The organism is Flavobacterium sp. FlaQc-52 (assembly GCF_044007495.1).
Lineage (GTDB): Bacteria > Bacteroidota > Bacteroidia > Flavobacteriales > Flavobacteriaceae > Flavobacterium > Flavobacterium cupriresistens.
This window is the reverse complement of sequence record NZ_JBIPCV010000001.1, coordinates 749727-865069: the sequence shown is the minus strand read 5'-3', so window position 1 is coordinate 865069 and position 115343 is coordinate 749727. Positions and strand designations below refer to the sequence as shown.

General features: G+C 34.1%; 63 protein-coding genes and 1 pseudogene (2 of these 64 cut by a window edge). 24 read left to right on the top strand and 40 right to left on the bottom strand.

The genetic code is table 11. The annotated features are described in order from the left end of the window. A protein-coding gene (locus ACHRV5_RS03460) for an META domain-containing protein (protein WP_395425781.1) crosses the window boundary here: on the top strand, positions 1-388 show its 3' portion. The gene continues 665 nt to the left of window position 1, outside the view; 388 of the gene's 1053 nt are visible here — the last part of the coding sequence; its start codon lies off the left edge, out of view; it ends in the stop codon at positions 386-388. 183 nt (positions 389-571) lie between these two features. Then, positions 572-1051, top strand: a complete 480-nt coding sequence (locus ACHRV5_RS03455) for a DUF1203 domain-containing protein (protein ID WP_395425780.1) — start codon at positions 572-574, stop codon at positions 1049-1051. Positions 1052-1125: 74 nt separating this feature from the next. Here the strand turns inward: ACHRV5_RS03455 and ACHRV5_RS03450 are convergent, their stop codons facing one another. After that, positions 1126-2733 carry a class I SAM-dependent methyltransferase gene (locus tag ACHRV5_RS03450; protein ID WP_395425779.1) on the bottom strand — a complete coding sequence of 536 codons (1608 nt, stop codon included), beginning with the start codon at positions 2731-2733 and terminating at the stop codon, positions 1126-1128. Between the two features lie 456 nt (positions 2734-3189). Between ACHRV5_RS03450 and ACHRV5_RS03445 the strand changes: the two genes are divergently transcribed. From ACHRV5_RS03445 to ACHRV5_RS03420, 6 genes are all read left to right on the top strand, one after another. Then, on the top strand, positions 3190-4155 hold the full coding sequence (locus tag ACHRV5_RS03445; RefSeq protein ID WP_047778110.1) for a YheT family hydrolase: 966 nt from the start codon (positions 3190-3192) through the stop codon (positions 4153-4155). 375 nt (positions 4156-4530) lie between these two features. Beyond that, positions 4531-6078: an alkaline phosphatase family protein gene (locus ACHRV5_RS03440; RefSeq protein WP_395425778.1), complete on the top strand. Its 1548-nt coding sequence runs from the start codon at positions 4531-4533 to the stop codon at positions 6076-6078. A gap of 399 nt (positions 6079-6477) precedes the next feature. Beyond that, positions 6478-6936 (top strand): RNA methyltransferase, encoded by a 459-nt coding sequence (locus tag ACHRV5_RS03435; RefSeq protein ID WP_047778108.1) that lies wholly within the window; start codon positions 6478-6480, stop codon positions 6934-6936. A 1-nt stretch (position 6937) separates the two neighbouring features. Further along, positions 6938-8632, top strand: coding sequence for a S8 family serine peptidase (locus ACHRV5_RS03430; protein ID WP_395425777.1), 1695 nt, complete (start codon positions 6938-6940; stop codon positions 8630-8632). A 315-nt stretch (positions 8633-8947) separates the two neighbouring features. Further along, positions 8948-9745, top strand: coding sequence for an esterase/lipase family protein (locus ACHRV5_RS03425; protein ID WP_395425776.1), 798 nt, complete (start codon positions 8948-8950; stop codon positions 9743-9745). A gap of 11 nt (positions 9746-9756) precedes the next feature. Continuing rightward, positions 9757-10731 carry a hypothetical protein gene (locus tag ACHRV5_RS03420; RefSeq protein ID WP_395425775.1) on the top strand — a complete coding sequence of 325 codons (975 nt, stop codon included), beginning with the start codon at positions 9757-9759 and terminating at the stop codon, positions 10729-10731. Between the two features lie 170 nt (positions 10732-10901). On the opposite strand, the gene ACHRV5_RS03415 is transcribed toward ACHRV5_RS03420, so the two are convergent. Both ACHRV5_RS03415 and ACHRV5_RS03410 read right to left on the bottom strand, forming a co-directional pair. Continuing rightward, the gene (locus tag ACHRV5_RS03415) at positions 10902-12233 is read right to left on the bottom strand and encodes a S41 family peptidase (RefSeq protein ID WP_395425774.1); all 1332 of its coding nucleotides are present in this window, start codon (positions 12231-12233) and stop codon (positions 10902-10904) included. A gap of 1 nt (position 12234) precedes the next feature. Beyond that, positions 12235-12675, bottom strand: a complete 441-nt coding sequence (locus tag ACHRV5_RS03410; protein WP_395425773.1) for a MarR family winged helix-turn-helix transcriptional regulator — start codon at positions 12673-12675, stop codon at positions 12235-12237. 455 nt (positions 12676-13130) lie between these two features. Here ACHRV5_RS03410 and ACHRV5_RS03405 point away from each other — a divergent pair, with 455 nt between their 5' ends. Then, complete coding sequence (locus ACHRV5_RS03405) at positions 13131-14609, top strand: serine hydrolase (RefSeq protein ID WP_395425772.1); 1479 nt, start codon at positions 13131-13133, stop codon at positions 14607-14609. A 1053-nt stretch (positions 14610-15662) separates the two neighbouring features. On the opposite strand, the gene ACHRV5_RS03400 is transcribed toward ACHRV5_RS03405, so the two are convergent. The 22 genes and pseudogenes from ACHRV5_RS03400 to ACHRV5_RS03295 form a co-directional block, all read right to left on the bottom strand. After that, on the bottom strand, positions 15663-16187 hold the full coding sequence (locus ACHRV5_RS03400) for an STM3941 family protein (RefSeq protein WP_395425771.1): 525 nt from the start codon (positions 16185-16187) through the stop codon (positions 15663-15665). Between the two features lie 204 nt (positions 16188-16391). Next, positions 16392-16925 (bottom strand): STM3941 family protein, encoded by a 534-nt coding sequence (locus tag ACHRV5_RS03395; RefSeq protein WP_395425770.1) that lies wholly within the window; start codon positions 16923-16925, stop codon positions 16392-16394. Positions 16926-16932: 7 nt separating this feature from the next. Further along, positions 16933-17211: a hypothetical protein gene (locus tag ACHRV5_RS03390; protein ID WP_395425769.1), complete on the bottom strand. Its 279-nt coding sequence runs from the start codon at positions 17209-17211 to the stop codon at positions 16933-16935. A gap of 45 nt (positions 17212-17256) precedes the next feature. Further along, positions 17257-17736, bottom strand: a complete 480-nt coding sequence (locus tag ACHRV5_RS03385; protein ID WP_395425768.1) for a hypothetical protein — start codon at positions 17734-17736, stop codon at positions 17257-17259. Positions 17737-17976: 240 nt separating this feature from the next. Beyond that, complete coding sequence (locus tag ACHRV5_RS03380) at positions 17977-18363, bottom strand: hypothetical protein (RefSeq protein WP_395425767.1); 387 nt, start codon at positions 18361-18363, stop codon at positions 17977-17979. 287 nt (positions 18364-18650) lie between these two features. Then, the gene (locus tag ACHRV5_RS03375; RefSeq protein WP_395425766.1) at positions 18651-18986 is read right to left on the bottom strand and encodes a hypothetical protein; all 336 of its coding nucleotides are present in this window, start codon (positions 18984-18986) and stop codon (positions 18651-18653) included. A gap of 4 nt (positions 18987-18990) precedes the next feature. Then, positions 18991-19356: a DUF4262 domain-containing protein gene (locus ACHRV5_RS03370; RefSeq protein ID WP_395425765.1), complete on the bottom strand. Its 366-nt coding sequence runs from the start codon at positions 19354-19356 to the stop codon at positions 18991-18993. A 5-nt stretch (positions 19357-19361) separates the two neighbouring features. Further along, positions 19362-19799: a DUF4265 domain-containing protein gene (locus tag ACHRV5_RS03365; RefSeq protein WP_395425764.1), complete on the bottom strand. Its 438-nt coding sequence runs from the start codon at positions 19797-19799 to the stop codon at positions 19362-19364. A gap of 147 nt (positions 19800-19946) precedes the next feature. Continuing rightward, on the bottom strand, positions 19947-20462 hold the full coding sequence (locus tag ACHRV5_RS03360) for a hypothetical protein (protein ID WP_395425763.1): 516 nt from the start codon (positions 20460-20462) through the stop codon (positions 19947-19949). Positions 20463-20615: 153 nt separating this feature from the next. Then, positions 20616-21146: a hypothetical protein gene (locus ACHRV5_RS03355; RefSeq protein WP_395425762.1), complete on the bottom strand. Its 531-nt coding sequence runs from the start codon at positions 21144-21146 to the stop codon at positions 20616-20618. Positions 21147-21193: 47 nt separating this feature from the next. Beyond that, on the bottom strand, positions 21194-21793 hold the full coding sequence (locus ACHRV5_RS03350) for an imm11 family protein (RefSeq protein ID WP_395425761.1): 600 nt from the start codon (positions 21791-21793) through the stop codon (positions 21194-21196). Between the two features lie 63 nt (positions 21794-21856). Beyond that, positions 21857-22342 carry a hypothetical protein gene (locus ACHRV5_RS03345; RefSeq protein WP_395425760.1) on the bottom strand — a complete coding sequence of 162 codons (486 nt, stop codon included), beginning with the start codon at positions 22340-22342 and terminating at the stop codon, positions 21857-21859. An 80-nt stretch (positions 22343-22422) separates the two neighbouring features. Next, on the bottom strand, positions 22423-23115 hold the full coding sequence (locus ACHRV5_RS03340; protein ID WP_395425759.1) for a hypothetical protein: 693 nt from the start codon (positions 23113-23115) through the stop codon (positions 22423-22425). Between the two features lie 2 nt (positions 23116-23117). Further along, positions 23118-24059: pseudogene (locus ACHRV5_RS03335) on the bottom strand (RHS repeat-associated core domain-containing protein); the annotation flags it as partial. A gap of 315 nt (positions 24060-24374) precedes the next feature. Beyond that, entirely contained in the window at positions 24375-24989 is a 615-nt protein-coding gene (locus ACHRV5_RS03330; RefSeq protein WP_395425758.1) for a zeta toxin family protein, read from the bottom strand. A gap of 42 nt (positions 24990-25031) precedes the next feature. Then, positions 25032-25901 carry a tyrosine-type recombinase/integrase gene (locus ACHRV5_RS03325; RefSeq protein WP_395425757.1) on the bottom strand — a complete coding sequence of 290 codons (870 nt, stop codon included), beginning with the start codon at positions 25899-25901 and terminating at the stop codon, positions 25032-25034. Between the two features lie 10 nt (positions 25902-25911). Next, positions 25912-26829, bottom strand: a complete 918-nt coding sequence (locus ACHRV5_RS03320; protein WP_395425756.1) for a tyrosine-type recombinase/integrase — start codon at positions 26827-26829, stop codon at positions 25912-25914. Between the two features lie 171 nt (positions 26830-27000). Further along, entirely contained in the window at positions 27001-28671 is a 1671-nt protein-coding gene (locus ACHRV5_RS03315; RefSeq protein WP_395425755.1) for a hypothetical protein, read from the bottom strand. Between the two features lie 5 nt (positions 28672-28676). Further along, positions 28677-29240 (bottom strand): hypothetical protein, encoded by a 564-nt coding sequence (locus tag ACHRV5_RS03310; protein WP_395425754.1) that lies wholly within the window; start codon positions 29238-29240, stop codon positions 28677-28679. 925 nt (positions 29241-30165) lie between these two features. Further along, positions 30166-30522, bottom strand: coding sequence for a hypothetical protein (locus ACHRV5_RS03305; protein ID WP_395425753.1), 357 nt, complete (start codon positions 30520-30522; stop codon positions 30166-30168). A 20-nt stretch (positions 30523-30542) separates the two neighbouring features. Continuing rightward, positions 30543-30893 (bottom strand): hypothetical protein, encoded by a 351-nt coding sequence (locus ACHRV5_RS03300; RefSeq protein WP_395425752.1) that lies wholly within the window; start codon positions 30891-30893, stop codon positions 30543-30545. Next, on the bottom strand, positions 30890-31747 hold the full coding sequence (locus ACHRV5_RS03295; RefSeq protein ID WP_395425751.1) for a hypothetical protein: 858 nt from the start codon (positions 31745-31747) through the stop codon (positions 30890-30892). Before ACHRV5_RS03295 ends, ACHRV5_RS03300 begins: the two co-directional genes overlap by 4 nt. A 173-nt stretch (positions 31748-31920) precedes the next feature. Between ACHRV5_RS03295 and ACHRV5_RS03290 the strand changes: the two genes are divergently transcribed. Beyond that, entirely contained in the window at positions 31921-32334 is a 414-nt protein-coding gene (locus ACHRV5_RS03290; protein WP_395425750.1) for a helix-turn-helix domain-containing protein, read from the top strand. 123 nt (positions 32335-32457) lie between these two features. On the opposite strand, the gene ACHRV5_RS03285 is transcribed toward ACHRV5_RS03290, so the two are convergent. Further along, positions 32458-32892 (bottom strand): DUF5713 family protein, encoded by a 435-nt coding sequence (locus ACHRV5_RS03285; protein WP_395425749.1) that lies wholly within the window; start codon positions 32890-32892, stop codon positions 32458-32460. A 142-nt stretch (positions 32893-33034) separates the two neighbouring features. Then, positions 33035-33712: a DUF6904 family protein gene (locus ACHRV5_RS03280; RefSeq protein ID WP_395425748.1), complete on the bottom strand. Its 678-nt coding sequence runs from the start codon at positions 33710-33712 to the stop codon at positions 33035-33037. A 604-nt stretch (positions 33713-34316) separates the two neighbouring features. Between ACHRV5_RS03280 and ACHRV5_RS03275 the strand changes: the two genes are divergently transcribed. From ACHRV5_RS03275 to ACHRV5_RS03265, 3 genes are read left to right on the top strand one after another with little or no spacing between them, the layout of a single operon-like run. Beyond that, positions 34317-34709, top strand: a complete 393-nt coding sequence (locus tag ACHRV5_RS03275) for a plasmid mobilization protein (RefSeq protein WP_395425747.1) — start codon at positions 34317-34319, stop codon at positions 34707-34709. Continuing rightward, positions 34697-35530, top strand: a complete 834-nt coding sequence (locus tag ACHRV5_RS03270) for a relaxase/mobilization nuclease domain-containing protein (RefSeq protein ID WP_395425746.1) — start codon at positions 34697-34699, stop codon at positions 35528-35530. The genes ACHRV5_RS03275 and ACHRV5_RS03270 overlap by 13 nt, the downstream gene beginning before the upstream one ends. A gap of 7 nt (positions 35531-35537) precedes the next feature. After that, positions 35538-35942 carry a hypothetical protein gene (locus ACHRV5_RS03265; protein WP_395425745.1) on the top strand — a complete coding sequence of 135 codons (405 nt, stop codon included), beginning with the start codon at positions 35538-35540 and terminating at the stop codon, positions 35940-35942. Between the two features lie 196 nt (positions 35943-36138). Here ACHRV5_RS03265 and ACHRV5_RS03260 read toward each other — a convergent pair whose 3' ends face one another. From ACHRV5_RS03260 to ACHRV5_RS03200, 13 genes are all read right to left on the bottom strand, one after another. Next, positions 36139-36393, bottom strand: a complete 255-nt coding sequence (locus tag ACHRV5_RS03260; RefSeq protein ID WP_395425744.1) for a hypothetical protein — start codon at positions 36391-36393, stop codon at positions 36139-36141. Beyond that, complete coding sequence (locus ACHRV5_RS03255; RefSeq protein ID WP_395425743.1) at positions 36381-37193, bottom strand: hypothetical protein; 813 nt, start codon at positions 37191-37193, stop codon at positions 36381-36383. Before ACHRV5_RS03255 ends, ACHRV5_RS03260 begins: the two co-directional genes overlap by 13 nt. A 75-nt stretch (positions 37194-37268) precedes the next feature. Beyond that, the gene (locus ACHRV5_RS03250; RefSeq protein ID WP_395425742.1) at positions 37269-37967 is read right to left on the bottom strand and encodes an IS1 family transposase; all 699 of its coding nucleotides are present in this window, start codon (positions 37965-37967) and stop codon (positions 37269-37271) included. A 184-nt stretch (positions 37968-38151) separates the two neighbouring features. Continuing rightward, positions 38152-38763, bottom strand: coding sequence for a hypothetical protein (locus tag ACHRV5_RS03245; RefSeq protein WP_395425741.1), 612 nt, complete (start codon positions 38761-38763; stop codon positions 38152-38154). Next, positions 38735-42931, bottom strand: a complete 4197-nt coding sequence (locus tag ACHRV5_RS03240; RefSeq protein ID WP_395425740.1) for a DUF6443 domain-containing protein — start codon at positions 42929-42931, stop codon at positions 38735-38737. Before ACHRV5_RS03240 ends, ACHRV5_RS03245 begins: the two co-directional genes overlap by 29 nt. Positions 42932-42943: 12 nt before the next feature. Beyond that, a complete protein-coding gene (locus ACHRV5_RS03235) occupies positions 42944-46183 on the bottom strand; it encodes an RHS repeat domain-containing protein (RefSeq protein WP_395425739.1) in 3240 nt (1079 codons plus the stop codon). Positions 46184-46189: 6 nt separating this feature from the next. After that, positions 46190-47848 (bottom strand): T9SS type A sorting domain-containing protein, encoded by a 1659-nt coding sequence (locus tag ACHRV5_RS03230; RefSeq protein ID WP_395425738.1) that lies wholly within the window; start codon positions 47846-47848, stop codon positions 46190-46192. Between the two features lie 822 nt (positions 47849-48670). Then, the gene (locus ACHRV5_RS03225; protein WP_395425737.1) at positions 48671-49765 is read right to left on the bottom strand and encodes an NAD(P)/FAD-dependent oxidoreductase; all 1095 of its coding nucleotides are present in this window, start codon (positions 49763-49765) and stop codon (positions 48671-48673) included. A gap of 2 nt (positions 49766-49767) precedes the next feature. Continuing rightward, a complete protein-coding gene (locus tag ACHRV5_RS03220; RefSeq protein WP_395425736.1) occupies positions 49768-52986 on the bottom strand; it encodes a LodA/GoxA family CTQ-dependent oxidase in 3219 nt (1072 codons plus the stop codon). 842 nt (positions 52987-53828) lie between these two features. Continuing rightward, entirely contained in the window at positions 53829-54347 is a 519-nt protein-coding gene (locus tag ACHRV5_RS03215) for a hypothetical protein (protein WP_395425735.1), read from the bottom strand. A 166-nt stretch (positions 54348-54513) separates the two neighbouring features. Beyond that, complete coding sequence (locus tag ACHRV5_RS03210) at positions 54514-54993, bottom strand: hypothetical protein (protein ID WP_395425734.1); 480 nt, start codon at positions 54991-54993, stop codon at positions 54514-54516. Positions 54994-55166: 173 nt separating this feature from the next. Beyond that, positions 55167-56015 carry a hypothetical protein gene (locus ACHRV5_RS03205; protein ID WP_395425733.1) on the bottom strand — a complete coding sequence of 283 codons (849 nt, stop codon included), beginning with the start codon at positions 56013-56015 and terminating at the stop codon, positions 55167-55169. A gap of 163 nt (positions 56016-56178) precedes the next feature. Further along, positions 56179-57054, bottom strand: coding sequence for a TIR domain-containing protein (locus ACHRV5_RS03200; protein WP_395425732.1), 876 nt, complete (start codon positions 57052-57054; stop codon positions 56179-56181). A gap of 1779 nt (positions 57055-58833) precedes the next feature. Here ACHRV5_RS03200 and ACHRV5_RS03195 point away from each other — a divergent pair. The 11 genes in view from ACHRV5_RS03195 to ACHRV5_RS03145 are tightly spaced (at most 54 nt apart) and all read left to right on the top strand, a layout consistent with a single transcriptional unit that may run on beyond the window. Further along, positions 58834-72489, top strand: coding sequence for an SDR family NAD(P)-dependent oxidoreductase (locus tag ACHRV5_RS03195; RefSeq protein ID WP_395425731.1), 13656 nt, complete (start codon positions 58834-58836; stop codon positions 72487-72489). A 34-nt stretch (positions 72490-72523) separates the two neighbouring features. Continuing rightward, positions 72524-88816 carry an SDR family NAD(P)-dependent oxidoreductase gene (locus tag ACHRV5_RS03190; RefSeq protein ID WP_395425730.1) on the top strand — a complete coding sequence of 5431 codons (16293 nt, stop codon included), beginning with the start codon at positions 72524-72526 and terminating at the stop codon, positions 88814-88816. Between the two features lie 5 nt (positions 88817-88821). Next, on the top strand, positions 88822-99750 hold the full coding sequence (locus tag ACHRV5_RS03185; RefSeq protein ID WP_395425729.1) for an SDR family NAD(P)-dependent oxidoreductase: 10929 nt from the start codon (positions 88822-88824) through the stop codon (positions 99748-99750). Next, a complete protein-coding gene (locus ACHRV5_RS03180; RefSeq protein WP_395425728.1) occupies positions 99751-107481 on the top strand; it encodes an SDR family NAD(P)-dependent oxidoreductase in 7731 nt (2576 codons plus the stop codon). It abuts the gene before it with no gap. Between the two features lie 28 nt (positions 107482-107509). Continuing rightward, positions 107510-107845, top strand: a complete 336-nt coding sequence (locus tag ACHRV5_RS03175; protein ID WP_131701552.1) for a hypothetical protein — start codon at positions 107510-107512, stop codon at positions 107843-107845. Positions 107846-107867: 22 nt separating this feature from the next. Continuing rightward, a complete protein-coding gene (locus ACHRV5_RS03170; RefSeq protein ID WP_395425727.1) occupies positions 107868-109670 on the top strand; it encodes a cytochrome P450 in 1803 nt (600 codons plus the stop codon). Between the two features lie 54 nt (positions 109671-109724). Next, complete coding sequence (locus tag ACHRV5_RS03165; RefSeq protein ID WP_395425726.1) at positions 109725-111035, top strand: NAD(P)/FAD-dependent oxidoreductase; 1311 nt, start codon at positions 109725-109727, stop codon at positions 111033-111035. Positions 111036-111067: 32 nt separating this feature from the next. Beyond that, positions 111068-113344 (top strand): ACP S-malonyltransferase, encoded by a 2277-nt coding sequence (gene fabD / locus ACHRV5_RS03160; RefSeq protein ID WP_395425725.1) that lies wholly within the window; start codon positions 111068-111070, stop codon positions 113342-113344. 32 nt (positions 113345-113376) lie between these two features. Next, positions 113377-114696 (top strand): NAD(P)/FAD-dependent oxidoreductase, encoded by a 1320-nt coding sequence (locus ACHRV5_RS03155; protein WP_395425724.1) that lies wholly within the window; start codon positions 113377-113379, stop codon positions 114694-114696. A gap of 20 nt (positions 114697-114716) precedes the next feature. Continuing rightward, complete coding sequence (locus ACHRV5_RS03150) at positions 114717-114950, top strand: phosphopantetheine-binding protein (protein ID WP_047778066.1); 234 nt, start codon at positions 114717-114719, stop codon at positions 114948-114950. 16 nt (positions 114951-114966) lie between these two features. Next, positions 114967-115343, top strand: the 5' end (the start) of a protein-coding gene (locus ACHRV5_RS03145) for a beta-ketoacyl synthase N-terminal-like domain-containing protein (protein WP_395425723.1). The gene runs 883 nt beyond the window's last position; the window shows 377 of its 1260 coding nt (coding positions 1-377); it begins with the start codon at positions 114967-114969; its stop codon lies off the right edge, out of view.

The window sequence follows — 115343 nt, the reverse complement described above, 5'->3', positions numbered from 1 at the left end:
TAAAACAATAATGGAATTTTCTATTCCTACTCAAAATGATCTTTGGAGTTATATTGGTAAAAATGACTGGAAACTAATTAGCCTTGAAAATGTTGGGCAAGATTATGGAAGAGCTTCAATTAAATTTAATATTGCCGAAAAGAAAGTAAATGGAAATAGCGGTTGTAATAATTTTTTCGGAAGTTATACTGCTAGCGGTGATAACTCTATTCAGTTTAGCAATATTGCATCTACCAGAATGGCTTGCCTAAATGAAGAAGCGAATAAAACAGAACAAAAAATACTGTCTTTTTTAAATGACAAAAAATTACGTTTTGACGTAGCTGATCAAACACTTAATTTCTATCTTGATAACAAGTTAGTAATGATGTTTGGAGTAGCGAAGTAAATAGATTCCAACCTAGAAATAACAATAAAACCCGGCAATTGTCGGGTTTTGTTGTTTATACTGGTGAAGTGTCAATGTATTCTTCGATGCGACAAGATTGTTAGTTTAGGAATTAGCAACTTTCGGATTTTGTGAGCAATAAAAGCAAACTAAATTTGGAGTAAACTTGTAAATTGAAACAAAATGAAAAATTTTAAAATTATACCTCTAACGACAGAATACACTAATAAAATCAGGCAAACTTATAAAGATGATTTTGGTAACCAAGTATATGAAGAAGTAGCAACCGGCAAAGGTCCTTGTCGAATTTCATTACAACCATTTGATGTCGGGAATGATACAAGATTGGTTTTGAAACACAGTCCGTTTCAGATTAGTAATATTTTCAATCAACCCGGTCCCATATTTATTCAAAAAGAGGAAGTAGAGCCGTACGCCGATATTTATAATTTTCCTCCCGCAATAAAAGCAGATAAAGAAAATTTCCCATTGACATTAATAGGTTACAACAAAGGGCAAAAAATGATATACGCGAAGCTGGTTGGTAATGCCGATATAGACGATTTAATTGTCGAAATTTTTGAAAGTAAAAAGGAAATTGAGTTTCTTCACGCCAGAAATTCAGAAGCTTGTTGTTTTATTTGTAAAATTGAACGATTATAAAATTAGTTGTAGTTACAAACGATAATAGTATCGAAATGCCCCTAACACAAGCTTCTATTGTCTGATCAATAGTATCAGTTTCCCTTTAGTAAATTGATGCTTACTGTAGCGATATCAGCATCCGGAAAACGGCTAAAAATGGATTGATCCGGAAATAATCCTGCTTCAGCGGCAACGGCATTGAAGATATCGATTTCAACAATGTATTGGTCGGAAAAACCATGAGTAGCATCATAAGCTGTTGCGGGCGTTTTTCCTAAATTTTGAGCGGTAAGTTTTGGACCTATGGTATGCAATTCAATCAAAAGCAGACCAAATTTACGAACGTAAGGCGACCATTTCTGTAAATGTTCTAACAGATTATCTTCTATGTGGTTGTTGCTGATTCTTTTTCCATGATAAGCAAAAGCACCGGTAGATTTACTGATTCTGTCTGATTTAATGCGTTTCGGCTCTTCCCAAATTCGATTGTGATCCAAGAAAGTCCTCACGTTTAGCAATTCTTTCAGGTCGATATTGTAATGTTCTTTCAAGTCTTCGGCTAGCAAATCGGGGCGTCCAATGTCTCCCCAAATGACCTTAGCCCAAATATCTGCTTTGATAAGATTGGCTCTTGTCACTTTCAGGGCCGCTTGGTTATAATCGGCACCAACGAGAAACAACGGATACTCATCAAGCATTTTTCCTCTCAAAGTTTGTCTGTCAATGACTTCAAAAATATGCTGTAAAAATGCACCATTACCACAGCCCATATCCAGTATTCCTTTAGGTTGTTCTTCAATTGGCAGGTTAAAAAGCTTAACCAGAATCTCGTCTACAACTTTAAAATAGGTATCGTGAGCACCGCCGCTTCCCCATACATTCATTTCACGGTCAACATGTATTTCATTTTCACCCTCTGTTACCATTCTTAATACGGTCGCGTCGCCAAAAATCAATTCTTCAATTTTCGCAAAGGTTGGCAGATAAGAAACGGTAACCCCATAGGCACTGGCTCTTTTAGCATAAAACAAACCCACTTCGGTAAATTGATAATTGCCATTTTTCTCCAGGAACCATCCAAGATGGACAAAAAAGTCTAATATTTTTTTAAATTTTTCAGGAGATTTATGAAATTCCTCCGGCTTGAAGGAAGTCTCCATAAAATATTTATGAAACATGCCGCTCATTGCCAAACGGACTATGGTTGGCCCAATCAGATAGCCTTCAATGTGTTTTAAGATTTGGTCTTGAATACTGTTTACAAGCGAATCTTCGCCCTGTTCAATTCCATAGTTTTGTTTGTATTTTTCAAAAATAACATTAAGTTTTTCAAACGGTTCATCCTCAAAGACACGCGGATGAAACTGAATCGAAAATTTTAGTAAATCAACCACATCTTCATACAGGTTAAACATCGAAAAGGCTGTTTCTGTCTTTTCATTTGTCAGGATCGTAATTTCCTGAGTGCTATTATTCACTTCATAATCTAAAAAACCTTGGGATGCCAAAATCCTCAAACCAACATTCAGGTAGCCTTCATTTGCTTTAAAAACAGTTGTAAGCTGTGCTAATTGTAGTTGCTTTTTGTCCAGAATAAAATCTAAAACTCCATTGTTTTTCAATGCTATTGCAACAGGGGCAACAGCCAGGCCGTCAAGATGTCTGAATATAGAACTACGGAGTTGTGATTTATCGGTCATAGTAAATGAATGAAGGTTTACTCAAAAATAGTGATTTTTTTGACTGAGGACATGGATTGTCACAATTGATCCGACCAATTTTTTGTTTTTATTAAATTATAAAGTTGGATGTTTTGTTATGTAATTCATCTCTAGGTAATTAAAGTGTATTGAGTTTAAAAACTATTTTATTGAATCTTCTATTTTGTGTTTTTTTGAATAGCCGTTGGTTTTAAGCAACGGATTTAAAAGATATCGATGCAAGGCTTTAGCTAAAATTTTACGGTTAAGGTTTTGGTTAAAGCCTATACAATCAATCATATCCGACCGTTGATTAAAACCGAGGGCTATTCAAATGCTAATTGATTAATTTTAATAGAAAATATTTGAGCGTGACCGAAATAAAAACGACAGTATTAAATGACATGTTGATTGATTTCTTAAATTTGTATCAAGCACCATAAAAACTTCTTTAGTATGCCAATTATTGAACAATCAGAATATAGTTTGCCTTTTATAATGTACCGTAACAGGCACATTTCTACTATTTATGCTGCTCTGTTTAAAAAATTTGATGTTCCGGGCTACACAAGAGAAAAACAGGAGTTAAACGACGGCGATTTCATTAATATTGATTTTATTCTAAAGGATTCTAAAAAAGCAGTGATTTTATGCCATGGTTTAGAAGGAGATTCGCGAAGAACGTACAATAATAGCTGTGCAGCTTATTTTCAGGAGAAAGATTTCTCCGTTTTCGCTTGGAACAATCGTACTTGCGGGGGTGAAATGAATAGGCTTCCGAGACTATATCATCATGGTGCTGTGGATGATCTTGATGAAGTAGTGCAGTTTGTTTTACGAAAAGGCTTTGAAGAGGTATATTTAATCGGATACTCAATGGGAGGGGTGCAGCTTCTGAATTATTTGGGTTGGATAAAAATGGATGAACGAATAAAAGCGGCAGTCTCCATTTCAGTTCCAACGCATATCGCAACTAGTGCAGCAGAACTCAAAAAAGGATTTAACAGAGTTTACTTAAAGAATTTTACAATCGATATTAAACGAAAGCTAAAGCACAAAGCAGCACAATTTCCGGATTTTATAAACCGCGATCAGATCGATAAAATTTCTTCTTTTGACGAAGTTGATCATTATTTTACAGCACCTCTGCATGGTTTTGCAAGTCGGGATGATTATTATCAGCGTGTTTCTCCGGAATTTTCGCTTAAAAATATTACCACTCCGGTGCTCATTATTAATTCGCTTGACGATCCTTTTTTAGGAGAAAGATGTTATCCGAGAACAATAGCGGGTGACAGTGCTTATGTGTATCTGGAGACCCCAAAATATGGCGGACATTGCGCTTTTCCACTGCGCAATTCGATGTATTCCTATGCAGAAAAAAGAGCGTATGAGTTTTTTGAATCCTGTAAAGCTTCATAGTTTCTTAAAGCTGGGATCAAGTCCAAAGGTTGTGGGTGCGTAATAATCTCGCAAAGTCGCGAAGTCGCAAAGTTTCTTTTCTTCTTTTCTTCTTTTTTATTTTTAATTCTTTGCTACTGAAAATTGCCTCTAGCAATGAGCAAAAACAAATAAAACTTGGCGACTTCGTGACTTTGCGAGAGCCATTCCCAATCTCAAAGAAAGAATTTTCATAAAAACCTAAAACTGTTGGACTGGATTCTGAATAGGAGCACAGTATTTATTGGTTTTTTTAACAGTTGTAAAACACGCTTCATAAACACGTAAAACTACGTGTACAACTTTGATTTTAATTATTTTAATTTACAGTTAAGTTGTAATGTAAAACAGTTAAAAATGGAAAACGAAAACCAATTTGACGGTCTGGATACTTTTGACCACATTGTAGTTCTAATGCTCGAGAATCGTTCTTTCGATAATCTTTTAGGCTTCCTCTATGAAAATGATGAAGTACCAGCGAATAAGTCGTTTGAAGGGCTTTACAACCCCGCAGTTGACTATGCGAACCCTATTCCTCCAAGAGTTATCAATAACTCAGGAGAGACGAGTATTTCCCCTTCACGCGCTATGAACTATTCGGTGCCTTATCCCGATCCGGGTGAGGAATATCCGCATGTAAATACACAACTTTTTAATACGATTGACCCGCTTTGCAATGTTGGTTTGCCGGAGTATAAAATGACACCACCTTACAACCTGCCTACTCCTGTACCCACACCCGGGGGGATGATCGGATTTGTTAACGATTATGAAAGTAATCTTAGAGCTACTTATGGTATTGATGACCCAAGTTACGAACAGTATGAGGTAATCATGCAGTGTTTTCAGCCGGATCAGATTCCGGCAATGGCTACTTTGGCTAAGGAATTTGCAGTTTTTGATCATTGGTATTGTGCGGTGCCCAGTCAAACCTATTGCAATCGGGCGTTTTGGCACGCAGCCAGTTCGGGGGGCAAAGTGGTTAATCCGCTTGAGGAAGACGGAACCGGTTTTCCCGGTATTGATGGCGATTTCAGTGATATGGATTCGTGGATAAAAGAGGTTTGGCCTCTTCCCACCATTTTTGACCGCATGAATGACAAGGATGTTTCATGGAAAGTTTATTCGCCTATTGCGCCTCTGAGCCTCACCAATATTGTCAATGGATTTGGAGACGGAAAAGACAAAACACACGGACATCTTGATTTTTTCTTTGATTTGAAATTTGGAAGTCTTCCGCAATATTCGTTCGTGGAGCCTCAATTTCTTGACAAACACAATGATCAACATCCGTCTGCAGTGAATCACAAATTAGCTACGGGAACTGTAAAATTAGGTGATGAATTGATTCGCGAAGTGTACAATGCCATGAAAAATAGTCCGAAGCGAGATAAAATACTTTTTATCATCACTCATGATGAACATGGTGGCTGTTTTGACCATGTATATCCGCCTGCAACAGTACCACCTGTTCCCGGTATGAAAGGGCAGTGTGATTTCACTTTTGATCGTCTGGGCATTCGAGTTCCTATGATAATGGTATCCTCGTATATCCAACCAAATACGATTATCAACGGACAGTTTGAGCACACCTCATTCATAAAAACCGCTTGTCAGAAATGGGGATTGGATGCGTTAACCGACAGAGATAAAGATCCTAGTGTTTTGCCATTTACAGAGGTTTTTTCGAATCAAAAAAGAACAGATTGGCCCGATATTCCATCTCACATAAGTCTGGAAGAATTACTTCCTGAGCCCGATACAAGCAAAGATCCGTTAAACGGTTTACAAAAAGCAATGTTAACGAGTCTGCTGCACATTGAAAAAGTTAGAGCACTCGGCAATACTCAAAAAGAAGATATACAAACTATTGGTGATATGATGGAGTTTATTAAAAGGTTTTGATGGTGTAAGGTGGGATAGAGTGATTTTGCTGTTATTTTATGAGGTTACTTTCCAATGCAATAAGTGATTTTCCTTTGTTTATTGAGAATTCAAAAGGGAGGAGGTCTACTAAGAAAATGTGTAAATTTTAGATTTGAAACTTTTTATCTAGACTAACCTATTTAGCAATTATTCATTTTACCTTTACATTTTGCAAATCATAATTGACCTGTAATCGCATAAAGGGCAATAGCTTCAAAGAGAGTTTTTAAACAAAAAGCGGCATCATTAACTTTTATAGGGCTTATTTTTCTAAATAGGTATCTCCTAAAATTGCAGTACTAAATAACCAATCCCAGACTTTCGTTTCAACTTAATAAAAAATTGATTTATCTACTTACAGTTTGTATTTTTGCCCTTATGAATGATAACTTTATAAATGAATATTTTGGGATAGGGATACAAAATGGTAAAACTCCTGAAAATTTGGGTGTTTTGTGGCGATCTGCTCAAAACTTAGGTGCTACTTTTATATTTACCATCGGGAATCGATATGCCAAACAAGCCTGCGATACTCATGATGCGGTAAAAGCAATTCCTTATTTTCATTATGATACTTTTGAAGCTTTTTTTGAAAACCTGCCAAAAGGAGCGCGATTGGTTGGTGTTGAATTAGATGAAAATGCCTGCGATTTAGAAACCTTCGAACATCCAAGACGTTGTGTTTATTTATTAGGAGCTGAAGATCATGGCTTATCCAAAAAAGTAATGGATAAATGCCATTATTTAGTGAAATTTAAATCCGAAAAAAGTTTAAATGTGGCCGTGGCAGGAACTATTATTATGTACGACAGAAACTTGTCTAAACCGCGATCTTAAAATGAAATCACTTTATATCTTATCATTATTTATAGTAATCCTAATAGGATGTAAATCAACGAAGCATTCAAAAGTTACTACTCTAAAACCAGATACAGAAAAACAACTCGCTATTCCAGATCAAAAAACATGGTATAAAAAGGATTTTCAAAAGGATAATATACCTGGAATTTCTTTGGATAAATGGTATGCACAAAATAAAAAGAAGCCAAAAAATAATAACATTATTGTTGCAGTTATTGATACCCAAATTGATTTAAAACATGAAGATTTACAAGGTGTAATCTGGACAAATGCAAAAGAGATTCCAGATAATGGTATCGATGATGATAACAACGGGTATATAGACGATTGCAACGGCTGGAGTTTTACAGGTACCAAAAGTGGAGGTTACGTGGTATGGAACCGATATGAATATGTACGTATAGTCAATGAATGGGAAACATTATTTAAGGATAAAAAAGAAACCCAAATCGAAACTAAAGATTTGTACAAGTTTAAAGTATACCAAAGAGCGTTAAAAACATTTGAGGAAAAAAATAAGTATTATAAAAACTGGCACAAGTCTTTAATACATGGTGTAGCAATTTATCCCTTGGTAAAAGATACTTTAAAACATTTTTTTCCTAAAGAGGATTATACTTATCAGCAATTGGACAGCATGTATAATAAATACAAAATTAATAATAAAAAATACCGCCAGAGACGAGATGATAATGACAAAGATCTTGGCGCACTTGTGTTTTTTATGATGAGTAATCTTGAAGTTAATCAAAAAACTTTTGATGATGTAAAAGATCAAGAAGTTCAATTAGATTCTGTAGTTAATAAAAATTTAAATTTAGCATACAATGAACGACTTCCTATTGGGGACAATCCAACGGTTTTAGAAAAAGGATACGGTAATAATAAAATCAGCAATACTATAAAGGGTGTAAGAACTATTCAGGATCATAATACGATGGTATCCGGTATTATTGCAGCAAATAGGAGTAATGCTATTGGCATAAAAGGAATTGCTGATGTGAAAATTATGCCTTTAAACATTTCCCCATCCGGTGATGAACATGACAAAGATATTACCATGGCAATCCGGTATGCTGTTGATAATGGAGCTAGAATAATTAACATGTCTTTTGGCAAGGAGTTTTCTATGCATAAAGATTGGGTAATAGATGCTTTTAAATATGCCCAGGATCATAATGTTCTTCTTGTGCATAGTTCTGGGAATGATAGCCAAAATTTAGATAATTTCCTTAACTATCCAAATGACCTTAATAATGATGATACCGTGGAGATCTATGACAATTTTATTAATGTAGGTTCAACGACTCAACAATTAGGGGATAAATTTGTATCTGATTTTTCAAATTATGGTAAGCAGAATGTAGACTTATTTGCACCTGGAGATGAAATTTACACCACGGGAGCAGGAAACATCTATAAATTTGAATCAGGGACTTCATTTGCAGCCCCGATGGTTTGTGGAACCGCTGCATTGATTTGGTCCTATTACCCTAAACTTACTGTAAAAGAGGTTAAACAAATTATTTTAGATTCAGGTACGGCATATGATATAAATGTTATTGTTCCGGGAACAAACGACAAAAAAGCACCATTCTCTGAGCTATCAAAAACAGGAAAAGTTCTAAATGTGTATAACGCTATGGAATTAGCTAAAAAAGTAAGTAAATAAAGTAAATTTTGAATTAGATTTTTGAGCAAACTCTCGAGTTATTTAGCAGTAAATAAGAATTTTTAAAATAAAGAAAAGGGTATTTATACTTGTGCTGTATATGTAATTTATTTTTTACTTTTAAATATTTCCAAGCTATAAAATATATTCACTATAAATTCTCAGATAGTTGTTAAAACTCTATTGTTTTTATATTAATACTACAGGTTGAAAAACGCGTTTTTGAATATTTTTTTTAATTTTCAATACTTTTCTAAACTTATATGAAATGAATTGAAAATCAGTAGCTTTTACTAATAACTTTAAAATTAGAAAATGTCAAATCATACTATTAGTATTGGAATTCAAAAACACGGATTAAATTCGCAAGGTTTTTTCAGTTATAGTGAGCCTAAAAATCTAATTGTGTTTATTCATGGTTTTGGTGGCACTTCTATAGGAACATGGAATAATTTCCCAACTTATATTACATCAGAAGAAGAGTTTGCAAAATCTGATATTATTTTTTACGGATACGATACTTTTAAAGGGCAAGCCGGTGATCATTCCGGAGAACTTTTCAAATTTTTAAATCTTGTCGAAAATCCAGTAGCCAACCATATTTTGCCCATTGCACAAGGATTGCCTGAAAGAAACTATAGTGGGATTATTTTAGTGGCTCATTCTCTCGGAGCAATTTTGACAAGACAAGCTTTAATATTTGCGATCAATGAGAATAAGACATGGGCTGATAAAGTTACTTTAGCATTGTTTGCACCGGCTCATCATGGAGCAAACATTATTAACTTGGCAATGCAAGCTTTACCTGGTTTAACCGGATTACTTGGGATTTTTGCTAAACTAAGATATCCAATTCTTAATGATTTAGATAATACTGAGGAAGGTATTATACATTACATAAAGGAACGGACTCACGAATTTCAAAATCAAAATAAAGGCGATTGTACTAAAGCAAAATTAGTTGTCTATGCTAAGGGAGATAAAGTAGTCAGAAATATTCCTTATCTAAATGATATAGCTCCGATTGTTTTAGCAGAGACAAGTCATGTCTCTGTTTGTAAACCCAAAAGTGGTTTTATAGAACCATTGGACTTGCTTAAGTCTATCATCTAAACTAAGTATTTATGGAAAATACAGACAGAAATTACGATTCTTTAAAGGCCGAATTTTATGAAAAGAAGATGCCGTCGAAAGGATTTGAATTGATAAATCAGTTAATTCTAGAAAATAGAAAGATTGACTTATATGCTTTACTGGATGATCATAAAAAAAGAAGTTATTACGGACTTGAACTTCAACAACGATTTTGGACGGATGAGTTAATAGGGTATTATAACTTTTTATTAATTGCCGTATTCGCTGGATTTATACCTCGAAAATTCAATAATGACCTAAGACAAGAAATTAATAAAATAATGTCTTATGAAGCTGTAGTGGAGTACTACAGAATAAACTATCCTTATAAATTAGCTGGATATACTTGCGAATTTTCGTTAAATGAAATGGAATATAATGGAGAAACAAATGAGGAAAGTTTACGAATTTTTAATGAATATATCAGTTTAAACAGATTCTTAAAAAATGATGATGATGTTGACGTTTTTTTGGCAATGCTAGATTACGTTAGTTATGGTGAATACGATATTTCGGATGTTATTAAAAGTTTAAAATCATTCGAAAAATTAAGTCAAATAATTACATCAAAGGATAAATCCGCTTTAGCACAAGGAGTTTGGGGTTTTATTAAATATACCTCTTTTATAAGTCAGTTAAGGACACTAATGGAAAGCGCTGATGACTTTCCTATTCTTCAATCTGCCATTTGGTTGTATCATGAATATTATTTCAACCGATTACAAATGAAAATGAAGTCTTTCTTTGATATTGCGTTCTTTAATCTTGAAAGAACGATGAACAACGAATTGCTTTTTAAAGAAATGGTTGAAGGCCTATACAATCAAAATGTACCAGAAGATTTTAATTATAAAGAATTAATGGAATTTTCAATAAAAGAAATAAGTGACGCTAAAGATGACATTAGTTATATTTTAAATGAAAATTGGAGTTTAGCGATGGAAGACTATTTTAAAGAATCTTAAAGATTATTGTTTCGTTGTTCAATATTTGTTGCATGAAGTTATCGCAAATTTTAGACAATGCTATAGTGTTATCTTGTGCAATTTTTGATATAAATAATACTACTAACAATAAACGTCTTATAAAATTAAGGGGCTTATTATTAGTACTTATAGCATTAAGATCACCGGCATCATTCTTTGGAATACATTCGCTCATGTCCATCTTGATAAATCCTTTTAATTCCAGTGATGGAATTTTTTTCTAAAATTATTTTTATACGAAATTCATCTATCCCATTTACCAGAAACAAATTTTGTTCTAAAGGAGTAAGTAAAAAGCTAACCGTATTATTCCATTTATAATACAAATTGGAATTCTCATAGACCAGCTCACTTTTTCCATATTTTCCTTGATATGATTTTAGAATTTCGGGATCTATAATCGCTGGCTTTTGTCTGTTTTTAATAACCGGAATAATCCAATCAATAGAGTGTAATGAATCTTTATTTTTGGATGACAATTTTTGTAAGGCTAAAAGATGAGCTACATTCACAGCATCTTCACTTTTACATGGTACATCCGGAGTGACGCCGCGACCCTCAAAATCTGTTTTTGTAATAGGGTCTGTTACTTCTCCAAAAGGTATGTTTACAGAAAAGCCATTTGTTATTATTTTTCGATCAATCGGATGGGCGCCACCAGCTGTCTGCTCTCCAACAATAGTGACACGTTTTAGGTTTTGAAGAGAATAACTCATCCATTCAGCAGCGGAAAAAGTTACGCCACTTGTCAAAATATAAATGTCAATTTCATCTAATCGTTTGCCGGGAACAGAAGGTAACAACCACATTTCTCGATCTATTTTTTTTCTCCCACTTTCGTAATAATAATATTTATAGAGCGGTAAATCTTTATTGTAAAACAAATAACTGCTGATAAATTGCCCCATCTCCATTGCTCCACCATTATTTTTGCGTAGATCTATAATTAAGGCATCTGTGTTGCTTAAAAACTGTAACGCGGTTGTTGCGACTTCACTTGCTTCGACCGGATCGTGAAAATAGGTAAATTCCAGATAGCCCACATTACCTTCCAATATTCGTGTTTGTTGAAAACCAAAATTCTTTTTTTTCGCCTCTATAAGTTCTTGAGCTCTAATTTTTTTTCGCAAAAGATTATCTTTGCTTTTCAATTGATCATTTATCCATTGTGGATCGTAAATTACATTAAAATGCAAATCTTTGCTAATATCTACAATATCTGTTGTGAGCATAGAGGCAAATTCTTTCGGATTTGAACTTTTACTATACTTGCCTTTTTTATAGTTTTCACTCAACTTTGTTTTTATATTTTGTACCGCGTTGGGACGTATATAAAATTCTATAAGCTTTTTGTTTAGCGAGTCTAAAATATCTTTTTTTTCTAATTCAGTAAGATTGACTTCTGTTCTTGTCGCTATTGTTTTTTGCGAATAAAAAGATGTTGTTAGTACTAATAGCAATAAAGTGATGATACGTTTCATTTTAGCTGGTTTTACAATTGGAGATTATTTTATTGAGGATTTTGTCAAGGAATTCAATTTCATTAGTAGTTAATCCATTTAGAGCAGTTTCCCTATTATGTGTTATAACTGGTGATAATAGCTCTATGGTATTTTGTCCTTTTTCTGTTATTTTGAGATTAAATTTCCTTCTGTCAAATTCATTTATTTCCCTTTTTAGATAGTCTTTTTTCACCATTAATTCAATTATTCTTGTAATGGAGGCATTGTCTTTAAAAATAAGATTAGCGATTTCTTTTTGAGAATAATCAGAGTTTTTATTGAGGATTATTAGCACTAAACATTGATCAACAGTTATATCGGTTACAATTTTGCTGATGTTTTTTTGCGAAATTTTTCTGTATTCTTTTATGGCTTGTTCCAGCGAATAAAGTACTGTTCCTGTTGGGGTATTGTTTTTCATCTCTATTTTGTTTGATGCAAATATAATTGATATGTCAATTAAATAAACATAAATTTAAAATTTATTTTGTAATTGATTTTTGGGTAGTTAAAAAAGAAGCATTTTAAAGGAATATTTGGGTTGATTTTATGTTCTAAATTCCCTTTAATACACTGATGTCCAATGAAGTGTTTTTTAATTGTCAATGACTCTTCGCTACGAATGTCTATCATGACAGACGCCGTGTATGCCCTCGGCCAGTGTCTTAGCGTACATTAGTGCAAGAATTTCGCGTGACAAGATTAATCCATTTTGGTATGATTTGGAGAAGCCTTCTGCAAAACAACTGGGATATAAATCCGGAAAAACGATTGTAGTAATAATATTTTATTATTTTCGTTTAAAATCAATCAATCAATCAATCAATCAATCAATCAATCAATCAATCAATCAATCAATCAATCAATCAATCAAAAATGAAAAAACAAATATTTCTTTACTTTACAGCTTTACTTTTTACAAGTACTATTTCAGGACAAGAGATAAAAGATTTCTTTTCAACGCTTGCTAAAAATGATCTTTTTTATGGCAGTGTTTTAGTTTCCAAATCAGGAGAAAATACTTTTTCAAATTTTTATGGATATTCCAATATCGATAAGAAAGAAAAAATCAATGAAAAATCGCAATTTCCAATTGCTTCGGTATCAAAAACGTTTACTGCGGTAGCAATTCTGCAACTTAAACAAAAAGGTAAATTGAAGATTGATGATCCAGTACAAAAATATCTTCCGGATTTCCCTTATCCAAATGTCAGTATCAGGCATCTAATAAGCAATACTTCCGGATTGGGGCAAGAATATCATCTATTTGATAAGGCAATAAAAGAAAATCCGGAAAAAATTTTTTCTAATGAAGACATTATACCGGCATTAATCGAAAATAAAGTGCCACTTTCGTTTGCTCCAGGAGACAAATGGGAATATAATAATGTTAATTTCTGTCTTGCGGCATTAATAGTAGAAAAAATAGTCGGAATTAGTTTTGGAGATTATATGCTAAAAAATGTTTTCATTCCTGCTAAAATGAAAGATTCATTTCTTCCAAAAAATAGAAAGCTTAAAGAACCAAATCAAGTAGAATTGTACACTTATCCAAACTTTTATTCTACGAACGTAGTGAATGTTCAAACCTTAAAAGAAACTTTTTTAATCTATGAGAAAAGCAATTTTTATGGAGGTGGAAGTATTGTAAGTACCGCTCTGGATTTGCATAAGTACCAAAAAGCATTATTTAGCTACCAGCTTTTAGGCAAGAAAGAATTAGAAGAAGCACTGACGCCGACAAAGCTTAATAATGGAAAAATTGCTTCTTATCGTTTTGACGAAAAAGAGATAGCCTATGGTTTGGGATGGCAAATCTACACTACTGATACTAATGAAAAAATAGTTTTTCATGATGGACTCATTACTGGACTTACTTCAATTTTGATGCATAACATTACTAAAAACAACACGGTTATTTTGCTGTCTAATACAGCAAATCCGGTTTTCGTGACAGCCAATGAAGTTTTGAAATTAATAGATAAGAAGCCTTATAAAATGCCATTGCAGAATCTCTCGAGAGTCTACGGCAGTTTGCTTGAAAGTGGAAAAAAAGAAAAAGCAAATGAATTAATTGGAGAATATTTAAAAAATCCAGACACTTACGAAGCAACAGAGAGAGATTTTAATAGATTGGGATATCAATTTCTTAGACTTCAAAAAACAGACAATTCTTTGCTAACATTCGCTTCAGCGGCATTAATTTTTCCAAATAGCTCAAATATATATGATAGCTATGGGGAGGCATTGCTCCAATGCGGTAAAAAGGATGATGCGATTAAGATGTATCAAAAATCGGTTGAGTTAAATCCGGATAATGAAAATGGTAAAAAAGTATTAAAAGAATTACTGTAAGTAACGAATATAGAGGTTTATTGGTAATTAATTTTCAAGTACTTAATGCAGTAACAAATTCCCCACAAGCGTATTGTATACCTCGGTCTGAATGGAAAGTGAGTGGTGATTTGTCAATGATTGGTCTGTTGGTTTAAGCCCAAAGTCATTAAGCTAAGAAAATTTTTCACGCAGATTCTGCGGATTCTGCGGATTTTTCTATTTGATTCCGCTAAAATCTGCATGAGACTTTTTTCTCATAATTATTAACTTAATGACATTGGGTTTAAGTGATCTTAAAAATACTGGTATTGCTTGCTGTTACAGAGCAATACAGCGCCCCGATGCAGAAAATAATAATCTAGTGTTTGCTGCTATCGAGGTAGAAATAAGGTACAATTCAGAACAAATTATCTCCTCCTTTGCAGTTTTATAAATTTAAATTTAAGCCGTGCCTTATCTAAGAGAATACTGGTGGCTTTGCGCAAAATATTCCTTTCCATTTTAGGTAGGATCTCCAAATAAAGCGTACTCTTTTTTTGGCATAGGCTTTGTATTTTTTCTGATGCAATCAAACACACACTCACACACGATATGAAAAAAAATAAAACAAGAAGCAGGGAAATTACAAAGGATTATATGTCCAATAAGTCGATGCAGCGCAAAGAAAAGGCTATAAATGTAATGGTGTTTAGTATCATTTTTTTTATTGCTGTTTTACTACTAACTCAAATTGTATAGAGCGTATTTAAGCCTAAGTATATCAAAATGATAAAACCTTATCATTTTGATACTACTTTTAGATAACCATTAATTAGTATGCATTCTAATTGTTGTTATTAACGTCTTATGTTTTATTATTTAGAACATAATCGTAAAAGTCAGGAGACTTTTGAGGACCTAACGTTTTTATAACAGATAAAAAAATTGCGCAAAGTTAGAGATATTTGCGGAGCTTTTCATTAGAACTGTTCGGAGAGCGGGTATTTGTTATTAAATGGAATTTAGTATTTCTTTTTTATCAACACATCTGATACATTATCAAAATACTACTATTTAAAACATATAATCAGATTACCTGTTTTGATTGTAGCTTTCCAAAATCATTTGCTCTAAGTCTTCAAAAGAACATTGTAAGCCTACTGATGTTATTGTAATTGGTGTACCATAGGTTTTTAAGTTTTGTTTTAATAACAATTTCTTCATTTGATTTGCCTTTTGTATATAATCTTCTGGATTACTTACTTTAATCAACAAAAACTGCGTTGACATAACTCTACTCAAACTAATTTCAGTAATGTCTGACCATTTTATCAAACCTATTGAACTAGAATTACTATTATCTATTATTCCCTTTTCACTTATAATTAATCCTGGTTTGTTGTCAAACAATTTTTTTACTAACAATATAGAAGCTAATCCAAAAAAGGGAAGCCCCATAAATCCTATATTTTTAATTACTCTTTCATTAAAAAAGATAAATGAAATAAAGCGTTCGGGATATATAATAAACGCAGAACTAATAATAACAAACCCAATAGATGCTAGTAAAAGAAAAATTAACTTTCTTTTACTTAATTTAATTTCTTTTTGTTTCATATTTTTTATTTATAAGCTTCTTCAACTGTTGAAGTTCCTATTTAGGAACCACTCCATCCAATAAGCCACTCCGTTTATTGAAGTGGCTTTTCTAGTATTGAGTTATTTTGCTTCCTCTCTTTTTTAGGTACAAAATATAATTCTGCACTATCTAACGTGGACATATACGATACGTCGAGTTTGTTTAATGATTATAGTGCTGTACTAATTTTTAATTTGTTTACTCTGATTAAAGCTTTCTAAGATTAATCGTTCTAATTCGTCGAAAGAGCAATCTAAATCCCCAGAAGTAATTATATAAGGTGTACCCATAGATTTTTCATTTATTTTAAAAAAAAGTGAACTAATACCTTTTTCATTATTTGGAGTTTCTTTTAAAAATATTGCTATGTAATTGTTATAATTATATTTAATTGTTTCTATCTTACTGATTTCTTCCCATTTGATAAGCTTTTTGGAATATAAGAAAAAACCATTAAATATACCTTGTTCGTCAATTCTTAAGAAAATATCTTTTCGAAAAACACTTTTTATGAGTAAAAATATTATCAAAGCACAAGTTATTATACCAACTATAGAAAATATAATTACCGCATTTTTTGTTGGAAGTAAAAAATAGGTGTGTTCGGAAGGATAGCGTAAAAAAATTACCAGTCCACATAAGACAAAAATCATCAATAGTATTATTGCAATTCTTCTGAAGTAATTTTTATTTTTCTCTATTATTATTGTTTTCATTTGTATATTATTCATAAGCATTCTCTACTAAATTTCCTGCTGTTTCACTCGCATAATATCCTGCAACTCCTCCAACAATGGCTCCTGCAACTGTTCCAACAATTGGTATTGGAATTAGACTTCCAACTGCAGCGGGCGGTTTATATTTATGAATATTATCTTTAAAATTCCAATTAGCCTTTTTACATAATTCTTTGTAAGTTTCCATACCTACTATTTTTCCACCATACGAATCTTGCTCCCATCCGCAACCTGCTTCTTCAAATTTCTTTACTTCGCTCTCCAAATTGTTTTGCACAATGGCTTTGCAACACTTGGAGAGCGTGGTAATTTACAAGGAATGAAGAATTTTATAATTTGAAATTACCAATTCCCCTTTGATATAATCAAATGTCTTAGTTTGAAAAATTTCTTTTTGTATCAAAACCTCATTTGAAATTGGATTTTTATAATCATACTCTAATGTATTATTTGATAGATCTAAAAAAATTAAAGATTTGTAATACCCATACTCGTCTGGATTCAAATTATTAGTTTGTATTAAATCCTGCCATAATTTTGTAGAATTATCACCTCTAATAATTAATCCATTCTTAATAGAGATTTTAAGTTTATTAGCCAAAATGGAATCAGGATGTTGTGTTTTAGATATTGGATAAAATTCCATGTATCTTATCGAGCCACTATATGATTTAGAAAATTTTATGACACCATATCCGCAAAAATTTTGAGTTGGTAATTCTTTTGATATGTTTTCATTCTTTGAACAAGATAAAAACATGCATAATAAAGTTAAATAGAAAAATTTCATAGTGTAATTGTTAAATTTATTTTTTCGCACTCTTTTATATCCATCTGGGAATTAGTCCTGTATCCGACGAAAAAAAGGAGAAATCTTCTGAGACAACTTCTTCGTAATCAACTTTAATAATTTGGTTTACAAAAAAAACATTTTTACTTGGTTTGTATTAAGCAAAAGGAGTATCAGTATAAGGAAAAATTAACCACCAATACATCTGATATATTACCGCTTTTAGACACTACAAAAAAATTATTTTTTTAAATAAGACTCCCTACTTGGTATTGGCCCTTTAGATACTGAATTCGTATCAATTTTAATTTTAAAATACTCGATTGTTTTATTAATTATTAAATAATCATCATATTTTTTTGGCTTACCATAAAAAAACAAAGTAATTGTATCATTTGAAAAACGGATATCTTTTATATTTGTTGAATTAATAATTGTGTCGCTTTCACCATTTATTGTATCATAGAGTAATACATAGTCGGCACTAGTTGAACTAACATTTGAATAATAAAACCATTCTATAACCTTATTTTTTGTTTTTATTTCTTTCAAATACAAGCGATCTTCTTGTAATTTATTTACGCAACCTAAAATTATTATAGGTATAAAGATTAAAAATTTTCTCATTGTTTGTAAAATTGTTTATAATATCCGTAATAAATGTACCCTCCAGAATATGAATGCTCTCCAAAATAAGGAAAATATCGATTATACCCATTGCCACCATTTTGGGACTGGTTATATTGACCAGCCTTATTCATGATTATGCCATACCAAAAATTACGCCCCGCTATGGGTGGTTTCGCATGTAACATGTTTGCTCCAAATCCAATATTTCCAACCGCTCTAAGTGTCGTTATTAAAGGCTTATGTCTGGCACTCACTCCATTTCCAATTGCAGTATAAGCTGGGTTTTATTCCCAATTGTTCCATTCAGAATCTTTATTTTCTCGCCATAAGCCTTTCCCAATATCCAAATTTACTGTTCGTCGCAGTGTATCATCAATTCCTAATATTGTACCTGGGACTATCCTTATATCTTCTTCTTTAAAATCTGGACCTGGACCTGAAAACATTTCCCATACATGATCTTCCCACCTCATTAGTTCTACTATTGTTTTACCTTTTAGAGAATCGATATCTGTTATAACATAAGAATTTTTAGGAACATTAATATTCCAATCCATGTCAATCCATTTCCAAATAGGATCGTTTGCAATAATAGGCTGCGACAATAATGGTGTATCCAATGTTCTATTCTCTGGAATAATGTTGATAAGCCATAATCTTATCAACATTATAATAATCATAAACACCCAGCATTAGCTTTTCACACCAAGATGAATCTACCTTATTTAAATAAAAAGTATTATCAGATAATATAAACTTTGAATCTACATGTGATCCAGATTGCAATTGTTGATATACATATCTAAATATTGATTCGTTGTTCTCAAGAGAAATAAATCCCCCTGCAATTATTAATTCAAAACCAAATTTTTCAGTTAATCCGATACAATAAGAATATTCAGGATTTTGACCACCATTCACTAATGTAAGATGGTAGTCATTTTTATGAATGTTCGTTTTTATAATTTCTAAAAATTCGCTTCTAATCATTTCCATCACATATTGTGCGCCATACAAGCCTCTTTAAAATCCAATTTTTTATTTTCTAATTCATTACTTAAAAAACTCTTAACTGGCAGATAACTAATTTCTTTAGGAACATTTACAGAAATATATCCTTTTAAATGACTTTCTTCCCAACCACAATCAAAACTTTCAATTTTTTTTGTGATGTAGTCGATGTCACTTTCGTTATTAATTATTATTTGAATTGTACTATTTCCTGATTCATCTATGATATCGTCAAAAAATAATTCCCCATCATCATCTTCAACACTTATTAAATCATCATAAGCAATATTCGGAGCAAAGAAAGGAATATTTTTAATTCTGTATCCATTTTCCTCTTTTACAGCCCAAACACTTTCCATTGCTATTTGTCCTTCGAGATCATAGTAAACGAACATTACTTTATCATTTATTGCTTCTTTCATTATCCTTTTATTAAATTACATCCTCTACATAATACTTGGCCATTATCTGGTGTTCCATATTTTTCTTTTAGCATGGTCAACGTTCGTTTCACTTGCAGATGGAGTTAATCCTTTTTTAGATTGTCAAGTTGGAGTTTTATTTTTCCACTAACCTAATTTTATTACGTTATTATTTTGTGCCCATTCGGCAAGTTTTTTCTTAAATAAATTATTTATATCTTCTGTAAAAAACCAGTTTTCACTATATTCCGTTTTCTTCAAAAATTTTTTTTTAAAATCTTTTAAAAGGTTATTAGCTTCATTTACAAAATGATCACTTTTTAAAGTTTGTTTACCGTCTTCATAATATTTGGGAGTATAATATAGACGACCAGCTTCTATTTTATTATCTTCTGAAGGAGTACATAATAAAAATTCTATTGCATAAGATTTTTCAAGATTAAATAAATAATATCTTTGTTTTTCGATGAATTTATATTCAATTTGATTTGAATCATAGATAATTTCTATCTTACTTTGTTTATCCAGTTTTTCTTCCTGTTTTATTTCATCCAGATGATTTACTAAATAAGGATATAGCGCAAAACCTTTCTTTCTAAAGTAAGTAATAAATTTCTCAATATCATTATTAGAGTGAAAAAAATTAAGTTGTTTTGAAATCATAATTTAAAATTAATTATATGGAACAAATATTGTTCTGTTACTACCTTTAGCCTCACCTTTTGTTGCATTGTTTATCGTTTGAATAGCCCTAGGTTCTCTTTACAGAAGTTCCATTTTTATTTGATTTTCTATCTAAATATTTACCATCTTTTCCTAACGCTTTGACCATTGTTGTCCTCCATTATTCAATACAGCATTATTTAATTCTATCCACTTAATTGCAGACTCAGAACAGTAACAATTGTTAGAATATTTTTTTAAGAAAATCTTTTTAAATTTTCTAAAGATTTCATCACACCAGCTTGTGAAATCTTCAGACTTAGAAATAGAATCACCGTTCTCATCGTAGTATGCTTTAATATAATAAAAGCGGCCACTTTGCAACGAATTTTTATCATACGGAAAAAATCCTCCTAAACTAAATTCAAGCAATAAACTTGCGGTGATGTAATAATAAGAAATATCATCTATCGTTTTAATTATAACCTTATCTAAAAAGTCTTTTTTTGTTAAAAAAATCTGCTTAATATCTTCATTTAAATCATTTATCGAAATATTTATATTTTTTTGCTTTTCAGTATTATCATTAACCAAAATTAATGCACTACATTCTTTAAGAAAACTATCCATTGAATTATAGTCTTCCGATGTAATAAAAAAGTTTAACTGTTTTGAACTACTCATTATTTAAAATTTAAAAGAAATTAATAAAAGAAACAAATTCGAGCTTTTTAAATTACTGTCACTTTTCCAAATTCAATTCCAGTTAATTTGCCCTTTTGTATATCTTTTTTTAGCTTTTCAGAAATAATTATAAAAATATTTATTTGCCATAAATTATCTGATAATTCTTCATGAAATACATTATAAAAGTTGACTTTTAATAAAGAATAACATGGTTTTAAAATTCTATTTGAATTTGGAATATACTTTGTGTTTTCGATGTCGAGAACATCTAATTTTCTATTAAATCTCAGTATGTAATAAATTTTAAATGTTGCATTCGCCCAGACTTTACAATTTATCCAATCGATATCTTCTTGCCCTGTTAAATGTAGATCGACAATTGCTTTTAATCTATCTGACATTAATGCAAAACCAATATTATTAGGAAGATAATCCTCCCATATTATATTTAAATCGGATAAATCGTTACTTTCTTCTACACTGTCTTTTAATTGACTAACTTTTTTAATCATTAAGTCAAAAGGTAATTTATTACACCCGACTAATTCTTCTGTCAATTCAAAATTTAGTTTAGAGTTTTCTGGACCAAATGCAACTGGCCCCACTGGCTTGTCAATCCAACTTATCGAAAAATATTTACTCATTACTGCCAACCGGATTTGCGTACTAAACCTGGATTTTGATGAACAGGTTGTGTGAAAGATTCATTAAATAATTTTATAAGTTCCACTTCCGTCAAATTCATTTTCTTTATCTGCATTAGCTAAGACTAACCCAACTTCCGTGGAATTGAATTTTGAAACCAATTGTTCCCAATATTTTTCATCTATTAGTTCATTCTCTGAATCAACTAAATCTTCATAATTGAAATCCTTTAAGAACTCTACCAGTATATCTTCGAAAATAAAGACTATTAGTCCTGTATCTGACGAAAAAAAAGAGAAATCTTCTGAAACGACTTCATCGTAATCAACTTTAATAATTTGGTTTACAAAAAAAACAATTTCAATTGGTTTATACTGAGCAAAAGGAGTATCAGTATAAGGAAAAACTTCACGTCTGATATCTGTAGCTAAAATATTATTTTTTAGTAACTCATTTTTTATGTCAGTCAAATAAAGGGCATCAATAACATAATATTTTTTATTAATGCTTAATTCTAAAGGTTCATTATTAATAGATATATTTTTCATTTTTTGTTATAAGAAACGTAGCGAAAATGTTCTAGTACAGATAATTTCGAAAACGCATTATTTATGCATTACCAAATTCATTAGTCAAATTCCAATTGAATAGAGTTTTTATATCCAATTTGTAATCCTGTTATATTACAATCTAGCAAGAAATCAATTAGTCTTTCTGAATAAAAAGGTAATGAACTTGCTTGAGTTTGAATTATATCTCTTTCAGAATACTTCTTAGGTATGGTAAGTTTTTCAAAACCGCCAGTTGGAAATTGAGAATTGAATTCAATATATTCTATAGAATTCTTAATAATATGATACTTTACATTTTTCATTATTTTATGACCCGAAATTATTGTCGACTTATCATAAATTATTTCATCTAAAGTCACAGATTCAATAAACAATAAATAATACATTTCATTAATATCTTCGATCTTAAATTCAAAAGTTTTAAAATTTCCAAGATGAAATGTTTTAATAATATCAACATATTTTTTACTGTACATTTTAAAAAGATACTGATAAGTAGGACCATATCTCATAATGTCAGTAATTTTCGCGCCTTTTCTTAATTTACCTTTAAGTATAGGAGTATTTAAACTAAAAATATCTGATTGTTTGTGCCAAAAATCTTTTTTAAATCCATTAAAGTGTTTTTCGAAATCCAAATATTTGTCATTTTTTTCAATAGAGTTTTCATCTAGCTCTACTTGAGAGGTGCCATTTTTGATGCCGATGATTTTAGCCTCAGCAGTTCTATCGATTTGATAATAATTCATAATTAATCTACATTAAATTGTCTAAAATAATCATTTAAATTTTCCATTCCTCCAGTTGCTTTATAATTATCATAAGCTTCATTAATCATATTATTTAAATCCTTTTGTAAAACTTTGATTGAACCAGGAGTTATGCTCTGCAAATTCTCAAGTTGTTTTGTAACATAAGCATTAAATTGAGGATGATTCCCGTGAAATGGAGTGGGTAATTTTTTGAGATTAAAACCTCCATTTAATTCTATAACTTCTTGTATTGCTTTACTTGCATCTCTATAAACAGCTCTTGGTATAATATGATGTTTCTGTATTTTTATGACAGTAGCCAAAGAACCAGCTATTGGCACCATTGCAGCCATACTTAGAGCGGCTCTACTGTAATCTCCTCTAATTGTTGATACAGCAGCGTTAATAAAATCAACTGGCTCACCAAAACCAGGAACACTTCCTAATCCATCTAATCCATCTTGAAATTCATTCCATTTTTGTGCATCTTGCTTATTTCTCCAACCTTCATAGTACTTTCCGTGCAAATAAGCATTTCCTCTTATTCTATCCCAATTTCTACTTTCGCCAATTTTAGGAATAATGGTAACCTCAGGTAAAATTTCTCCATTACCAGGGCCTTCATGATATTCTCCTTCTGGGTTCACGTAACCATTACTTCCCTTTTTGTCAAAATTTCCAGCACCATCATTAACCCATTTTGTTGAAGAATTTTCAGCACTATTTTGCAACAATGAATTTACAAATGCCTGTGAGAGTAAACCTGTAGGGTCAGACCAGAAAATTGGATTATTATAGGAAAAGACGAACGATGAAATAGAGTAGTTCATTTCTGATAATGCATCAATAGAATTAAATCTACCTAGGACATTGTCATATTGACGAAAGTCCATTGCTGTCATGTTAAGCTCTAATTCAACTTGAAGTTCTTGACCGTTGTATTTGTACTTATAGGGTTCTGTAAACCTTTTTTATATAAAACACCCCCTTGCAAAAAATCTTCATATAAAGAACGTCCATTTACATTTTCCTATAATACGAAATTAGATTTAGTTCGGTTATTTTCCTAATAAAAACATAGCCAATTTATCCCACAAAAAAGCCCTCATTCCTGAGGGCTTTTTTTGTTATTGAAATAATATTTTATAAAGAACTAGCTTTAATTCTTACGATTTTACCGTCCTTCATGACAACTAAATCACTGTTAGTTTTCTTTTTAGACTCAATCAATTTTTCATAAACTTTATCCATTGCGTCTATAATCTTCTTCTGAGTCGGTGTTGTTGTGTGTTCTCCCATGATTCCTTATTTTTGAGTTTATCGAACTTGATTTTATGTATAACTTCAATATCGTTACCTAACGTTTTTTGTGCAATCAATTCAGCCTTGCCAGCTGTATTATCAAAAATCAATGCTTCATTAACTATCGGCAAATATATATCAAATAAATTTGTAATTCCATTTTTATACCGTCGCTTAATAACATCGGTTTCAATATTATGCCCACCATCCTGAACCCGGAGCTTAACCCTCTCAATAGCCAGGTCAACATTATTAAGCCAGAAAAACAAAAGCACTACTTTATATCCTTTTTCCTGAGCCGTAATTACTTTCTGTTTATAGCTTTTTGTTGCCAAAGTTGTTTCAAAAGCAAACACTTCGTTATTCGCTAGTAATTCATTTATTCTGTGAAGCATTATCCTTCCCGCTTCAAAAGCTACCTTTTCCGGTTGAAACGGCGAAAGTCCTTTGGCTATTTCATCAGCATTTACAAACTCCTTACAATTTAGTATTTCAGGAAGTATTGTAAAAGAAGCAGTTGTTTTACCTGCTCCATTGCAACCTGCAATTATATAAAGATTTTTACTCATTAGTACAAAGATAAGAAATTTCAAATTTAATAAATACTATTTTTAGATACTTGGAAAGTAACGATTAATCATTTCTCTCTGATGGGAACTGTTCACTTTAATATATTTTTCCGTCGTTCCTGGCCATTTATGTCCTGCCAGTTCCTGAGCTCTTTCCAAGGAAATATTTTTCTCATTGAGCCAGTTACAAATCACACTCATTCGAATCGTCTGCGGATTTAGTTTACGATCTGGAAATAATGCCCTGAGCGGATCAATCATCCCATGAATACCGCCTACGGTAATAGGCTTGCCAAGCTTGGTAATAATTAGTTTCTCTGTTTTACATCGAAGCATTTGGGATCGGGTTTCCTGCAGGTAATTGAAAAACAAGATCATCTGTCTGGGAACTAAATTCATTGTCCGCTTATTGAGATTGATGGAAGCTTTAATATAAATCGTCCCATTATCCAGATCAATATCTTTTACATTAAGTCTTATAAGCTCATCGCTTGTAAGTCCCTGATAAATTAATAGTGATAATAAAACATTATTTCTTACATCCAAATGCTTGTATCGATTTTCCCTTTCCAAGAGCAGTTGCAATTCTGAACTACTGAATAAATCCTGCACCTGTATCGCCTGATTGCTGTTCACTTTAATATTTAAACGTTTGCATGGATGGTCATTTCTGTAACCGCTCATGACCAGATAATCATAATATTTTTTGATTGCCGATAAAATGACAACACGATATTTACTGTTGGACTGCCTCTGGCTTATTTCGTCCATATACTTCACGATATTCACGTATTTGTATCGCTTGGCTTTTGGATTTAATTTTAAAAAATGATTGATCGCAAACAAATAGCTTGATACAGTCTGTCTGCTGTAATTTTGGAGCAGGAACTGCTCTAGTGTTTGTTTTGTCATAGCTGATTCCTTAAAAGGTTGTTACTGGTTTTCGTTTCTTATTTTTAATAGCATAGATATAGGTTGTATTGATATCGGAATGCCCTAGAAAACCTCTTATGAAATCAATTCCCGCATTATTCTCAGCCAGATGATTTGCAATGCTGTGTCTGAGGCAGTGAAGAGTAATATCTTTTTTTATCAGTTCAAAATCTTTAGTCTGCTCGATCATTTTCTTTAGGATATCATTCAGGTTTTCCCCTGTACTTCGTCTGCCTTTGGAATTGATAAAAAAAGCTTCTTCTATATGGCTTTTCCCTGAAAGCCTTTGACTACGCTCTTCCTCAATGTATTTCTTTAAGTACCCCATAACCGTATCGCTCATCGGAACCTCACGCCTTTTGCTGTTTTTTCCGCTTCTGACAACAACCATTCCGGTAGCCAGTTTCACATCCTTTAAGTCCAGCGCACTGATTTCAGAACGCCTAAGCCCGCATCCGTAAGCAACAGAGAGTAAAGCCCGTTCCAATTCATTCTCGGCATGTTTGTATACCGTTTTTATTTCTTCAACACTGAGCGTGTTTCTTGAATTTTGAGTGCCTCCCTCATAACTCGGAATGTAATAACCGTTTTCAATTTCCTTATTTTCCATGAGGTTTATTAGAAACAATCCCTGCACAAACAAATGAAACTTAATGCTTTTCTGTGACAGCGTGCCTTCGCCTCTGAGCTTTGGTCTTACAATTAAATACTCAAAATATTTAATGGATTCTTTAGTAGACAGCTCCTGAATGTTATTGATTCCGGATTCTTCCAGCCAGAGCAAGAATTCAATTAAGGTGTTTTGGTACATTCTGCTGTTGCCTGTTTTATAATTCCTAACTTTTATAAAACTGTCAAAGGCATCTAAGAGCCTTCGAAATTCTTTATTTTCTATCTTGTTTTTCATTGTTTTTTGAGGTTAAGTTGCGGATTCTGCAAAGTCGTCGCTTGCGCACTCCGTGGAACACGGAACACCAGTATCGTATGGTCAGTAAAAACTGATGCTCACGCGTTCCACTGGCGTTCCGTAGCGTTCCATTTTTGGTTATTTGTTTTGTTTTTTTACTTTTTTTATATTTTAAAGTTGTTCCAATTGGCTGTTCAGTTCTTTCTTGATCTTACTTTTTAGTTTTTCCATATTGTCCCAGTAACTTATTACATATTTAAACCCCTTGTTTACCGAGCCTTCAATTGCCTGTATGTATTCGAGTTCCTGTAATAACTGCATGTACCTGAAAGCCGAAGTTTTGCTGATATTGAGTTTCTGGCGTATTTCCCTATTGGTAAAACGGTGCGTTGTGCCATTCTTTTGGCTTTTTACATAGCCTTTGAGATTCTCAAAAAACTGTCTTGTACTTTTATCGAGTTCATCCACTTTGATAATAATCGAACTGAAGAAAATATCGACGGAAGATTTCACATCTTCTTTAGTAGCTATCAGCCTGCCTTTACTGTCCGTTTTTCTTTGGTACTGGTGCAGGATGGTAATTTGTGAAACAAAATTTTGAAACTGATTGTTGAGTCTTCTGAGCATCTTGGCTTCTAAGGGAAGCATCAGTTTATCTGCAAAAGGATTAATCACTTCATAGGATTTAAGCACACGCATGGCATTTCTAAGGAGTTGTGTTGCCTGAACCTCGTTTTCACTGTTGCCTTTCCCTGCTAGTTTCTTATTTTGTTTTTCTATGATTCGCATAGTCTGTGCTTGGCTTTCATCTACGCCCAAGATTACCGAACGGCTCATATTGTCATAATACACCTCAGCTTTGGTCGTTGTGGTCATACTGGCAAAGTGCGCCTGTACTTGTTTTATTCTTCCCCTATTGTTTCCGAAAATATCTTTGACCACTGTGGAGCTTGTCAGGAACTTTGCAGACTGCATTTCACGAAAAGCATACTGCGCTTCTTCGTCCAGTCCGTCAAAATCCTGAATCACTATTAATTTATTGATAAGTTCCTTATCTCTGTAGTGATATAAGGATTTGCTTGTAATACGGGTCATGTTCATCACATCTTCCTGAGGCATACATTGCGTAATCCCGTTAATCAAATGGCTTTTTCCCTCTCCGCTTGACCCTTGGACAATGGCATGCATCAAATAAGGCATTTTATAACTCGAAGCAAGTATGAAAAGAACCATTCTATTTTGTTCTTCCCCGACAATTCCATTCTGCTCCAAGAGTTTATTTATATTTTGTAGCAATTGGGGTTTTGAAAGAAATTCGACCGCTTTTTCATGTGCCTGTGGTGTAAGCTCTTTTTCAGAGTATCGATCCGTTACAGGGTTTATTTCCGCTTCAAAAAGTGCTTCCCGATGCTGTTCCAATAAATCTGTTAACTGTAAAAAGTCTGTTTCCAATTCCTGAAAGTCAAAGCCCTGCTTTTCGGAGAGTTCCCCGCACTGGCTCTGCACACTGCCAAAATCAAAAAGATCAACTTTCAGCCTGTGTTTCTTCTGTGTAGTATTTGCTACAATCTGAAGGGATACTCTGAGGTTTCCCAAATCCATAGGCAGGTTACCAACAACATAAAATGTACCTGCAATGCCTGTATAGCTTATTTTGTAGCCGTTTACAATTTGTAATTCGTTGCCCGTTTTTTCTGTTTTTGCATTTTTTAAAAGATTCAATATTCCGTCCGTTCCATAATTGACCCACATATCATTTAGACTATGCCCCTCGGGAAGTTCCACTATTGAGAGTGGCACATCGGGTCTGATCTCCTGCATTTGTAATCTGATCTTTTCCATTTTTCTCACCGCTTAAAGATTATTATTGCTTCCAATTCATATAATGATTTAATAACTTCCAAGTGTTGTTCAAGCAATTCCCCATCATGCAGGGCAATAACTGCTTCCCTTTGATCCAGTACCTTACTTTGTATTAAACTTGCACAGTCAATGACCGTAGGTGCTAAGTATAATTTCCTAGTAAGGGGATGTGGATAGGTGGGATAAATCCCTTCGCTGTTCAGGTATTCCTGTTTCTGCTCGTCCAGATCAAAACGCAGGGCATAATAATTAACTATGTTGTTTTCCTGATTAAGAAGAGGAAAAATGAGCCCATATCGTCCAAAGACAGTATAGGCTGTAAAGGAATCGTCCCGAACTCCCGCATCACTTTTAGAAATTACGCCCAGTTTTTCAAACTGGTCTTTGCATTTAAGAGTTTTGCGATGATGGAACTGTCCTGAATTAAAACCGATCCGAAGATCTGAATATTCCAGTCCGATACCCTTGAGGTATTCTCTAGGCTTTACAGCCTTGCTACTTCGAATACCGGTTTCAAAAGACCGGAATAGTGTTTCTAAACTTTCCATAATTATTTTCTCAATTACTATTTTTTAAACTTTTATATAATTTTAAGAATGACTACAGCCCCTTGGAGTTTAGCCAATAAAGAAATAAAAACAGGAGCAAAATGCAGTTACACTGACCTTGTGAAGCAGTCAAAGGCATTGTTTGACAACATCCGATAAAGTTTTTGAAAGACTTTTTACTAAAAATTATTTCTTTGATAGTATGAATAAACAAGAGTTTGGATATCTGTGTTTTACAAATGTATTCCTGCATATATACTTATTAGCTTTCCTAACTATGTTGTGACATACCTGCGTTCTTGTGTACGTACTTCCCCTTATGCTCACATACATAACTGTATGCGCTGAGTCCTACATATCTGCATTTTTACATACCTGTGTTCCTGCATATATCATCCTGAAATAAAAAGAACTTAATATCGTAGTGGTTAGTTTTTAACGATAGCCATTTAACAACAATGCTTTTATAATTCAGCTTTTTACGCTGTAAATGTTTTTTTTAAATGGTTTTATAATCAACAGAACTCTACAAATCCGGCAAAAAATAAAACAGCCTTAAAGCTGTTTTTCCCGTTACCTTTAATCCAACACTGAAAAGGCGGATTCTTGTGTTCACCAGAACACGGCAAGTTGTGTTTTGAGGCACTCGAAACTCGATTAGTGCCTCAAAACAACTTGCCCTGCCGGGAGCTGAAAATACCTTCCAAAGTCACGTCTTTTTTTGAAGAAGTTAGAAATTGATTTTCTAACAAATCACGGCATTTACTTATAGTTACTTTACAAAGATAGAATCTAAAACACTGATTATCATAAGTAAAATTTACCTATCAAAAAGGGTTTCGTTCCGTCTTTTACAAAGATAATATGCTTTTTTATTATAATGATGGTCATAATATGTCCATGAAAACAGGATCTAAATATGATTTTACGTGCTTTGTTTTTCAGAGGTATCTTTGGTGTTTTTTCCCTTGTCCTCAGAGTCTGATATTTTCAATTTATAAATCTCGTCCAGCAATTCTAATTCAGCACTCGGTATTAATTGCAGGGCAAGTTCGAGTACTGATCCGATGTATATATCCCTATTATCCAATTCATCAGTCTGGACAATATGAAGGCAGATTCTGATCAGATTTACCCCCAGACCAATCATATCGGAATATCCATCAAATTTTATCTCTCGGATATGACCTTCGTAAACACTTTGTGCTGGTCTAAGCATCTTAAAATGATAAGAAGCTAAATGTTTTAATTCTTCAAAGGTTTTAATTCTACTTTCTTCCATAATTAAAGATATTAATGTTATTAATCGTTGGGTAATTCTTCCTCGTTTTCAGTTTCATCAAGGTACATTTGATTTATTTCATCCAGAAACTCAATTTCATGCACAGGAAGCAATTGAGCAACAATTTCTAATATTAATGCAACGTCGATAGATGGGTTCTTGACTGTTCTTGAAACTTCAGGCGCATCCTGCTCTAATGCCAGAATACATAATTTAAGCATGCTCGACGTAATACAAGCAAGTTCACTGTAACCTAACACCCTGATTTCAGCAATGTGAATATCCGTTTTATTGTTTACAGGCTTTATTGTTTTGAAATATCTGGCAACTAATTTTCTAAAACCTCCCGAGTTTTTAAGTTCACTTATCATGATTTCTGTTTCTTAGGTTCTAAATTTTCTAAACGCTCCAATTCAGCTTCTACAATTGAACAGGCTCTTTCATGAAAAAGACTGCATCTTTTATCCAGAAGTTCGGTATCTATTAAACATGACTCTTTAATATTAGCCCAGCGAAGTGAGCTTGGGTTTGTTTTTAATAATTCAAACAGTCTTTTATCTTCGCTGGTAGTTCTTGGAAATACATCAGAGGTAAGGGGTGTGAATATTTCACAGATATCAAACAGATATGCCATTGAAAAATGATCTGGATAATATCCTAAAAACACATTAATAAGACCTAAACAAATTTGTTCTACCGCAATATGCATCATAGAATCCTGAACAAATCCCGTATCCATGTAGTCAATTTGATTTTCACTTCTTAAAAAAGTTTCTGCAACTTTATTTCTGTTTTTCCAATACGAACGTGTAGAATCAATGTTACGTTTGGGAGTTCCATCAAAGGAAATACTTAAGGGCATATTCTCACGTTCATAAACTTTATAGCCTTTAGTTAAAACCTGATGGTAAAAATAGATTTGATTTGGTGTGAGGTAATGACCATATTTTGCTTTAAAAAAGAAAAGCGTTACGGTATAACGACCTTCGGTTTTGGTCTTTATAATATCGCTGATATCGGCAACAGCATTAATTATATATTCATCTGTCAAAACCATTAGATAGTAATGAGTATGTTCTTTCTGTGCTGAAATAAACTCTTGAAATGGGTTCTGAACTACCTGAATATTATTCTTTTCTCCAAAACAGAAAATACTGCTGGTGCTGATACTTTCAACAATAATGTTACTAATTGTCTGTAATCCTGAGTTCTTAATTGCTTTCATAATTTTACATTATTTAGTTAATACTTGTCTGAAAAATTGTATTTTTGTTTAACACACAAGCAAGTAAGCAATTACTTGTACGGTACGGTATCAAATTTTACCGTACCGTACATGAGATTTTTTGTATCATACATGAATCCCGCTTTTTTATTCTTAATTATTATCTTTGAGCTATGAGTACATTAACAAAACCAAATCACATGGGGCGCAAAATCAGCCGTATCCGTGAACTGAAAGACATGAAACAGGAAGCACTGGCGCAGGCTATGGGAACAAACCAGCAGACTGTTTCGATATTAGAAAATAGTGAAGATATCGATGATGAAAAATTAGCAGAAGTAGCTAAAGCCTTAGGAGTAAGCGTGGAAGCAATTAAAAATTTTTCTGATGAAGGTGTAATTAATTATTTCAATACTTTTGGTGATAATAGCTTTACAAATGGGGCATTCAATGCAAGTCATTGTAATTTTAATCCTCTTGATAAACTAATAGAAGCCCACGAACAACAAATCAAATTATATGAGCGTTTAGTTCAAGCAGAAAAAGACAAAGTCGAATATTTGGAAAAATTACTAAAAGCCAAATAAGCTTTTATAAAAGATATATTAATTCACACAAAAAGAGACCTTCCTGTCTCTTTTTCTTTTTTTATCAATATTCCACGCTATAAGTTTATTGGCAATTAATTGTACAGCGAATTAACACAAACTTTACCAATCTCTATTTGAAATCAATTCTTCTATATCTGCATTAAAACCATACGATTTGGAAATAAAATCGAAATCCATTGCGATTGCTTCTCTAGCTCCTGTTTCAAGTTCGCTCCCGTTTTGATAGAAATCCTCTTGCAGGTTATTAATTTTTCCAGTAGCAATATGAGACAATTCGTACAATTGCTCAAGATTCTTAGGCTTGCTTTTCTCAATATTGAAACAAAATTCTAATAAGACTTCTTTCACCTTATCAACAGATTGTGGAGGGAAATAAGAATCATTATACATTCCTTCTAAAATCCTGTAATTTCTAACCTTTTCATTTTTTAGATCTTGTTGTTTAATGGTAGGAACTACTTGGTTTGAAGAATGATCTTTATTTACACAACTTGTAAAAACCAAAGTGACTAATAAAAATATAATGTGTCTCATATTTTAAAAAATTAAATGTATTATTCTCTCGCTACAGATGTTTTGGAGATTGAACCAAATGTTTCACCTTAACGAAAATAAGTTTTAAAACGTTAATTGACCTAACTCAGCAGATCTTTCATAACGGCTATAAGTGATTTTTTTACCACTTTAAATTTTCATAGTCAAAATCATCATCATTTAGTTCAAGTTCAGATATTTCACAGTTTAGCTTCTTAGCTTCTGTTTCTAAAAACGTTAGATAACTTTTATATTCTTCGGTATAAAACACACCTCTTTTTAACAAATCAGGTAGTTTTCTGAAAGCTCGCTTTCCACCGCCTAAAAGAAAGAAATCAAGGTTGACGCTTCTCATACATTGATATATATAATCGTTGCCTCCATATAGTCCATCTTCTATAAAACCAATTAAATTTTTTGCTCCAGTTTCGTCATACTCATTCATTGCTTTTTCAAGCCAAAATTCAATTAAAAGGATTTGTGAAATGTCAAGTTTGTTAGTCTCAATATACCTCATGTTAAATTTCAATGAAGTCAGTGAAAATAAAAAATGAACCCAAGATATTTGAGCACCATAATGAGTTTGTTGAGTATACGAAAAATGGCTGTTATCCCGTTTTAACCTATCTCCGTCCTTTGCTTTACGAATTTCATAAGAAAACCCGCTAATTAAATTATCTCTGTTCTTAAATCCTTTTTTGCCCAATTTGTTTTCATCATTCCAAAACTTGCTCATAACTTCATAAAAATTATTTAAATCTTCAGATGTTCCCCAAATTTCTACTCCTAAACCTCCTTTTGTTGGAATTATATATATCATTATTCTAATTTTTAAAATTGTTGCTTACTTCTTTCATAATAATATGAGCATTAAAGTAGCCTAACGGCACAATACTAAACAAAAAATATAGAAAAGTTGTACGGTTTCCCATAAAATTAAAAATGTTTTCTAAAGATCAAAATTAAGCGTGACGGTCACTTCTTTAAAATATATTCAAGCTATACCTTTTGTTATCTAAAACTATATAAAAGAAAAAAAAGCAAAGCAAGGTATTGGACACAGTCAGAGAAGTGCGCATAACATTTTTCTTCGTTCCTCAAAAAATGCCCTTCGGGACTTATAGCACTTCAACTGTCTGCTTGTCCAATTTCAGACTGCTTTCTTTTTTCCCTTTTTCTTTTTTTTAGATATTTATTTAACATAACCATCTACAGCCATCATGAGTAAATTATGTCCATGAAACTTTAGAATATTCTCTTTAAATTAGTTGCTTGCTTTTAAAAAGTCTCCAAAGACTGCCACGTTCCTGCAGTCCGCAAGATGAACGGTTGTTTAACAACCGCCTATCTTGCCACCCATTGCCTCGGAACTCGGCGGTGGAGAAACTTAAAAGATAAGAGTTTGATAACAATGAAAATGAAAGATGATGAAAAGAGAAAATTCAAACAGAACACGAATCGTGGGACTGCGATTCACTCCTTTGGAGTATGCCGAACTGGAAAAAAGATTCAGGGCAAGCACCTGCAGAAAATTAAGTGACCACATAAGAAGCCACTTATTCAACAAACCAATTGTAGCCACTTACAGAAACCAGTCTCTAGACGAACTGATGGAAGAGACAGCTGTACTTACTTCCGAATTACGTGCAATCGGCAATAATATCAATCAGATTGCCCGAAAGATAAACACGCTCAAAACAGTTCCCGAATTCAAAGGACATCTTTATCTGTTCGAAATCCAAAGAGAAAGGCTTTTTGATAAAATGGAAGAAGTCTCAGGCCACACCCAGAAAATCGCAGAAAAATGGTTGCAGTGATAAAAACAAGCTCGTCCATAAGAGGCATTCTGAATTACAACGAAAATAAAGTTGAGATCGGGAAAGCGGAATGCATAAGTGCTGTGAATTATCCGCTGAAACTGGAAAAACTGAGTTTCAGTTCAAAATTAAACCGCTTTCTGAAACTGGCAGAACTCAATACCAATGCGAAGCGAAACACAGTTCATATCTCTCTCAACTTTGATCCCTCGGAGAATCATTCGAAAGAAAAACTGGCTGAAATTGCAGACACCTATATGGAAAAACTGGGATTCGGCAGACAGCCTTATCTGGTGTATCAGCATTACGATGCAGGGCATCCGCACTGCCATATAGTGACAAACAACATTCAGAGAGACGGAAAAAGAATCGATCTGCATTTACTGGGAATCAGAAAATCAGAACCTGCCCGAAAAGAAATTGAAGAAATGTTCGGACTTGTAAAAGCCGAAGGGAGAAAACAGAAAGAAAACTTTTCATTAAATCCGATAGATGTCGGCAGAGTCCAATATGGAAAAGCAGAGTCAAGAAAGGCAATCAATTCAGTTTTAAATCAGGTGTTGTTTGACTATAAATATTCAAGCCTGCCTGAACTCAATGCTGTTCTAAACCTCTACAATGTCCACGCTGACAGAGGAAGTGAGGAATCAAGAATTTTTAAAAATAATGGACTGCTTTACAAGATACTTGACCAGAATTCAAAACCGATAGGCGTGCCGATAAAAGCCAGTGAATTCTACAACAAACCTACCCTAAAATTTCTGGAGGAAAAATTCAGAGTAAACGAAACAAAAAAAACAATACTGCAAAAGCCACGTTAAAAATGCTTTGAGACAGGCTTTTTTTGATGAAAGAATTACTTCTATCGAGAGATTATCCGAAAGGCTCAAAGATGAAGCCATTCATACTATTTTACGAAAAAGCAGTGAAGGAAAGCTTTATGGAATTACTTTTATAGACTTTAAAACACAGTCGGTTGTCAATGGAAGCAGTCTTGGAAAAGAATTCAGTGCAAAAGGAATTCAGGAAAGCTGTGCACTGAATATTCTTGCATTTGAAAGAAAGCATCAAAATTCTGTTTCAACATATTCTGAAAACTTTCAAGATCTTGAAGCAAAAGAATATGTAAAAGAAAATCTGGCAGATATACTGCTCCGTGGAGAAAAAATAAATGATTATGTTTCGAAACAGTTTAAACAAAAAAAGAAAAAGAGATTTTATAAGGGAATTTAAATAATTAAGGGTGCATTTTTGCACCCTTAACTTTGTCTACACTTTTTGTTAGCACATCCATATGTAACAAAACAATTTAAGCAAAAGAAGAAAAAAAGAATTCAAAGAAGGATTTAAAAAAATTGCGGGTCTATTTATAATGCACACTTAACTTTGTCTCCATTTTTTATTAGTACATCCATATTAACTAATATTATCAATTGCAATTATCGAGAAACAATTGTTTTGCATTTACCTGACCCAACATGGAAATTTCCAACCATACTTTACAGGCATTTTCCTTATCCCCAGATTCAAAATATACAGCCGCTTTATTGTATAAAGCATCAATATTTTTGCGATCAAAATTATATGATTCCGTAAAATACGTAATGGACTCTGAATATCTCTTTTGTTGGTAAGCGACTAGTGCTTTATTAAAGTAATCCGAAGATTTTCTTAGATCCTCCATTTTTCCTCCATTTTTCCTCCATAGATTCTCTCAAATTCCGTTAAATCCTTTGTAAAAAAAAGCACTGAAATTCCCCAATATCTTTTTGTGATTTCACTTTTCAGAACAAATGGAATTTCAACGGATTCATAATCTTGAAAGTCTTTTAGATTCCATTTTTCAAAGGAATGATCAATAACTTTTTTTACTGTTCTTATTCTTGATGAATCATTTTGCGTCGAAAATGTTATTTCTGTCTTTATTTTTTTTTGTGTCGGATAAATTTTTAAATTCCCCACCAATTCAAAATTTGAGTAATTATTTTTAAATGCTTTATTCAAATCTATTTCAATCGTCGCATTAGTTTTTGGCGTAAATAATTTTGAGGCGATTATATTTTTTTTGTTTTTATTCTTTTCTTTAAACTGTGCCAGTACAACTTCTTGTTTACTAAAATATAATCTTTTTAGCTTATCATCTGTTAAACCTTCAATTTTTTCACTTAATATTAGAGAATCATTACCTACTTTTTCAATGATAAATCCTGCATATTGAGATGTTTTCATTAAATCATTGATCAAGTTAAAATCTAAACAACTTTCATTAGTTCTATGAATTGGACTTGAATTAATGCATAGTCTATTTTGATCAATCCGATACTCTGCATAAGCAGAATCTTCTACAAATCTGTCAAAAAGATCACTTCCATCTTTCATTTCTACTTTGTATTTTATCCAATGCCCTTTTATTGCTGAAAGCCTAATCTGTCCATAATTATTAGTAAAAAAAAATATGGTTATGATAAAAAAAATGTTTTTCATTTTTATACTGATTAAGTATATTGTATATTTAATTTGAGAATATGTTTTTAAAGGATAAACTTACCATTTTATCAATCAAGTCCAAAAGTAAATCTTTAAAATAGCCATAAAAACTACTAAACTTTTACTGAAGCAAATAGTACGTCGGTTTAGTCTTTTGAGATGAGTTCTGAGAGTCAAATTTTTCCTTTCAATATGATTTGTACCAAAACGTTTTACAGAATGTAATTTCTCATCAATTAAATACCTGTAGTTTTTTAATCTGTCAGTAAATATCTTTTTCGGTTCCGAGAATTTTAACGTATTGAGGACACGGATCAATGTTTTATTTGTTCGTTTACCAACATTAAAACTCACAACGTTTTTAGAATTCTTTTCCAGAGCATAAACCAGCCAGATAAAATTTCGCTTATTCCTTATGTAAGTGCACATTTCATCAACTTCATACATTTTTCCTTTGCTGATAATGGGCTGATTAATACTTCTTGCAATTGAAACGATTCTTTTTAATAATGTTGTTGTTGAAATTTTTAATATTCTTGCAGTACTTCTTATTCCTAAACCTTCTTTTGTTAATTGAATGATATTTTGATTTATGCTTGCGTTGTAAGCTTGATAAGTATAATTTTTTATAAAACGGTAACAACAAATTTTACAATAGTACTGCTGTTTTTTATTTTTGGTTCGCCCATTTTTAACAACTTCTTTCTCTTTACATCTTGGACAATTTACGCCATCACTAACTCTGGAACACGAGGAAAAATTTTTACTCATTTTAGTTCTTTTAAGGCAATATTAAAACAAAAAAGATGAGCATTACTGCTCATCTTTAAATTATCTTTTGATAAAATTTACTCTATTTCAACATGGTAGAAATCTAAAGTCTCGTATCACTAACTCTGAAACACTACCAAATCTCATATCACTAACTTTGAAACATTACCTATTAATTTCATATTTAAGAAACAAATAAATTTGTTCGGTCAATAATCTTCCATAAATTATTAGTTCGTTTTAAAATAATTAAATCGGCTCTTTTACTGTGTCCTACCGATTTAATTAAAACAACCATAATTTTATCCTCATACAATTTAAAATTACAAAGTTCGACCTCTCCAACAAAATTTGGTTTATCAATCGAAGAATCATTATAAATTTTGTATTTGCCAATTGACTTAGGAAAATTAGAAGATATTTGAAAATTTTCATATTTGCCTTTTGAAATAAGGTCACCATACAACTTCTTAAATTTAGGATTTTTACTTACTAATTCATCAATATCTTTATGAACAATCTTGTCAAAAACTATTGAATCTACCAAGTTAACGCCAAATGCAGTATTTGGAATTATTTGCTTTTTATTAGAATCTAACTTCTCACTTTTTACGAATGGAACAGGAATGAATGTACCTGTTTTGTAAGCAAATGTATCTACTAATTGTATAAAATTATCTGCAATAACAGCTTCTTTATTTATACTTTCCTTTTTACAGGCAAGTACCAAACAGAAACATGGCATCATAAAAAATACAACAATCTTCTTAATCTTTAAAATTCCAACCTTTTCCATATTTCTCAAGTAATTTATATGCATTATCTTTATCTATTGTTTCCTTATTAAATATTGATTCTTCAAAACCATCTCCATATTCATAGATTCCTTCACTTAAATTATTTTTAATTCTACCATAGTGAACAAATTCGTGTAAAATTGTAATGGCTACAAGAAATGAGGTAGCTTGTAATCTTTCGTTATTTTTAACAATTTCTAAGCCATTCGCCCATTTTAAATTAACTTTCATTGTTCCATCAGGAGGTGTCTCACCAAATTCTGCTTTTGTAATTTCAGTCAATAAAGTTCCGCCTGCACCATATTCCAATTCTGATAATACTTCCATAGTAGTAAATCCAGAATATCGAGATAACCAATCAAGTATTTCAGGACTGTTCTTTACAAAATTATGAAGTTGTTTAACTGTTTTTGTAAAACGTGGTCGAGTCTTTTCATAATCTGAACCTTTTGGAAACTTTATATTAGGATTGTCACCGTTTATTATATCCGAATTATTCGTATCAGATACATTATTATTATTATTATTATTATTGCTACCATCACTATTTCCACCAGAATTAGCATACGAAATAGCTTCTTCAAATGAAACCGCATTACCATTTATTACATATTGCCCAGTTGTGCTATTATATATGGGGGATGCGCCGCTTGGGTCTGCAAAATATACAGGGTTATTATCAAACGCACTATAAGGCGAAGAATCAGAATGAACAATAGGGTCGTGCACTACCCATCTCGCTATTGCTGGGTCATATTGTCGCATATCCATATCGTACATGTTAAGCCCTAGCTCGTCCTGCAATTCCTTGCCGTTGTACTTATACTTATTATTTGATGAAACAATGGTATTATTATACCCTTTATGCTTCAACCCAAACGGATAGTAATTATCTTCCTCAATAATCTCAAGAACGTTTGTTACGGGGTTTTTAGTGTAACTTACTCTGGTATTTCCTAAGTGATCTTTGTACTGAAATACATACGAAAGCGTACCACTGGTACTTTTTACATACCCTTCTGCCATTGGAAAAAACTCTAGTACACTATCTTTGTACTGAAAACCTCCCAAATAATTGGTCGTTACAACAGGTTTTCCTGTCTCATTTACAATTTTCTCGAGTTTTTGCCCTGCCGAATTGTAAATATACTCAATACTGCCAGTTGTACCAAATGTAATTTTCTTTGGTAAATTGAGATAGTTGTATGTAATGGCTGTTATTTTTTTGTTCTTATCGACGATCAGATTGCCATTGGCATCATAGGTATAATCATCACCGGTTTTATTAAAATCATTAAAAGCACTTGTGTTGTTACTGTTGTCTACTACTTTAGAAAGTTGATTTGAATTGGGCGGATAGGTGTATACTAAGTTATCCGTTTGTATCGGCTGTAACTGAGGGTCTGTGTCTCCGTTTCGGGCCAATGTCATGATGTTTCCGTTTTTGTCGTACAATAAACTCTCATTGTAGGCATTGGTGGTTAACCCATTTTTTTCGTAGATGGCATTTTTTAAACGGTTCAGTTCATCGTACTGATAGCCATAGCCACGTTCAGTATTGTCAGAACCTGTTTTCCATAAAGTTTCGGCTACATTACCGTTAAATAACGAATTTACTCCCGCAATAGCTGCTTCTGTGGTATTGTAATTGATCTTAAAAGCAAATAAATCTTTAGGATCTGTATTTTGCTGCAGATTAGCTGTTTTATTAATTTGGGTAAGCCAGCCACGTATGTTATACGTAAAATCAACTTTCTGTAAAGGAGCAACAGTAGTGTTTCCTACCTTTTTATTTGTTAACTGCCCTAAGACATCATACGTATTTTCAGACATTAGCTGAACTGACCCTCCGTTAATCTGATGGGTGTTGGTCAGTAAACGATCCTCAGTAGAGTAGGTGAAATCCTCCCTAACGGTTAATTCTGTACTGCCCGAAGTACGTTTATGTTTACTAACAGTATAAATCGATTTTCCTATAAAGTCAAGTTTACTGTTAATTGACGTATGCCCTCCTAGATGATTTGAAAGATAAGAACGTATTGGGCGTGCTCTTTCATCATAAAAAGTCGTGTTTACTTCTGCCAGGGTAGCTAAAGCAGTCGTAGGAACTCTGGTCCAACTTCCGGTAGGAAGTGTTTTTACATTGGCTAAAACGGCCTGTTCTTCTATAGTAGTTGGTAGTACCGGAGCATTAGGATAAACATAATTGTCGTAATAATTGACGGTTAATAATTTAAACGTTTTTGGTTCTATAGTATTGCTGTAATTTACCGCTATTGCGTCTATGGTCCCCGAGGTTTGTTTGGTTTCAAATATAACCGTAGCGGTATTTTGAGCATCCTGCAATGTTTTTCTTACTGCAGATGTACAACTAACATTGTTCCACCCCGTATAAACTGGTCGCCCCATTACATCGTATTTGGTAATTAACCACCCAACTGCTGTATCATCTTTGAAAGGGGATAGGGCAGGACCAGTGGCAACTGGACGATCTAATTTGTCATAAACAATAAACTCCCATTGTTTGCCCGGTAGTTTCTTTTCAACTAATCGGTTTCTGTAGTCGTATTTGTATTGGTAACACAAGTCATTTAAAATAGTATTATCGATGCCGGCATCTGCTTTTGGCGGAATAACATAGGTTAGATTTCCATACAGATCGTATACATAATACGTATCATGTTTAACACCCGACTCGTAGGTTCTCTTTAAGATTACTTTGCCTTCCTTGTCCTTAAATTCTACCGTAGAACCGGCAGTTTCTATTGGAGTGGCTGTCGTGTTCTCATCGTAGGTTACATTTTTTATTAACTCGTTTGCCGAATAATTTCCGGCATTTATAAAAGTAGGGGCATACAAACCTGCAGTAGCATCCCAAGTAGCTGTTGCCTTATAGAGTTTTACTTCTGTAGCAGTGTTGGTCTGATACTCTATTTTAATCTCATGACCGCTGTTCATTGCCCACGGAGTTCCCGGAGCAGCTTGCTTTAAAACCCGGTTTAAAGGAGAAGATTCGAGTAGTTTTTCTGAAAAAGGATTTGTCGTACTCTCATATTGGGACGAATTGTAAAAAGCGATCGTGGCAGCTTCTGCATCACCTGCAAAAGACATATTAACAGAATTGGCTTCATAGGGTAAATACTCCTTAACCTGTCTCCCAAAGGCATCATAAACAATAGGAGTGATAATATCTTTTCCATTTGCTGATTGTTTATTTGCTATTTGTTGCACAGGACGCCCAAGTCCGTCAAAATAGGTAATACTGGTTTGAGTCTCACTGACTGTAGGAGATTTTATAACGGTAGAAGTACGTTCTTTATAGGTTTTGGTAATAATGTAATTTTCATTGGAAGGGGAAAGTATAGTAGAACAATTCGGACTTGTACCATCTAATAAAGGACAATTGTCGGTATTGTTTCGTACATAATTTCCTGTCGGAGTGGTACACTGGGTTACAAAAACAGCAGGATCACCTAAGCCATCGCGTTCTGCATCTGCGTACCATTTGGTGTTAGGGTTTATTGTGATATCGGCATCGTTACAATCTGTTTTATTGGTAACATAACCATTGGGTTTTACACTGTATAAAACACTTATGGCGGGATTACCAAAGGTATCATTATCTGCATCTCTGTAAAAAGTTTGCGGGGCAATGTTGGTTATGTTGCCGGTGCTATCGTTGTAATCGGAAGAATTTGAAACGTAACCAACGGGTTGTGTACATTGTACCAATGTTGGAGTGGTAGCACCAAATCCGTCTCCATCGCCATCTTTGTACCAGATAGTAGTAGGTTTTATGGAAAAACTATTATCGTTACAATCGGTATTGTTGTTTATGTAACCAATAGGCTTGACACAGCCTTGTATCGTAACCGTACCGGCACCAAATCCGTCTCCATCAACATCCTTGTACCATAATGTATTGGGGTGTATCAGTATTTGATTGTCATCGCAATCGTTATCATTGGAAACATAGCCAGTAGGCTTAGTAGTTCTCAAAATGCTATTATTGGGATCACCAAAGCCATCTCCATCCTCATCGTAATACCAGGTATAGAGTCTGTCATCTCCTCCACCGCCTGGTGGAGCTGCCATTGGAGTCGCTATTTGAGCATGTCCTACTGCAACGAGTAGAATCAATACAAAACTAAATATATATTTTTTCATCTTTTTCTTCGTCTAGTTTTTGTACTTGTATAGATTCTCTGTCACAACATTGCCTAAATTGTCTTTAACTACGTTGAGCCTGTTAAAACCATCATATTCGTAGGTTGTGGTGAATCCCTTAGGATCGGTAACAGTTCTTATTCCGACCAGAGATTTGTAAGTAAAAGTGGTAATCAAAGCACTGGGTAAATTGGTTCTAAAAGTATCATCGTTGGCATTGTATGCCGCAAATACCTGATCATAGGAGGTTATATTCTCTACTTTGGCAATGGGTTTGGTTTTGTCATAGCCCCAGATGATTGCTACAGATGTACCACCCTCGAGAGTATACTGAAGAATATTTCCTTTGTCATCGTACTTATCAAATGTGATTTTTTTCTCTAAAGAATTCGTCAGGTTGTTGGGAAATTTAGCAGCGTAAATAAACTTAGGGAGTAACAGATTACTGGTAGTAGCATCTTTGGCGTACACTGTTTTTTGTTCGGACAATTTTGTTCCGTTTTTATACATTTCTGTTTTTAGTTTAGTATCAATGCTATTCTGAACAATCATATTTGCAATTAAGGGCTCTGAAGCCATTGCGGCATCCTGAGGATAATAAAATTTGGTTTCCAGAGTCTCGGCTAAAGAAGATTTAGTGTTTTGTGAAGTCAACTGCAGGTGTACTGGATTACTATACACATAATTGGTTGTGGTTTGCATTGGATTGAGCCCGTTCAGGTCATAACTTTTCGAGACAGTAGACTCCAGATAAGACCAATACGATTTTGTTTTGTATTCCATTATGCTTATATTTTCCACTGTCTGAGTACTAGGACAAATTTCATTATAGTCTTTTCGAACAGAATACCCCTTTATTTCATTAGCATAGGAAGGATCCAGTTTATAGTTGTTTTCTGTTTCTGCAATTATTACATAAGGCTTACCTGTTATTTTTTTCTGAAATACCTGTGATCGTATCTCGAATCCGTTATCCCAACCAAAATTGGTAAAAGGAGCGCTTTTGACATTAGTACCTGTAAGAGATTGCCCAAAATTATCTCTGCGAATAGTGAACTCTTTCATTTCTCCACCGTTTTCAAAAGCATCTCCACCTTCACTGATAGTAACATATTTATAAAAACAATTGCTACTGCCGGTATCAAATAAGGAAATCATACTGCTGGAACTCAGTACCAGAGTAGTTAGATCTCTGTACGAACATGCTACACCCAGTTCACCATCTCCCGGTGGACAAGGATTTCTTTGCATGGCAAGATCGATGTAAAGAGGTGTTCTTCCTTTATTTCCTGAAGAACGGTTGATATCGTCTTTAGCACCATAATAATAACGTTTATATACAGGGACAGTTCCTGCAGCTGTAAAATCTTTGGTAGACTTAATTCGAACTCCACCAGTTTCAATATTCGTATTAATGGTTGTAGATGCAGTAGCATAGTAATTAATATTTACATTTGCAGAAGTATAAAAACCATCTTTATAAAGCCAAAAATTATAAGTCTGGCCTGCTTTAGCATCGAAAAAAAAGGTATTGGTTTGATTTGGTGTAAATCTATAATCTGTATAACCCATTCTTAAGCCCCGGTCACTAATGGTATAAATTTCAAGAAATTCGTTCGGCGAAGTACTATTACTTACTTGTGCGGAGGCTATATAATGTCCTGTATCGTCAGGATATGGGAGTTCTTCACCATTTGGACCGAGAGGTGGTGCAGGGCCTTTTGCATAGGAAACGTAGCCTGTAAATTCTACTCTTTGATCTATAGGGGAGGTAAAAATACCACCCTTTGATATTTCATCTTTATCATCTGGCCCTCTTTTAAATCGTATATTCGTTTTTGAAGGATAAATTGTTTTCTCTCCCCAAAAAGTATTACCCTCGTAGTCAAATTCGGTATATCCTTTTGTTGGGTAAAAAATCTTTTTTAATAATCCAATTTTAGCAAAATTGCTATCCGGTTCCTTATCCGCTCCCCCGTAATTGAGGTCATTTAAGTCATATTCATTAATATTTTTTGGTACTAAATTTGTATTTTCCTTTCCGTTATAGTACCCCCAATGATCCTGATTATACGATAATCTATTTGGAAATTCGGTTGGGCTTATATATTCGAATTTATAATTTTTAGTAGGATCACGAAAAGTAATATCCTGCAGAAAAACTCTTTGGTTTGCTGTCTTTAGATAATCAAACTTAATTTTTTCGATGGTGTCACTAGCAGTGGCAAATAAGGTTATGTTTTCTATTTTGTTATTTCCATCTATATCTGCGTACATTGTAGGAGCATAATAATCAAAAGTAATATATCCATCTACAGGATTATTACTGAATATTTTAGTGATTTTTTTTCCCTGTACAGACATATCCGTAGCAGTGATTCCGCTAAGAGTTGGTAGCGTAGAATAAGGCGAATTATTACAGCTAAATTGCATCAGAGGATACGACATAGCCATTGACTGAGAATTGGAAGCAACATATTCCATAAGGTAATTGCTATAGGTCAGATAAATTTCAGAACCATTGGGATGTACAATTTTGCTTAAATACCAAGCGGTTACAGCAGCGCTTATTACAGAATGACCACTTCCTGAACTTCTAAAAGTGGTTGTTTCTTTCTCGGTAAAATAGTACTTAATTCCATTGGTAGTAGTTAACAAAAAGTCGGCATTATTCTGCCCTTCTCTTTCAATTTTAATTTTTTGATGGTTGACTAAAACGGGCTGTTTGTTTTTATCGTAAACGAATTTTCCTGAGTTTCCATTGAAATTAAAAGAGTACAGATCGCTTTCTGTATCGGCACTTTCCTGACCCGCAGCCTTATAAAAAGCCACTCTTTGTGCTTCTGTAGCAGTAGCTAAATCATCAGGCGGATAAAGCCGGGGGGTGGTCTCATCATTTTTATCTCTGACAGTACGGGTGATAACCCCACCAAAGTTAAGATTCCATCCCAGTCCAACATTAGAGGAAACTTCATCTACTTTTATTCCGTTAGAGCCATAAAACAGCGATATAGGTAATTCTAAATCTTTGGTTTTGAAACTAAGTAAAGGAACAGAGAGGTTAGCGGCTCCAGTAAAAAGCCCAACTGGAACATTTCCAAATTTTCCTAATTCTCCAGCGGTAGGAGATGGAGGAACTATATTGGGTAAAAATTTACCACTATCAGATTGGGCGGCAGTTGGTAAAGAAACAAAAAGTAGCAGCAGGAAGAACAAGTAACGCTTCTGGTTGTTGGTGTATAATGAATTCATAATGTCTTAATTAGCTGATTTTATTATTTTGACAGATTCTGTTCTTGCGTCTGTTTTAATATTGATGATATAGATTCCTTCAGAGTATTTGCTTAAATCAATTGGTACGGTTCTATTGGTTATACTGATAGTTTGTAGTATGCGCCCCGAGATATCTACCACCGAGGCAGTTCCTTTTTTAAAATCATAACCAATAATTACATTGGTGTAAGTTGTTGCAGGATTAGGCATGGCTTCGATACTGGCTTTTGTTTTTTCTGCTTTGGTTTTGTCTTTTAGCTTAACCACCCAGAAATCATTTGCTCCAATATTTGAGTTTTTATCCTTTGAGGAATTGGAGTTTGAAGTCCCGGCCATTATGTATCCTCCATCACGGGTTTCGACTAATTTCCTTAAGATATCTTCGCCGCCACTGCCTACAGTCTTGCTCCAGAGTTCTTCTCCTTTCTGGTCAATCTTCAGGGCTATATAATCATTGATTCCGTCTTTTTCTTTATTTACTCCCACTTTACTTGCCAAAGAGGTAAGCAAAGATTGTTTGCTTTCGGTTGCCGCATAACCTCCTATTAAGTAGCTTTTGTCGTCATTTATGACTAGGGAAGTTAGAAAATCTGTTTTTCCAAAGTCATAGGTTCTACTCCAAAGTACATCTCCTTCTTTATCTAGTTTCAGAACCCAGTAATCAGTCCCGTTACTTACTATTCCTCCTAAGGGAGTAAGTGGATTACGGCTGTTGGAATTACCACCCAGAATATAACCTTCGTCACTGGTCTGATGTATTACATAAGGCTGATCATCTCCATCGGCACCATAAGTCTTCTGCCACTGAATTTCTCCGGTATCATCGATCTTAATAATCCAATAATCCCCAAGACCTTTTTCATTATCTGTTTTATCTCCTGAGATTGGAGAGTTGGAGTAACCGGCCAGAATGTAACCGTTATCAGAAGTCTGTTCCAAGCCTCGCAATAAATCAACATATTCTCCACCATAAGTTTTCTGCCACTGGATATCTCCATCTTTGTTGAGTTTTACAACCCAGTAATCCATATTACCCCTGCTTTTTTCGGATTTGCTATACAGATCGGCTTTTGTGGTTGCCAGCATTTTTCCCATTGGAGCTGTATTAGAAAGAGAAGGTGGATCAGAACTTGAAGAGCCTCCTAATATATAGCCACCATCTTTGGTCTGAAAAGCGCACAATAATTCATCGGAACCAGAACCACCTAAGGTTCTTTGCCACTGCTGGACACCTGCGGCTGTCAATTTTATAACCCAAAAATCAGTTATACCTTTGCAGTCTTCGCCTTTCTGAAACCCATTTCCCGAGCTTGAAGTACCCGCCAGAATAAATCCACCGTCTCTGGTAGACTTTATACTTTGAAGCAAATCAAATCCGGTTCCTCCAAAAGTTTTCTGCCACTCGAAATCTCCTTTTTCGTCCATTTTCCAGATCCAATAATCCAGATCACCGTGGTTATCGTCAGTTTTATTTCCGGTTTTATCCGAGAGGGAACTTCCCGCCAGTATAAAACCATAGTCGGCTGTGGGTTGGGCATCAAAAAGGTAATCGGCATGTTTTCCGCCATAGGATTTTTCCCAAAGTACGTCCTGAGAGTATATGAAAAGAGGTAAAATAAGTAATGGAATATAAAGTTTTTTCATTTGCATTTTTTAATCAGACTGCATTAAATTTTGTGTGCAAATGTAAATACCCCATTTTTCAAATCCTTACGGGTTTCCGTAATGCGTCTTAAATCTTTGGAAAATGTATATTATTAATGTTAAAAAAATAATATTAGTAATGTAAAATCTCCCGATTTACAAGGTCTGCGAGTGTTTTGTGGGTAAATAAAAAAAATCAATCATTTCAGTTTTTTTATATGGCTGGTTTTCATCAAAAATGTCTCTTCTAATCAACAGAAACTCTTTTTTTTATTTTTCCTCCCTTATTTTACTGGGGGTCCAGTGGGGTACAACTGGGGGCCAACAAAAAGTTGGACTTGTAGCATTTTATCTATCATCGTTTCTTTGCTCCGTAATGAGGAACATCCGGATTTTGAAAGACAGAATACTTTAAATATTTATTCAAAGCAGTGCGGAAGTTTTTTACTGAGGTAATTCCAAGATTATTAACTGATAAAAAAGCATCCTATGAATATTGACGGAATGGAATTTATAGCTTGGATGGAAAGAATCGAATAAAGGTTCGACATCCTAATGGAAGCAGTATCTAGACCAACAAATCTGCATACTAAAATTGATGGAGATGAACTTTTGGATAATCAGGACATTCTGCAAATTTTAAAGTTAGAGACCTTCGCCTTTTTCATAAGAACTCTTCGGAGAACGAGACAAAACCTTAACAAAAATAACAACGGACCTAATAATTTTATGCTTTTCCAATTTTTTACTCACTTGATGCAGGTCGTACTTTTTATAAAACTGCAGTTTGCATTAGTATAAACCCCACTCTAACGGTAGCCATTACAACCGTCTCTCCCAAAAAGCAGCTGTTTTCCACCTGGTTTCCGCTTGGTAAAAAATACTTTTGTGTTTTAGGTAATGGTGCCAAATACGCTCCGTTTGTTCGGTATGTATTTTTTGTAGTGTTTCAGTAAATCCATACTTTACTAATAAATTTTGCAATTGCATGGCACTAGCCATTGCATTGTACATGCCTTGCGAAGATAAGGGGTCAAAACTTAGTGCTGCATCACCTAAAGCTACCCATTGTTGCCCCGCTACTTGTTCTAATTTAGTAGAATTAGCGGCAACTGTACCTTTAAAAGCAATAGCATTTTCATGTTCGTTTAGTAAAGATAAAATAACCGGATTTTCTTTTGCCAATTCCAAAAATGAGGTAGTAGTTTTAAGTTCGTTTTTAGCCACCAAATCAGCATCGGTATGAAAAGCCACCACCCTTTTGTCATTAGGAACAACAGCACTATACCACCATCCGTTTTCACTAGCTGAAATGGTACTCATGGTATTTGTTCTGCTATTAGGTAAAGTAACCCAACAAGCAACCAATTTATCTTCCACTTGTCGTTTAATGCCCAAGCTCTTTGCAAAATGCGATTGACGACCACTGGCATCAATAACAAAAGAGGCTGAAATTGTAGAAGTTGATAAAGAGGTATCACCAGCTCTTAGTTGTACTTGCCAACGAGAATCTTCATAAGAACTACTATGCAGTTTGGAACCCCACAAGCAATGAACTCCGCGATCTTCTGCAGCTTTTCTTAAGTAGGTTTCAAAAGCTTGTCGATCCAAATTTTTAACAAAACCATCAGGATTTCTTAAATCATCTACAAGATATACTTGATTACTTCCCCAATAGGACTGCATTCCTACGTTTTTTTGATACAAAGTACCTACTTGGTTTTCCAAACCCTCCAATAAATTCAATTGTTTTAAAATGCGTTGCGAAGCAGGAGCTAAAGATTCTCCAATCCGTTCAGTAGGTTCATGAAGCTTATCAACTAATGTTACCTGATAAGTATCTATTAAAGAAATGGCGGCAATGCAACCTGCAATGCCACCACCTATAATTAATATATCTGTTTTTTCTGTCGCCAAATCTAGTGCTGTTTTGGAATAAAACGTTGGAAACGAACTGATTGTTCAGGTACACCCACTTCTTTTCGAGGTTGTCTGGAATGAGGAACGGTTCTTGTTTTGGTTAATTTATGAGCTTTAGAAGCTAATAAATCAACTAGTTTTTGAACTTCACTTGTTAAAGCTTCATCCTGAACCAATTCGTCTTGAATCAATTGTACTAGTTGCTCGCGAGTGCTTTCAATTACAATTTGTTCGGTAAACAAACCTTCGTTTGACAAATGTTCTAAAGTAATATGCAATAAAGATTCTTCTTTCTTATCCAAGTGTTTGTTGTCACTTAAGATTTTTCTCAATCGGGCTTCTGTCTCTTGCAACAACAGTTGGTTTTGTTCCTCATTTGGAACTACACCAATTTGCATTTCCGGCGGAAAATTAGCGTTATCAGGCACACCTGGACGCGGTTGCACAATCGCCAACTTGTCAAAATATTTCACCATAGCATTAATCTGATTGGTTTGTGTTGGATCTTCACCATCTAAAGGCAAATCATCTAACCAAAAATAACGATATGCAAAAGCCTCTCTACGGGTTTCTTCTGCTAAGTGTGTATCTAAAGTTTCTTTGTAGCGTTCTTCACTCAAAATATTATTAGGAACTCTGGCAGGCCAAAATGTTGGTAGATAAGGATCATATGCAGTAGTATAACCATCTCTGCAACTTGCCGTATCAGTTTGCCAAGGAATAGCCATCCATCTCGTTACACCACCGGGTACTTGACCACCTAATAATGGACCAGCTGGTAAAGTCAACACATCACTATTCATAGTAGAACCATAATAATGATAATCGGTTTTTGGTGTTTTAGGAGCGTGTTTCAATCGGAAAGGAGCCATATACATACCAGAAGTTCGCATAGGCCAAGTCATTTCACAACCCGGATGAAAAGCATCTGCCAAACAGAAATCCATAGCTGCTTTAGTTAACATATCGGGTTGTTCAGCAATAGGATAATCATCAATTTTTTTAACAGGTGGAATATATGGACAGCCTGTTGTATCTATAAAATCAGCATCAAAATCACCTTCGACCCATTGATCTAAAAACTCCAATTGCAAATGCGATAAGGTTGAATGTTGACGGACAGAACCTTGTGTAGGAATGGCAACTGCATCACCATATAACCAAGGCCATAGCTGTGGAGCTTGCGCACCGGATTGATCGAACCTACGGAAATTATTGGAAATAGTACGACGCATTTCTAAGTTGGCAGAAGTAGGGTCATTTAGTTTTTTTACCCATGCTGCACTAGTATAATTAAATTGGCCACCCCATCCAAAGGCAGCTGCAAATCCTGCATTTACCCATTGTAAATTGGTCATTCTTTCAAAAATAGGTAAGATGTCTTTAGAGAAAGAAGGTCTTGCAGGCCTTACTAACATTTCTGATTCTACAGCAACACTGCGCATTAAATCCCACATAGTACGAACCGATTTTTGCATAGGAGCATAATCAGGTGGAGCGCAAATCACCCAAGCAGGATCTACAGCAAGAGCTACTCCTTCATATTCTACCGTGGCTGTAACAGGGCCATCCGACATATCATCATACCAACCTTCATTGTTGGCAAAGGTAATAGCTCGATCACCATTGATGTTTTTCGATTTACCATGACCGCCCAGCATCACTAAGCGTCCTTTTTCATCTGTGTGCATTTCTCCTAAATAAACCGATTTCCCCATGAATTTTCCGGTGAATTCTTTCCCTTCAGTGACATTAGGTTTTGAAATACTTTCACTACCACAATCAATCAATAACTGACGACGGTCTTTTACATCAATATTTCTTAGTAAAGAAGGTGGAACATTAGGATCGGAGGCATCTGGAATATCTAAGGCAATTTGGAATTGGTACCAAGATGATTTTTGATTGGCCAAATGCGAATGCCAAGTAATTTTAGCATTATCCATTGTCAATTCTTTGATAGCTTTTCCAGCCGCATTGAAGCCATAAATTCGGAACTGAGCGGCCTGACGTTTTATCGCTCCTGTTTTATCACGATAAGCATACACATCCTCTTTTGCTTCCGGTTCGTCTACTAAAGGCCCTATGAAATATTCCTCTTCACTATTTCCCACGCGCATCACACCAATAGGAGGATAGATACCAGCTCTAACAATACAAGTACTATCCTCGTCTGTATTGCCTCTAAAATGCGGATTTATAATATTAGGCTCTTGTAATTGTTGTCCATTAGCTTGATGCCTGGCTTCAGCACTAGCAGCATAAACAGTTTTTCGAGCGTCTGCAATACTGCCCAATGGTTTATGAGCCTCTAAAGTTCTCCAAATATTGAATGAAAGATTACTTCCAAATTCAGACTGACCAATTGCTGTTACATCTTGTTGGGGTAAATGCAACTTAGCAATACAGATGTACGGACTTTCCTCAGTACTCCAAACTACCTGTGCATCATTAAGAGGCATGGTTGCTTCGTTGGTACGCAATTGGATTTCAAATCTAAAAGTAGCATCTCCATTGCGTAAACGTTTTTCTAAATCCAATCGTAAATAATTATCATCATCAAAGGGTGCGCCTTTATAGGTGTCATCTGGTACCAAACGATATTTAACAATTTGATTTTCTCCTAGTTGAAAAGGCAAAATAGCCCAGTAACCAGCACTTAAAACACTAGCCTCTTCTTTTTGCATAGCTTGCAAAATACTAGCCAATTCAGGATGCTTGTTGATATAAGTATCGTAATCCCTATCAATAGCACCAGCAGTTGTAAACGCACACATTTGCTGCGCATCACTAGCAAAAAAGCGATCAATATTTTGAAAAATGAAATCGGCAGTAGGACCTTCTCCAAAAAGTTTTGGCCCTTCCACTCCAAACAACTTCAAACCCACTCCAATAGTGGTGTGTAAGTCAGGTGAAGTAGTGCCTGTATCACTGGAGAAACGAACAGCACAGTCATAACGAGAGCCGGTAAAAATGCCTATTTTGAATTCTTCAGGGATATCCTCATTGATCACGAATTGCCCATAAGTGATACCATGTTGTTTTCTGAAAACAGCACGTTCTGCTGGATTTTGCCCTTTTTCAATTCGGGTTTTTTGACCCATTTCTACAAACATCTCTTTAAGACGCTGTGTTACCATTTCAGTACTACCACTACTGTCCCAACATTTTACGTTGTTTGCAGTAGGTTTTTCAACGATTCGTTTTTTGTTGTCCATATTTAGTAATTGTTTGTTTGTTACGCTAAGTAGGTAAATCGTATATATCATGGGATACTATGACAATCATAACAGCTCAATAGTTAGCCACTATGGGTAGTATATCTTGACAAATCTAAAATTTATCCTGCAAATGAGTATAGGTAGTTTTACTTGTTCTTCCGAAATTTCTTTAATTTTTGGACCCACTTTTCTATTACTTGCCGATTATGGAATTGAAATAGAATTTTTAGATTTAGTAAGTAATGAGAATTTCCTATCCGAAACAATTTGCCTTCGACTTTAAAAGGGTTTTGAACGCGATAGCATAGAATTGATATCCTGCTTAAATGGAATTGATGCATTGCTTTATTTGAATGAGGTTTTGTTTTTTTGTTTCTCTTTTTTCTCATCAAGGTGCTTAGTATAAATCCGTGTGGTCTTTAATATTTGGGAAGTATTTTTTGCAGTATTCGCAAATTCAGATAGCCTCAATTTTAGAACTTATAATGTGAGTGATTTTGTGTTCTATTGTATCTATGTGCGTCTCATTGTGTCCTAATTTTGCCAAGAAAAATTCAATATGGAAAATTCTTTTCGCGGTACAATTATGGTACAAAAAAGGACAAACTATCTGTAAATAAGAGTATATAAATAGAAAAATAAATCCCGGTTAAAATATTGTTTTGTAATATTTTAACCGGGATTCTTTGTTTTGATTTGTGGTGTTTTATGGAACCTATTTGCCGATACAATATCTAACTTCTCTTTGTTTATGAGGGTTTAGAAGTGAAGAGGTATACAAAAGATGTAGTTGTTTGGTAGAGAAAAGAGTAATTAATGACAGTAAAAATAATTTATACTTATTCCATTTTAAATCCAACTGGAGTTCGGTCCGCACCTTCCCATTGTGATTGTTTATTTAGAAATTTAATGACAAATTCAGAAATAAGTTCTTCTGTTACTAATTTAGGTTCTATTGTGTCAAATACTTCAACATTCATTTCTAAAATCCATTCTTCAATATATGGAAATTTCATAAAAATATTTATTTTACCATTGTATGATTGGCTAAATGCCAAATAACCACTATGCTTTAAATATGGTTTAAAACTTGTTATTTTACCAGTTTGAAAATCTTTAACAGTTTCAATCATTCCGCTGTTCTGTGAATTGAAAGAAATATTGATTGTTTGATAATTCTCAATATGCTCAATCTTTTGAATATGAAAATGAGGTTTGAATTCATTTTCGATTGTTTTCAAGGCTTCGTAAATTTTTTCTTTAGTTTCATTTTTCCACAGTAATCTACGTTCCTGGATTTGAATTAAACTATCAGAATATTTTTCAAATGCTTGTTTTAATTTTTCTTGATTTTTCATAGATTTCTGTTTAAATAGGTGCTAACGTTCTGGCAATAAAGCGGTTTTGGAATTAAATTAAACCCTGTTCTTGGATTTGTCAAATCATTCCAAATACAAAACCAACTTTCCATTAAGCCGATTGCCTAAATCCGTTGTAGCTGTTGCGCTTGTCTTTTTCGCATTCTTATATAATCGGTTCGGAATTGTCTAATTCAATTATCTTTTTTCTTTGTTTACTTATTATTGAATCAGCAATCTTAATAATTTGATATTGTTTTTTTGCGAAATCTTCAGTTTGTTTATTTCTAAAATCATTAAATATTTCTGCAAATAATTCTTCGAGTTTATCTCTTCTTTTGTCGGTAGGATCAAACATAAATCTTATCTCGTTCGACGCCATATTTAACTCCTTTAATAATACGTCCAATTCTTCCACACTACAATCTTTAATTATCAGATCAAATTGTTTTTGAAGAGTCAAAATTTGAGAAACTTGCTTTCTAAAAGAAGCAACCCATTCTTGTCTTTTGTCTGCAATATGAATTTTTCTGTTTTTCCTAGTAGAAACAATACTTACAATCCCTAAAACTGTTGCTAAAGCAAAAGTACCTATACCGACCGCAAGGTTTCCAAAATTAATCAATTCAGAAGATGGTATTTCCATTTAATTTCTATTAGTTTCAGTTTGGTAATTGCCAATAACGTCTTGGCGCCACAAGAGGTTTGAGATTAAAGAGGTGAGTTTTTCCCATTACGCACAAGTTTTCCAAGTACAGAAACATCTTTAAATTAAGCCTAATACCCAAATCTCTTGTAACGGCTTGTGGTGAGCATTAATTATTTAAACTTATTTAATTCTACGGAAATAAGCCTATTCTTTTTTTCTCTCTCTATTTGTTCAATTCTTTCGTCAAGGATTATTTCAATTGAAGTTTTTAGAACAGGGAAAAAGTCTCGACACTCTTGTTCTTCTAGTTCGTGAACACCTTTACTTAAAATGGAGTATATTTTTTTATTTTCAACCAAAAATGGCGGAAGTAATGTTTTTGCAATTTCGATTTTCTTTTTAAAATCAGCATTGTAAATTTCTTCTGCAGTATTTGTCCCTTCCTCTATTAATGTTTGAAGTTTCGGAGCAACAATATGCTTTTCAACAATTCTTCTTAAATAAACGAATGAACCAACTCCAATACCATGTGATGCAAGTCCTATTGCTCTATTAAACTCCTGATAAATACTTTCATCTAGGGCTCTATATTTATAAATGCTTCGATTCTCTAAATCAGCAATTGATGGAGTTTGTCCAACTTTAATTAACTCAGAATTTTTTATTCTAAAAAAAAAGATTTGGTCGTGACTTTCATCACTTAAAGGTCTAGGACATTTAAACACTCTTTCGAAAGTTCCAAATTTTTCTAATGAAGTTTTTAAATCTAATTTGCCTCCAATTATGGTTTCATTTATTTGCGATAGAGTTTCATAAAGTGCTTCTCTTTTGGATTCTTTAGAAATAAATGTTGTTTCTTTTTTACAAACTGAACAATAACTGTCTAAAGTTTTTAATTTATCAGTATAATCTGAATTTTCAAAATAAAAAATTATGCTTAAAAGTTCTTCATCACTTAATGATTCTAAATCATATTGGCTGTATAATGAATCTTTTAAAAATATGTTTTCAATTTGCATGATTTTGATGATTTTCGGGATTATTGCTCACAACGTCTTGGCACTACAAGAGGTTTAGGATTAAAAATGCGATTTTTTTACATTATGCACAAACTTTCCAAGTACAAAACCATTTTTAAATTCAGCCTAATGCCCAAATCTCTTGTACGACTATTAGGCACAGTTATAATTTATTCATATCAATTTCATAGCCTGAGTTTCTTAACTCTTTCGCAATTTTGACCTGCCAAGCTTCGTCATCGTCCATTTTTACATAAACAACACCAGAAATGTCATTAGGTGTTTCTATCTCATTTTTAACCAAAGCGCAAACATTTTCTCGACCAATTTTTCCAATTAGAAAACCGTGTTCAAAAACAACATTTTGTCTTGCACGATTTTTAAGATCTGGGTTTTCTTCATTTTTCGCTCCAATATCACAAGGTGTGTACAGTACAATACCAAAACCTACATTTGAGTAAGTCTCAATCTTTTCAATAACTGTCTTGCTTCCGCTTGCTTGTTCGTGAAGTATTATTGGAATTAAACCCAGTTTTTCAATAAATCTTGCTGTTTTTGATTTTGCGGCTTCATCGTGTCCGTGAACAATAAATACTTGTGATTTATCTAATTGGACAATTTTAGTTTTGGGTAAAGTATTATCTTGAACACTAGTTTTTAATAGTTCTGTCTTGGCTCGTAATTTTTTAAGATTACTTAATTTAGTTTCTATTCTGGATTTAAATTTTTGTAATTCTTGGGTAGGGGTTGGGTTTCGCCCAATTACACTAATAGAGATAGATCCTGCACTATCATAGCTTTTTTTGTACTCATTGTATTCTTTGTTAAAAGCTTGTTTTAAAAATTCAGAATTATAGTCTGACCAATTATTAAAGTCTTCTTTGTTTTTTGCTAAGTCAAGTTGTGTCTGAACTGGATATTTATATAAATCTTCTCCTAATTCAATTCTTTCCTCTAATGTATTGTTAAAATCAACTTTAGATAAAATTAATTCTGTTGGTGTATTGTCCAAGCTAATAGGTTGTACTTTTTTCGCCATATTTATATTCGTTTCGTTTTTTAAATAATTGTGCCTAACTTATTTATTGGAGTCATACAATGGTTCCAATAATACCAAATTTAATCAGCTTTATGTCATAAGTTAATATTTCTTAAAGGCGAATATAGGAAATATCTTTATTAATTTATTCCTGTTGTAGATATAAATTATACTAATTATTTATACAGTATATTTTTAAATTAAACTACCTTTTTTAGGGGCAAATCTAGGTAGAACCAATAGGGATAAATAAAAGAGATATTTTATAAAAAGTCCGAAAAAGAGTTACTTAAAAAGTAAGAATGTAAAAAATCCTGCCGGAGCAGGATTTAATATGTGAAAGTTTTATTTTAATAAAATGGCACCATATAAACCAAGTATCATTAATGAAAGGGTAATAAACACGCCTAACATCCATCTTGATTGTTTTTTAAATCCCTTTTTCTAAATCTTATCTAGTAGCTAATTGCCATGTGCTATGTTCTATTTCTTTATCTATTTTATAGTTGATTTAGATAGTTAGAATTTTATTTTTAATTCTACGAGTGCAAATGTGCAAGTTTTAATTTTTAGATGTTTTTTTAAGGTCAACAATAATCATATCAAAACTTATTGCAAACACAATTAGGCTAATTTGAAATATTTTTCTTCTTCAAAAAAAATACGCCCCCGCTCTCCAAAGTGCTCCTCAAAATCGCTGCGCAAATGTCTCTGACTTTGCGCTTTTTAAAAAAGTCTAAAAAAAAAACTAAACCTCTAAAAAGTCTCTGACTTTAAGCAAATTTAGTGAATGGTATATCAAAAAAAACGATTTTGAATCTACTAACATAATGTCTTATTTTTATTATTTAGAACACAATCGAAAAAGTCAGGAGACTTTTGAGAGCCTAACGTTTTTATAACAGATAAAAAAGTTGCGCAAAGTCAGAGACATTTGCGCAGCTTTTCATTAGAACTCTTCGGAGAGCAGGGGATTTCCTATCCGAAACAATTTGCCTTCGAGTTTAAAAGGGTTTTGAACGTGATAGCATAGAATTTATATCCTGTTTAAATGGAATTGATTATCCTCTTGAAAGAGTGGAACTTTACTTTTAAATTTTACCGCTATGAAAAAGAATAAAATATCCTTCGAAACAAGGTTTTGGGCTGGGTTCGTGGCAGGAAATCCATCTGAGGTATTTGATGCCATATTTGACTTTGCACATCTCGATTATTATAAACAGAATTTAACTAAATCGGTTCTCTAATGCTATAAGAGGAAAGCCTATAGTGAAATCCTATAATTTTCACTGTCTCCTGGGCCTAACAAGACTCGAACCTTAATGATGTATGTAGTAATTATATCAATTGATATTTAGAATACAATATGAATAGTAAAATCACAAAATACGATCTAACTTTTCCGATGATTTTATTTTATTTAAAAATTGGAACTATCATAAAAGCCCGTAATTTTTATATCAAAAGCCCGTAATTTTTAGATAGATGTTGTTGTTATTTTCGCGTAAAATCGATTATGCCTAAACGTTAAAAATTAATGTTTTTAAGGGAAATTTAGACTTTGTAGAAAATAGTTTAGAATAGAAATGAAGAGTCTTACATGATCTTTCAAAATGGTTACTAAATTAAGTTGTACAATAGAAAGTTGGTTGTGCCCGAAAAATATAAATGTTGAATTTGACGCCCAGTATATGAGATTAAAAGCTTAAATGTTTATAGTGTCTTTAATAATCAATGTGAATTTACTTCTATAATAAAAAAAGGCAAAATCATCCAAAAATGAATACTTACTGTTTAAAAAGAGATTACTCTCTAAATATCCCTCAGATGTTATATGGGAGAATGTCTGAGAATTGGCTTTTAAAAGAATTAGGGGATATTCATTGGGAAATGATATCAAAAGGGTTGGGAGCTCCTTCTGATGCTATCTTTGATAGTAATGGTGAACGTCTTTATGCCAGTTTTGTTAGAATACAATGGAGCTGCCAAAACGATATAGGATTAAAAAGATTTGTAGAGAACGATGAAACGATAATCGAGTCCTGTTTAGAACAGTTTAAAACTAAAATGTTTTTAAGCAATGGAACTGTAAAAAACAGAACAAGTGATAGTACTTTGCAAACCTCAATGATCTCAATTTTTTCAGCGAGAAAGAATGACGATAATCAAAATTTAGTCAAAGGGACACCTGTTCAAAAAGACGATTCCAAAGTACCATTATTAAAAATAATACCTAAATACGTTAAAGCTTTTTTTAATGTAAAGAATCACATAGCTTCTTTACCTACTGCCGAGGAAGAAACGTCTAACAAGCATTATTTTTATGATTCAGAGTTTACTATACTGGCAGAACCGCTGTTTACCAGAACTTATGAAGTAGAACCTTATGACGATATTAACGGCGTAGGGCTGTTATATTTTGCTTCTTACCCAAATATTAGTGATAAATGTGAACGCCATTTTTTTGAAGAGCATATTCTTGTAGATGGAGAAAAAATAAACTGGGCAATTCATGCTATTTGTACTGCGAGAGATATTCATTATTATGGAAATGCTAATCCTAATGAAAAATTAATATATCAACTTGATCAAGCCCTTTTGGTAGATGATTTAACCATACGATTAACATCGTCATTGTACAGGGAAAAAGACGGTCAAATTATTGCCAAGATTTTTACGGTAAAGAAGCTAAATCAAAAAGTAAGTATAGCAAGTGAAATTGTAGAAAGGGTAAAGAAAGAAAACGAAATTTTACAGAATGATAAAAAAAATGCGTCTGTTAAAAATGAAGTAACAGAAACTCCCAAGAAAGTTCACGAAGAAATCGCTGATAGTAATATAAAAATAGCGCCCGAAGAACTTTCGGATATTATCATCGGCTTTTTTAATTCAGTTTATGAAAGTAGTGAAGTCGATTTAAATACAGACTTACGCAAATTAGGTGTAGAATCAATCATTTATACCGAACTATCAGAGTATCTTAATCTGGAGTGTGGATTAAAAACAAATCCAAGTCGATTCTTCGGGTTGTATACAGTCAAACAAATTATATCGTATTGCTTAGGGAAATCTGTAAGTGAAGATCAGAAGATAGAAGAAAAAAATGAAAACCATAGTTCTGATATAGCTATAATAAGTACTTGTTGCAGATTACCTGATGCCGATACTCCCGAGTTATTTTGGAAGAATCTTAAAGATGGTATTTCATCAATAACAACTACACCGGAAGGTAGATGGATTTGGCCTGAAGGAATCGAGAATAAATATGAAGGAATAAATTATGGAGGCTATTTAAGCGACATAGACAGTTTTGATTCTTTATTTTTTGAAATTTCTCCCAGAGAAGCTCAATTAATGGACCCGCAACAGCGAATGCTTTTACAATTAACTTGGGAGTTGTTCGAAAATGCAAAACAAAAACCAAGTCACTATAAGAAGAGTAATACCGGTGTGTTTATTGGGGTAAGTGGTAGTGATTATGAACGTGTAGTGACAGAAAATGACGCAACACAAGAAGGAATTGTTACCGGTAATGCAATTGCTCTTTTAGCGAATCGTATTTCTTATTTTTATGATTTTGAAGGGCCAAGCATGAGTATTGATACAGCTTGTTCTTCATCTTTAGTAGCTATAGCTGAGGCAGTAAAAGCGTTGAAACAAAAACAATGTGATCAAGCAGTTGTGGGAGGAATTCATTTGATGTGCCATCCGACAAAAAGTATAGCGTACAGTAATGTAAATATGCTTAGTAAAGATGGAAAATGTCACACTTTTGATATACAAGCAAACGGTTATGTAAGGGGAGAAGGTGCTGTTGTAATGCTTTTAAAACCTTTAGATAAAGCTCAGGAAGATGGGGATGAAATCTTAGGAATAATTAAAAGTACAGAAGTTAATCATGGAGGTTATTCTGGAGGAATTACGGTACCTAATCCGTTTCAACAACAAAAATTAATAACTAATGCCTATAAGCAAGCTGCTGTTCCGATAGAAACGGTTAGTTATATAGAAGCACATGGAACAGGAACAAAACTGGGAGATCCTATTGAAATTAAAGCACTTAAAGATGCTTTTGAACAAATGCAGCATACTGATTCAGTAACAAAATGGTGTAGTTTAGGGTCTGTTAAAACCAATATTGGACATCTGGAAGCTGCTTCAGGAATTGCTGGATTATTAAAAGTGCTGTTGTCAATGCAAAACCAATATTTGCCTGCGACATTAAATTTTGAAACATTAAATCCACATATCGAATTAGAAAACAGTCCTTTTAGAATTCAAACTGAGGGACAAGTATGGAAATCATCTGCTAACGTGCCCCTTAGAGCAGGAGTTAGTAGTTTTGGGATAGGAGGAACTAATGCGCATGTAGTAGTCGAAGCATATGATCAGAATCCGAAATTAGATATGGACAAATACATTCAGCTACCGATGCAGGTGTTTGTATTATCAGCTTTAAACCAAGAAAGTTTAGAAAGATATGCTCATGAAATGTATAACTGGATCCAAAAGCAAGAAGTAATCCAATTAGCTTCTTTTGCCTATACATTACAAACAGCCAAAGAAGAATTTGTAGAGCGATTAGCATTTACATATAAAGATTATAATGACTTAATAAATAAGTTAGAAAGCTTCCTTTCGAAAGAAAAGAAAGAATCAGCATTGTACTATATAGAAAATATAAAACAATGCAAAGAGGTTCATAAAGAGGAGTCTATAGCAGAGCAGTATATAATCGAACAAAATTTTGAGGCACTAGCTATGTTTTGGAGTAAAGGAGGAATTGTAAAATGGGAACAATTATATGATAAGCTTCAAATTTCAAAGATCGCATTGCCAACATATCCATTTGCTAAGAAAAGATTTTGGATAGGAAAAAAAATTGAAAGAAAAGAAAGCCAAACCATTTCAATTATACATCAAGCAGAGCTTACAAAAGAAACGATTATACCTCCTCAAGAAAACGTAGTAGTCTCCATGGAATCAAAGAAGATTTTTACTGCAGCTAAAATTAAGCTTGTGCCTTTAAACCAAATACCTGCTGTTGCGAAGGAAGTTGTTTCCGTATCTCCTTATCTGGGAGAGAATTTAGAATTACTATTATCTCAAATATTAGGAGATTTATTGTATCTGGAACAGGAAGAAATTAAGGAAGATCAGACGTTTGCAGAGTTAGGTTTAGATTCTATTTTAAGTGTTGAATTTATAAAAAAGATAAATAAAGCTTTAGGGATTTCTGTAAGTACGGCAAAGCTGTATAGTTATCCTTCGGTAAAAGAGTTAGCCAATGCATTTAAGATACTAGTCCGACCAACTATTGCAAATAAAAAAGAAGACGTTGTTAAAATTAAGTTGCAAGCAATCGAAACTTTTGGTGATCCGCAAATTACTATTGAGAATGAAACGGAAGTACTATCGACTGAAACTCTAATGGAGGGGTATGAAGAAAAGCTAATTGAACTTCTATGTGATTTATTATATGTGACCCCGGAAGAATTAGGACCCGACCAGACTTTTGTTGAGCTGGGATTAGATTCTATTTTAGGAGTTGAATTCACGAAAAAAATCAGAAAACAATGGAATATTGATTTTGCTACAGCACAATTGTATAGCCATCCTACTGTAAAAGAATTAGCAGTATACTTACAGGTAATAAACAGCAATGACGAGGTTTTAATCACTCGCGAGAACAAAACATCTTTATCAAGTAAAGAAAGCGATAAAAATTATGCAGTACAAGATAATTATAGCGCTCAACATCCTACTATTCAAAAGGAGTTGTTGCTATTGGTATCAGAGTTATTGTATTTGGAAGAATCTGAAATAGACGACACACAAACTTTTGTAACATTAGGTTTAGATTCTATTTTGGGAGTAGAATTGGTGAAGAAAATCAATAAAAAATGGCAGCTTTCAATTCCTGCATCACAAATTTATAGCTATCCTAATGTAGAAGAATTAAGTAATTATATAATATCAAGTCTTGAATTAACAGCAACTAACGAAACAAAAGAGTCTTTTGTAGAAAGCATTGAACAGGAAATTATAAATGTATTTGAAGAAGAGGAGCTAAAAAATATTCTGGCAGAACTTTTATACTTAGAGAAAGAAGAAGTTTCGGGTACAGATACTTTTGTATCATTAGGTTTAGATTCTATTTTGGGTGTAGAATTTGTCAAGAAAATAAACAAAGAGTTTGGTACACAATGCCCAACATCCTTACTCTACAGTTATCCAACTTTATCTGAGTTGTATGCCTATTTGGCTTCAAATTATAGAATTAAAAGCAACAGACAAGAAGAAGGAAATGGTAGTATTAATTCTTTTTTTAAGCCAGTTGCTATCATTGGAAATATAGAAAAGGATAATGAATCTGATATTGAATATCACTTAAGTATCGCAAATACACCATGTTTAAGAGATCACAAAGTATTCGATGAATACATTTTACCAACAGATGCTTATGTTGAATTATTATATAGTTTTTTTAGAGAGCAATTAGGCAAAAAAAGCTTGACGTTAAAACAATTCCGCATCTCGGAAGTTTTAATTGCCCAAAAAGGAGAAACCGTTCCTATTGTACTGAATTTAAAAAAAGTTAGCGAAGGAATAATTCGCTTTATAATTAGTAACAAAGAATCACAGAAGGTTTATGTTAGGGGAACTATTGTAGAAGAAGTTGGTTTAATCGATGATTTCCTTTATACACCTAAAGCATCAGGAACTAAGCTAGACCTCGAAGCATTAACAGATTGGACTAAAGATATTTTGTCTGATAGTTATTTTCAAGTAAGAAAATCTCTGGAAATTGAAGGAGAATTTGCTAACGGTATCGTTGCAGTTACAAAACCACAGAATCGGGCTATTAGTTATGTGTCTCAGTGGTTAGATGGAGCACTATTATTTGCCATACAGTATGCAGCAATACAACAACGTCAAGGAAAAATAGATGGAGTCATGTATTTGCCTTACCGTATAGAAGCGATCAATATTCACGCAGCGGCACAGTCTGATGTAAATTATGATTGTCGTATGATTTGCCATGAAGCAGACGATGATAAATTTCTTTTTTCGATAGAAATAGCTTCGGATTATGGTAAGTTGATCACAATTAAAAACTTAGAAGTTGTAAAAATTGATCAGAAGCAATTAGCAGTACAACAAGAAAGAAAAGTAAGCGCAGAAGTGCAGGTAGAGGATATTGTAAATTCTAAGAAACCTATAGCATCTGATGTGGCTATTATCGGAATGTCATGCCGTTTTCCGGGAGCAGAAAATGTAGTAGCGTTTTGGGAAAATTTAAAGGAAGGTGTCGATTCTATTTCCGAAATAGATTTAGAACAATGGCAAGACATCGATTGGTATGATAAAGACCCCAAGCAGCAGAAAAAATCGTATAGTAAATGGGCTGGTTTTATAAAAGACAAAGATAAGTTTGACCCATTGTTTTTTGGAATATCACCTCGTGAGGCAGAAGTAATGGATCCTCAGCATCGTTTATTTTTACAAGAATGTTGGAGAACAATAGAAGACGCAGGTTATACATCAAAAGCAATTGATAAACAAAACATAGGAGTTTTTGTAGGAGCAAGTTCAGGTGATTATCAACAGCTATTGGCACAAAATCAAGCTGACAAAGAGGGCTTTGCTTTTATGGGAAATTCCCAAGCAATATTGGCGGGAAGAATTGCTTTTTTACTGAACTTAAAAGGACCAGCTTTAACGCTGGATACGGCATGTTCATCTTCGTTAGTCGCTATTGATAGAGCGTATCAAAGTATCGTATCCGGAGAATCAGATATGGCTTTAGCAGGAGGCGTAAAATTAATGTGTACACCGTTATTGCACATTTGGACAAGTCAAGTAGGAATGGCTTCTAAGGATGGAAAATGTAAAACCTTTGATAATAAAGGCGATGGTATTGTTTCATCAGAAGGGGTGGGTGTACTATTCCTAAAAAGGTTAGATGCCGCTATAAAAGACGGAGATCAAATACATGCTGTAATTAAAGCTAGTGGTATCAATCAAGATGGTAAAACCAATGGTATTACTGCGCCTAATGGGGCAGCACAAGCTTTACTCCAACAGCGCATTTATAACCAATATAATATAGATCCGGCAACCATTAAATATGTAGAGACGCACGGTACCGGAACTAAGTTGGGAGACCCTATAGAAATTGAAGCACTAAAAACGAGTTTCGGTACTAAATCAGCATTAGATAATAGCTGTGCACTAGGATCGGTAAAAACAAATATTGGTCATGCTGCTGAAGCTGCAGGGGTTTCGGGAGTCATTAAGACCATACTCATGCTTAAGAACAAGTACCTTGTACCTAGCTTGCATTTTGAGCAGCTCAATGATGAAATATCTTTAGAAAAGTCCCCATTTTATATTAATACTGCGCTCAACCCCTGGCAACTTAACAACGAAAATCTTAGACGTGCAGTTGTAAGTAGTTTTGGATTTAGCGGAACCAATGCCCATTTGGTTTTGGAAGAATGTCCGGAATTACAAGCGGATACAATGGCAGATGACGGTACGGAACAATTAATACTACTTTCTGCTAAGACAGAATATAGTCTTAAAACGCAAGTGCAGCAAATGTTGGATTACCTTAAAGAGTCTAAAGAATCTTTAAGAGCAATTGCGTACACGCTACAATTGGGAAGAGATGCTATGCAAGAACGATTAGCCGTCATAGGAAACTCTAAAGAAGAAATCATACAACATCTGTCTAAATTTCTTGATACATCTAATCATGTAGTATTAAGAGGAACAGTTGAAAAGCGAAAAAAGAGTACAACATCTATTAGTTCAGAGGAATTAGATACTGCTATCCTCAAAAAGAACTACAGAATTCTTGCGGAAACATGGATTTCGGGGATAGAGATAGATTGGGCACTTGTATATGATAAAGAACAGATAAGAAAAGTTCAATTGCCAACATATGCCTTCGAAAAAGACAGGTATTGGATAGAACCCGTAAAATCAAATATAATAACGGAATCGGCTTTAGAGCCTGTTCAGAATCAATTGCATCCATTAGTACATCGCAATGTTGTCACATCGGACGGGCACATGTATGTAAGCACGTATTCAGGACAAGAAACGGTTTATAAGGACCATGTAGTGGATGGTAACAAAGTTCTGGCAGGAGTTGCTTATATAGAACAAGCTAGTATTGCTTTAGCGGAAGCTACTTTGAAACGAATATGGGGACTGAAAGACATTTTTTGGCAACAACCTCTTTTGGTAAATACTCAAAAAGAAGTATTTACCAGAATATATGCAGACTCAAAAAATCATAACTATGAGATTTATACTAAAGAAAACGGAAGTATTTTAATTCATGGTAAAGGAACTGCTATTTTGGAAGAGCCATTGCAACCCGAAAAAATAGAGGTAAGAAGGTTGTTGAGTTTAAGTCAAAAAAAGATTTCAAGAGAAGAATTCTATGCTTTTCTGAAAACAGAAGGTTTTGATTTAGGAGTAAGTTTTAGGGGAATACAAGAGCAGTATTCAACCCCGGAATTTTCTATTTCGAGAATACAGTTGCCTTTACAAGAAGGTTACAAGATGCAACCGGGTGCTTTGGATAGTGCACTGCAAAATGCATTAGGTTGGATTATGATCGAGGGAGTATTAAGTCAGGCACTCCCGTTTAGTATGAAAACATGTTATCGATTTGTGGATCAATTGCCGGAAACATTTTGGTCGTATGCTCGCAAAAGTAAATCAAACCAAATAACGGATAAAGTTCAAGAATATGATATAGATATTTTAGACGAGCAAGGTAATGTTTTAGTGCAATTTCAACAATGTGTATTTCTTCCAGTAAAAGATAAAAGAAAAAAAGAGTCAGGTAACGCACTGGATATCCAAGAAGTTGTATGGCAAAAAGTGGCCTGTCTTAAAAATCAGGATTCGGTTCATAGCCATACAATTGTATATATGATTGGAGGTAATCCAATTTTGGAGGATGCTATCAGAAATTCTTATGAAGCAGAAATTCAATCGATAACTATTGAAAATGAGATTTCGACTTATATCCAAATTTTTGAAGATGTAAAACAAAGACTTCATACAAAAGAAAGAATACAATTAATTGTTCTAGGTTCAAACGAAGAATATGAACAGTTTGGATTCCTTTCGGGAATGCTGAAAACACTAACATTAGAACATCCTAATTTAGAAGGGAAAGTAATTGCTATTGAAGATTTTTCAATTCATAATATCCATGAGATACTTGAAATATTAAATAAAGAACAATTTAATAAAGCAGTTGAAGTACGATATACAGCTCTTGAAAGACTCGAAAAAAGAAACGCAGAATTTACGATTCATAAACAGCAAGATGACTTAGTTAAAACATCAGGAGTATATGTATTAGTAGGCGGTACCGGAGCGATAGGGCGTACCGTTTGCGACTCTATTCTTGAAACTTTTGACACTAAAGTGATTCTGTTAGGAAGAAGTGAACAACCTAACAAAAGAGTGCCTGAAGGGGCATATTATTATCAATGTGATAGTACGGATGCATCCTCTGTTTCCAGCGTTTTTAAAGAAATTAGGAAGCAATTTGGTACAATCAATGGTATATTTTATCTCGTTGGTAGTACTGCTGATGGTTATGCAAAAAATAAAACGGCAACAGAGGTTGCAAAAGTTTTAAAAGCAAAGATAGAGGGTATCAAGAATATTGATAGAGAAACGAAAGAGGATTCTTTAGATTTCATGGTTTTGTTCTCTTCTCTAGCCGCTATTCATGGCAATATAGGGCAGATAGATTACGCGGCAGCGAATACTTTTCTTGATGATTATGCAAGATATAGAGAAAATCAGCGTAGCAAAGGAAATCGCTACGGGATAACTAAAAGTATCAATTGGCCTTTTTGGAAAAATGGCGGAATGCAAATTAATGCCCAGACAGAAACATTTTTACTAAAAAAGTGGGGAATGCAGGCGATGCCTAATGAAGAAGGTATAAAAGCATTAAAACAAATTTTGAACTCAGATTGTGTTCAAGCTTCAGTTATCTATAAAGTTTCATCAGAAAAGGTTCCGGTGAAGGTAGAAAATACGACCAATTCTTATAGCATTTCGACCAAAACGTTGCTGGAAAAATTAACGCAACTAGCAGCTACATTGGTTAAAATGAATCCGCAGAAAATAATTTCGCATATAGAACTTGGAGATTACGGATTTGATTCGATTTTATATACACAGTTCTGCAATGAAATTAATGAGCTTTTTGGATTGGATATAACTCCAACATTGTTCTTTAATTACCCAACGTTAGAGGAATTAGCAGCACATTTAGAATCGAATTATGCCCTTTCGGTAGAGGAGGATCAAGCTCTCAATGATGAAAAGGAGAACATAGCGATTGCTACAGTTCGAGAAGAGACGGAAAAAGCAAGTTTTGATACCGATTCAAATAAAGTTGCGCGTAGAAAAGAAGTAGCCATAGTTGGTATGAGCGGGCGTTTTCCAGGTGCGGCAAATGTAGATGAGCTTTGGGAGCACTTAAAAAATAAAGAAGATTTAATTACAGAAGTTCCTGAAAGCAGATGGGATTGGAGAAAGTATTATGGAGATTCACAACAGGAAGAAAATACTACTTTATGCAAGTGGGGAGGTTTTCTGGACGGTATAGATGAATTTGATCCTTTGTTTTTTTATATTTCGCCCGTAGAAGCAGAATTGATGGATCCTCAGCAACGATTAGTATTGCAAGAAGTATATCATGCTTTAGAAGATGCGGCAATTTCAATCAATACAATTAAAGGAACAGACACAGGGGTTTTTATTGGAGTATCAAGTTCAGATTATTCAACTTTACTAAAAGAGCAGACAAATCAAGTTGGTATGGCACAATTTGCAACCGGTTCTGCGCATTCCGTTTTAGTAAATAGAATATCATATATTTTTGATTTGCATGGTCCAAGTGAGCCTATCGATACAGCATGTTCCAGCTCTTTGATAGCAATTCACAGAGCAGCAGAACATATAAGAAATGGTCATGGTACATTGGCAATTGCGGGAGGTGTAAATGCTATTTTATCACCTGAGTTAACATTGTCATTTAGTCAAGCAGGCATGCTAAGTAAAGATGGTCGTTGTAAAACATTTGATCAGGCTGCAAATGGTTATGTAAGAGGAGAAGGCGTTGGAATTTTAATATTAAAAGATTTAGATCAAGCCATTAAAGATAAAAATCCTATTTATGGAATTTTAAAAGGAAGCGCGGAAAATCATGGAGGAAAAGCTAATACTTTAACGTCTCCCAATCCAAAAGCCCAACAAAGTTTACTAATAAAAGCCTATAAAACAGCAGGAATAGATCCTGGATTAGTAAGTTATATTGAAGCTCACGGAACAGGAACACCACTAGGCGACCCGATTGAAACGGAAGGCTTAAAGTTAGCTTTTGAAACATTATACAAAGACACTGAGTCTTCTTATGGACAAGAAGCTCATTGTGCTATTGGTAGTATCAAAACAAATATTGGACATCTGGAAGCTGCCGCAGGAGTAGCAGGAGCAATCAAGGTTTTGATGGCAATGAAAAACAATAAAATCCCTGGAAATCCATTATTACATCAACCGAATAATTACTTGAAGTTAGAGAATACTCCTTTTTATCTTCAAAAAGATACAACAGATTGGAAGGTGAAGGAAGGGCAACATAAAATTGCCGGTGTAAGTAGTTTTGGTTTTGGAGGTGCAAATGCGCATATAATTATTGAAGAATATATAGAAGATCAGTTAACAAATCATTCTCCAGAAGCATTACCTGTTTTTGTATTATCAGCCAAAGATTCTGATGGTTTAAATCGTCTGGTTAAATCGATGATTGAGTATTTATCATGTAGTAATGACACTGGTTTTCAGGATGTATTATATACGCTGCAGTCCGGAAGAGAAGTGCTGGAATGTCGATTGGCATTTGTTGTAAATAATCGAAAAGAATGTATCAATCGATTAAATGAATTTGTTGAAACTAATTATGTATCAAGCGATATGTATATTGGTAATAATGAAGATACTATTCATAGTCCTGATAAAGAAGATATTCAGGATATTATGAACAATTTGATTAGAGATAAAGAGGCAGATACAATTGCCAGATTATGGAGTCAGGGTGTAGAAATGGATTGGGAACTTTTATATGGAAATAAAACACCTCAAAAAGATCATTTGCCTACCTATCCTTTTAAGAAAGATCGCTATTGGTTTGTTTCTACAAAAAACACTAAAGAAACGATAGCAAAGACTTATCAAAAGGCGCATCCATTAGTACAAACAATTGTAAATGATTCAACTTACGAAAGTGTTTTTTCCGGTCTGGAACCCATTTTTGCTTCACATAAAGTAAATGGAATAAATGTCTTACCGGGTGCAGCGCAAATAGAATGGATTCGCGAAGTAGGAAATCAGTACAAGAAACAAGCTGTGACCAGGATTACTGATGTAGTCTTTAGAGAACCTATTCAAGAAAATGACAACGAACGAGTTGAGGTTGTTGTTGTATTAGAAGAAACTGAAAAAGGGTTGAGTTATGATTTTAGAAAGAAATCAGATCCAACATCTATTTACAGTAATGGTAGTATTCAATACGATTCACTGCCAGCAATAAAATCAGTAGCGATAGATAATATAGCCTTGCGATTGCCTAATAGTTTAAGTCAGGAAGAGTACTATAAACTGCTAAAGGATAAAGGAATCACTTACGGAAAGCATTTTCAGGGTATCCAGGATATTATGTATTCAGACACGGAAGTCCTGACTCAGATTTATTTGACAGAAACGCAAGAGAACTATATGCTTTCACCGTTTTTACTGGATAGTGCAGTACAAACCGTGATGGGGCTTAGTTTTGGGTTTGATAAAAAGAATGCGACAAAACTTCCTTTTCGCGTCAAAGAGGTCAGGATTTATAAAGAATTACCACAACAATTTTGGTCATATGCTAAAAAAATAGAGCCAAAAAACGGAGAAGCACTTCCAACTTATGATGTAGATTTAATTGGTGAAGATGGTGAAATCTTAGTTCAATTTGAAGGTTTTGTTGCTTTAGATATAAAAACAGCACCTACACAAGAACCCTATTCGATAGACGATTTGATGTATGTGTCTGAATGGAAAAGAGAAACATTATCTAAACAGGAAGAGAGCCATAACGGAAATGCCTTAATTATTTCTTATAAAAATAAAAGAAGTAAGATGGTAAATGAATTGAGAGAATATTTAATCCATAAAAACGTAGCCATTTTTAATTCTGATGAATTGTCTGTAATACCAGAAAAAATTACAGCTGTCTATATTGTTCATGATGCACCTGAGGAAAACACCTCTACAACATTAGAAAGATTTTGGGAGAGAAATGAATTAGAAGTCTTTAAACAGCTCAAAAAACTATTGTCTTCTCCTTACATACATAAAGAATTAAACATTACTGTTTTATCAGATCGTACACAAAAAGTATTGATCAGTGATAAAGTACAGTATCAAGGCAGTGGGATTTTGGGATTAATGAGTTCATTAGCCAAAGAACAGGGCAATTGGAATGTTCGTATTATCGACGTAGATACATCAGATAAAATAACATCTCAGGATATTATGCGGTTATTAAGAATACCGTATGACGCTAATGGAGAAATAATAGCGTATCGTCATCAAAATACCTATACAAGAAATCTATATCCTTTAGAAGCACAAACGATTACAACCAAATTTAAAAAAGGAGGTGTGTATGTAATTCTGGGCGGTGCAGGTGGTATCGGAAAAGTTACTTCGGCCTATTTGGTTAAAAAATACCAAGCCCAAATAATTTGGTTAGGACGTAGTCCGGAAAACCAAACCATCCTAAAAGCACAAGAAGAAATAGCAGAATGGGGACCAAAACCGATTTATATCCAATGTAATGCAATTTTAGAAAAAGAAGTAAAAGCGGCTTATCATAAAATTAAGCAAACCTATCAAAATATTAATGGTGTATTTCACTCCGCATTAGTACTTAGGGATTGTTTAATTCACCAAATGGACGAAAGTACTTTTGTCGAAGTTTTTGAATCCAAAGCAACCGCCAGCCATTATTTGATAGATGTATTTGCCAAAGAATCATTAGACTTTATATGTTTTTATTCCTCAATGCAATCTCAGGTAAATGCTTTGGGACAAGCAAATTATGCAGCTGCCTGTATGTATAAAGATAGTTTTGCTTATACGGTTCAACAAAAATACAATATCCCGGTACAGATCATTAACTGGGGCTATTGGGGATCTGTAGGTGTAGTAGCCTCAGATGGATACAGAAATAAGATGAAACAATTAGGCATTGGCAGCATAGAAGCAGAGGAAGGAATGGCAATTTTAGAAGAAGTCATTGCGCAAGAATACCAACAAGTTATTGCTGCAAAATTTTTATAAGAGCCTAAGATCACACTAATCGAAACAAATAATTATGATTAAGATTAATAAAAATAAAAAAGTGACTTTGGTGCAGGAAAGTACACTTTTAACGCCTCAAATTCCAAATTTAACTTTATATAAAAAGGATCTGGTTGCCGAGAATGATTTTAAAGAAGATTGTGCTCTGGCCGTATTGCAAATAGTAATGCGAATGGGAATTGAATCCTTGCGTGCAAATACAATTGAAGAATGGCGAAAAGAATTAAATATCATTCCTCAATATGATTCTTTATTTCAAACGATTATTAAAGAACTCGAGAAAATATCCTATATCCAAATTACGAATCAAAGCGTAATTGTACCAAAAGATATTGAAGAAAGAGCGGCCTCCTTTTCTCTGCACAATAAGTTATTAAAAGCAAAAAAAGAGGCAAATAGTCATCATAGTTATTACGCATTATTGAATCAAACGATTGGTGCTTTTGAGGAAATTTTGATTGGAAAGACGAAGGCTACTGATGTATTGTTTCCAGAAGGAAATTCCAGATTGGTAAGCGCTATCTATAATGGCGATTACAGATCTAATTATTTCAATTCAATAGTGGCATCAATTGTAGAAAATACAGTCAGAAACTATGAAGGAACTAATCAAAAAATAAACATCTTAGAAGTAGGAGGAGGCACAGGAGGAACAACGGTGCGTATTCTGGAAAAGTTAAAAAAATATGGCAATCAGGTAAAATATACTTTTACAGATGTTTCTCAAAGTTTTTTAATTGAAGCAGTAGAAAAATTTGAAGACATCATACCTTATTTTGAAACTAAGAGATTTGATATTACCCAATCTGCAGCAATGCAGGATATCGCAATGGGCAAATATGATATTGTGATAGGAGCCAATGTTGTTCATGCTACCGCCAATATTGCTGAAACACTTAAGAATATAAAACCAATTCTTAAGAAAGACGGGATTCTGATTATGAATGAGTTGAATGCATTGGAAATGTTTACGACATTAACATTCGGTTTGCTTTTTGACTGGTGGAATCATGAAGATAAAGAATTACGAATTTCAGGTAGTCCGGCATTAACTTTCGATAAATGGAAACAAGTATTGTCTGAAGTTGGTTTTGTTGATTGTGATGTATATCCCAAACAAGAAGATATTCCACAACAAATAATAATTGCCAGGAGTAATGGCAGAGTATTAATTGATAAACAACAACCGGAAGAATTCTCTAAAACGGCAACAGATGAAATAGTAAAAGAGGTTATACCAAGCTCCTTAAATACGGCAATAGATTTAAATGATTTTCAACAGAAATTAATTACTATTGCGGCAGGCACTATCAAACTTCCGGTAACCGCTTTTAAGAAAGAAAAGCCATTTTCAGATTATGGTTTTGATTCCATTTTAGGGCTTACACTGATCAAAAACATTAATAAAACCCTCGAGATAACGCTGGATGTTACGGCTATATTCAATTATCCAACTATTCCGCTATTGGCTCTGCATATACTAGATATACGACCGGAGTTACTGGATGAAAAAAAGAAAATAGCAGCACAAGTACTTGAACCGATTACTGAAAAAGAGGTCGAAGAACCAAGTTTCTCGAAAATTGACAATAAGCAAGAAAAGGATAAAATTGCTATCATCGGAATGAGTGGGCAATTTGGGAAAGCAAATGATCTTGAGGAGTTTTGGGAAGTTCTAAAAAATGGAAAAAGTCTTGTAGAGGAAGTTCCTGAAGATAGATGGGATGTTGGATTACATTTTGACGAAAATCCAAAAGCCAAACAGAAAACCTATAGCAAATGGGGAAGTTTTTTAAGAGACATAGATAAGTTTGACCCGGAGTTTTTTAAGATATCCGGTAAAGAAGCAGAAAACATGGATCCGCAACAGCGCCTATTTTTGCAACATTGTTGGAAAGCGTTGGAAGACGCAGCAATTGATCCAAATACTTTGCACGATTCTAGGTGTGGTGTCTATGTTGGTGCAACAGATGGTGATTATTACAAAACCTATTTAGAAGAAGCAAATGAAGCTTCTGCATTTTGGGGAATTTCGGGTTCTATATTGGCAGCGCGTATTTCATATTTTCTTAATTTGAAAGGAGCTGCTGTAGCAATAGACACAGCATGTTCCAGTTCATTGGTAGCAATGGATATGGGATGTAAAAGTTTATTGACAAAAGAAACAGATCTTATTATAACCGGAGGAATTTCATTATCTGTAACGCCAGAGTTTTACAAACTAAGCAGTATGGCAGGAATGTTATCTCCCGATGGTCAGTGTTATACTTTTGATGAAAGAGCAAATGGATTTGTACCCGGTGAAGGTGTAGGCGTACTTATTATGAAACGTTTGGAAGATGCTATAAGAGATGGTGATCCCATTTATGCTGTAGTACAAGGAATTCTTACCAATCAGGATGGAGCAACCAACGGAATTACGGCTCCAAGTGTGCTATCTCAACAAGACATTCAAAAGGAAGTTTTTAATAGATATGAAATTAATCCTGAGACAATTACTTATGTAGAAGCTCATGGAACAGGAACAAAACTGGGCGATCCTATAGAATTGCAAGCTCTTAAAACATCTTTCAGGGCACATACATCCAAAGTAAATTATTGCGGGATTGGTAGTGTAAAAACAAATCTGGGACATACACTCAGAGCGGCAGGAATGGCAGGTATTATTAAAGTATTGTTGGCCATGAAAAACAAGCAATTACCTCCATCAATTAATTATGAAAACCTTAACCAACACATTCAATTAAAAGATAGCCCTTTCATTATTCAGGAGAAATTAACTTCTTGGGATAGCAAAACACCCAAACGAGCTTCGGTAAGTAGTTTTGGAATTAGTGGTACAAATGCATTTGTTGTTTTAGAAGAGTATGTACAAAAAAATAGCCTTTCAGGAGCAAGTGATGAACCAATACTAATAGTTTTATCTGCACTAAATGAAGAAAGTTTAAAGAAAAAAGTAACGCAACTGGTTCATTTTATTAAAAAAGAAGAGAACTTAAACCTTCATGATATAGCCTATACATTGCAGATAGGCAGAAAAGTAATGGAGTGCCGTAAAGCTTTTGTTGTAAGTCATATAGAAGAATTAACAGATCAATTGCAACAGTTTGCTCAAGAGGAAACGGTTAGTTCTTACAGAAAGGATAATGAAGTTAATGAAGCTGAAATTCAACGAGCCATTCATAAGAAGCAATATACTGAACTGGCAAAATACTGGGAACAAGGAAACACTATAGATTGGTTGCGTTTGTACACTGTACAGCAACCTAGAAAGATTCATTTGCCTACCTATATTTTTGCAAAAGAGTCCTATTGGATAACTCCCAAAACAGAAATAGTATCATCTAATGTAAAAACATTACATCCATTAGTACATGAAAATATATCAGATTTTGAATCACAAAAATTTTCATCTTGTTTAACAGGAAGAGAATCGATCCTATCAGATCATATAGTGCAAGGAAAAAAGGTACTTCCGGGAGTTGCCTATGTAGAGATGGCAAGGGAAGCATTACAACGAAGTGGATTAAATGTAGTACCTGGTTTCTCGGATATAAAATGGTTGCAACCCATAGAGATAAATAAAGAGTCAGTCCGGATTGAAACTGAAGTTTATGCAAATGCAGAAGGCACTTTTATCGAATTAAGGAGTATAAAAAATGAGGAAGCCACCATTCATTTTCAAGCCAGTTTAGAAGAAAATCAAAAAACAACAGCGCCTGGTTATAGAGATATATCCGCTATAAAAGAGCAAAGTAGTACATCATATACAAGTGATCAATGTTATCAAATTTTTGGAACAAAAGGAATTAATTATGGAGATAGTTTACAACTCATAAATTCTGTTCATGTTCTAAAAGAAGAAGTACTTACAAGTATTTCAGTTTTTGATAAAAGTGAATTTAAACTTCCAGTTGAAAAATTAGATAATGCACTTCAGACAGCTGCATTATTATGGTTGCAAGATTCTGATGCGCTGGCGTTACCTTATTCTATTGAAAAAATTTCATGGTATAATTTAGAAGAAGAAATTAAATACTGCTATGCCTATTATTCGGATAAGGAAAAAAAGAAAAGTTTTGAAGTTGAACTATTAAGTGCATCAGGAGAAATTGTTATAGCACTATCAGGATATAAAATGATACCAGTCTTAAAAATTAAGCCTAGTATTGCGCAAACCTATTTATATGAATCGATATGGCAGCCAAAGATAAGCACACGTAACAGAGCAGATCTTTCTATTTTATCTACCGAGTTTATAGTTGTAGGTGATTTTCCTAAAGTCGAATTAGCGGGCACTATAACAAGAATTACGGATCGTGAAGAAAGCATCTTATTTTCTGTTGTTTTTGATAAAGTTAAGCAAGCTATGACGTCCAGAACTCCGGTACGTTTTGTCATTATTTATGATGATAAGACCGAACATGAGGTACAGTTTTTATCAGGATTATTAAGAACCGCTGCAATTGAAAACCCTAAGGTTTTATGGAAATGTATAGGTATTGATTTAGATAAAAACAGCAATGCAGAACAACTATCGAAAATTATTACGGAGGAATTAAATGAAAGAGAAACAATAGTCCGATATCAGGATTTAAAACGAGAAGTAAAAGCAATCGTACCAATTGCACCAACACTAACCGAGTCAAATGAAAATATCAAGTTCATTCCAGGTGGAGTTTATATCATTACAGGTGGTATTGGTGGCATTGGAAAAACGCTGATAGAATACCTTTTTGATACCTATAATGATATTAAAATTATGGCTTGCGGGAGGTCTGTTTTAAATTCAAATAATCAGGAATATGTAAAATCGTTCAAGAACCTGACCTATTACCGTTGCGACATTACGGATAAGTTAGCCACTCAACAATTAATTGATGAGGTACAAAACCAATACGGTAAACTAAACGCAATTATTCATGCAGCAGGTAGTATTAATGACAATTTTATTCAGCAAAAAAATAGTGGTGAAGCATTAGAAGTTTTAGAAGTAAAAACGAAAGGGATACATAATCTTCATGAAGCTACACAGCATATTTCGTTAGATTTCATGATGGTATTTTCATCATTAGCTGCGGTTTTAGGAAATTCAGGACAAGCAGATTATGCTGCAGCAAATGAATATTTAAGAGATTTTGCAAAATTCAGAAATAAAGAAGTAGCACAACAAAGAGCTTTTGGTAAAACAATAAGTATAGCATGGCCATTATGGGATAGTAGTGGAATGCAAATAAATGATGAAAGCAGGAAATCGCTGGAAAAGAAACTAAACATCGTTCCTCTACCGAAAGAGGAAGGAATATATTGGTTAGAAAAATTATTGGGCAGCACGACAGAATCAGTAGTCTTGCATTATGGAAAAGCACCTTTACCCGAAATATTTTTATCGGATTTAAAAGAAGTACCGGAAAGTAGTGTAGGTATAAAAAATGAAAATGTAACGGAAGAATTAACGGAAGAAAATTTAAAAGAAGTGACTTACGAATATCTCGTGGGGATTTTGGCTGAAGAACTGCGTTTTCCGGTTAGTAAATTTAAAATTACAGATACTTTTGAAAAATACGGTTTAGATTCTATAATGATGACGAGTCTCACTAGTCGTTTAGAAGAAACGTTTCCTAACATTCCGAAGACTTTATTTTTTGAGTTCTTAACCATAGAAGAATTGGTTATGTTCTTTGTCGAAGAATATTCAAATGAGCTAAATGCAATAGACAGCAGTAAAAAAATACCGGTTGACATAAAAGAACAAATTAGTATTCCATCAGAAATAAAGGCGACTTTTAAAAAAGCAGTACCGCATAAGTTTGTGCAACTTTCAGAAACGAGACAAGACGATACAATAAAGCGTACCGATGTGGCTATTGTAGGATTAAGTGGTAGATATCCACAAGCAGATTCGATAGAAGAATTCTGGGAAAATCTTAAAATAGGGAAAGATTGTATCACAGAGATTCCTGAAGACAGATGGAATATGGAGGGATTTTTTGATACCGAAAAAGGAAAATCAGGACGTAGCTATAGTAAGTGGGGAGGTTTTGTAAATGATATGGATAAGTTTGATCCATTATTTTTTAATATAACACCTTTAGAGGCTGAGCAAATAGATCCGCAAGAACGTTTGTTTTTGCAAATAGCTTGGGAAACAGTAGAAGATGCAGGATATACTAATGAAACTTTAAAAAGGAATCCTTATACAGGAGAACAAGACGGAAAAGTAGGGGTATATGTTGGAGTTATGTACCAAGAGTACCAGTTATACGGAGTAGAAGAAACAGTAAAAGGAAACCCGACAACACTTAGAGGAAGTTCAAGTAGTATAGCCAATAGAGTTTCGTACGTTTTTGATCTTCATGGACCTAGTTTGTCTCTGGACACGATGTGTTCTTCGTCAAGTACAGCTATTCATTTAGCATGCAAAGCCATACAAGAAGGAGAAATCAGTATGGCTATTGCAGGAGGAGTAAACTTGAGTGTACATCCTAATAAATATTTGATGCTTAGCGATGGTGGTTTTGCCAGTAGCAAAGGAAAATGTGAGAGTTTTGGACAAGGTGGAGATGGTTATGTTCCCGGAGAAGGTGTTGGTGCTATTTTGTTAAAATCTCTTGAGCAAGCCGAAAAAGATGGAGATCATATTTATGGAGTAATTAAAGGATCTGCATTAAATCATGGAGGAAGAACGACAGGATATACGGTTCCAAATCCTAAGGCGCAAACAGCAGTAATTAGGGAAGCTATTAAAAAAGCGAATATCAAACCGGAGTCTATTTCTTATATCGAAGCACATGGTACAGGAACTAGTTTAGGAGACCCGATAGAAATTGTAGGGCTAAAAAATGCATTAGAAAGAACAGCTGCAAATAAATGCCGTATAGGTTCTGTAAAATCTAATATTGGACATTGCGAATCGGCAGCAGGTATTTCTGGAATTACTAAAGTATTGTTGCAACTTAAATACAAACAGTTAGTTCCATCCATTCATTCGTCTCTATTAAACCCTAATATACAGTTTGATCAAACTGCCTTTTTAGTTCAGCAAGAATTAGAACCTTGGTCCGATCAAGACGAAACATTGTTAACTGCAGGTATTAGCAGTTTTGGTGCAGGAGGAAGCAATGCACATATCCTTATACAAGAGTATCCGAAAACGGAGAGAACTACTGATTTTGGTAAAGAACCGGTTATAATAGTTTTGTCGGCCAAAAACAAAAATCGATTAAAAGCTTATGCCGGTCGATTATTAAGTTATATAGAAAAAACTCCGGAAGCTTTACAAAATATAGCGTATACTTTGCAGATTGGTAGAGAAGCTATGTCAGAAAGATTGGCAATAGTGACCAGTTCTAAAGAAGAGCTGGTGCAACAATTAGAGAATTTTGTTAAAAATGATGTGCGTTTAGCAGAAGATATTTTTACGGCTAATAGTAAAGATGAAAGCAATGATTTTCTCCTAAAAGGTAAAGCTGGCGCCGCATATATTAAAGAAGCTATTCAAGAAAAAGAAATAGCATCTATAGCGCAACTATGGACAAAAGGAGTTGAAATAAAATGGGAATTACTAAATTCGGGTAATAGTCCTTTACAAAGAATAAGTGTGCCTACCTATCCTTTTGCTAAAGAAAGGTATTGGGTACAAACAACAAATACTGCTGTAAAAAACGAATCAGTTTCTAAACTGCATCAATTACTTCATACGAATGAATCAGATTTTGAAGCTCAGAAATTTGCGAGTGTTTTTAAAGGAACTGAATGGTTTTTAGAAGATCATCTTGTTCAAAACGAAAAAGTAATTGCAGGTGTAGCCTATCTGGAAATGGCCAGGGAAGCGATAGAAAGAAGTACACATCAAAAAGTAACACAATTTCAGGACGTAACATGGTTGCATCCTATAAAAGTATTAGAACAACCCAAAAAAGTTGTTATTAGACTGGAACCTTCCGGTGAGCAGATTAGATATGTGGTATATTCTAAAGACCAAGAAGAAGAATATATTCATGGTCAGGGAATTGTAACTACAAGGGCTCAAGAAGAACCTAAACCCTATGATTTGATAACGATCAAATCCCGTACTAATCAGACAGCCTCTGAGTCAGAATGTTATAAAATGTTTAGCGCCCTTGGATTTGGATATGGAGAAAGGTTTCAAGGTATAAAAGAGTTATACTATAATGATACAGAAGCACTAGCCAAAATTACATTGCCACAACATGGGGACATGACCTTAGATCCCGGAGTATTAGATAGTACGCTTCAGGCATGTTTAGCCTGGCTACTGTTAAAAGATGAAGGTAAAATGCCATTGTCTATCCCATTTAGCGTAGGTAAAGTAACGGTTTATAAAGAGATTACATTTCCGGTATGGTCATATGCAAGGTTTAGCCCGAATGCTAACCCAAAAGCAACTATACCTAAATGTGATATGGATTTATTAAACGACAAAGGTGAGGTTGTGGTAAGTTTTAAAGATTTTGTCATTTTACCATATGATGGAGGATTTCTAAATAAAAATTCAAGAAAAGAATCCGTAGCGACAGAAATTTATGATTACCAATGGGAAGCAACTGAACTGGAAAAAACGTATGCACATACTACAGATTACAATGATGTGATTTTAGCTGGGGCTACTCAAAATTTGGTACAACAATTTAGCCGGGAATTTGATGGAAATGTATATAGTGTAGACGAAGAAATAGAAGAATCCTATTTTCTGAAAATACTGGAGCTTCTCAGAAACAGAATGTCACAAAAACAACGAGGGCAATTTTCGGTGCTTATAAATGAGACAGATTATGATAAGTATGGATTTATTATAGGCATGTTGAAATCGGCTTCAAAAGAAAACCCAAGAGTTAAGACTAAATTTATTTCTATAGCATCTATGAATGTTAAGACAGGAAATGAATTAGTGCAAATTTTGAAAAACGAAAATCTTGATGAACAGGCAGAAGTACGTTATCTAAACGGAACCAGAGCAGTAAAGAGCGCTAGCTCAGTACCTCAAAATCAAATTTCTGATCTTAGGATTAAAGAAGGAGGTGTTTATTTGATTACTGGTGGTGCAGGAGGAATCGGAAGTGTTTTTGCAGAACATATTGCCAAAACCCAAGGAACGCAACTTATACTTACAGGTAGAAGAACTAATAATGATACAATTCGGAAGTATACAGAAAGCTTACCAAATGCGCAATATTACGCATGTGATGTTACTAAGTACGAAGACGTAGAAAACGTAATACAAACTATTTTAACAGATTACAAAAAAATAGATGGGATTATTCACTGTGCAGGTATAGGTCTGGCCAGTACAATTATAGAGAAAACAGAAACAGAAATCTATAAGGTATTGCCACCAAAAATTGCAGGAGTAAAAAATTTAGACAAGGCATTACAAAATGAAACAATAGATTTTATGATGTATAGCTCCTCTATTTCGTCAGTATTAGGTGATATAGGACTGTCAGACTATGCTGCCGCTAATGCCTATATGGACCATTTTGCAAAAAAACGAAATCGTTTAGTTAAAGACGGTAAACGTAAAGGAACTACGATTTCTGTGAATTGGGGATTATGGGAAACTGGCGGGATGCAGGCAAATGCTGAGAGTATAGAATTTTTATCCAAACAATGGGGCATGTTTCCTTTACCGGAAGCAGAAGGAGCAAAAGCATTGGATAAAGTACTGCAACTGGCAAATGAACAAACAATTATTGTTTATGGTTCTAAAAATAAACTGGACAAAACCTTTGGAGTTAAAGCGAACAGTGTAGTCGCTATAGATAAAAAAGAGACTTTAGGAGAATCGGCAGTAGACTTAAGCGCAATTGCTTATGAGAAAATAGTCGAAATATTTAAGAAAGAACTAAAATTAAAAGAAGAGCACATTCAAACTGAATTGCCTTTTGAAGAATATGGAATCGATTCTATGTTAGTGGTAAAGCTAACCAATAGATTGAGCGATATTTTTGATAATGTTTCGGTATCCTTACTGTTTGAATATCAGACAATAGATCAGCTTGTATCCTATTTTGTTAAAGAACATTCAGATACTTTGCAAACATTAAATACGGCAAAAGGTACTCATAAAGTTCCTGTTCAGATGGATAAAGTAATTAGAGATGAAACGTTTTCTATACTTGAAGCAAAGGAATACAAGCGTTTTATGCAACCTAAATTAGTTCCGGTTATCAAAAAGGAAGAAATAAAAAGTGATGATATAGCCATAATCGGATTGAGTGGAATCTATCCCGGAGCAAATGATATTGCTGAGTTTTGGGAGAATCTTAAAGCTGGTAAAGACAGTATTACAGAGATACCGGAAGAACGATGGAATATTCAGGAGTTTTATAATGAACAGAAAGGAAAAAAAGGAACAAGTTATAGTAAATGGGGTGGTTTTATTAATGATATAGATAAGTTCGACCCCTTGTTTTTTAATATTTCGCCACGCGAAGCTTCAATGATGGATCCGCAAGAACGGTTGTTTTTGCAAACGGCCTGGCATGCGATTGAAGATGCAGGTTATACCAAAAAGAAATTACAAAATATAGGAAAAAAATCAGCTACAGATACAGGTGGTAATGTAGGTGTTTTTGTTGGAGTTATGTATGAAGAATATCAATTGTTCGGAATAGAAGAAAGACTCAAAGGTAATTTTATTGCTCCAACCGGAAATGCCAGTAGTATAGCCAATAGAGTTTCTTATTTTTTAGACCTTCACGGGCCGAGTATGGCGGTAGCAACAATGTGTTCTTCATCGTTAATAGCAATTCAGATGGCTTGCGAAAATATACATTTAGGGAACTGTGAAGCAGCTATAGCCGGAGGTGTTAATTTAAGTATACATCCCGGTAAATATTTAATGTTGAGTGATTTACATCTGGTTTCAGAAAAAGGGAAATGTGAAACTTTTGGAGAAGGAGGAGATGGTTATGTGCCTTCAGAAGGAGTTGGCGCAATCATGTTAAAATCATTGGCAAAAGCAAAACAAGACGGAGATCAAATTTATGGAGTCATTAAAGGTGGCGCTATAAACCACGGCGGAAAAGTGAACGGATATACCGTACCTAATCCTAATGCTCAGGCAGCGGTAATTCTGCAAGCAATGGATAGGGCCGGAGTTTCGCCTGAAGCCTATAGTTATATTGAGGCCCATGGTACAGGAACCAAATTAGGAGACCCTATTGAGATTGCCGGACTCAAAAAAGCATTTACAGGTACAATAAATCAATTTTGCAAAATAGGTTCTGTAAAATCGAATATTGGACATAGTGAGGCAGCAGCAGGGATATCCGGGGTTACCAAGGTGCTTTTGCAGCTTAGGAATAAACAACTCGTTCCGTCATTACATTCTAAGAAGTTAAATACCAATATCGATTTTGAAAATAGCCCTTTTCAAGTACAGCAAGAATTAGAAGACTGGATTACTTTAGATGGCAGACCAAGACTAGCCGGAATAAGTAGTTTTGGAGCGGGAGGCACCAATGTACATCTTGTGATTGAAGAATATAAAAAAGATTCGCAGAATTTTCTCGACTCACAAGAACCTGTTATCATTCCACTATCGGCTAAAAACAGTGTTCAATTAAAAGAACATGTTCAAAAAATAAGTCAATTTCTGGAAGAGAATATGGAGGTCCTAACGATTAATGATGTCGCTTATACCTTGCAAATCGGTAGAGAAGCCATGGAGAGCAGAGTAGCTTTTATTGTTGCAAATACAGAACAATTAGTTACAAAACTAAAGCAATATTTAGAAGATCCTGTAACAGGAATAGTGGGCGAAATAGAGACAAATAAGTTGATGGCTTATTCAAAAATAAGCAATGCAGTTGAAGAAGCTTTAATACAAAAAGATCAAACAGCTTTAGCCACTTTATGGGCTCAGGGAGAACGCATTGATTGGAATCAATTATACGATAAAATGCCGACTGTTATTAGCCTCCCTAATTATCCGTTTGCCAAAGATTATTGTTGGTTTAAGCCAAAAGATGCGACTGAGGTTACAGCAATAAAAAAGGAACATCCGCTGGTACATCAACAAGCCAATAAAGCAGATAGTTCTCGATTTATAAGTAAATATTCCGGTACCGAACAATTTCTGTCAGAACATATACTGCATACAGAAAAAATCTTACCGGGTGTAGCGTATCTGGAGATAGCAAGAGTGTCGGGCGGACGCTATACAGACCAAAAAATAGCTCAATTAAGAGATGTATTCTGGATGTCACCGCTACAAGTTAATGGACACTCTAAATCAATAGTTACAGAATTACAAACAGTAAATAAAGAAATTACGTTTACAGTTAAAGATCAGGAACAAGAAAATATCATCTTAAGCCAAGGTAAGATTAGTTCCGTATTTACAGAGGAAATAGAGAAATTGGATATACGATTAATTGGTAATCGATTAGGAGATGTCCTGGATAAAGAGGCCTATTATAGCCTATTCAAAGAACTCGGATTTCATTATGGAACGAGTTTTCAAGGGATAGAATATATCCGATATTCCGGAAACGAAGCCTTAGCAAAAATTAGCATCAATCAAGATCTTTCAGACAATTACTGGACTGTTCAAGCAATGGATAGTGCCTTGCAAACTTGTTTAGGAATTCATCTTAAAGGAAATACAAGAGAATTACCATTATCAATCCCATTTAGCGTTAAAGAGGTAAATATTTACAAAGAATTACCTTCAGAGTTTTGGTCTTATGTAACGATAAGAGAACAAAGTGAAGAAAAAAATACACCGATACACTATGATGTAAAATTAATAGATGGTAGTGGTGAAGTGATCATGAGTTTTATCGATTTTGTAACGCTACCTTTTGTTAGCCAAGAACAAGCTGCATCGAATAAAATAGAGGGGTATACGCAATTATATTCTTATGACTGGAAATCAAAACCAATCACAGAGAAGGTAATAAGCAATGCGAACAGAAATTATGAAGTTATTTTGGCCGGTGCAACATCAGAAATGGCCGAACGATTAACAGATGAGTTAGAAATCGAGGTAACAAGCATACAAAGTCAGAACGAAGAAGAGTTCTTTAGAATTATTCTAGATCGTGTTAAACAGCATTTAGTCAATAAAAAAGAACAGCATTTCTTAATACTATTTGAAGAGCAAGAAGCTTTGTCCTATAGTTTTGTTTCGGGAATATTGAAATCGGCAAACAAAGAAAACCCAATAATCTCAGGAAAGACAATAGCCGTAGACCAAATTTCTGTAGCGAATATAGACCTTCTTTGCAAGATTATAAACGAAGAAAGAACCACAGAAGAGGCTGAAGTTCAGTATGTAAATAACAATCGGGAAGTCAGAGAAATAGGAATCTATAACAAAGTATCCGATCAGAATGCAATTGTTATTAAACCCAATGGGGTCTATATCATAACAGGAGGAGCTGGAGGATTGGGGATGATTTTTGCAAACTATTTGAATCAATTCAAAAACACGAAGCTCTTTTTAATCGGAAGGAGCGAATTATCTCCGGAAAAGAAAAGTAAGATCAAGCTATTAAACAAGGCAAAGTATATTCGTTGTGATGTTACCGACCGAGCAGCTATTTCAGTAGTGATCAATGAAATTCTTAGGGAAGAAGGACAAATTAATGGAATTATTCATAATGCAGGAATAGGAACAGCCAGTCAGATAATAAAAAAGACTCCCGAAGAAATACATAAAGTATTGGCGCCAAAAATTGATGCAACCAGAATTCTGGATGAAGTAACGCAACAATTATCGTTAGATTTTATGATGTATATATCTTCTATTTCTGCCATTATGGGAGATATAGGATTAGCGGACTATGCCTCTGCCAATGCTTATATGGATGCTTATGCAGTACACAGAAATCAATTGGTAAAAGAAGGAAAACGCTCAGGAAAATCTATTACGATTAATTGGGGATTATGGCAAGAGGGCGGACTGCAAATAAATGAAGAAAGCCGGAAATATTTAGAGCATTATTGGGCAATGCTGCCGTTGCCTACAGCCGAGGGACTCAAGGCATTATCTTATATATTTAAAGAAGCACCTTCGCAAGTAATGGTTGTATATGAGAAAGCATCTAAGCTTTTAGAAAAGAAAGAGCATAAAAAGACAGCACCCGTTGCGAATACTTTTGGTATTACAAAGGAGGCTTGTGTAAGATATTTTAGAAATCTGATTGGCGAAGAGTTACAAATAGAACCGGAAAGAATTGGTTTAACAACACCATTTGAAACGTATGGAATGGATTCTATTCGTATCGTGAAACTGACGAATAAATTAAATGAAGATTTTGAAGACGTCTCGAATACCTTGTTTTTTGAGAACCCGACTCTAGATGATTTAGCCCTATACTTTATGAAGAATTATTCTGATTCGATGCTGAAACTCACAGAAAATCTGGAAGAAAATCAAGTAATTGCAGAAGATAAAATAGAAGCTTTTTACACTAATAAAGAAGAAAAACAGCAACAAGAAACTAATTACAGCCTTATTGAGGAACCAATTGCAATTATTGGTGTAGCAGGAAAATACCCCGGAGCCAATACGTTGGAAGAATTTTGGGAGAACTTAAAAACAGGTAGAGATAGTATTACGGAAATTCCAGAAGACAGGTGGAATACCGAATTATTTTTTGATCGAGAAAAAGGCAAAGAAGGAAAGACGTATAGTAAGTGGGGTGGTTTTGTAGAAGATGTAGACAAATTTGACCCTATTTTTTTTAATATATCACCCAAAGAAGCTGAGTTAATGGATCCGCAAGAGCGTTTGTTTTTGCAAACGGCCTGGAATACAGTAGAAGATGCAGGATATACTCCGGAAGACCTGAATCAAAAAGTAGGTGTTTTTGTTGGCGTAATGTATAGTGAGTATGCTATGTTTGGTATAGATACGATGCACGAGGGGCAGTTTGCGACACCAAAAGGAATTCATAGCAGTATTGCAAACAGGGTTTCTTATGTAATGAATTTTGAGGGACCAAGTATGGCTATCGACACCATGTGTTCTTCTTCTGTCACCGCGATACATTTAGCTTGTGAGAGTCTCCGAAAAGGCGAATGTACAAACGCAATTGCTGGTGGAGTTAATCTTAATTTGCATCCGTACAAATATCTCTCGCTCAGTAGTGCAGGTTTTGTATCCAGCGAAGGAAAATGCGCTGCTTTTGGCGAAGGAGCAGACGGGTATGTTCCAGGTGAAGGTGTTGGAGCGGTACTTTTAAAACCGCTATCGGAAGCGATAAAAGATAAGGATCAAATTTATGGAGTAATCCGATCGACAACGATTAATCATGGCGGAAGATCTAATGGGTTTCATGTGCCTAATCCTAATGCGCAAGCCAAAGTTATTCAAAAAGCAATTCAAAAAGCAGGAATACAATCCTCGTCGTTACAGTATATAGAAGCTCATGGTACAGGTACAAGTTTAGGAGACCCGATAGAAATTGCAGGCTTGACTCAGGCTTTAAACTTAGACCATAATGTCACTTGCAAAATAGGATCTGTAAAATCGAATATTGGGCATTGCGAGTCTGCAGCCGGAATTTCGGGATTAACAAAAATTTTACTTCAATTTAAGTATAAACAAATTGCCCCTTCGATTCATAGCAATATCCTGAACAAGAATATTCAATTTAACGAAAGTCCATTTGAAGTTCAGCAAGAATTAACAGATTGGACCATTACAGATGCAGAAAAAAGAAGAGCAGGTTTAAGCAGCTTTGGAGCAGGAGGAAGTAACGCACATGTTATACTCGAAGAATACCAAAGAAATGATGATAGAGATAGAGCTGAGACGGCGTCGGTACTCATTGTTTTATCGGCTAAGAATACAGAACGTTTAAAACAGAAAGCAGAAGAGCTTATTAAATTTCTAGACGAAGTGGAAACTATTTCTTTAACTGATTTAGCCTATACACTACAAGTAGGAAGAGTTGCTATGGAAACCAGATTAAGTATAGAAGTTGCCTCTGTAAAATCACTCTGGAAGGAACTTCATAACTACCTGCAAGATCAATTTTCGGGGCATCAAAAAAGCTTGAAAAGTTACGAGTTAAATACAACAAACAATATAAGCATTTTGTATAAAAGAGCTTTAGAGAATAAGGATCTGAATGAACTGGCAAAATTATGGATTCAAGGAGAATATATTGCCTGGGAAAAGTTATATGACGACAATACACAGCCTAAGCGAATAAGTCTCCCAACCTATCCATTTGTAAAGAAGAGGTATTGGATACCGGAAATCTCTGAGAAATTTGAGAAAAGAGAAAAGGTATCAAAAGTAATACATCCATTATTTCAAAATTAAGCAGCATGAAATTCAAGATTATATATACAGGAAAAGAATCATTCTTTCAATATTTTAAAGTCAACGGAAAGAAAACATTACCATTATCAGCTTATATCGAAATGATAAGAGTAGCAGGGAGTAAAGTAAATAATGGAGAAATTAATGCCATACGAAACTTTAAATGGAATCAGCCTATTGTAATAGAAAATGAACCACTAGTACTTCATATTGAATTTAAGGAACAAAATGAAGGATTTTCGTTTGAATTCTATCAGGATAATGACGACTTTCATAAAACAATATATGCACAAGGAGATTTATTAAAGGTATCTGAAAAAATACCTGCAAAGATTGAATTAGAGCACTTAATAGGCATAACACCAGAGTTATACAAAGAAGCGTTCTACAAAAAGTTAGTAAAGAATTTAGCAGAATATACAAATGAATTGCAGAGTATTCATTCTGTATTTCAAATGCAAAATCAGGTTTGGTCCAGAGTTATTCCTAAAAAGGAAGAAGAGCCGTATGTGTTGCCCTTAAATATAGTAGAAAGTGCTTTTCAGACCTTAAATGGACAAAAAGAGAATACTTCAAGGATAGAAAGCATTGAGGCAATGTATATATATGGCGATATTACGAATACGCATTGGTGCCAGGCAATTAAAGAAGAAAGTAAAGAGGATTCTTTTACGGTTAATTTACTTAGTGCTGAAGGGGAGATTCTTTTTGTATTTGAAGGAGTGAAATTGCTTCAGGATGATAGTGCTTTAGAATTGCAATATTTTGAAGAAAAATGGGAAGAGACTAAAGGGATAACTCAGGAAAAAAATCCTTTTCAGAAAAAGAAAATTTTATGTTTGGGTGATGATACGGATTTGCTTTTTGACTTTAAAAAGGCCTTAACAAAACAAAATGCAGAAGTTATTCATGTTTCAGCTATGGATGATATCGATGAATCTTTTGATTACGTCTTTATATTTCCAAACCGTTCTTTGGTAGCCCAGGACAGTGAAAATGGATCTTATGGAAAAGAAGAAGAATTTGTTTTTATCTGTTTAAAAAAACTAGTAGAACTAAAAAATAATAATTTTCAGATTCACATTATTCTAAACCAAACACAGCAGGTTTTCTCTACCGATACAGTTCAGGAAAAAGGAGCCGGAATCTTCGGTTTAGTCGGTACAGTAGCTGCAGAAATGCCTACCTGGAATTTTAGAGTAGTTGATATCAATGAGAATGAACCCATAGATTTTGAAGAATTAGCTACTAAAATAGTACAAACGAGTGAGACTTTAGTGGCTTATAGAAACGGAAGTTTTTATAAAAAATTATTAAGTCCAATAGCCACATTACCAACAGTATCTTATTCTAACAGAATTAGAAAAAATGGAACTTATGTAATTCTTGGAGGAGCTGGTGGTTTAGGTAAAATCACTACAGAGTACCTGATTAATAAATATAATGCCAAAGTATACTGGTTAGGAAGAAGAGCATCAGACCAAACAGTAGAAGCTGGTATAGAGCAGTTTTCAGGCTATGAAAGGAAACCCGTTTATATACAATGCGATGCAAATAAAGTAGAAGATATAAGAGCGGCTTTTGAGCAAATAAAATCTGGTGGAGAAGTTATAAATGGTGTCATTCATTCAGCTTTAGTGTTAGAAGATAAACCATTTTATGCGATGAGTTTTTCTGACTTTACCAAAGCCTTTGCTCCAAAATCAACAGCAGTTCAAAATTTGGTTCAGGTATGCGGGAATGAGTTGTTGGATTTTATGTGTTTCTATTCCTCTATTCAAGGTTTTTTTAATGGTCCCGGACAAGCCAATTATGCAGCAGGTTGTACTTATAAAAATACCTTAGCAAAAGTAGTTGAGCAAAAATATAAGATACCTGCATATACAATTAATTGGGGGTATTGGGGGCATATTGGTGTGGCTTCAGACTCCAAATATGCAGATCGAATGGATCAAATGGGGATAGGGAGCATTGAAGCAAAAGAGGGAATGGCCGCCTTAGAGAAAATTCTGGATGGTGAACTAAAGGAAATATATGCAGTTAAGTTTTCTAAAAAACCGATTGCAAAAAGTTTAGCCTCGAGAATAAAAAAAGCCTGTTCAGTAAATAAAATTACCGAAGAGAAAACCCTGACAAATCAATTTGAGTTAGGGACTGCAGATACAGAAGAACATCAAAATATTGTATTAGACAAAGTACAAAAAATTGCAGCGTCTTTAATCAAGCTTCCTCAGGAAGAGTTTGATTTAGACGAACCATTCGCGGCAATGGGTTATGATTCTATTCTGAGTAATCAACTTAGTGAATACATAAATAAAGAACTGAGTATCGATATTCAACCAACGGATTTATTTAATTATCCTAGTATTCGATCTTTAGTACAATATATTATCGAAAATAAAGAGGGTTGGAAACACAAGATTATAAAAGACAAGAATGTAAATACACCTGTCCTTAAAGAGGAAGAGAATATAAAATATCTATCACAAGAGGAACAAAAAGATACAGACGATATAGCAATTGTTGGTATGAGTGGAGCTTATGCAGGAACATCAAATCTGGAAGAATATTGGGAAGCTCTAAAAGGAGGAGAAAATTTGATAAGAGAAACTCCAATAGAAAGATGGGATAGCACACTTCATTACAGCCCTATTAAAGGTGAAGAAGATAAAACCTATAGTAAATGGGGTGGTTTTATGGATAATATAGACAAGTTTGATGCTGGGTTTTTTAAGATATCAGGTATAGAAGCTGAAAATATGGATCCGCAACAGCGCTTGTTCTTAGAACATTGTTGGCATGCATTAGAAGACGCAAATTTAACTCAAGACCATTTAGACGGTAAGCAAGTAGGAGTTTATGCTGGAGTAGGTAATAGCGATTATATTCAGAATCCTAAAAACAAGCACGTGTCTGTTTTTTGGGGTATGGATAATTCAATTCTTGCAGCCAGAATTTCTTATTATCTAAATCTAAGAGGACCTGCCTTAGCAATTGATTCAGCGTGTTCGTCATCATTAGTAGCATTAGAAGCAGCTTGTAGAAACCTGCAAACCGGCCATATTGATATGGGGATTTGTGGAGGCGTAAGTCTCGCAGCCACGCCACTATTTCATAAAATGGCAAGTAAAGCTTCAATGTTAAGCGAGAATGGGCAGTGTTTTACATTTGATCATAGAGCAAATGGATTTGTACCGGGTGAAGGTGTAGGCATAGTGGTGGTTAAACGCTTAAAAGACGCGCTAAGAGATGGAGATAGTATTCATGCAGTGATTAAGGGAATTCTAACGAATCAAGATGGAGCAACCAACGGCATTTTGGCACCAAGTGCACCATCACAAGAAGCTTTAGAAAAACAAGTGTATGAAAAATTTCAGATAAATCCGGAAACGATAAGTTATGTAGAAGCACATGGTACAGGAACTAAATTAGGAGATCCCATAGAGGTTGAAGCTCTTACTAAAGCTTTTAGATCCAAAACACAAAAAAGAAATTACTGTGGTATTGGGAGCGTAAAGACCAATATTGGGCATACACTCCATGCAGCAGGATTAGCAGGATTGCAAAAAGTGATTTTGTCAATGCAACATAAACAAATTCCGCCTTCTTTGAATTATCAAAGAAATAATGAATTTATCGATTTTGAGAACAGCCCTTTTTATGTAAATACAGCCCTTAAATCTTGGGATAACTACATAGGTGGTAAAAGAAGAGCGGCTATTAGCAGTTTTGGATTTAGTGGCACTAATGCACACGCAATTATTGAAGAATACATTCCTGCCGTTTCAGAAAAAGAACAAGAAATAAATGGTAAAGTAATCCTTGTACTATCTGCAAAAGACAGAAATAGTCTGGAGAGATATTGTAAAAAAGTAGTATTGTTTGTTCAGGATAACTCCAATGTATCATTAAATTCTTTAGCATTTACATTTCAGGTTGGACGTACAGCAATGGAAGAACGCTTTGCATGTGTTGCGCGGGATCATGATGAATTAATAATGAAGTTGAAAAACTTTTTAAATCCAGAGAGTGAGAAATCCGGAGCCTTAAATTATTATACAAATAATATAAGAGTTCAGGAGAATACGACTATAAAAGGTATTTCGGGGAAAGCATTTGTAGAAAGTGCAATTAAACACGCTGAATTAGAAACTGTAGCTGAATTATGGACACAAGGAGTAAGAATTGATTGGGAGTTATTTTACAATCAAAAAATAAAGAAAATTAAAATCCCATCATATCCATTCGAGAGAGATCGTTACTGGATTGAAGAAATAGAAAAACAGACAGAAAAAACTTCAAAAATACATCCCTTACTTCATCAAAATAGTTCCACTATTAAGGAACAGAAATTTGAAAGTAATTTTAGTGGTGATGAGTATTTTATAAAAGAGCACATCGTTAACGGTTCTGGTTTATTTCCCGGAGCTGCCTATATAGAAATGGCACTGCAAGCCGGAAAAATCAGTGCGAATGATATGATAAATGAATTATATGATATTACGTGGCAAGAACCTTTAAGAAATAAAGATAAAGGGATGGAGCTTAATACGGTGATCTCAGAAATTACAAGTTCAGAATATCAATATCAAATATATTCAATTCATAAAGAGAAAAAAAGCATACATAGCTCAGGTAAATTGCGAAAACAATCTGCTAATACTACACCTTCAAAGCAATTAGATGTAGCTGAAATAATAGCCGGTTTGCCACAAATTAAAAGCAAAAAAGAAGTTTACGAACATTTTAGTGATCTAGGATTTGATTATGGAAGAAACTTTCAAGGAATTGAAAATATCAGCTATTCTCAGGATAAAGCAGTTGTTGAATTGACATTCAAAAAGCAGGATCAATTTGTTTTAGAACCGGGCCTATTAGATAGTATATTTCAATGTACGATAGGGCTTTCATTAGAAGGAAAAACAAATACAGTTTATGTTCCATATAGCATACAGAGGGTTAGTATCTATAAAGAAATACCTCTTAAAGCTTGGTGTTTAGTGGAGCTGGTTGCAACAAAATCCAGCACATCCGGTATTCGAAAATACAATATGATTTTAGTGAATAGCGTGGGAGAAATTATCTTAAAGTTAGACGAATTTACGCTATTGCCATTAGAAAATATTCTTGCAGATAAAAAGGAAAGTGAAGAAGATAAGAAAGAAGGAATTCGATATTTTAATGCGGTATGGAAAAATGTTGCCCCGCAAATAAGTAAGCGTAAAGAAAATAAACAATTGGTTTATTTGGCAGGATTTGAGCGTACAATAAAAGAAAAAATAAAGAACAATAGTCCGGAGGTTAGGTTACTGGAAGATAGTGAAGATCCAAAAGATGGGTTTCAGGTTATCTTTAAGAAACTCAAACAAATTGTAGAAGCAAAGGAAGAAGTTGAGCTTACTATCGTCATAGAAAACAATAGCTATAAGCAATACGGTCATTTGGCAGCATTACTTCAATCTGCTCAATTAGAGTATTCTAAAATATTGGGAAAAGTAATAGTTCTGGATAATGCATCTAAAAAGAGTATAGAAGAAATTCTTGAAATTGTAGCATCAGAAAGTAAGTTAGAAGCCCAGGAGGTTCGGTATATAAACGGACAGCGAGAAGAAAGAATTCTAGAGGTTTTAACGCCACAAAAACAAACTCCGGAGATAAAAATCAAGGAGGGAGGAGTGTATTGGATAACTGGAGGAATGGGCGGTTTAGGACAAATATTCTTGGAGCATATTTTAAAAACTAAGGATACGAAAGTAATTCTTACCGGCAGAAGTAGTAGTAACGATGCTTATAATAAAATTGTAAACTCCTATTCTAATGTGCTATATAATTCTTGTGATATCGCTGATAAAGAAGCTGTAACACTGCAGTTTCAAAGAATAAAACAACAATTTGGTACTATAGATGGAATTATACATAGTGCGGGAATCATTAAAGATAGTTTGATAATTCATAAGAGTGCAGAAGAGGCAGAGGAAGTATTAAAACCTAAAATCGATGGGATCTTATTTTTAGATGAAGTTACTAAAAATGAAAAGTTAGATTTTTTTGTAAGTTTTTCTGCTGTAGCGGCAGTAAAGGGAAATCAGGGGCAAAGTGATTACGCTTCTGCCAATGCTTTTATGGACAATTTTATGGCTCATAGAAGAACAAAATATGAGCAAAAGACAAGATTTGGTAAAAGTATAAGTATCAATTGGCCGCTATGGGAAAATGGAGGAATGAAAATGTCCGAAGAACAAAAACAATATATAAAAAATCAGACAGGTATGCTACCAATGCCTAATGAGGCAGGTACAAATAGTTTTGATTTTATACTATCTGGTGAACAGAGCCAGGTAATACCGGTATATGGTTTATTAGAAAGAATTGAAATACAAAAACAGGGTAATAAGGAGGTTGTAAAGGAAGTTAATGAGAAGAAAATCAAAGAATACAAGCAAGAGGAGTTAAAAGTATTTATTACATCTTATCTAATAGATCTTTTATCAACAGAATTTAAGTTGCCCAAAGAGCGATTTGAAGCCCATAAATATTTTGAAGATTTCGGAATAGATTCCATTAGTATCACGAAGTTAACAAACACATTTGATGCGGTTTTTAATGATATTCCAAGAACCTTATTTTTTGAATACCAATCACTTCAAGAATTGATTGGCTATTTTCTGGAAAATCAACAAGAAGCGATACAAGAATTGTTGTTAAAAAATGAAGATCCAGTATCTCCTGAAGAAGCACATAATGAAACATTTGTAAGTGAAGGTATTGAAGAGAGAAATCAAGATTCAGATCAATCTGTAATAGAAGATAATCCAAAATCTCAAGATGACTTTTCAGCGGTTAGAAATGCGGACAGTGAAGATAAAATAGCGATTATAGGTTTAGCAGGAAAGTATCCTGGTGCAAATAATGTACAAGAGTTTTGGGAAAATCTAAAACAAGGAAAAGACAGTATTACCGAAATTCCAAGTGACCGATGGGATATGACCAGTTTTTATGATGAAGAAAAAGGTAAATCAGGTACAAGTTATAGTAAATGGGGAGGTTTTATAGAAGACGTAAACAAGTTTGACCCGTTATTTTTTAAGATATCCCCTCGTGAAGCTGAAATAATGGAGCCTCAAGAACGATTGTTTTTACAAACGGCATGGGAAGCCATAGAAGATGCTGGTTATACTAGAGAACAATTAGGACGGTCCACCCAAACAAATGAAATGACTGGCAATGTAGGTGTTTTTGTGGGAGTTATGTATGAAGAATATCAATTATATGGTATAGAAGAACAGCATAAAGGCAATCAGATTCATCTTGTGGGTAACCCAAGTAGTATAGCAAATCGAGTTTCCTATTTCTTTAATTTTCATGGGCCAAGTATGGCTTTAGATACGATGTGCTCGTCCTCAATAACTGCAGTAGAACTTGCATGCCAAAGCATTATGAATGGTGATTGTAAGGCAGCAATTGCAGGGGGAGTAAACGTAAGCATTCATCCTAATAAATATTTGCTTTTAAGTAAAGCAGGATTTGCATCAAGTACAGGGCGTTGTAAAAGTTTTGGAGAAGGAGGAGACGGATATGTTCCGTCTGAAGGAGTTGGAGCTGTCTTGCTAAAGAAATTATCGGATGCGGAACGTGATGGAGATCACATTTATGGAGTTATCAGAGGAGCATCTTTAAATCATGGAGGGAAAACGAATGGATATACAGTACCGAATCCTAAAGCTCAAACTTCGGTAATTAAAAGAGCCATGGAAAAAGCAAACCTCAAAGCAGATCAAATCTCCTATATAGAAGCACATGGTACAGGAACAAGTTTGGGAGATCCGATAGAAGTTGCGAGTCTGAAAAAAGCATTTCAGGTAGAAGAGGAAGATTATATCTGTAAGATAGGTTCTGTAAAATCTAATATAGGACACTGTGAATCTGCAGCGGGAATATCCGGAATAACAAAAGTGCTGTTGCAATTGAAGAATCAGCAATTAGTGCCCTCTATTCATGCCGAGAAACAAAACCCTAATATTAATTTTAATGATACTCCATTTAGAGTACAAAAAACATTAGAACCATGGAACACAGACGGAAAAGCAAGAATAGCAGGTATTAGTAGTTTTGGTGCAGGTGGTAGTAATGCTCATTTGATTATTGAAGAATATAATAAGCAAGAGAAGCAACAAAATTATGACCAACCAATACCCATATGGGTCCTATCTGCAAAATCAGAAAAACAGCTCAGGGAATATGCAGAGAAGCTATTGCATTTTATAAAAAATCAAGAAAAACTTTTGCCGGAAGAAGTGGCATATACCTTACAAGTAGGAAGAGAAGCAATGTCACACCGACTCGCTTTTTATGCTACAACTACAGAGGAAGCTACAGCTCAGTTAAACGCCTATCTGGACGGAGTTTTATTAGATTATTATTGCAGGATTACAGACCCGGAAGCTTCAACAATGGAAGATGTAACAACTACAGAGATCAAAAATTTATGGAAAAACAGAGATGCAAGAGTATTAGAATTATGGTCTTTGGGAAGGAATATAGAATGGTCTGCCTACTATAATAAAAAGCAATTACCACAAAAGGTAAGTTTGCCTACCTATCCTTTTGAAAAAAAATATTGTTGGTTCTCTAAAACTGATAAAACAAATGAAAATGGAGTAACATTAAATGGAGTGAATGATTTACATCCGATGCTTCATATAAACAAATCTGATTTGGACGGAATTAAATTTCATAGTGATTTTTCAGGAAATGAAACCTTCTTAAAAGACCATTTAGTAAATTCTGAAAAACTATTTCCGGGAGTTGCTTATATAGAACTGGCCAGAAAAGCTTTAGAAGAAGTAACACATCAAGAGGTATTACAGCTCAAAGAGATTACTTGGTTGAAGCCGTTAAAAGTGGAGGATAAAAGTACAGAAGTAACCACTCTTGTAACAAAAGATAAAAACGAGATTTTAGTTCAAATATCGAGTAAAGAAGAAGGAAAAAGTATAACGCATGCGGAGATAAAATTAGGCAAAGAAGATTTAAAACAAGGCTCGCGATATGATATTTCGGTTTTAAAAGAGCGTATGCAAGGCGAGAAAGAAGGCGAAGCATGTTATGAAGCTTTTAAAACGGTAGGCTTAGAATATGGTGATAGTTTTCAAGGGATCAAAAAAATGTATTTCAATGAAAATGAATCATTAGTTAGTATTCATTTACCGGCATGGGAAGGAGTTATCTTAAATCCGGGTGTTATGGATGCAGCATTACAAGCAACCATAGGAGTAGATTTTAATAACAAACAAGGAGACTTACAATTGCCGTACAGACTTCAGGCGGTAGATATTTATTCTAAAGATTTATCAAGAGCTTCTTGGTGTTATGTACAAAAAAATAAAGAAAAAAGTAGAGTACACAAATATTCCATGCAAATACTGGATCAAGATGGGAATGTATTGATCGGAATGAGAGATTTTGTATCGATTCCATTAAGTTCAGAAACAATAGCAACTCAAGAAAATAAAGAGGAGTCTATCGGGATTTATTATGAATCGATATGGGAGGAAATATCTTTTGAAAAATCGGCGATAGTTCCGCATAAAAAGAATGCTTTTATAGGAGCCAAAAACGAATATACGGCAGCATTAGAAAAAGAAATACAAACCAATGGCGGAAGTGTAAATTGGTATAAAAATGCAACTGATGTTCCGCAAGACATTAAATCTATTTATTTCCTGCAAGGGATATGGGATGCCGATGATAAAAATGAGGTGCTTGAACAGATTGATAAAATAGAAGTAAACGTCTTCAAGAATATTAAGGCATTACAAAAAAGAAGTGCTGAAAAGCTAGAGGTTGTATTTGTAACTAAGCAAACACAAAAAGTAACCTTTTCTGATATTGTTGCAGAAAAAGGTGCCGGTATTCTTGGATTAGTTGGTTCTTTAGTAAAGGAAGAAATGAATTGGAGTTTTAAAAGTGTAGATGTTTCGCATCCTAATGATATGAAGCGCATTCTGGATACGCCCCATTCTAAAATGGGAGAATCCTTAGCAATCAGAAATCTCGATTTATATCAAAATATACTCATACCAGTAGAAGATAAGATAGAAAAACAATATTCTAAACTTAGAAAAGGCGGCGTATATGTGATTTTAGGAGGAGCCGGTGGTTTAGGAAAAGTAACCACTTCATACCTGGTAAAAGAGTACCAAGCCAAAGTGTATTGGTTAGGAAGAAGAGAACAAGATGCTGCTATTACAGCAGCAATTGAGGAAATAGGGCAATATGGAGTATACCCAACTTATATTCAATGCGATGCAGACAATAGGTTAAGTATGCAATCGGCCTATACGCAAATCAAACTTACATCCGAAGAAATCAATGGAATTTTTCACTCCGCTATTGTACTTAATGATAAGATAGTAGCCAATATGAGTGAAGAAGATTTTACAAAATCATTCTATCCAAAATCAGTTGGAAGTCAATATTTGATAGAAACTTTTAGTCAGGAAGAACTGGACTTTATTTGTTTTTATTCTTCAGCTCAAAGTTTCTTCAGAGCTGCCGGTCAATCTAATTACTCGGCAGGATGTACTTATAAAGATAGTTTAGCAAAACAAGTACAGCAAAAATCAGGAATTCCAACCTATGTAATCCATTGGGGATATTGGGGGAATACAGGTATTGTTTCTTCTAAAGACTATGAACAACGCATGCAGCAAATGGGGATAGGAAGTATTACTGAAGAGGAGGGAATGCAATCGTTAGAAAAAGTTTTTGCACAAAAAAAAGGCCAACTTTTCGTAATGAAATTTTTAAATGATGCTGTAATTAAGAGAATGAACATTTTTCAATTAAAAAAGAGAAAAATTCTACCTCCAAAAGAGGCGACAATAGAACTTAAAAGAATAAAAATAACTTCTCCAAAACAAATCTTAAATTAAATGACTACCATAAAAAATAATGCCATAGAGATGCAAAGAATATGTCATAACTCATTACTCAGTATTTTGATAAATATGGGGTTTAGAAGTGGCATAGCTAATGATATAGATCTGTTAAAAATAGAATTAAAAATTGTTGACAAACATACCCGTTTGCTGGAAGAATGTATTCGTAGTTTAAAAAGCTGTGATTATCTTCAGGAAAATGAAGCGGTATTTACCCTTACTACAAGAGCTCAGGAGGAATTAAAAGATTTTGACAGACAAGTAACATTGCAAAATATCTTTGCAGAAATGCCGGAGATGGCAGGTCATGCTAAATTATTACAAGGATGTTTAGATGGGTTACAGTCTATATTTCAAGGAAAAATAAATGCAACAGATGTAATGTTTCCAGATGGAAGTATGGAGCTGGTTTCTGGAGTTTATAAGGGCAATGAACAAGCAGATTATTTCAATGATATATTGTGCCAGGTAGTAGAAAATATTGTAGCAGATAATATCGAAAACTTAGGAGAAGGAGAAAAGTTTACCATTCTGGAAGTTGGAGCAGGTACAGGAGGAACAAGTAACTTATTGTTTCAGGTATTAAGTGCATACAAAGACAAGATAAGCTATGTATATACAGATTTGTCTAAAAGTTTTCTGTTTCATGCAGAGAAGCATTACAAGGCAATTGCACCTTATTTAGAAACGAAACTTTTTAATATCGAAAGGTCACCGGAAAATCAGGAATTAGCCTTGGGAAGTTTTGATATGGTAATTGGGGCAAATGTAGTACATGCAACAAAAAATATTAGAAAGAGTCTTCAAAATATCAAAGGAGTACTCAAGAGAAACGGAGTGTTGGTATTAAACGAAATAGCACAAAACGATATATATGCTACCCTCACATTTGGATTACTCGATGGCTGGTGGTTATATGAAGATGCAGAAGTTAGGTTGGGAGGAAGTCCCGGTCTATCTCCAAAAGGATGGCAAAAAGTATTAACCGATACAGGATTTGTCAATACAATGAGCTACCCGGAAGACGAAGAATTGTTTCAGCAAATTATAATATCTCAAAGTGATGGAGAAATTATTTTGGCTGCCGAAGATGCTAAAGTCGAGCAAAGTTTAAAAGAAACTAAACCCGATAAGAAAGAAATAGTATCTCAAAAAGCGGTGGGGATCGCACAAGCTGTAGACAGTAAGGAGATCGCAAATTTTATAAAGAATAAATTAGCCTTAGTGCTAAAAATGGAGATTTCGGAGTTTGACGAGATAACACCAATGTCCGATTATGGAGTAGATTCAATTATAGGTTTAGAATTAATAAAGGAAATAAATGAGACATTAACAAATGCAATTCCAACTACGATTTTATTTGATTATCCTACCATAAAAGAATTCTCTAAATACCTGGCAGAAGAACATAGTTCGGCTTTTACGATACAGCCAACAGTATCAGAAAACGAAATTAAAGCAGAAAAGGAAGTTCTAAGCCAACAATTAGAAACGGTAAAAAAGGAAGAGACACCATTTTTTGCCAATAAAGAAAAAGGTCAAGCACAGCGATTATGGCTGGAAAAACCTGCCACAATAGACGATATTAGCATTGTGAATTTTGATTTACCTGCAATACAACAAGAGGAGGTTTTGGTTGAGATTTCTCATTTTTCGCTCAATTTTGGGGATTTACTTTGTGTGAAAGGATTATATCCTACAATGCCTCCATATCCTTTTTCTCCGGGGTTTGAGGCTTCGGGAATTATCATAGAAAGAGGAGATAAAGTAACCAAATTCAGCATTGGAGATAGAGTAATAGTAATGACAGATGGCAGCTATGGATTGCATAGTACGCATTGTGTTGCTAATGAATTACAGTTGCTACCTATACCGGAAAATCAATCCTTTGAAGAAGCATGTGCTATTCCTACAGTAGCAATGACAATGGTTGAAGCTTTTAGGAGAGTACACGTTAAAAAAGGAGATTATATTTTGGTTCAAACCGCCACTGGTGGTATTGGGCATATTGCTATACAACTAGCCAAACATTTAGAATTAAAGGTTATTGCTACGGCGGGGAGTACTCATAAAATTGAGTATTTAAAGGAAATAGGCGTAACGCATGCGATCAATTATCGAGAACAAGATTTTGAAGAAGCCGTAAATAGAATAACGAATGGGCAAGGAGTTACAGTCGTTGTAAATACCCTTTCGGGAGAAAATATTCAAAAAGGAATCAACTGTTTAGGAAAAAGAGGGCAATATATTGAGTTATCAATGACGGCTTTAAAATCGGCAAATCATATTGATTTGAGTAAATTTTCAAACAATCAAACCTTTATAGCCGTTGATCTAAGAAAACTTATAGGCGAAGATCGGGAATACATTGAAGGTTTATGGGCAGAATGTAAACAATATATAGAAAAAGGGGTTTTAAAATCAGTGATCAGTACAGAAGTTCCTTTTGAAGACTATAAAAAAGCCTATAAAATACTTGAGGACAGAGATAATATTGGGAAAGTGATTGTCAAAGCCAATTCAGCAAGAACGACGCAGACAGAAATTCCATCAAGTCGTTTTAAAGAAATTAAACAATCCAGTCAAAACCCCAAAGCATTGGATATTGCCATAGTAGGAATGAGTGGGCAATATGGTAGTGCAAAGGATTTAAATGATTTTTGGAAAAAAATAAAAGGAGGAGAAAGTCTGATCGAAGAAGTGCCAAATGAGCGATGGAATATTGACGAACACTTCTCTGCAGATCAAGAAGTAGCAAATAAAACCTATAGTAAATGGGGAAGTTTTTTAAGAGACATAGATAAATTTGATCCCTTGTTTTTTAGAATATCAGGTAAAGAAGCCGAAGGAATGGATCCGCAACAACGGTTGTTTTTGGAACATTGCTGGAAAGCTTTTGAAGATGCCGCTATTGTAACAGATAAGCTAAATGGAGCAAAATGCGGAATATATGTAGGAGCCGGACAAGGAGATTATGTACAAACAACTAACCTGGAAAATGCAGCAATTTATTGGGGAAACAGCAGCGCAATCTTAGCTTCAAGAATATCCTATTTTCTTAATCTTAAAGGACCGGCAATTGCTATAGATACAGCATGTTCATCATCGTTGGTAGCAATAGAGATGGCCTGTAAAAGTTTGTATTATAAAGAAGTTGATATAGCACTAAGCGGTGGAGTATTTATTAATACAACACCCAGATTTTACAAATTGTCAAGCAAGGCAGGTATGCTAAGCAAAGACGGTCAATGTTATGCTTTTGATCATCGTGCCAACGGATTTGTACCAGGAGAAGGAGTAGGCGTTTTAGTACTCAAAAGATTAGAAGATGCAAAAAGAGATGGTGATTATATTCATGGTATAATCAAGGGAGTAGAAACCAATCAGGATGGAACTACAAATGGAATTTTGGCACCAAGTATGAAATCTCAGGAAGAGTTAGAAAATGAAGTATACCAAAAATATGATATTCATCCGGAGAGCATCACTTATGTAGAGGCACATGGCACAGGAACTGCCCTTGGCGATCCTATAGAATTTGAAGGATTAACACGTGCTTTTAAAAAGCAAACCACTAATACAAATTATTGTGGATTAGGAAGTGTTAAAACGAATATAGGGCATACAGTTTATGCCGCAGGAGTAGCAGGAGTACAAAAAGTACTATTGGCATTACAGGAAAAAATAATACCACCAACTTTAAATTATGAAGCAAAAAATAGTTTAATCAATTTAGAAAATAGCCCTTTTTATATAACAGATAAGATACAAGATTGGACTTCTTCTGCAGGAACACCAAGGAGGGCAGCTGTAAGTAGTTTTGGATTTAGCGGAACAAATGCGCATTTAGTTGTAGAAGAGTATGAAAACAAACATCAAAAAAATAGTTCCAGTAAAGAGTTTGTTATACCAATATCTGCAAAAAGCGAGAAAGCGCTAGAACGTCAAATAATAAATCTGATTGATTACCTGGAACAGAAACAAGGGATTTCTATTTCTGATGTAGCTTATACATGGCAAGTAGGACGCCAACCAATGGAATTTCGTAGCGTATTTATAGCAGATTCTATAGCAGATTTTGTAAGTAAGTTAAAAAATAATAAAGGCTTAGTGAGCTCCAATGCAATTTCTGCAAAAGAAAAAGAGCAATTCAAAACTTTTTTGTCAAACGGCGCAGGAGAAGCCTATATAAAGTATGCAACAGAACATAATGAATACCAGTCTTTAGCAAATTTATGGGCAATGGGGGTAACTGTCGATTGGAATAAATTATACAGAAATAATAAAGAGCGGCCTCAAAGAATAAGTTTACCTACATATGCTTTTGAAAAAGAAAGATATTGGTTAAAATCTAATACGATAATCGAATCGAATTCTGCAGTACAGAAGCTACATCCGTTGCTACACCAAAGGATAAACGTTGCTGAAGGAAATCAAAAATTTAATAGTATTTATTTAGGAAAGGAACATTTTTTCAGAGATCATATTTTTAGGAATGAAAAAATATTGCCGGGAGTAGCCTATCTGGAGATAGCCAAAACAGCTGGAGAGAAGTGTATAGAAAAAAGCATTACGCAATTCAAAAATGTGTTATGGCTTCAACCTATATGGCATCGAGATAAGGCGATAGAAATTGAAACAGAAATTATAAAACAAGGAGATAGCCTTCAGTATGTTATATATAGTACTATAGCAACAGCAGGAGTTTCAGGTCATGAAAAGCAAATTCATGGGCAAGGAGAGTTAACTTCAACCGAAACCTCGGCACCTGTAAAACACGATATAGAAAAGATTAAAAAATCCCTTAGCAAGAATATTTCGAGAGATACTTTTTATGAAAAATACCAAGAAATAGGATTAGAACTAGGAGCCTCTTTTCGAGGAGTACAACACTTGTGGTTCAGTTCTTCGGAAGCAATTTCTAAGATTGAACTTCCAAAAGGAGAAGGATATGCTTTGACTCCTGGAATAATGGATAGTGCTTTACAAACTTGTATAGGAATTAACCTGGAGAAAGAAGTAACAGGTTTACTATTCCCTTTTAGCGTAGAGCAAATAGACATTTACCAGCCATTGGAAGAGAATATATGGTCTTATGTACGAAAAAGTAAGAACAACAAATCAGACGAAGTCATTAATTATGATGTAGATATTTGCAATCAGAATGGAGAAGTATTAATTGCATTTCAGAATGTATTATTTCTACCGGAAAGAAAAACGGCACCTCAAACAATACCTACTGAAGAAATACAACTTTATAAAGCTGTTTGGAAAGAAACCCCGATAAGCAGTAAAAGGAATGTTGAAGTAAAGCGTAAAATAATAATCTGCGAAGCAGTACCGGAAATGGTACCACATTTTAATGAATTTTTGAATGCGGATATAGAAATGATTGAGGCTGCGTCTCCCGAAGTTTATTTTGAAAAGACTATAGCAATAATCAAGCAAGTAATAACAAGCAAAGAAAATGTCGAAGTTATCCTTGTATACCCGATTAATAAGCAGTTAGAAATAGAGTTTTTAAGTGCTTTATTAAAAACAGCATCATTAGAAAACTCAAAAATCATTACAAAAATGATTGGAGTTGCTATTGCGTTTACTGCATCAAATAGTGAAGCCCTTTATAAAATAATTGGAAATGAACTGGAAACAACTGATCAGGAAATTAAATACGCTAAAGGAAACAGAAACTGTAAACAACTGGAATTAGTCAGACTTTCAAATTCTAAAGAAAAAACAGCTATTAAAAGCAATGGACTTTATGTGATTACTGGCGGAATGGGAAGCTTGGGACGCATTTTTGCAACATACATCACCAATAAAAAAGCTAAAGTCATTCTTTTAGGACGTAAAAAGCTAAATAAAAGTCAAACAGATTTTGTTGAGAGTTTACCTAATGCTACCTATATGATTTGCGATATAACAAACAGGCAAAAAGTACAAAATGCAGTTTCTAAAATTAAAAAAGAGTATGGTCAGATAAACGGAATCATTCACACAGCTGGAATTACAAGAGATAGTTTAATCCAATTAAAAACAGCAGAAGAAGCAAAAAGTGTTTTTGCTCCAAAAATGGAAGGGGTAAAAAACTTAGACGAAGTATGTAAAAATGAACCGTTAGATTTTATGATGTTATTCTCTTCTATTGTTAGCGAACTAGGCAATATTGGGCAGTCAGATTATACTGCGGCCAATGCCTATCTTAATAATTATGCACTATACAGGGAACAAGAACGATTACTAGGCAATAGAAAAGGTAAAACGTATAGTATTGGATGGGGGTTCTGGCAAGATGGAGGTATGAGATTGCAAGAGGAGCAAATAGGGTATTTGGATACACAATGGGGAATGAAGCCAATTCCAACTGATTCAGGATTAGAGCTGTTTGAAACCATTTTAGCTACAGCTTCACAAAATCTATTAGTGGCTTATGGAGATTCAAAAAGAATGAGTACCATCATTACAAACCGATTGGTCGAAAAGAAAAAGGTGGAGAATTTGGTAGAACAAAACAGTAAAAACATTAAAGAAAAGCTTCTGGATAAGTTGCACCTATTGATTGCAGATTTATTAAAATTAGATAAAGATAGAATAGATCGAGACAAAGACTTAGCGGCATATGGAGTAGATTCAATTTTATTAACAGAATTAAATTCGGAGTTGAATGCCTATTATGAAATTGCATTATTGCCATCAGTATTCTACAATAATACGACCATAGAAAGTTTAGCTGAACATCTATTAGAAGAATACAATTTAGAGGTTCATACTAAACATCAAGATAGTAAGGAAGAATTTTTAGAAAAAGATTCGGCTAATAAAAACAATTTGTCTAATGCAAAAAGTAAGGAGCATAGTTTAAGTCAGCTGGATGTTAGCAAATTACAAAGTACTATAGAAGGATCCTCTTATTTAATTCAGTTTCATAAGATAGCACCCGAGAAGACTTCTATTTTTATCATACCGGGCGTACCGGGAATTGCCTATGGATATTATGAAGTAGCAGAGCAGTTCTCTACCTACGGGAATTGTTACGGAATCACCATGCAGGGTATTTTCGATAATAAAAAACCACTTGACAGTATAGCAAAAATGGCTGCTCACAATGTAGCGGAGATTGCCAAAATAACCCCGCCAAATTCAGAGATACATCTTGTTACTCATAGTTTTGGTGGATTAATTAGTTATGAAATGGTCAAACAGTTGCAGCTATTAGATATAGAAGTGAAACAAATATTCATGTTAGATTGTTTTCCTAATACATTATCGAGTAACGAGATGGAGAAAACGGTTTTGTTTCTTAATCTATTCCCGGAAATATTTGATAAAGTAGAAATAGAAGCATTAAAAAGTAAAGTATACAGTATACTGCAAGAAAAAAATGCTGATAGAAAAGAATTGCTATACAACTTCATTACAACAAATGGTGTGACTGTAAATCAAAACATGTTCGACAAATTATGGGATGTTTTTGATGTATCTATGAGTTGCAGCTACGAAATGGATATTCAGCACCAAGTTCCTATTACTCTGGCCAAAGTAAAAGATAAAGTAATTACAAATGAAGTATACGATTTAGGGTGGAGCCAATATTTTGAAGAGGTAGAAGTAATTGAGGTAGAAGGAGATCACTTTTCTATAATACGAGAACCTCATTGTTCTAAATGGGTTAAAGAAATAACATTTTATAAAGAAAAAAACGAACAGGCATCCTTAACCAGATAGCATAAAATAACATAAAAAAAACGTAACAATGCTAGTATCTATAACTAAAATTAAAAGCACATCACTATTAAAATCAATGTCTCTATTCTCTGTAGAATACAGACTGAAAAAACAAATGAAAGAAGTAAAGTGTTTAAAATATAGAAGTCTAAAGCTTTTCAGGATAGTCTACACAATGACATTATGGAGAGACCATGAACATATGTTAGAATTCAGAAACAATGGAGAACATAGAAATGTGATGAAAGATATAGGTAAAATAGCAGTATATGGCGCCTATGTTTCCTATGAAACAGAAAAAAGTCCTTCATGGAAATCTGCTATAAAGGTGTTAAACGAAAAAGGAAAGAAAGTAAACTATTAACCGATTTATTAAATTATAGAATATGGAAATTGAAAAACAATTTTATCCAATTAGGCTAATAAACATTAGTGAATTAAAGGATAATAAAATGATTGGTGTTAATAAAGAAAATGTAGAACTTGTAGTGGTTAATAATCACGACGGGATTAAAATATTTCAAGGACTATGTCCACACGAAAAAGAACTTCTAAGTTTCGGAGAAATTGACGAAGAGCTAAACATTGTATGTCCAGCACATCAATGGAAATTTAATTCCCTGTCAGGAGAAAATAAATGTAATCCAAAAGGCAGCCTAAAAACGTTCTATTATGAAATCGTTAATGGGGATATTTTTATTGATAAAAACGAACTTTTAGATCATAAAAGGGAGATGGAAAATGCGCCTGCGCAAAGACAAATTCGTATAAAAACATTAAAAGATTTACCGGGTCCAAAAGCAATACCTGTTTTCGGAAACTCATTAAGCTTTCTTTCCAAAATGACAAAAGTGCATTTACAATACGAAGAATGGGCAAAGCAATATGGGTCTTTTTATAAGATTAATGTTAATGGAGAAGACGGAGTAGTAATTTCGGAAGCGTCTTTTATCAAGGAAATTCTAAATCAGCGGCCTTATAAATACAGGCGTTTCAAAAATATCAGACCAGTATTAGAAGAGATGGATGTTCATAACCTTTTCTCAACAGAAGGAGATGAGTGGAAAAGAAGTAGAAAATATGTAACCCAGGCATTATCAAATAAAGTACTCCGATCGTTTTATCCATCGATAAAAGAAACTACCGAAGATCTCTATAATCACTGGGAGAGAACATTAGAAAAAACTTCAGAGATAGATGTGCACAAAGACATTTTTAATTACTCCTTTGATATTATATCTTATTTAGCATTTGGACAGAAAATAGGAACTGTCGGAAATGAAGAAAGCAAGATTCAGAACAATTACAAAAGAGTAATGAACATGATTCAATTTCGAATTGTGGTTCCTTTTCAATATTGGAAATTTTTTAAACTACCTAAAGATCATAAGTTAGATAATGATCTAAAAGAAATAAAGGAAGGTATTTGGAAGTATATAAATGAAGCAAAAGAAAGGATCAGATTAAATCCTGAATTAAAAGAAAACCCAACAAACTATATTGAGGCATTACTACAAGCAACAGATGATCAAGGCGTATACCTGACAGATGAAGAGATTTATCCGAGCATATTTGGTACGCTCGTAGCAGGAGAAGATACTACTGCTAATACCATATTATGGGTACTTCATTACATCACAGATTATCCGGAAGTCCAAAAAAAAATGAGGAAAGAAATATCACTTGTTTTAGGAGATGAGAAGTTTTTGCAAGTAATGGATGATTCCAATGAGTTGGAATATGTAAATGCAGTTATTTATGAGGTGATGAGGTTAAAACCAGTAATTCCTGTTATAGCCTTAACTACAAATGAAGACTGTATTATTGGAGAATATGAAATACAAAAAGATACAGACGTATTTCTGTTATCGCACTACAGAGATCAGGAAAGTTGCCCTTTTTTAAAGAGAGAAGCATTTGACCCGGAGCGCTGGGTAGAAAGTAAGAGTATTACATTTCATACCAATCAAAGTAATCTTATTCCTTTTGGACTTGGAAAAAGGATATGTCCGGGAAAATCATTGGCAATGGTAGAAATGAAAACCATTTTGTGTATGATTTTAAAAAATTATGAAATAAGTAAATCAGACAAAGAAAATAAGGTAGAAGACCATTTTAATACAACGCTGGGACCGAGTAAATTCAGTATAAAAATAGGGCGTATAAATGCGCCAGTTGCGGTGGTATAAAAGCGAATCATTTGAATTATAAACTAAAGCCTTAGATTTTTTAAAAACTATAAAATGGATAATAAAACGGCAATTATATTAGGAGGAGGTATTTCTGGATTATTGGTTTCAAAAGTACTCAGCAAAAAGTATGAAAAAGTAATCATCATCGAAAAAGACAAATTGGAAGATAAACCAGAAGTACGACAAGGACAATCTCATGCAGGACAGTTTCATGTGTTGCTGCTTAGAGGCTTAAATACCTTAGAGCACTATTTTAAGGGGATTACAGGAGAGCTAAAAGATAGTGGCGCGGTAGAGTTAGATCTGGGAAATGGTGCCTACTGGTATTCTTATGGAGGAGTAAAACAAAACAAGATTACAGGTATAAACACCTTATTATCTAGCAGAAAAATAATTGACTATACACTTCGAAAAAGGGTAGAGAAAATACCTAATGTTCAAATAGTAGATAAAACCAAATATATTGATCTTATTGAAGAAAACGGAACAATTAAAGGCGTGAAAGTTAAAGGGATAGATACTGACGAATATGAAATAAAATCAGATTTGGTTATTGATGCAACCGGAAGAGGTTCCTTAACGCCTAAGTGGTTAGAGAATAACAATTTCTCAAAAGTAGAAGAGGAGAGAACCGTTGTTAATATTACCTACAAAACAGCTATATACAACAGCCCCAAAGGAGGACTTCAGGACGGAAAGATGCTGATGTACTCGCCAACATCTCCCGAAAAAATAGGAGTAGTGATACAACCTATTGAAAATAATCAAAACTTGGTTTGTGTAGCGGGTTGGCATAAAGAAGATCCTCCGACTGATGAAGATTTACTTGAATTCCTTAAACAATTACCGGATGAAAGATTTTATAAGGTATTATCTGCATGCAAAAAAGAGAGTGATTTTGTAACCTACAAGGTTCCTTATTGTTTAAGGAGATATTTTGAAAAATTAGCTGATTTCCCTAAAGGATTCCTTCCGATAGGTGATGTGTTTTGTAATTTGAATCCGGCACATGGACAAGGTATAACCTCAGCTTGTTTGCAAGTAGAAATTTTAGAGAAGCTAATACAGAAACATGATCCGGCAAATATGTCTGCAATCTATTTTAAAAAAATAGTTAAGGTTTTAGATGAGTGTTGGAGTGCCTCAGCCTATGAAAATTTCAGATACGAGGAAACTATAGGTATAAAACCTAAAGCACTAAACCTTGTTAATAAATATATGGTAGCAATTCATAAAGCAGCCAATAAGGATGCATCAGTATATGCTGAGCTGGTAAAGGTTTCTGTTATGATAAAACCTGCAATGAATTTATTTTCTCCTCCTTTTATGTGGAAAGTATTCGCGGCTAATATGCGTAAATAGTTTTTTTATTAATTAAAACCAAGGAAGAACCAATGAAAGCAATAATGTTTCCAGGACAAGGAGCCCAATACAAAGGAATGGGGAAGGACCTTTTTGAGAAGTATAAAGATAAAACGGAAATAGCCTCAAATATCCTCGGATATGACCTAGAAGAATTATGTCTCAAAGATCCAAAAAAAGAACTTAACAAAACAGAATTTACCCAACCTGCTTTGTTTGTTGTTAACGCATTAAAGTACGAGGAACAATTTGCTTCAACCCAAGCAAATTATTTTATCGGTCATAGTTTAGGCGAATATAATGCTTTATTGGCAGCAGGAGCATTTGATTTTGAAACAGGAGTACGAATTGTACAAAAGAGAGGAGCTTTGATGGGAGAAGCTTCCGGGGGAGCTATGGCAGCTGTTTTAGGATTAGATGAAATTGCTTTAAAAGAAAAATTGGAAGAAGGAGGACATCATGCTATAGATATTGCTAATTTCAATACCCCAGCACAAGTAGTAGTATCTGGTCCTGAAGCTGCAATCAATCAGTTGGTAAAAGATTTTGATCAGCAAAATATAAAAATTATTCAATTGCTGGTTACAGCACCATTTCACTCCAGATATATGCAAAGCGCAGTAGAAGAGTTTAATAATTTTATTCATAAGCTAGAATTCAATAAGCTCAAAGTTCCGGTAGTTTCTAATGTTACGGCTAGAAGTTATAACCAGCATCAAATTAAAGATTTACTGAGTAAGCAAATTGCAAGTTCGGTGCAATGGGTAGATTCTATCCGTTATCTGATGGGGAAGAATGTTAAAGAATTCGAAGAAGTAGGAGGAGATAGATTAACCAAAATGGTTGAGCAAATTCAGAGCAATTGTACGCCCATCTATGAAGAAATAAAGATAGGAAAGGGAATCTTTAATAGCGAAAAGCAAGTAGAGAAAGCAGCAACAGAAACAACCATCAGCCATAGAATAAATACATTAGGAAGTAGCACATTTTGTAAAAGATACGACACCTCTTATGCCTATGTAGCAGGAGGTCTCCATATGGGAATAGCTTCTGTAGAGATGGTAAAAAAAATGGCGAATTCTCAGATGTTAGGTTTTTTGGGAACCAAAGGGCGCACCATAAAAGAAATTAATAACGATATAGAAAAGCTTCAGGAACAAGTAACAAAAGAAAGACCTTTTGGAGTTAATTTATATCACAATATTCTTGAACCCAATAAAGAAATTGAATTAGTTAATAAGTTGTTAGATAATGGGATTACAATAATTGAAGCAGGAGGATTTAGCCAAATCACCCTGGCATTGGCCTATTTTAGGACGGTTGGATTAGTAAGGAAAAAGGATCAGAGTATAAAATGTAATAACCAAATCATAGCCAAAATATCGCGACCAGAAGTAGCAGAAGGTTTTATGAAACCAGTTCCTGAAAGACTTATTAAAAGGTTGTTGGACAAAGAATGGATTACACAAGATCAAGCAGAAATGGCAAGAGAAATTCCTTTAAGTGGTGATATCTGTATTGAAGCAGACCCTGGAGGCGTTACGCATAGAAGCGCTGCATTTGTTTTGTTTCCTTCTATAAAAAGTTTACGCAACCAAATACAACAGCAATATGAGTATAAAGAACCCATACATCTTGGAATTTCCGGAGGAATAGGAACACCGGAAGCGGCTGTTAGCGCTTTTGTCATGGAAGCCGATTTTGTACTTACAGGTTCAATTAATCAGTGTACTGTAGAATCTTGTTTAAGTGCTATAGCCAAAGAGTTATTGCAAAATAGTGATGTACAAGATACAGCCTACATCCCGGACGAAGAACTATTTGAGATCGGTATACAAGCTCAGGTATTAAAGAAGGGAGTTCTCTTCGCAACACGTGCCAAAAAACTATACGAGTTGTACCAACGATATGATAGTTTAGAGGCAATACCTGATGATGTAAGGGAGCAATTAGAGCTTAAATACTTCAAGAAAACTTTGCCTGAAGTATGGAAAACGATCAAGCAAGAGTTTATACAAAGAGGTGAAATATCACAAATAGAGAGTATAGAAGAAAGACCTAAGAAAAAGATGGCGACCCTATTTAAGTATTATCTAAGGCTGGCAAGTCAATATGCATTGGATGGAATTACAGAGGAACAAGGTAATTTTCAAATACAAAGCGGAGCAGCTTTAGGAGCATTTAATCAATGGGTAAAAGGAACTCCATTAGAAGCATGGCAAAATAGACATGTAGATGAAATAGGCATAAAAATTATGGAAGCTGCAGAAAAACTAATGAAGAATAAATTCACGTTGGCCGAAGTATAATTACGAAGTAAAAATAGTAAAATAGTAAGAGTATGAATACCAAAAGAGAACATGCAGTAGTAATCGGAGGGAGTATGGCCGGTTTAGTTACAGCAAGAGTACTAAGCAAACATTTTAGAAATGTAACCATTATAGAAAAAGATAAAGTAAATGATAAACCAGAGACGAGAAAAGGACAACCTCAAACCAGGCACATTCATTTGGTATTAGCCCAGGCAATGAATATACTCTTGGGGTATTTTCCTTTGCTAAAAAAAGAATTAATAGAAGCCGGGGCATTAGAACTGGATGTATGTAATGATTATAATTGGTATTCTTACGGAGGATATAAGAAAAAAGGAGTTACAGGAATTACAGCCCTTACTATGACAAGGGAACTTCTGGAATATCATGTAAAAAAGCATGTTTTGAGCATCGGGAATATTACGATTCTAGATGAAACCAAAGCGTTAGAAATGAAAATGAAAGATGAAAATGTCTACGCCTTAGTATTAGAAAAAGCAGGAGAAAAACAGCTTATAAATACCGATTTTGTAGTAGACGCATCAGGAAGAGGAACCAGAGCTTATAAATGGTTAGAGCAGCATGGATATGCGACACCAGAAGAAACTAAGATCAAGATTGATATAATGTACGTAACAATATTATTGGAGCGTAAAGAAATACCTCAAGGAAAAAAAGCAGAAGTAATTAGCTACACTCCTGATGCACCAAACGAAAAATTAGGAGCTGTACTTATGCCTATTGAAGAGAATAGATGGGTACTTACGCTAATAGGAATGAGAGGAGTTGAACCACCCCAAAATGATGAGGAATTATTAAAATTCTTAAAAGGACTTCCTATTTCAGGATTATATGATACTGTATCAGAAGCTAAGAGACTTACCGATTTTCTAGTATTTAAATGCCCACATAGTATAAGAAGACATTATGAAAAACTAAAAAAATTCCCGGGCTCTTATGTTGTTTTAGGAGATGCAGTTTCAAACTTCAACCCTATGTATGCGCAAGGAATGGCATCCTCTATATGCCAGGCCAAAGTTTTAGACGAAGTACTTACAATTATTCCAGCAAATGATAAAGTATTTAAGCCTCATATAAAAAAAGTAAATGCCGTAATAGAAGATTTTTGGACTGCGGGCTCTTATGAAGATTTTAAATATCCTGAAACAGAAGGAGAAAAACCTGTTGGACTAAAAATGGTTAATGGATACATGAAAGCTTTGCAAAAAGCAGCCAATAAAGACACAGAATTATTTAAAGAAATATTAGAAGTAGCGGGATATCTTAAATCAGGAAAAACACTATTTAGACCCAAAATTATGTGGAAAGTATTTAAAACAAATTTATAATTAAAATAAAAAACAAGAATATGAAAAATCAAATAATAGAGCAAATCAGAGAAAATTTACTTGAGATTATTCCAGAACTAGAAGGAAAAATAATATCTAATGATGAGAAACTATCAGATATTGGAGCAAATTCTATCGATAGAGCAGAATTAATCGCATTAACATTAGAACAATTAGAGAAAGAAATTCCTAGAATAGAATTAGCAGGAGCACAAACCATAAATGAATTAGCAGAATTGATTGCTGAAAAATAAAAACACCTGCGTTGCTATGAGTACAGATCAAATACATAAAGCTTGTGTAACAGGAATGGGAGTCGTTACTCCAGTAGGAATAGGAATTCCCGCTTTTACAGAGGCTTTAAAAAACGGAAAATCGAATTTTGCTATAAAAGAGTATGTTATAGAAGATAGAACCTTTAAATACGTATATGGGAAAGTAGAAGATTTTGATCTAAAAAAAAACATATCAGATAGTGAGTTTGAGGAGCATTGGAAACTAAAAGTTAAACGTTTACGGGATATTTCATTAAGTACTGCTTATGGAACATTTTGTGCTCTGGAAGCTTGGCATCAAGCCAAGCTTCCGTCAACGATAGATAAAAGTAAAATAGCTATAGTTGTAGCAGGCAGCAATACACAACAGCA

What these genes read in the sequence shown, in the direction of transcription:
- ACHRV5_RS03455 (WP_395425780.1), top strand. Translation starts at nt 572, where the DNA reads ATGAAAAATTTTAAAATTATACCTCTAACGACAGAATACACTAATAAA.
- ACHRV5_RS03450 (WP_395425779.1), bottom strand. Translation starts at nt 2,733, where the DNA reads ATGACCGATAAATCACAACTCCGTAGTTCTATATTCAGACATCTTGAC.
- ACHRV5_RS03445 (WP_047778110.1), top strand. Translation starts at nt 3,190, where the DNA reads ATGCCAATTATTGAACAATCAGAATATAGTTTGCCTTTTATAATGTAC.
- ACHRV5_RS03440 (WP_395425778.1), top strand. Translation starts at nt 4,531, where the DNA reads ATGGAAAACGAAAACCAATTTGACGGTCTGGATACTTTTGACCACATT.
- ACHRV5_RS03435 (WP_047778108.1), top strand. Translation starts at nt 6,478, where the DNA reads ATGAATGATAACTTTATAAATGAATATTTTGGGATAGGGATACAAAAT.
- ACHRV5_RS03430 (WP_395425777.1), top strand. Translation starts at nt 6,938, where the DNA reads ATGAAATCACTTTATATCTTATCATTATTTATAGTAATCCTAATAGGA.
- ACHRV5_RS03425 (WP_395425776.1), top strand. Translation starts at nt 8,948, where the DNA reads ATGTCAAATCATACTATTAGTATTGGAATTCAAAAACACGGATTAAAT.
- ACHRV5_RS03420 (WP_395425775.1), top strand. Translation starts at nt 9,757, where the DNA reads ATGGAAAATACAGACAGAAATTACGATTCTTTAAAGGCCGAATTTTAT.
- ACHRV5_RS03415 (WP_395425774.1), bottom strand. Translation starts at nt 12,233, where the DNA reads ATGAAACGTATCATCACTTTATTGCTATTAGTACTAACAACATCTTTT.
- ACHRV5_RS03410 (WP_395425773.1), bottom strand. Translation starts at nt 12,675, where the DNA reads ATGAAAAACAATACCCCAACAGGAACAGTACTTTATTCGCTGGAACAA.
- ACHRV5_RS03405 (WP_395425772.1), top strand. Translation starts at nt 13,131, where the DNA reads ATGAAAAAACAAATATTTCTTTACTTTACAGCTTTACTTTTTACAAGT.
- ACHRV5_RS03400 (WP_395425771.1), bottom strand. Translation starts at nt 16,187, where the DNA reads ATGAAACAAAAAGAAATTAAATTAAGTAAAAGAAAGTTAATTTTTCTT.
- ACHRV5_RS03395 (WP_395425770.1), bottom strand. Translation starts at nt 16,925, where the DNA reads ATGAAAACAATAATAATAGAGAAAAATAAAAATTACTTCAGAAGAATT.
- ACHRV5_RS03385 (WP_395425768.1), bottom strand. Translation starts at nt 17,736, where the DNA reads ATGAAATTTTTCTATTTAACTTTATTATGCATGTTTTTATCTTGTTCA.
- ACHRV5_RS03380 (WP_395425767.1), bottom strand. Translation starts at nt 18,363, where the DNA reads ATGAGAAAATTTTTAATCTTTATACCTATAATAATTTTAGGTTGCGTA.
- ACHRV5_RS03370 (WP_395425765.1), bottom strand. Translation starts at nt 19,356, where the DNA reads ATGATTAGAAGCGAATTTTTAGAAATTATAAAAACGAACATTCATAAA.
- ACHRV5_RS03365 (WP_395425764.1), bottom strand. Translation starts at nt 19,799, where the DNA reads ATGAAAGAAGCAATAAATGATAAAGTAATGTTCGTTTACTATGATCTC.
- ACHRV5_RS03360 (WP_395425763.1), bottom strand. Translation starts at nt 20,462, where the DNA reads ATGATTTCAAAACAACTTAATTTTTTTCACTCTAATAATGATATTGAG.
- ACHRV5_RS03355 (WP_395425762.1), bottom strand. Translation starts at nt 21,146, where the DNA reads ATGAGTAGTTCAAAACAGTTAAACTTTTTTATTACATCGGAAGACTAT.
- ACHRV5_RS03350 (WP_395425761.1), bottom strand. Translation starts at nt 21,793, where the DNA reads ATGAGTAAATATTTTTCGATAAGTTGGATTGACAAGCCAGTGGGGCCA.
- ACHRV5_RS03345 (WP_395425760.1), bottom strand. Translation starts at nt 22,342, where the DNA reads ATGAAAAATATATCTATTAATAATGAACCTTTAGAATTAAGCATTAAT.
- ACHRV5_RS03340 (WP_395425759.1), bottom strand. Translation starts at nt 23,115, where the DNA reads ATGAATTATTATCAAATCGATAGAACTGCTGAGGCTAAAATCATCGGC.
- ACHRV5_RS03330 (WP_395425758.1), bottom strand. Translation starts at nt 24,989, where the DNA reads ATGAGTAAAAATCTTTATATAATTGCAGGTTGCAATGGAGCAGGTAAA.
- ACHRV5_RS03325 (WP_395425757.1), bottom strand. Translation starts at nt 25,901, where the DNA reads ATGACAAAACAAACACTAGAGCAGTTCCTGCTCCAAAATTACAGCAGA.
- ACHRV5_RS03320 (WP_395425756.1), bottom strand. Translation starts at nt 26,829, where the DNA reads ATGAAAAACAAGATAGAAAATAAAGAATTTCGAAGGCTCTTAGATGCC.
- ACHRV5_RS03315 (WP_395425755.1), bottom strand. Translation starts at nt 28,671, where the DNA reads ATGGAAAAGATCAGATTACAAATGCAGGAGATCAGACCCGATGTGCCA.
- ACHRV5_RS03310 (WP_395425754.1), bottom strand. Translation starts at nt 29,240, where the DNA reads ATGGAAAGTTTAGAAACACTATTCCGGTCTTTTGAAACCGGTATTCGA.
- ACHRV5_RS03305 (WP_395425753.1), bottom strand. Translation starts at nt 30,522, where the DNA reads ATGGAAGAAAGTAGAATTAAAACCTTTGAAGAATTAAAACATTTAGCT.
- ACHRV5_RS03300 (WP_395425752.1), bottom strand. Translation starts at nt 30,893, where the DNA reads ATGATAAGTGAACTTAAAAACTCGGGAGGTTTTAGAAAATTAGTTGCC.
- ACHRV5_RS03295 (WP_395425751.1), bottom strand. Translation starts at nt 31,747, where the DNA reads ATGAAAGCAATTAAGAACTCAGGATTACAGACAATTAGTAACATTATT.
- ACHRV5_RS03290 (WP_395425750.1), top strand. Translation starts at nt 31,921, where the DNA reads ATGAGTACATTAACAAAACCAAATCACATGGGGCGCAAAATCAGCCGT.
- ACHRV5_RS03285 (WP_395425749.1), bottom strand. Translation starts at nt 32,892, where the DNA reads ATGAGACACATTATATTTTTATTAGTCACTTTGGTTTTTACAAGTTGT.
- ACHRV5_RS03280 (WP_395425748.1), bottom strand. Translation starts at nt 33,712, where the DNA reads ATGATATATATAATTCCAACAAAAGGAGGTTTAGGAGTAGAAATTTGG.
- ACHRV5_RS03275 (WP_395425747.1), top strand. Translation starts at nt 34,317, where the DNA reads ATGATGAAAAGAGAAAATTCAAACAGAACACGAATCGTGGGACTGCGA.
- ACHRV5_RS03270 (WP_395425746.1), top strand. Translation starts at nt 34,697, where the DNA reads ATGGTTGCAGTGATAAAAACAAGCTCGTCCATAAGAGGCATTCTGAAT.
- ACHRV5_RS03260 (WP_395425744.1), bottom strand. Translation starts at nt 36,393, where the DNA reads ATGGAGGATCTAAGAAAATCTTCGGATTACTTTAATAAAGCACTAGTC.
- ACHRV5_RS03255 (WP_395425743.1), bottom strand. Translation starts at nt 37,193, where the DNA reads ATGAAAAACATTTTTTTTATCATAACCATATTTTTTTTTACTAATAAT.
- ACHRV5_RS03250 (WP_395425742.1), bottom strand. Translation starts at nt 37,967, where the DNA reads ATGAGTAAAAATTTTTCCTCGTGTTCCAGAGTTAGTGATGGCGTAAAT.
- ACHRV5_RS03245 (WP_395425741.1), bottom strand. Translation starts at nt 38,763, where the DNA reads ATGGAAAAGGTTGGAATTTTAAAGATTAAGAAGATTGTTGTATTTTTT.
- ACHRV5_RS03240 (WP_395425740.1), bottom strand. Translation starts at nt 42,931, where the DNA reads ATGAAAAAATATATATTTAGTTTTGTATTGATTCTACTCGTTGCAGTA.
- ACHRV5_RS03235 (WP_395425739.1), bottom strand. Translation starts at nt 46,183, where the DNA reads ATGAATTCATTATACACCAACAACCAGAAGCGTTACTTGTTCTTCCTG.
- ACHRV5_RS03230 (WP_395425738.1), bottom strand. Translation starts at nt 47,848, where the DNA reads ATGAAAAAACTTTATATTCCATTACTTATTTTACCTCTTTTCATATAC.
- ACHRV5_RS03220 (WP_395425736.1), bottom strand. Translation starts at nt 52,986, where the DNA reads ATGGACAACAAAAAACGAATCGTTGAAAAACCTACTGCAAACAACGTA.
- ACHRV5_RS03215 (WP_395425735.1), bottom strand. Translation starts at nt 54,347, where the DNA reads ATGAAAAATCAAGAAAAATTAAAACAAGCATTTGAAAAATATTCTGAT.
- ACHRV5_RS03210 (WP_395425734.1), bottom strand. Translation starts at nt 54,993, where the DNA reads ATGGAAATACCATCTTCTGAATTGATTAATTTTGGAAACCTTGCGGTC.
- ACHRV5_RS03205 (WP_395425733.1), bottom strand. Translation starts at nt 56,015, where the DNA reads ATGCAAATTGAAAACATATTTTTAAAAGATTCATTATACAGCCAATAT.
- ACHRV5_RS03200 (WP_395425732.1), bottom strand. Translation starts at nt 57,054, where the DNA reads ATGGCGAAAAAAGTACAACCTATTAGCTTGGACAATACACCAACAGAA.
- ACHRV5_RS03195 (WP_395425731.1), top strand. Translation starts at nt 58,834, where the DNA reads ATGAATACTTACTGTTTAAAAAGAGATTACTCTCTAAATATCCCTCAG.
- ACHRV5_RS03190 (WP_395425730.1), top strand. Translation starts at nt 72,524, where the DNA reads ATGATTAAGATTAATAAAAATAAAAAAGTGACTTTGGTGCAGGAAAGT.
- ACHRV5_RS03185 (WP_395425729.1), top strand. Translation starts at nt 88,822, where the DNA reads ATGAAATTCAAGATTATATATACAGGAAAAGAATCATTCTTTCAATAT.
- ACHRV5_RS03180 (WP_395425728.1), top strand. Translation starts at nt 99,751, where the DNA reads ATGACTACCATAAAAAATAATGCCATAGAGATGCAAAGAATATGTCAT.
- ACHRV5_RS03175 (WP_131701552.1), top strand. Translation starts at nt 107,510, where the DNA reads ATGCTAGTATCTATAACTAAAATTAAAAGCACATCACTATTAAAATCA.
- ACHRV5_RS03170 (WP_395425727.1), top strand. Translation starts at nt 107,868, where the DNA reads ATGGAAATTGAAAAACAATTTTATCCAATTAGGCTAATAAACATTAGT.
- ACHRV5_RS03165 (WP_395425726.1), top strand. Translation starts at nt 109,725, where the DNA reads ATGGATAATAAAACGGCAATTATATTAGGAGGAGGTATTTCTGGATTA.
- fabD (WP_395425725.1), top strand. Translation starts at nt 111,068, where the DNA reads ATGAAAGCAATAATGTTTCCAGGACAAGGAGCCCAATACAAAGGAATG.
- ACHRV5_RS03155 (WP_395425724.1), top strand. Translation starts at nt 113,377, where the DNA reads ATGAATACCAAAAGAGAACATGCAGTAGTAATCGGAGGGAGTATGGCC.
- ACHRV5_RS03150 (WP_047778066.1), top strand. Translation starts at nt 114,717, where the DNA reads ATGAAAAATCAAATAATAGAGCAAATCAGAGAAAATTTACTTGAGATT.